Annotated in this window: 107 protein-coding genes and 1 tRNA gene (1 of these 108 running past the window's edge); 54 read left to right on the top strand and 54 right to left on the bottom strand. The window is 68.7% G+C overall.

Annotated features, from left to right (window positions below):
• Nucleotides 1-726, bottom strand: partial view of a hypothetical protein gene (locus QTI68_RS23680; protein ID WP_286525036.1) — the 5' portion only. 63 nt of this gene lie to the left of the window's left edge; the window shows 726 of its 789 coding nt (coding positions 1-726); it begins with the start codon at nt 724-726; the stop codon falls past the left edge of the window.
• 206 nt (nt 727-932) lie between these two features.
• Here QTI68_RS23680 and QTI68_RS23675 point away from each other — a divergent pair, with 206 nt between their 5' ends.
• On the top strand, nt 933-1,241 hold the full coding sequence (locus QTI68_RS23675; RefSeq protein ID WP_286525034.1) for a DUF4124 domain-containing protein: 309 nt from the start codon (nt 933-935) through the stop codon (nt 1,239-1,241).
• Between the two features lie 17 nt (nt 1,242-1,258).
• Here the strand turns inward: QTI68_RS23675 and QTI68_RS23670 are convergent, their stop codons facing one another.
• From QTI68_RS23670 to QTI68_RS23650, 5 genes are all read right to left on the bottom strand, one after another.
• Nucleotides 1,259-1,873 (bottom strand): ABC-type transport auxiliary lipoprotein family protein, encoded by a 615-nt coding sequence (locus QTI68_RS23670; RefSeq protein ID WP_286525032.1) that lies wholly within the window; start codon nt 1,871-1,873, stop codon nt 1,259-1,261.
• Entirely contained in the window at nt 1,870-2,853 is a 984-nt protein-coding gene (locus QTI68_RS23665) for an MlaD family protein (protein WP_286525030.1), read from the bottom strand. The genes QTI68_RS23670 and QTI68_RS23665 overlap by 4 nt, the downstream gene beginning before the upstream one ends.
• A complete protein-coding gene (locus tag QTI68_RS23660; protein ID WP_286525028.1) occupies nt 2,850-3,629 on the bottom strand; it encodes an ABC transporter ATP-binding protein in 780 nt (259 codons plus the stop codon). The genes QTI68_RS23665 and QTI68_RS23660 overlap by 4 nt, the downstream gene beginning before the upstream one ends.
• 1 nt (nt 3,630) lies before the next feature.
• Nucleotides 3,631-4,440, bottom strand: a complete 810-nt coding sequence (locus QTI68_RS23655; RefSeq protein WP_286525026.1) for an MlaE family ABC transporter permease — start codon at nt 4,438-4,440, stop codon at nt 3,631-3,633.
• A 92-nt stretch (nt 4,441-4,532) separates the two neighbouring features.
• Nucleotides 4,533-4,724 carry a hypothetical protein gene (locus QTI68_RS23650; protein WP_286525024.1) on the bottom strand — a complete coding sequence of 64 codons (192 nt, stop codon included), beginning with the start codon at nt 4,722-4,724 and terminating at the stop codon, nt 4,533-4,535.
• A gap of 208 nt (nt 4,725-4,932) precedes the next feature.
• Between QTI68_RS23650 and QTI68_RS23645 the strand changes: the two genes are divergently transcribed.
• Genes QTI68_RS23645 through QTI68_RS23620 form a run of 6 tightly spaced genes read left to right on the top strand, consistent with a single transcriptional unit; the run spans nt 4,933 to nt 11,375 of the window.
• Nucleotides 4,933-5,829 carry a branched-chain amino acid ABC transporter permease gene (locus QTI68_RS23645; protein ID WP_286525023.1) on the top strand — a complete coding sequence of 299 codons (897 nt, stop codon included), beginning with the start codon at nt 4,933-4,935 and terminating at the stop codon, nt 5,827-5,829.
• Nucleotides 5,826-6,902 carry a branched-chain amino acid ABC transporter permease gene (locus tag QTI68_RS23640; RefSeq protein WP_286525022.1) on the top strand — a complete coding sequence of 359 codons (1,077 nt, stop codon included), beginning with the start codon at nt 5,826-5,828 and terminating at the stop codon, nt 6,900-6,902. Before QTI68_RS23645 ends, QTI68_RS23640 begins: the two co-directional genes overlap by 4 nt.
• Nucleotides 6,902-7,660 carry an ABC transporter ATP-binding protein gene (locus tag QTI68_RS23635; protein ID WP_286525021.1) on the top strand — a complete coding sequence of 253 codons (759 nt, stop codon included), beginning with the start codon at nt 6,902-6,904 and terminating at the stop codon, nt 7,658-7,660. Before QTI68_RS23640 ends, QTI68_RS23635 begins: the two co-directional genes overlap by 1 nt.
• Nucleotides 7,661-7,662: 2 nt before the next feature.
• On the top strand, nt 7,663-8,448 hold the full coding sequence (locus QTI68_RS23630; RefSeq protein WP_286525020.1) for an ABC transporter ATP-binding protein: 786 nt from the start codon (nt 7,663-7,665) through the stop codon (nt 8,446-8,448).
• Nucleotides 8,449-8,484: 36 nt separating this feature from the next.
• Nucleotides 8,485-9,678 carry an ABC transporter substrate-binding protein gene (locus QTI68_RS23625; protein ID WP_286525019.1) on the top strand — a complete coding sequence of 398 codons (1,194 nt, stop codon included), beginning with the start codon at nt 8,485-8,487 and terminating at the stop codon, nt 9,676-9,678.
• Nucleotides 9,675-11,375 (top strand): AMP-dependent synthetase/ligase, encoded by a 1,701-nt coding sequence (locus tag QTI68_RS23620; RefSeq protein ID WP_286525017.1) that lies wholly within the window; start codon nt 9,675-9,677, stop codon nt 11,373-11,375. Before QTI68_RS23625 ends, QTI68_RS23620 begins: the two co-directional genes overlap by 4 nt.
• An 18-nt stretch (nt 11,376-11,393) precedes the next feature.
• Here the strand turns inward: QTI68_RS23620 and QTI68_RS23615 are convergent, their stop codons facing one another.
• From QTI68_RS23615 to QTI68_RS23605, 3 genes are all read right to left on the bottom strand, one after another.
• Entirely contained in the window at nt 11,394-12,380 is a 987-nt protein-coding gene (locus QTI68_RS23615) for an NAD(P)H-dependent flavin oxidoreductase (protein ID WP_286525016.1), read from the bottom strand.
• 21 nt (nt 12,381-12,401) lie between these two features.
• Nucleotides 12,402-13,142 (bottom strand): SDR family oxidoreductase, encoded by a 741-nt coding sequence (locus tag QTI68_RS23610; protein WP_286525014.1) that lies wholly within the window; start codon nt 13,140-13,142, stop codon nt 12,402-12,404.
• A 100-nt stretch (nt 13,143-13,242) separates the two neighbouring features.
• On the bottom strand, nt 13,243-13,839 hold the full coding sequence (locus QTI68_RS23605) for a TetR/AcrR family transcriptional regulator (RefSeq protein WP_286525013.1): 597 nt from the start codon (nt 13,837-13,839) through the stop codon (nt 13,243-13,245).
• Between the two features lie 89 nt (nt 13,840-13,928).
• On the opposite strand from QTI68_RS23605, the gene QTI68_RS23600 reads away from it, so the two are divergent.
• The 3 genes from QTI68_RS23600 to QTI68_RS23590 are packed head-to-tail and all read left to right on the top strand — an operon-like array spanning nt 13,929 to nt 17,945.
• On the top strand, nt 13,929-14,522 hold the full coding sequence (locus QTI68_RS23600) for a 2-hydroxychromene-2-carboxylate isomerase (protein ID WP_286525012.1): 594 nt from the start codon (nt 13,929-13,931) through the stop codon (nt 14,520-14,522).
• A 31-nt stretch (nt 14,523-14,553) separates the two neighbouring features.
• Nucleotides 14,554-16,170 carry an AMP-binding protein gene (locus QTI68_RS23595; RefSeq protein WP_286525011.1) on the top strand — a complete coding sequence of 539 codons (1,617 nt, stop codon included), beginning with the start codon at nt 14,554-14,556 and terminating at the stop codon, nt 16,168-16,170.
• Nucleotides 16,167-17,945 (top strand): acyl-CoA dehydrogenase C-terminal domain-containing protein, encoded by a 1,779-nt coding sequence (locus tag QTI68_RS23590; protein ID WP_286525009.1) that lies wholly within the window; start codon nt 16,167-16,169, stop codon nt 17,943-17,945. The genes QTI68_RS23595 and QTI68_RS23590 overlap by 4 nt, the downstream gene beginning before the upstream one ends.
• Nucleotides 17,946-18,054: 109 nt before the next feature.
• Here QTI68_RS23590 and QTI68_RS23585 read toward each other — a convergent pair whose 3' ends face one another.
• Nucleotides 18,055-18,966, bottom strand: coding sequence for an SPFH domain-containing protein (locus QTI68_RS23585; protein WP_286525007.1), 912 nt, complete (start codon nt 18,964-18,966; stop codon nt 18,055-18,057).
• A 41-nt stretch (nt 18,967-19,007) separates the two neighbouring features.
• On the bottom strand, nt 19,008-19,424 hold the full coding sequence (locus QTI68_RS23580) for an NfeD family protein (protein WP_286525005.1): 417 nt from the start codon (nt 19,422-19,424) through the stop codon (nt 19,008-19,010).
• Between the two features lie 279 nt (nt 19,425-19,703).
• Between QTI68_RS23580 and QTI68_RS23575 the strand changes: the two genes are divergently transcribed.
• Nucleotides 19,704-20,114: an HU family DNA-binding protein gene (locus QTI68_RS23575; protein ID WP_286525567.1), complete on the top strand. Its 411-nt coding sequence runs from the start codon at nt 19,704-19,706 to the stop codon at nt 20,112-20,114.
• A 64-nt stretch (nt 20,115-20,178) separates the two neighbouring features.
• On the opposite strand, the gene QTI68_RS23570 is transcribed toward QTI68_RS23575, so the two are convergent.
• The gene (locus QTI68_RS23570; RefSeq protein ID WP_286525003.1) at nt 20,179-20,436 is read right to left on the bottom strand and encodes a DUF1488 family protein; all 258 of its coding nucleotides are present in this window, start codon (nt 20,434-20,436) and stop codon (nt 20,179-20,181) included.
• 204 nt (nt 20,437-20,640) lie between these two features.
• On the opposite strand from QTI68_RS23570, the gene QTI68_RS23565 reads away from it, so the two are divergent.
• Nucleotides 20,641-21,156, top strand: coding sequence for a hypothetical protein (locus QTI68_RS23565; protein WP_286525001.1), 516 nt, complete (start codon nt 20,641-20,643; stop codon nt 21,154-21,156).
• Here the strand turns inward: QTI68_RS23565 and ureG are convergent, their stop codons facing one another.
• From ureG to QTI68_RS23530, 7 genes are read right to left on the bottom strand one after another with little or no spacing between them, the layout of a single operon-like run.
• Nucleotides 21,157-21,807, bottom strand: coding sequence for an urease accessory protein UreG (gene ureG, locus QTI68_RS23560; protein WP_286524999.1), 651 nt, complete (start codon nt 21,805-21,807; stop codon nt 21,157-21,159).
• Between the two features lie 14 nt (nt 21,808-21,821).
• Complete coding sequence (locus tag QTI68_RS23555; protein WP_286524997.1) at nt 21,822-22,511, bottom strand: urease accessory protein UreF; 690 nt, start codon at nt 22,509-22,511, stop codon at nt 21,822-21,824.
• Nucleotides 22,511-23,104 carry an urease accessory protein UreE gene (gene ureE / locus QTI68_RS23550; protein ID WP_286524995.1) on the bottom strand — a complete coding sequence of 198 codons (594 nt, stop codon included), beginning with the start codon at nt 23,102-23,104 and terminating at the stop codon, nt 22,511-22,513. The genes QTI68_RS23555 and ureE overlap by 1 nt, the downstream gene beginning before the upstream one ends.
• Nucleotides 23,105-23,162: 58 nt before the next feature.
• Nucleotides 23,163-24,881 carry an urease subunit alpha gene (ureC, locus tag QTI68_RS23545; protein ID WP_286524994.1) on the bottom strand — a complete coding sequence of 573 codons (1,719 nt, stop codon included), beginning with the start codon at nt 24,879-24,881 and terminating at the stop codon, nt 23,163-23,165.
• Entirely contained in the window at nt 24,882-25,187 is a 306-nt protein-coding gene (locus tag QTI68_RS23540) for an urease subunit beta (protein WP_286524992.1), read from the bottom strand.
• A 10-nt stretch (nt 25,188-25,197) separates the two neighbouring features.
• Nucleotides 25,198-25,803 (bottom strand): HupE/UreJ family protein, encoded by a 606-nt coding sequence (locus tag QTI68_RS23535; protein ID WP_286524990.1) that lies wholly within the window; start codon nt 25,801-25,803, stop codon nt 25,198-25,200.
• Between the two features lie 44 nt (nt 25,804-25,847).
• Nucleotides 25,848-26,150 (bottom strand): urease subunit gamma, encoded by a 303-nt coding sequence (locus QTI68_RS23530; protein WP_286369833.1) that lies wholly within the window; start codon nt 26,148-26,150, stop codon nt 25,848-25,850.
• 95 nt (nt 26,151-26,245) lie between these two features.
• On the opposite strand from QTI68_RS23530, the gene QTI68_RS23525 reads away from it, so the two are divergent.
• Genes QTI68_RS23525 through QTI68_RS23515 form a run of 3 tightly spaced genes read left to right on the top strand, consistent with a single transcriptional unit; the run spans nt 26,246 to nt 31,520 of the window.
• On the top strand, nt 26,246-29,812 hold the full coding sequence (locus QTI68_RS23525) for a hybrid sensor histidine kinase/response regulator (protein ID WP_503011731.1): 3,567 nt from the start codon (nt 26,246-26,248) through the stop codon (nt 29,810-29,812).
• Nucleotides 29,809-30,825, top strand: coding sequence for a response regulator transcription factor (locus QTI68_RS23520; protein ID WP_286524988.1), 1,017 nt, complete (start codon nt 29,809-29,811; stop codon nt 30,823-30,825). The genes QTI68_RS23525 and QTI68_RS23520 overlap by 4 nt, the downstream gene beginning before the upstream one ends.
• 29 nt (nt 30,826-30,854) lie before the next feature.
• The gene (locus QTI68_RS23515) at nt 30,855-31,520 is read left to right on the top strand and encodes a PA4824 family protein (RefSeq protein ID WP_286524987.1); all 666 of its coding nucleotides are present in this window, start codon (nt 30,855-30,857) and stop codon (nt 31,518-31,520) included.
• A gap of 6 nt (nt 31,521-31,526) precedes the next feature.
• Here the strand turns inward: QTI68_RS23515 and QTI68_RS23510 are convergent, their stop codons facing one another.
• From QTI68_RS23510 to QTI68_RS23500, 3 genes are all read right to left on the bottom strand, one after another.
• Nucleotides 31,527-31,877, bottom strand: a complete 351-nt coding sequence (locus QTI68_RS23510) for an alpha/beta hydrolase (RefSeq protein WP_286524986.1) — start codon at nt 31,875-31,877, stop codon at nt 31,527-31,529.
• Between the two features lie 112 nt (nt 31,878-31,989).
• Nucleotides 31,990-33,699: a single-stranded-DNA-specific exonuclease RecJ gene (gene recJ, locus QTI68_RS23505; RefSeq protein WP_286524985.1), complete on the bottom strand. Its 1,710-nt coding sequence runs from the start codon at nt 33,697-33,699 to the stop codon at nt 31,990-31,992.
• 2 nt (nt 33,700-33,701) lie between these two features.
• A complete protein-coding gene (locus QTI68_RS23500) occupies nt 33,702-34,670 on the bottom strand; it encodes a hypothetical protein (RefSeq protein ID WP_286524983.1) in 969 nt (322 codons plus the stop codon).
• Between the two features lie 36 nt (nt 34,671-34,706).
• On the opposite strand from QTI68_RS23500, the gene QTI68_RS23495 reads away from it, so the two are divergent.
• Both QTI68_RS23495 and lolD read left to right on the top strand, forming a co-directional pair.
• Nucleotides 34,707-35,963, top strand: coding sequence for a lipoprotein-releasing ABC transporter permease subunit (locus QTI68_RS23495; RefSeq protein WP_286524982.1), 1,257 nt, complete (start codon nt 34,707-34,709; stop codon nt 35,961-35,963).
• Nucleotides 35,956-36,633 (top strand): lipoprotein-releasing ABC transporter ATP-binding protein LolD, encoded by a 678-nt coding sequence (gene lolD, locus QTI68_RS23490; RefSeq protein WP_286524981.1) that lies wholly within the window; start codon nt 35,956-35,958, stop codon nt 36,631-36,633. The genes QTI68_RS23495 and lolD overlap by 8 nt, the downstream gene beginning before the upstream one ends.
• Nucleotides 36,634-36,640: 7 nt before the next feature.
• Here lolD and QTI68_RS23485 read toward each other — a convergent pair whose 3' ends face one another.
• From QTI68_RS23485 to QTI68_RS23475, 3 genes are read right to left on the bottom strand one after another with little or no spacing between them, the layout of a single operon-like run.
• The gene (locus tag QTI68_RS23485) at nt 36,641-37,276 is read right to left on the bottom strand and encodes a dioxygenase family protein (protein ID WP_286524979.1); all 636 of its coding nucleotides are present in this window, start codon (nt 37,274-37,276) and stop codon (nt 36,641-36,643) included.
• 31 nt (nt 37,277-37,307) lie between these two features.
• Nucleotides 37,308-38,900: an MFS transporter gene (locus QTI68_RS23480; RefSeq protein WP_286524976.1), complete on the bottom strand. Its 1,593-nt coding sequence runs from the start codon at nt 38,898-38,900 to the stop codon at nt 37,308-37,310.
• A 10-nt stretch (nt 38,901-38,910) separates the two neighbouring features.
• Nucleotides 38,911-39,351, bottom strand: coding sequence for a carboxymuconolactone decarboxylase family protein (locus QTI68_RS23475; protein WP_286524974.1), 441 nt, complete (start codon nt 39,349-39,351; stop codon nt 38,911-38,913).
• Nucleotides 39,352-39,448: 97 nt separating this feature from the next.
• Between QTI68_RS23475 and pdxR the strand changes: the two genes are divergently transcribed.
• A complete protein-coding gene (pdxR, locus tag QTI68_RS23470) occupies nt 39,449-40,882 on the top strand; it encodes a MocR-like pyridoxine biosynthesis transcription factor PdxR (protein WP_286524972.1) in 1,434 nt (477 codons plus the stop codon).
• Nucleotides 40,883-40,886: 4 nt separating this feature from the next.
• Here pdxR and QTI68_RS23465 read toward each other — a convergent pair whose 3' ends face one another.
• From QTI68_RS23465 to QTI68_RS23420, 10 genes are all read right to left on the bottom strand, one after another.
• On the bottom strand, nt 40,887-41,675 hold the full coding sequence (locus tag QTI68_RS23465; protein WP_286524971.1) for a transporter substrate-binding domain-containing protein: 789 nt from the start codon (nt 41,673-41,675) through the stop codon (nt 40,887-40,889).
• A gap of 49 nt (nt 41,676-41,724) precedes the next feature.
• Entirely contained in the window at nt 41,725-42,531 is an 807-nt protein-coding gene (locus QTI68_RS23460; protein WP_286524969.1) for a maleate cis-trans isomerase family protein, read from the bottom strand.
• Nucleotides 42,532-42,655: 124 nt separating this feature from the next.
• Nucleotides 42,656-43,414: an SDR family NAD(P)-dependent oxidoreductase gene (locus QTI68_RS23455; RefSeq protein WP_286524967.1), complete on the bottom strand. Its 759-nt coding sequence runs from the start codon at nt 43,412-43,414 to the stop codon at nt 42,656-42,658.
• 27 nt (nt 43,415-43,441) lie between these two features.
• The gene (locus QTI68_RS23450) at nt 43,442-45,082 is read right to left on the bottom strand and encodes a bifunctional aspartate transaminase/aspartate 4-decarboxylase (protein ID WP_286524965.1); all 1,641 of its coding nucleotides are present in this window, start codon (nt 45,080-45,082) and stop codon (nt 43,442-43,444) included.
• A gap of 58 nt (nt 45,083-45,140) precedes the next feature.
• Complete coding sequence (gene aspT, locus QTI68_RS23445; protein ID WP_286524962.1) at nt 45,141-46,829, bottom strand: aspartate-alanine antiporter; 1,689 nt, start codon at nt 46,827-46,829, stop codon at nt 45,141-45,143.
• A gap of 30 nt (nt 46,830-46,859) precedes the next feature.
• Nucleotides 46,860-48,575 carry an aspartate-alanine antiporter gene (aspT, locus tag QTI68_RS23440; protein ID WP_286524961.1) on the bottom strand — a complete coding sequence of 572 codons (1,716 nt, stop codon included), beginning with the start codon at nt 48,573-48,575 and terminating at the stop codon, nt 46,860-46,862.
• Nucleotides 48,576-48,736: 161 nt separating this feature from the next.
• The gene (locus QTI68_RS23435) at nt 48,737-49,777 is read right to left on the bottom strand and encodes a VWA domain-containing protein (protein ID WP_286524960.1); all 1,041 of its coding nucleotides are present in this window, start codon (nt 49,775-49,777) and stop codon (nt 48,737-48,739) included.
• On the bottom strand, nt 49,774-50,766 hold the full coding sequence (locus QTI68_RS23430; RefSeq protein ID WP_286524959.1) for a DUF58 domain-containing protein: 993 nt from the start codon (nt 50,764-50,766) through the stop codon (nt 49,774-49,776). The genes QTI68_RS23435 and QTI68_RS23430 overlap by 4 nt, the downstream gene beginning before the upstream one ends.
• Nucleotides 50,747-51,757 carry an AAA family ATPase gene (locus QTI68_RS23425; RefSeq protein WP_286524957.1) on the bottom strand — a complete coding sequence of 337 codons (1,011 nt, stop codon included), beginning with the start codon at nt 51,755-51,757 and terminating at the stop codon, nt 50,747-50,749. The genes QTI68_RS23430 and QTI68_RS23425 overlap by 20 nt, the downstream gene beginning before the upstream one ends.
• 33 nt (nt 51,758-51,790) lie before the next feature.
• Nucleotides 51,791-52,768, bottom strand: coding sequence for a S1C family serine protease (locus QTI68_RS23420; RefSeq protein ID WP_286524956.1), 978 nt, complete (start codon nt 52,766-52,768; stop codon nt 51,791-51,793).
• 87 nt (nt 52,769-52,855) lie between these two features.
• Between QTI68_RS23420 and QTI68_RS23415 the strand changes: the two genes are divergently transcribed.
• Together QTI68_RS23415 and QTI68_RS23410 are read left to right on the top strand one after the other, a co-directional pair.
• The gene (locus QTI68_RS23415; RefSeq protein WP_286524955.1) at nt 52,856-53,716 is read left to right on the top strand and encodes a TatD family hydrolase; all 861 of its coding nucleotides are present in this window, start codon (nt 52,856-52,858) and stop codon (nt 53,714-53,716) included.
• Nucleotides 53,717-53,840: 124 nt separating this feature from the next.
• Complete coding sequence (locus QTI68_RS23410; protein WP_286524953.1) at nt 53,841-54,209, top strand: hypothetical protein; 369 nt, start codon at nt 53,841-53,843, stop codon at nt 54,207-54,209.
• A gap of 47 nt (nt 54,210-54,256) precedes the next feature.
• On the opposite strand, the gene QTI68_RS23405 is transcribed toward QTI68_RS23410, so the two are convergent.
• Nucleotides 54,257-55,087 (bottom strand): mechanosensitive ion channel family protein, encoded by an 831-nt coding sequence (locus QTI68_RS23405; protein ID WP_286524951.1) that lies wholly within the window; start codon nt 55,085-55,087, stop codon nt 54,257-54,259.
• 53 nt (nt 55,088-55,140) lie between these two features.
• On the opposite strand from QTI68_RS23405, the gene QTI68_RS23400 reads away from it, so the two are divergent.
• The 5 genes from QTI68_RS23400 to QTI68_RS23380 all read left to right on the top strand — a co-directional run bounded on the left by QTI68_RS23400 (nt 55,141) and on the right by QTI68_RS23380 (nt 60,324).
• Nucleotides 55,141-55,674: a DNA-deoxyinosine glycosylase gene (locus QTI68_RS23400; RefSeq protein ID WP_286524949.1), complete on the top strand. Its 534-nt coding sequence runs from the start codon at nt 55,141-55,143 to the stop codon at nt 55,672-55,674.
• Nucleotides 55,671-56,414, top strand: a complete 744-nt coding sequence (locus tag QTI68_RS23395; protein WP_286524948.1) for a class I SAM-dependent methyltransferase — start codon at nt 55,671-55,673, stop codon at nt 56,412-56,414. The genes QTI68_RS23400 and QTI68_RS23395 overlap by 4 nt, the downstream gene beginning before the upstream one ends.
• Nucleotides 56,415-56,421: 7 nt before the next feature.
• On the top strand, nt 56,422-58,209 hold the full coding sequence (gene tfpB, locus QTI68_RS23390; RefSeq protein ID WP_286524947.1) for a type IV pilus assembly ATPase TfpB: 1,788 nt from the start codon (nt 56,422-56,424) through the stop codon (nt 58,207-58,209).
• Between the two features lie 104 nt (nt 58,210-58,313).
• Nucleotides 58,314-58,802 carry a tripartite tricarboxylate transporter TctB family protein gene (locus tag QTI68_RS23385; protein ID WP_286524945.1) on the top strand — a complete coding sequence of 163 codons (489 nt, stop codon included), beginning with the start codon at nt 58,314-58,316 and terminating at the stop codon, nt 58,800-58,802.
• A 10-nt stretch (nt 58,803-58,812) separates the two neighbouring features.
• Entirely contained in the window at nt 58,813-60,324 is a 1,512-nt protein-coding gene (locus tag QTI68_RS23380; RefSeq protein WP_286524943.1) for a tripartite tricarboxylate transporter permease, read from the top strand.
• Nucleotides 60,325-60,377: 53 nt separating this feature from the next.
• Here the strand turns inward: QTI68_RS23380 and QTI68_RS23375 are convergent, their stop codons facing one another.
• On the bottom strand, nt 60,378-61,307 hold the full coding sequence (locus tag QTI68_RS23375) for a LysR family transcriptional regulator (protein WP_286524942.1): 930 nt from the start codon (nt 61,305-61,307) through the stop codon (nt 60,378-60,380).
• 97 nt (nt 61,308-61,404) lie between these two features.
• On the opposite strand from QTI68_RS23375, the gene QTI68_RS23370 reads away from it, so the two are divergent.
• From QTI68_RS23370 to QTI68_RS23350, 5 genes are read left to right on the top strand one after another with little or no spacing between them, the layout of a single operon-like run.
• Nucleotides 61,405-62,376 (top strand): tripartite tricarboxylate transporter substrate binding protein, encoded by a 972-nt coding sequence (locus tag QTI68_RS23370; RefSeq protein WP_286524941.1) that lies wholly within the window; start codon nt 61,405-61,407, stop codon nt 62,374-62,376.
• Between the two features lies 1 nt (nt 62,377).
• On the top strand, nt 62,378-63,991 hold the full coding sequence (locus tag QTI68_RS23365) for a gamma-glutamyltransferase family protein (RefSeq protein WP_286524940.1): 1,614 nt from the start codon (nt 62,378-62,380) through the stop codon (nt 63,989-63,991).
• Nucleotides 63,992-63,998: 7 nt separating this feature from the next.
• Entirely contained in the window at nt 63,999-64,919 is a 921-nt protein-coding gene (locus tag QTI68_RS23360) for a DMT family transporter (protein ID WP_286524938.1), read from the top strand.
• 16 nt (nt 64,920-64,935) lie between these two features.
• A complete protein-coding gene (locus tag QTI68_RS23355) occupies nt 64,936-65,733 on the top strand; it encodes an SDR family oxidoreductase (RefSeq protein ID WP_286524937.1) in 798 nt (265 codons plus the stop codon).
• A 23-nt stretch (nt 65,734-65,756) separates the two neighbouring features.
• Entirely contained in the window at nt 65,757-66,740 is a 984-nt protein-coding gene (locus QTI68_RS23350) for a quinone oxidoreductase family protein (RefSeq protein WP_286524935.1), read from the top strand.
• A gap of 1 nt (nt 66,741) precedes the next feature.
• Here the strand turns inward: QTI68_RS23350 and QTI68_RS23345 are convergent, their stop codons facing one another.
• From QTI68_RS23345 to QTI68_RS23330, 4 genes are all read right to left on the bottom strand, one after another.
• Nucleotides 66,742-68,397 (bottom strand): Na/Pi cotransporter family protein, encoded by a 1,656-nt coding sequence (locus tag QTI68_RS23345; RefSeq protein WP_286524934.1) that lies wholly within the window; start codon nt 68,395-68,397, stop codon nt 66,742-66,744.
• A 34-nt stretch (nt 68,398-68,431) separates the two neighbouring features.
• Entirely contained in the window at nt 68,432-68,935 is a 504-nt protein-coding gene (gene lspA, locus QTI68_RS23340) for a signal peptidase II (RefSeq protein ID WP_286524932.1), read from the bottom strand.
• Entirely contained in the window at nt 68,935-71,778 is a 2,844-nt protein-coding gene (gene ileS, locus QTI68_RS23335) for an isoleucine--tRNA ligase (protein WP_286524930.1), read from the bottom strand. Before ileS ends, lspA begins: the two co-directional genes overlap by 1 nt.
• 109 nt (nt 71,779-71,887) lie before the next feature.
• Nucleotides 71,888-72,925 (bottom strand): bifunctional riboflavin kinase/FAD synthetase, encoded by a 1,038-nt coding sequence (locus QTI68_RS23330; protein ID WP_286524928.1) that lies wholly within the window; start codon nt 72,923-72,925, stop codon nt 71,888-71,890.
• Between the two features lie 164 nt (nt 72,926-73,089).
• Here QTI68_RS23330 and QTI68_RS23325 point away from each other — a divergent pair, with 164 nt between their 5' ends.
• Nucleotides 73,090-73,647, top strand: a complete 558-nt coding sequence (locus tag QTI68_RS23325; RefSeq protein WP_286369795.1) for an HNH endonuclease — start codon at nt 73,090-73,092, stop codon at nt 73,645-73,647.
• A 14-nt stretch (nt 73,648-73,661) separates the two neighbouring features.
• Here QTI68_RS23325 and QTI68_RS23320 read toward each other — a convergent pair whose 3' ends face one another.
• The 3 genes from QTI68_RS23320 to QTI68_RS23310 form a co-directional block, all read right to left on the bottom strand.
• Nucleotides 73,662-75,041, bottom strand: a complete 1,380-nt coding sequence (locus tag QTI68_RS23320) for an alpha/beta fold hydrolase (protein WP_286524926.1) — start codon at nt 75,039-75,041, stop codon at nt 73,662-73,664.
• 87 nt (nt 75,042-75,128) lie between these two features.
• Nucleotides 75,129-76,244 (bottom strand): acyl-CoA dehydrogenase family protein, encoded by a 1,116-nt coding sequence (locus QTI68_RS23315; protein WP_286524924.1) that lies wholly within the window; start codon nt 76,242-76,244, stop codon nt 75,129-75,131.
• 24 nt (nt 76,245-76,268) lie between these two features.
• Nucleotides 76,269-77,450 carry an acyl-CoA dehydrogenase family protein gene (locus tag QTI68_RS23310; RefSeq protein WP_286524922.1) on the bottom strand — a complete coding sequence of 394 codons (1,182 nt, stop codon included), beginning with the start codon at nt 77,448-77,450 and terminating at the stop codon, nt 76,269-76,271.
• 143 nt (nt 77,451-77,593) lie between these two features.
• On the opposite strand from QTI68_RS23310, the gene purN reads away from it, so the two are divergent.
• Nucleotides 77,594-78,178: a phosphoribosylglycinamide formyltransferase gene (gene purN, locus QTI68_RS23305; protein ID WP_286524920.1), complete on the top strand. Its 585-nt coding sequence runs from the start codon at nt 77,594-77,596 to the stop codon at nt 78,176-78,178.
• Nucleotides 78,179-78,194: 16 nt separating this feature from the next.
• Here purN and QTI68_RS23300 read toward each other — a convergent pair whose 3' ends face one another.
• A complete protein-coding gene (locus tag QTI68_RS23300; RefSeq protein WP_286524918.1) occupies nt 78,195-78,440 on the bottom strand; it encodes a DUF1653 domain-containing protein in 246 nt (81 codons plus the stop codon).
• Between the two features lie 35 nt (nt 78,441-78,475).
• Here QTI68_RS23300 and QTI68_RS23295 point away from each other — a divergent pair, with 35 nt between their 5' ends.
• From QTI68_RS23295 to QTI68_RS23285, 3 genes are all read left to right on the top strand, one after another.
• Nucleotides 78,476-80,335: a M48 family metallopeptidase gene (locus QTI68_RS23295; RefSeq protein ID WP_286524917.1), complete on the top strand. Its 1,860-nt coding sequence runs from the start codon at nt 78,476-78,478 to the stop codon at nt 80,333-80,335.
• A gap of 107 nt (nt 80,336-80,442) precedes the next feature.
• Entirely contained in the window at nt 80,443-81,714 is a 1,272-nt protein-coding gene (locus QTI68_RS23290; protein ID WP_286524915.1) for an RsmB/NOP family class I SAM-dependent RNA methyltransferase, read from the top strand.
• 130 nt (nt 81,715-81,844) lie between these two features.
• Entirely contained in the window at nt 81,845-83,059 is a 1,215-nt protein-coding gene (locus QTI68_RS23285; protein ID WP_286524913.1) for a DesA family fatty acid desaturase, read from the top strand.
• 120 nt (nt 83,060-83,179) lie between these two features.
• On the opposite strand, the gene rpmG is transcribed toward QTI68_RS23285, so the two are convergent.
• The 3 genes from rpmG to trxB form a co-directional block, all read right to left on the bottom strand.
• Nucleotides 83,180-83,353 (bottom strand): 50S ribosomal protein L33, encoded by a 174-nt coding sequence (rpmG, locus tag QTI68_RS23280; protein ID WP_007830291.1) that lies wholly within the window; start codon nt 83,351-83,353, stop codon nt 83,180-83,182.
• A gap of 11 nt (nt 83,354-83,364) precedes the next feature.
• Nucleotides 83,365-83,598 carry a 50S ribosomal protein L28 gene (gene rpmB / locus QTI68_RS23275; RefSeq protein ID WP_028251282.1) on the bottom strand — a complete coding sequence of 78 codons (234 nt, stop codon included), beginning with the start codon at nt 83,596-83,598 and terminating at the stop codon, nt 83,365-83,367.
• A 192-nt stretch (nt 83,599-83,790) separates the two neighbouring features.
• Nucleotides 83,791-84,741 carry a thioredoxin-disulfide reductase gene (trxB, locus tag QTI68_RS23270; protein WP_286524911.1) on the bottom strand — a complete coding sequence of 317 codons (951 nt, stop codon included), beginning with the start codon at nt 84,739-84,741 and terminating at the stop codon, nt 83,791-83,793.
• A gap of 166 nt (nt 84,742-84,907) precedes the next feature.
• Between trxB and QTI68_RS23265 the strand changes: the two genes are divergently transcribed.
• The 8 genes from QTI68_RS23265 (at nt 84,908) to QTI68_RS23230 (ending at nt 93,929) form a co-directional block, all read left to right on the top strand.
• Entirely contained in the window at nt 84,908-85,582 is a 675-nt protein-coding gene (locus tag QTI68_RS23265) for a Crp/Fnr family transcriptional regulator (protein ID WP_286511116.1), read from the top strand.
• Between the two features lie 130 nt (nt 85,583-85,712).
• A complete protein-coding gene (locus tag QTI68_RS23260; RefSeq protein WP_286524910.1) occupies nt 85,713-88,100 on the top strand; it encodes a DNA translocase FtsK in 2,388 nt (795 codons plus the stop codon).
• Nucleotides 88,101-88,111: 11 nt separating this feature from the next.
• The gene (gene lolA, locus QTI68_RS23255) at nt 88,112-88,744 is read left to right on the top strand and encodes an outer membrane lipoprotein periplasmic chaperone LolA (protein ID WP_286524909.1); all 633 of its coding nucleotides are present in this window, start codon (nt 88,112-88,114) and stop codon (nt 88,742-88,744) included.
• Between the two features lie 12 nt (nt 88,745-88,756).
• Nucleotides 88,757-90,049: a replication-associated recombination protein A gene (locus QTI68_RS23250; protein ID WP_286524908.1), complete on the top strand. Its 1,293-nt coding sequence runs from the start codon at nt 88,757-88,759 to the stop codon at nt 90,047-90,049.
• Between the two features lie 255 nt (nt 90,050-90,304).
• On the top strand, nt 90,305-91,234 hold the full coding sequence (locus QTI68_RS23245) for a branched-chain amino acid ABC transporter permease (RefSeq protein ID WP_286511123.1): 930 nt from the start codon (nt 90,305-90,307) through the stop codon (nt 91,232-91,234).
• Between the two features lie 10 nt (nt 91,235-91,244).
• Nucleotides 91,245-92,426, top strand: coding sequence for a branched-chain amino acid ABC transporter permease (locus tag QTI68_RS23240; RefSeq protein ID WP_286524906.1), 1,182 nt, complete (start codon nt 91,245-91,247; stop codon nt 92,424-92,426).
• Between the two features lie 14 nt (nt 92,427-92,440).
• Entirely contained in the window at nt 92,441-93,211 is a 771-nt protein-coding gene (locus QTI68_RS23235; protein WP_286524905.1) for an ABC transporter ATP-binding protein, read from the top strand.
• Between the two features lies 1 nt (nt 93,212).
• A complete protein-coding gene (locus tag QTI68_RS23230; RefSeq protein ID WP_286524904.1) occupies nt 93,213-93,929 on the top strand; it encodes an ABC transporter ATP-binding protein in 717 nt (238 codons plus the stop codon).
• Here the strand turns inward: QTI68_RS23230 and QTI68_RS23225 are convergent, their stop codons facing one another.
• Complete coding sequence (locus QTI68_RS23225; protein ID WP_286524903.1) at nt 93,930-94,901, bottom strand: Bug family tripartite tricarboxylate transporter substrate binding protein; 972 nt, start codon at nt 94,899-94,901, stop codon at nt 93,930-93,932.
• A gap of 27 nt (nt 94,902-94,928) precedes the next feature.
• On the bottom strand, nt 94,929-95,993 hold the full coding sequence (locus tag QTI68_RS23220) for a CDP-6-deoxy-delta-3,4-glucoseen reductase (RefSeq protein ID WP_286524902.1): 1,065 nt from the start codon (nt 95,991-95,993) through the stop codon (nt 94,929-94,931).
• A 39-nt stretch (nt 95,994-96,032) separates the two neighbouring features.
• Between QTI68_RS23220 and QTI68_RS23215 the strand changes: the two genes are divergently transcribed.
• Together QTI68_RS23215 and QTI68_RS23210 are read left to right on the top strand one after the other, a co-directional pair.
• Nucleotides 96,033-96,962: an NAD-dependent epimerase/dehydratase family protein gene (locus tag QTI68_RS23215; RefSeq protein WP_286524900.1), complete on the top strand. Its 930-nt coding sequence runs from the start codon at nt 96,033-96,035 to the stop codon at nt 96,960-96,962.
• A 59-nt stretch (nt 96,963-97,021) separates the two neighbouring features.
• Entirely contained in the window at nt 97,022-98,278 is a 1,257-nt protein-coding gene (locus tag QTI68_RS23210; RefSeq protein WP_286524898.1) for a cation:proton antiporter, read from the top strand.
• A 299-nt stretch (nt 98,279-98,577) separates the two neighbouring features.
• Here the strand turns inward: QTI68_RS23210 and QTI68_RS23205 are convergent.
• Nucleotides 98,578-98,662 (bottom strand) — tRNA-Leu (locus QTI68_RS23205).
• Nucleotides 98,663-98,702: 40 nt separating this feature from the next.
• Here QTI68_RS23205 and cysM point away from each other — a divergent pair.
• From cysM to QTI68_RS23180, 5 genes are read left to right on the top strand one after another with little or no spacing between them, the layout of a single operon-like run.
• Nucleotides 98,703-99,605 (top strand): cysteine synthase CysM, encoded by a 903-nt coding sequence (gene cysM, locus QTI68_RS23200; protein WP_286524897.1) that lies wholly within the window; start codon nt 98,703-98,705, stop codon nt 99,603-99,605.
• A 5-nt stretch (nt 99,606-99,610) separates the two neighbouring features.
• On the top strand, nt 99,611-100,141 hold the full coding sequence (locus QTI68_RS23195; RefSeq protein ID WP_286524896.1) for an NUDIX domain-containing protein: 531 nt from the start codon (nt 99,611-99,613) through the stop codon (nt 100,139-100,141).
• A 26-nt stretch (nt 100,142-100,167) separates the two neighbouring features.
• Complete coding sequence (locus QTI68_RS23190) at nt 100,168-100,395, top strand: sulfurtransferase TusA family protein (RefSeq protein ID WP_286524894.1); 228 nt, start codon at nt 100,168-100,170, stop codon at nt 100,393-100,395.
• Nucleotides 100,361-101,620, top strand: coding sequence for a glycosyltransferase family 61 protein (locus QTI68_RS23185; RefSeq protein ID WP_286524892.1), 1,260 nt, complete (start codon nt 100,361-100,363; stop codon nt 101,618-101,620). Before QTI68_RS23190 ends, QTI68_RS23185 begins: the two co-directional genes overlap by 35 nt.
• Complete coding sequence (locus QTI68_RS23180; protein WP_286524891.1) at nt 101,617-102,627, top strand: SGNH/GDSL hydrolase family protein; 1,011 nt, start codon at nt 101,617-101,619, stop codon at nt 102,625-102,627. The genes QTI68_RS23185 and QTI68_RS23180 overlap by 4 nt, the downstream gene beginning before the upstream one ends.
• On the opposite strand, the gene galU is transcribed toward QTI68_RS23180, so the two are convergent.
• The 3 genes from galU to QTI68_RS23165 form a co-directional block, all read right to left on the bottom strand.
• On the bottom strand, nt 102,608-103,498 hold the full coding sequence (galU, locus tag QTI68_RS23175; protein WP_286524889.1) for a UTP--glucose-1-phosphate uridylyltransferase GalU: 891 nt from the start codon (nt 103,496-103,498) through the stop codon (nt 102,608-102,610). The genes QTI68_RS23180 and galU overlap by 20 nt on opposite strands.
• 93 nt (nt 103,499-103,591) lie before the next feature.
• Nucleotides 103,592-106,462, bottom strand: a complete 2,871-nt coding sequence (locus tag QTI68_RS23170) for a valine--tRNA ligase (protein ID WP_286524887.1) — start codon at nt 106,460-106,462, stop codon at nt 103,592-103,594.
• Between the two features lie 85 nt (nt 106,463-106,547).
• The gene (locus QTI68_RS23165; protein WP_286524885.1) at nt 106,548-107,525 is read right to left on the bottom strand and encodes an MBL fold metallo-hydrolase; all 978 of its coding nucleotides are present in this window, start codon (nt 107,523-107,525) and stop codon (nt 106,548-106,550) included.
• Between the two features lie 91 nt (nt 107,526-107,616).
• Between QTI68_RS23165 and yaaA the strand changes: the two genes are divergently transcribed.
• The 4 genes from yaaA to queF are packed head-to-tail and all read left to right on the top strand — an operon-like array spanning nt 107,617 to nt 111,041.
• Entirely contained in the window at nt 107,617-108,426 is an 810-nt protein-coding gene (gene yaaA / locus QTI68_RS23160; protein ID WP_286525562.1) for a peroxide stress protein YaaA, read from the top strand.
• Entirely contained in the window at nt 108,423-109,283 is an 861-nt protein-coding gene (locus QTI68_RS23155; RefSeq protein ID WP_286524884.1) for a 2OG-Fe(II) oxygenase, read from the top strand. Before yaaA ends, QTI68_RS23155 begins: the two co-directional genes overlap by 4 nt.
• A 10-nt stretch (nt 109,284-109,293) precedes the next feature.
• Nucleotides 109,294-110,187, top strand: coding sequence for an alpha/beta fold hydrolase (locus QTI68_RS23150; RefSeq protein ID WP_286524883.1), 894 nt, complete (start codon nt 109,294-109,296; stop codon nt 110,185-110,187).
• Nucleotides 110,184-111,041: an NADPH-dependent 7-cyano-7-deazaguanine reductase QueF gene (queF, locus tag QTI68_RS23145; protein WP_286524882.1), complete on the top strand. Its 858-nt coding sequence runs from the start codon at nt 110,184-110,186 to the stop codon at nt 111,039-111,041. Before QTI68_RS23150 ends, queF begins: the two co-directional genes overlap by 4 nt.
• Nucleotides 111,042-111,281: the final 240 nt, after the last annotated feature.

The following is a 111,281-nucleotide window of genomic DNA, read 5'->3' as shown; positions in this document are numbered from 1 at the left end:
GCACTGGCCCAGATGCGCGCTCCTGGGGTCCGCGCATCGGCTGTTGACGCAGATGGCGCGGGCGAAGAAGTTGCTGCCGCTGCAGGCGGCCAGCGGGTTTCGCTCGGCGCGGACGGCCGCCGACTGGGCCGCCACCTTCCGGGTTCGCGTCGGTGCGTTGCTCTCTGCGGCCACCGCCTGCGCGGGCTCGGCTTCTTCGTTGGCCATCGCTGCCGGCGAGCGGCTGCCCGACACGATCGCCACCTCGCCTTCGCTCAGGCCGAGGTCGCCGGCCGCCAGCCGCGAGGGTTTGGGCTTGGGTGCGGCGTGCGGAGGTGCCGGGGCGGCGACGGCCGCGGCGACCGCGGCCTGCGGCGCCGTGCCCGGCAAGCGCGATTGGTACCAGCCGGCAAAGCCGACGAACAGCAGCAGCGGCGGCAGCAGCGCCAGGCGCATGACGTTGGTCAGCGACTTCACGGCCGGTGCCGGCGCTGCCTTCTGACGCACCGCGCGCGGCTCGGGCGCCGGGTCGGCCTCGTCGCGGACCGGCAGCGGACAGCCGCAGGTGCGGCAGCGCGCGTCGCTCTGGTGGTTGACCGTCTGGCAGAACTCGCAGGTCGCGAAGTCCGTCGGGGCACGGCGGACCCACATCTCCACCAGGTCGCCGACCTGGACGTACGCCACCGGCCGCTGCACGGCGGGCCAGACGGCGGTTTCGGGAACGATATGTCGATGAAACGGGTTCATGTGAGCGGCCCGAACTTGAAGGAATTCTTTTGTAGTACAGACTGCGCGTCTTGTATGTCAGCGTCTACCGGAACGGCGTCGCGACGTTGCGCAACGCGCACAAGGGCGTGAGATGTTTGTCACGATTTGTCTCGCCTACTTGTGACAATTTGCTTCAAGCTTTCGCCGGCTCGGCCTAGGATTGCCGAAACATTCGAAAGCGACCCATGGCCTCTCCGGTTCTGCCCCTGTTTCGAACGATCGCCGTCTTGAGCCTCTGTGCGGCAAGCACGATGGCAGCGGCCGAGATTCATCGCTGCAAGGATGAACGCGGCCAGACGGTCTTGTCCGACCGGCCCTGCGGATCGGCGTTCTCCGGCCAGCCGCTGCAGTCGAACACGCTGGGCACCGGTGCCGACCGGCTGGCCGCGCCGCAGATGCACAGCGTCCGCGCGCGCGAAGGCGGCGGGCAGTACGACTTCATCTCGGACAGCCGGACGGGCGAGCGCGCCTCGGAAAAGCAGGCACTCAAGTAGGACCGACGCGGACCCGTTCAGGGCGCCTTGGCGACCAAGGCTGCCGCATCGGCGGCGACGCGCCGCAGCAGTTCGGTCACCGTGGCGGCTTGCGATTGCGGCGTGTCCGCATCGCCCGCGATGTCGTACGCGAACCCGCCGCCCTGCAGCAGGCGCGGCACGCGTTCGGTGCTCCACAGCATGATGCGGGCGCTCGCCTTCAGGCGCCGTTCGCCGCGCACATAGTCCATGCGCGTCAACACCACCTGCAGCGACGCTGCGGGCGACTGTTCGCTGCAGTTGGCCTCGCACAGGCGCCAGCCGGGCAGGCGCTCGCGCAGCGCCGCATTGAATTCGCGCCCGACGCTGACCTCGATCCGCTCGGCCCAGAAGGCATCGGGCCATTCGCCCAGCGTGCTGGCCTCGGCCCGGTAGCGCACGCGGCGTGCCACCAGGTATTCAGGAATCTCGGGCCGTCCCACGGCCAGCACGCGCGGCGTGCCCGGCGCGGCCGGCATGGTGGTGGCCGCCGCCGAGGAAACCGCCGGCGGCAGTGTCAGCAGAATCGGCGGGGGCGCCGAGGCACAGCCCGCCAAGAGGGCCGCCAGCGCGGCGTGCAGCGGCCAGGCCGCCCATCGTGTCAGTGCAGTCATTGGCGTGGGTTCCCGAAGATGATGGCGTTGGGCCGCTCCTCGAGCTGCTCGCTCAAGGAGCGCAGGCTGCGCGCCGCCTGTGACAGATCGCTGAGCGTGGCGTCGAGGTCGCCGCGCAAGGGGGCGCCGGGAGCCGCCATGTCGGCCAACCGCTCCATCGCCAGCTTGGCGGTCTCCGACGCCTGGCGGGCGCCGACCAGGGTGCGCTGCAGTTCCGGCTGGGCCGCCAGCACCGTTTGCTGGGAGCTGTCGGCCAGCTGCGTGATCGCTTTCAGCGTCGCCTGCGAGCTGCCCTGCACCTGCCGGATAGCCTCGGTCGCGACGGCCAGGGTCTTGCGCGACTCGACGGCGGTGAGATCGAGTTGCCGGGCGGCGCCGCCGAGCACGCCCTGGGCGCTGTCGAGCGTCTTCTGCACCGACGCCAGCGTCGCCTCCAGGGCCTGGATCGCCTGGCGCATGTCGGCCACCGTGTCGCGCAGCGGCAGGTTGGCGACCTGGTCGATCAGGGCGCCGAAACGGTCGGCCACCGCCGGGATCTCGGTGGCGCCCGGGCCGCCGAGCAGCGTGTCGGGCGTGTCCGGCAGGAAATCGAGCTCGATGGCTTTCTGGCCGGTCACGATGCTCTGCGAGGCCAGCCGGGCGCGCAGGCCGCGCTGCACCAGCACCGTCAGGTCGGGGACCTTGTCCTTGGCGTCGGTCAGGCGCAGCGCGCTGGGCTGCAGCCGCAAGGTGACCGGGACCGTGGTCTTGAGCGAGATCGGGTCCATGAGGATGCCGATGTCGGTCACCTGCCCGATCGTGACGCCCCGGAAGGTCACCGGTGCGCCCACCGACAGCCCGCTCACGTTGCCCTGGTAGAACACGCGGGCGCTTTGTTGCCGGGTGAAGAGGTCGTTGCCGCTGAGCCAGAGGATGGCCGCGACCGTGATCACGAAGGCGGCGACGACGAAGCCGCCGATCAGCAGGGCATTGCGTTTCATGGGGTGGCCTCGGTTGCGGCAGGCGCGACCGGCGGTGGCACCTCCCGATGGAGAAAGGCATGCACCGTCGGGTGCACGTCCTGCCGGGCGAGTTCGCGCGGGCAGCCGTGGGCGATTGGCCGCTTGCTGTCGGCGTCGAGGAAGATGCCGTCGTCCGCGATCGCGAACAGGCTCGGCAGTTCGTGGCTCACGAAGACCACGGCGGCACCGGTGCGGTGACGGATGTCGAGGATGAGGTCGTCGAGCCGGCGCGAACTGATCGGGTCGAGGCCGGCCGAGGGCTCGTCGAGGAACAGCAGCGGCGGCTCGGCGGCGATGGCGCGCGCCAGGCCGGCGCGCTTCTTCATGCCGCCGCTGAGCGAAGCGGGATAGAAGTTCGCGAACTCGCCCAGTTCGACCCATTCGAGCACTTCGCGCGCCTTGGCCTCGCGCTGCTTCGCGTCGAGCCGGGTCTGGCGCGAGAGCGGCAGGCAGACGTTTTCGAGCACCGTCATCGACGACCACAGGGCGGCGCTCTGGAACAGCATGCCGAAGCGCGAACGCAGGGCGCTGCGCTGGGCGTCGTCGCTGGCCCAGAAGTCGACGCCGTCGTAGGTGACCGTGCCGGCGGCCGGCGGCAGCAGGCCCACCAGGTGCTTGAGCAAGGTGCTCTTGCCGCAGCCGCTGCCGCCCATGACGGCGAAGATGCAGCCCTTCTCGACCTTGAGCGAGATGTCCTTCTGGATCAGGCGGCTGCCGAACTGCATGACGAGCTGGTCCACGGCGAGCAGGCTCATGTCAGATGTCCAGGGCGTTGGCGCAGACGGCGAAGATGGCGTCGAGCACGATGATGCCCACGATGCTGGTCACCACCGCGCCGGTGGTCGCGACACCGACACCGGCCGCGTTGCGCTGGGCCCGCAGGCCGTAGTAGCAGCCGACCATGCCGACCAGGGCGCCGAAGGTCACCGACTTGCCGATGCCCAGCCCCAGGTGGGTCCAGGTGAGCGACTCGGCCGTGCGCTGCAGGTAGGCGGTCGCCGACAGGTCGAGCATCGCGGCCGCGACGATCATCCCGCCCAGCAGGCCGGCCACGCAGGCGAAGATGTACAGCAGCGGCATCATCAGCAGCAGCGAGCCCACCCGCGGCAGCACCAGGAAGTCGATCGCGGTCAGGCCCAGCACCTCGAGCGCGTCGACCTCCTCGTTGGCCTGCATGGTCGCGATCTCGGCCGCGAAGGCGGCGCCGGTGCGCCCGGCGATGACGACCGCCGTGATGATCGCGGCCATTTCGCGCGCGACCGCGATCGCCACCAGGTCGGCGACGAAGATGCCGGCGCCGAACTTGGCGAGCTGCACCGCGCCGACGAACGCCAGGATCGCGCCCACCAGCAGGTTCACGACCAGGACGATGGGCACCGCCCGCGCGCTGCAGTCGGCCAGGACGCGGCCGAGGTCCTCGCGGCGGAAGGTCCAGTGCCCTCGCATCGCGGCGCCGGCCGACAGCAGCACCTCGCCGAGAAAGCGCACCGGCCGCTCGAGCGGGCCGGCGGCCGACCGCAGCAGGGTGCCGAGGGTCTGGCGCGGGGAGAGTGAGGACTGGGGCATTCGACGGACTGCGGTGGGTCCGTCCATGGTAGCAATGCTTCAGGTCGTGGCGGTGGCTCCGCACCGCTCGCGGCGGCCCGACCGGGCGCCGGCTACCACTCGCCGACTTCGCGCAGGCGCTGGTCGGGCTCGAGCTGTTCGAGCCGCTCCCGGGCCCGCAGGGCCCGGCGCCGATCGGTCCCGACCAGCGTGCCCAGCTTGCGCGACAGCGCCTCGGCGATGGAACGCCGCGCCGTGGGCTTGGGCGTGCGGCCGGCGCGGATCGTGCGGATGCGGCTGTTCATGGTCGTTTCCTTGGCTGAGTTCCGATGATCCTCAACATCGGCGACTTGTCCATGACAGAACAGGGCCTTCGGAAAAATCCGGCCCTTCGTTCGTGCATATCGCACACCCGCCGTGCCCGCGCGGACCCTGGGACTAACCACTAGAGACGCGGGCCCCCCCATGTCCTTATAGTTTGCCGATCGTTTAGTTAACGATCGTTAGGACACAATGGGTGCATTCGATTCAGCGTCGCTGTCGCAGTTCGTCCAACTGGGCCTGCAAGGCGTTTCAACCGGCGCCATCTACAGCCTGGTGGCGCTCGGGCTGGTGCTCGGCTACAAGGCCACCGAAGTGCTGAACTTCGCCCATGGCGACGTGCTGATGCTGTCGTCCTTCGCGGCCTGGTACTTCATCGCCGAGGCCGGGCTGTCGTTCTGGATCGCGCTGCCGCTGGTGGTGCTGCTGGCGGCACTGCTGTGCTGGCTGCTCGAGGCCCGCGTGATGCGCGCCATCGTCGGCCAGCCGCAGTTCGCGGGCGTGATGCTGACCATCGGCATCGGCTTCATGATCCGCGGCGGCACCAGCATGGTGTTCGGTCCGGACTCGCGCAGCTACCCGACGCCCTGGACCGGGCACACCACCACGCTGGGCGGCGCCATCGTCGCCGACCTCAACCTGGTGATCATCGCGGCGGCGCTGGGCGTGACGGCGCTGCTGTTCGTCTTCCTGCAGCGCACCGCGCTCGGCGTGGCGATCCAGGCTTCGTCGCAGAACCAGCTGGCCTCCTACCTGTGCGGGGTGCGCGTCAAGCGTCTCAACTCGCTGGTGTGGGCGATCTCGGGGGCCATCGCGGCGCTCTGCGGCATCCTGCTGGCACCGATCTCGCTGGTCGACCTGAGCCTGTGGTTCGTGATGCTGAAGGCCCTGGCGGCCCTGGTGCTCGGCGGCTTCGGCAGCGTGCCCGGGGCCATCGTCGGCGGCCTGCTGATCGGGCTGATCGAGCAGTTCTCGGGCGTCTACCTGCCCGACGGCTTCAAGGACGTCATGCCCTACCTGGTGCTGATCGCCGTGCTGGTGTTCTTCCCGCGCGGGCTGATCGGCGAAGCGCACGGGAGGCGGGTATGAGCCGGGCCACCTACCAGACCAGCTATGCCGAAGGGCGGGCGCTGCTGCGCACGCGCGAGCAGCGGCTGCTGTACGGCGCGCTGGCGGCGGCGCTGGTGCTCGCGCCGTTCGCGATCCCGACCTTCTATGTCGGCGAGGCCTCGTTCATCTTCATCATGTGCATCGCCAGCCTGGGATTGATGACCCTGACCGGCTTCACGGGCCAGGTGTCGCTGGGGCAGGCGGCCTTCCTCGGCATCGGCGCGTACACCCACGCGCAACTGCTGACGCTGGGCCTGCCGCTGCCCCTGTCGCTGCTCGCCGCCGCCATCACGGCCGGGCTCGCCGGGCTGGCGGTCGGCCTGCCGGCGATCCGGGTCTCGGGCCTGCACCTGGCGGTGGTGACGCTGGCCTTTGCGATCGTGACCGAGCACGTCGCCGGCCGGTGGAAATCCGTGACCGGTGGCCACAGCGGCCTCGCGGTGCCCGACCCCGTGCTGTTCGGCTTCAGCCTCGGCGGACCGCTGCCCTTCTATTTCCTCTGCCTCGCGATGCTGGCGCTGGTGCTCTGGCTGCTGCTCAACCTGATGCGCTCGGCCACGGGGCGCGCCTTCGTCGGCGTGCGCGATTCCGAGGCCGCGGCCCAGGGCCTGGGCATCCACGTGGCGCGCACCAAGGTGCTGGCCTTCGTGATCTCCGCGGCCGTGTCGGGCCTGGCCGGCGCGCTGCTGGCCCACCAGACTCAGTTCATCACGCCCGAGAGCTTCGGCCTCGCGCTGTCGCTGCAACTGGTGTTGATGGTCTTCATCGGCGGCATGGGCAGCCTGCGCGGCGCGATCTTCGGCGCCCTGCTGATCGGCATGCTGCCGTCGCTGATCTCGCTCGCCAAGCCGCTGCTGCCGGCGCGCATCGGCAGCCAGTTCGGGCTCGAGCTGTTCGTCTATGGCGCGGTGCTGGTGTTCTTCGTGCTGCTCGAGCCGCGCGGCATCAACGGCCGCTGGGTCCGCATCCGCAGCGCGCTCGACGAGTTTCCGCTGCGCCGGCGCGGCGGCTTCCGGCGCCAGAAGGCCTACATGCGATCGGAGCGTGGCTGATGGCGTTCTTCGAAGTCGACCAGTTGAGCCTTTCCTTCGGCGGCGTGCGCGCGGTGCGCGACGTCAGCTTCGAGGTGGCGCAGGGCGAGGTGTTCGCCATCATCGGCCCCAATGGCGCCGGCAAGACCTCGGTGTTCAACCTGATCACGCGGGTGTTCGACGCCAGCGCCGGCTCGGTGCGGCTGCTGGGCCGGGAGATCACCGGCGTGGCCCGGCACGACGTGGTGCGCCATGGCATCGCGCGGACCTTCCAGAACATCGAGCTGTTCGAGGGCGCGACCGTGCTCGACAACCTGATGCTGGGCCGCCACTGCGCCCCGCACGGCAGCCTGCTGGCGCAGCTGTTCGACCTGCCGGTGGTGCGCCGTGCCGAGACCGCGACGCGCGAAGTGGTCGAGGACGTGATCGCGCTGCTCGACCTGGCGCCGCATCGCATGAGCCTGGTCGCCGGCCTGCCGTACGGCATCCGCAAGATCGTAGAACTGGGCCGCGCGCTGGTGGCGGGGCCGAAGCTGCTGCTGCTCGACGAACCGGCCTCGGGCCTGAACCCGGAGGAGACCCACGAGCTGGCCCACTGGATCCGCGACATCCGCGATGCGCTGGGCATCACCGTGGTCATGGTCGAGCACGACATGTCGCTGGTCTCGGCCGTGGCCGACCGCGTGCTGGTGATGGAGCAGGGCCAGGTCCTGACCTCGGGCACCCCTGCCGAGGTGCAGTCCGATCCGCGCGTCATCGCCGCTTATCTCGGAGCCTGAACATGACTGCACTGCTGAGCGTGCGAAACATCGAGACCTGGTACGGCCCGGTCAACGCCATCCGCGGCATCAGCCTCGAGGTCCAGCCCGGGCGCATCGTGGCGGTGCTGGGCGCCAACGGCGCCGGCAAGACCACGCTGCTCAACACCATCGCCGGCGTGATCGACCCGGCCAAGGGCAGCATCGAGTTCGAGGGCCGGCGAATCGACGGCCGCGACGCCGATGCGGTGGCGCGGGCGGGCGTGGTGCTGGTGCCCGAGGGGCGGCAGGTGTTCACCTTCCTGACCGTGCTGGAGAACCTGCGGATGGGCGCCTTCGCCCGCCGGCGCGACCCCGAGGCGAAGCGCGACATCGAACGCGTGTTCGAGTGGTTTCCGCGCCTGCGGGAGCGCCAGGGGCAGGCCGCCGGCCTGCTGTCGGGCGGCGAGCAGCAGATGGTGGCGATCGGCCGCGCCTTCATGGGTCGGCCGCGGCTGCTGCTGCTCGACGAGCCCTCGCTCGGGCTGTCGCCGCTGTTCACCAAGGAGATCTTCGCCATCGTGCAGCGCATCCGCAGCGAGACGAACACGGCCGTGCTGGTGGTCGAGCAGAACGCCGCGATCGCGCTGGCGACCGCCGACGACGGCTACATCGTCGAGCTCGGCCGCATCGTCGCGGCCGACAGCTGCGCCAGGCTGCGCGAGCGCGACGACGTGCGCGACTTCTATCTCGGCGGCGCCGGCGGCCATGCGGCGCCCGGCGCCGCGCAAGCCGCCCGGCCGCAGCGCCGCAGCGCCAGCTGGCGCTAGGGCGCCTTCATCTTCGATCACTTCAGGAGACATCCCATGAGCCTTCGCCGTCGTACCCTGCTCCGCTCCGGCCTGGCCGGCCTCGCCCCCGCCTTTCTCGGCGCGCCCGCGCGTGCCGCCGGCGTCAGCAGCGGCGAGATCGTGCTCGGCACGCACCTCGACCTGTCGGGCCCGGCCGCCATCACGATGCCGCCGATCCGCAACGGACTGCAGATGCGTGTCGACGAGGCCAACGAGGCCGGCGGCATCCATGGCCGCAAGCTGCGCTTCGTGATCGAGGACAACGGCAGCCAGCCGCCACAGGCGGTGCGGGTGGTCGACAAGCTGATCCGCCGCGACGAGGTCTTTGCGCTGCTGTGCCCCTTCGGCTCCGGCCCGGGCGTGGCCACGGTCAAGAAGACGGTCGATGCCGGCGTGATCTGCTTTGCGCCCTACGGCGCGGCGGCGCTGATCCGCAAGGCCTCGGGCGACTCGCCGCTGCTGTTCACGGCCAACCTGCACTACGACACGACCACGGCCGCGGGCCTGAAGTGGACCCTCGCCAAGCTGGGCAGCAAGAAGGTCGGATTCATCTACCAGGAAGGGCCGTTCGGCGACCTGGTCGGCAAGGGCGTCAGGGAGGGCCTGGCCGCCAAGGGGATGGCGCTGGCCGCCGAGGCCGGCTACAAGGTCGGCGACATCGATTTCTCGTCGCAGGTGGCGCGCATGCGGGCCGCCGGCGTCGACCTGATCGTGGGCGCGACCACCACCCGCGAAACCATCGCGGTCGCGGCCGAGGTCAAGAAGCTGGGCTGGAGCGGGGTCAACGTGCTGACCGCGAGCCCGGGCCGTGCCGGCACCACGCTGAGCATCGGCAAGGCGTCGGTCGAGGGCCTGTACGGCATCGGCGGCTGGCGCATCACGCCGGCGTCGGCGCAGGGCCCGGCACTCAAGCGCTGGTCCGACAGCTACCGCAAGCGCTTCAACATGGAGCCCGACGATGTCGCGCTGGTCTTCTACGACTATGCCTCGTGGTTCATGCAGGGCCTGCAGGCGGCCGGCAAGGACCTCAACACCGCGGGCCTCGTGAAGACGCTGCAGGCCTCCAGCTTCAAGGGCGAATCGTCCTACGAGACGCAGCACTTCAAGGACAACCACGTCGACCCCGAGTGGTGCCGCGTCGAGCAGGTGGTCGACGGCCAGTGGCTGCCGCGCTCGGAGATCATCGACCCGGCCAAGAGCAGCCTGTGAGCGCGGCGGTGACGATGACGCTGCCGCAGGCCTGGCTGGCGCGCTGCCGGGCCCAGCCGGATCAGGTCGCGATGCGCCACAAGCGGCGCGGCATCTGGCGGGCGGTGACATGGGGCGAGTTCTTCGCGCAGGCGCAGGCCATCGGGCTGGCACTCGACCGGCTCGGGCTGGTGCCGGGGGAGGTGGTGTCGATCATCTCGGAGAGCCGGCCCGAATGGCTCCATGCCGACATGGCGGCCCAGGCCATGGGCTTCGTCAGCCACGGCGTCTACCCGACCTGTCCGGCACGCCGCGTCGGTCGGCAGCTGGCCGACGCCGGCTCCCGCGTGGTGTTCGTCGAGAACGCGGCGCAGGCGGCCAAGGTGCTGGCCTCGGCCGCGCGCCTGCCCCGACTGGTCCGCGTGGTCGCCTTCGACGAACGTGGCGTTCGAGAGCTTGGCGATGCCAGGGTGGTCGGCCTCGCGGCCTTCCTGGCGGCCGACGAGGCGGCGCCGGCCGCACGGTTCGAGGCGCGCATCGCGGCCGGGCAGGGCGGCGACACCGCCTTTCTCGCCGGCACCGCGGGCACCACCGGCACGCCGCGCCTGGCGGCCTTCTCGCAGGCGGCGGCGATGGGCCAGGGGGCCGCGATGCAGGTGGCGCTGGGCACGCGCGACGGGGATCGCAGCCTGTGCTTCGTGCCCTTGGCCAGCGCGGCCGAGCGCGTGCTCGCGGCGGTGCTGCCGGTGCTCGGCCACGGCCTGGTGCATTTCCCGGAGAGCCCGGCCACGGTGGCCAACGACCTGCGTGAGGTGGAGCCGCACTGGGTGCATGCGCCGCCGCGTTTCTGGGAAAAGCTGCAGGCGCGCACCGAGAGCGCCGCGCTGCTCACCGCGCCGCGCGAGCGCCGGCTCTATCGCCGCAGCATCGATGGCACGGCCGGCGGCTGGCTGGCGCGGGCGGCGCGCAGGCACGTGCGCCGGTCGCTCGGACTGGCGCGGGCGCGCCAGGTGTTCAGCGGCGGGGCGCTGGCGGCGCCGGCGCTGGCGCAGTGGTATGGCGCCATCGGCGTGCCGCTGGTCGACCTCTATGAAAGCGCCGAGACCTGCGGGCCTTGCCTACTCGGGCCGTCGGTGGCGCGCATCGCCGGCGATGGCGAGCTGCAGCTCAGGCCGGTGGCGCCGCTCGCCGGCTACTGGCGCGAGGGTGCGCTGCAGCCACCCGCGCTGTCGCACGATGGCTGGCTGCACACCGGCGACCTGGCGGCGGCGGGCGAGGACGGCGTGCCGCGCGTGGTCGGGCGGCTGTCGGAGTCGTTCGCGATGGCCTCGGGCGATCGGGTGGCGCCGGGCGCCATCGAGGCGGCGCTGCTGGCCAGCAGCTACATCGCCGGCGCGATGCTGGTGGGCGAACAGCGCAGCCACTGCGCCTGCCTCGTGGCGCTCGAGGAGGAGAGCGTGCTGAGCTATGCGCAGAGCGAGGGCATTCCGTTCACCGACTACGCCAACCTGGTCGCCAAGCCCGAGGTGCACGCGCTGGTGCAGGCGCAGATCGACCGGCTCAATGCCGCGCTGGCCGAAGGCCTGCGCATCCGGGGCTTCGGCGTGCTGGCGCGCACGCTGTCGGCCCAGGACGAGGAGCTGACGCCGGCCCTTCGCATCCAGCGCCAGATGGCGCAGCGCAGCTTCTCCGGGCAGATCGAGGCGCTCTACGGCTGAAGCGACAGCGCCGAAGCCCTAGGCCGGCTGCGCCGCCAGCATCCCGGCCAGGCGCGCGGTGATCAGGCCGTGGGCCTGGTCCATGATGCGGTCGATCAATTGCTTCACGGTCGGCACGTCGCGGATCAGCCCGGCCACCATGCCGCAGCTCCAGGCACCGGCGTCCATCTCGCCCTCGACCATCACGCGCGGATAGACACCCGCCACCTGGTCGTAGACGTCGGAGATCTGCAGCGCCGCGCCCTTCTCGCGCTCGATCTCCAGGATGCGCTCGACGCCGGCGTTGTTCAGCACCCGCTCGGTGTTGCGCAGCGGGCGCATCACCAGGCGGGTGTCGAGCTCGCTGGCCTTCACGATCGCCTGCTTGACGTTCTCGTGCACCGGCGCCTCCTGCGTCGCGATGAAGCGCGTGCCCATGTTCATGCCGTCGGCGCCGAGCGCCAGCGCCGCCACCAGGCTGCGGCCGTCGGCCATGCCGCCCGAGGCGACGAAGGGAATGCGCAGCTCTTCGGCGGCGCGCGGCAGCAGGATCATGTTGGGCAGGTCGTCCTCGCCCGGATGGCCGCCGCACTCGAAGCCGTCGACGCTGACCGCGTCGCAGCCGATGGCCTCGGCCTTGAGCGCATGGCGCACCGAGGTGCACTTGTGGATCACCTTGATGCCGGCCGCCTTGAGCGCCGGCATGTGGGCCTCGGGGCTGCGGCCGGCGGTCTCGACCACCCGGATGCCGCCCTCGGCGATGGCCGCGATGTACTCGGGGTAGGGCGGTGCCGAGAAGGTCGGCAGGAAGGTCAGGTTGACGCCGAAGGGCTTGTCGGTCATCTCGTGGCAGCGGGCGATTTCCTTCGCGAGCAGCTCGGGCGTCTTCTGGGTCAGGCCCGTGATGAGCCCGAGTCCGCCGGCGTTCGAGACCGCGGCGGCCAGCTCGGCGAAGCCGACGTAGTGCATGCCGCCCTGGATGATCGGGTGCTGGATGCCGAAGAGTTCGGTGATGCGTGTCTTCATGTTCGTGTTCCCTTCGAAGGCCTACCAGCGCTCCATGTAGGGCCGCAGGTCGAGCTCGAAGGTCCAGGCGTCGCGCGGCTGCGCGTGCAGGTGCCAGTAGTTGTCGGCGATGTGCTCGGGCTTGAGGATGCCGTCCTGCTCCTTCAGCGCGTAGCGTTCGGGGAAGCTGGTGCGGATGAACTCGGTGTCGATCGCGCCGTCGACCACGACGTGCGCGACGTGGATGTTCCGCGGCCCGAGTTCGCGCGCCATGCTTTGCGCCAGCGCCCGCAGCGCATGCTTGGCGCCGGCGAAGGCCGCGAAATTGGCCGCGCCGCGCAGGCCGGCCGTGGCGCCCGTGAAGAGGATGGTGCCGCGGCCGCGCGTCACCATCCGCTTGGCCACTTCGCGGCCGTTCAGGAAGCCGCTGAAGCAGGCCATCTCCCAGATCTTGAAGTACTTGCGCGCGGTTTCCTCGAGGATGCTGGAGGGCACGTTGGCGCCGATGTTGAAGACCATCACCTCGATCGGTCCGTGTTCGCGCTCGACCTGTTCGACCAGCGCGATCACGTCCTCTTCCTTGCGGGCGTCGCTGCTGAAGCCGAAGGCCTGGCCGCCGGCGGCGCGGATGGCGTCGACCGTCGGCTGCAGCTTGTCGGCCGAGCGCCGCGTGAGGCAGGCGATGTAGCCCTCCCTGGCGAAGCGGGCCGCGATGGCGCCGCCCGTTGCATCGCCGGCGCCGATCACCAGCGCGACTTTTCCCTGACCTTGCGACTCCGCCATGACTGTCTCCTTTGGATTGATGAATGAGCGTTTAGCTAAACGAACGTTAGCCAAAGGCGCGAGCGGTGTCAAGCAAGCGCGCGGCTCCGCGCAAGTGGCCTCAGGCCTTCTTGTGGCCGGGCGAGGTCGAGCACGGATGCTCGAGCGCGTGCGCCTGGTCGATGAAGCGGCGGCTCGCGGCCAGCAGCTCCTTGCGCGTCTTGTCGCTCTCGACCGCGCGTGCCAGCACCACCGCGCCGACGCACTGCGCGATCAGCGCCCAGGCGGCGTCGGAGTCGCCGATGCGATCGCTCCAGTTCTTCTGCGTGCGCTTGAGGCTGGCCTCGACCGCGCGGCGCACCTCGGGTCCGGCGCGCGCGATCTCGGGGCCCAGGGCGGTCAGGGCGCAGCCCTGGTCGGGGTTCTCGACGTGGAAGCTGCTCAGGTAGCCGCGCAGGCAGCGCGCCACGTGGTCGGCCGGCGAATCCTCGTTGCCGGCCAGCATGTCGGCGCTGTTGTCCACCTCTTCGCTGATCAGTGCCTCGAACAGCGCCTGCTTCGACGGGAAGTGGCTGTAGAAGGCGCCGCCGGTCATGCCGATGGCGCCCATCAGCGCATCGACGCCGGTGGCCTCGAACCCGCCGCGCTTGGCGATCGCCCGGCTGCTGGCCATCAGCTTGTCGCGGACTTCTTGTTTGTGAGTGCTGGAGTAGCGCATCGGAGGCCTCGGGGGGAACCCTTGTTGACAATCAAAAAACAATAACATAACTTCCGTTCAGTTAACGAACGTTTATTAAAGGAGCGGCGATGGGCAAGACGGTGGAGTTCTTTTTCGATGTGGGGAGTCCGGCTTCGTACCTGGCATGGACGCAGTTGCCGCGCCTGTGCGAAGCGGCCGGCGCCGAGCTGGTCTACAAGCCGATGCTGCTCGGCGGCGTCTACCAGGCGACCGGCAACGCGTCGCCCGGTGCCATTCCGGCCAAGGGCCGCTACACGGTGCGTGACTACGAGCGGCATGCGCGCAAGTACGGCGTGCCCTATGTCAACAATCCGCACTTTCCGATCATCACGCTGTTCCTGATGCGTGCCGTGACCGGCGTGCAGCTTCGCGAGCCGGAGCGCTTGCAGGACCTGCTGGCCGCCGTCTTCAAGGCGATGTGGATCGACGCGCTCGACCTCAACCAGCCGGCACTCACGGCGAAGACGCTGGCGGATGCGGGCTTCTCGCCCGAAGCCGTCCAGGCGCTGGCCGCCGACCCCGAGGTCAAGGCGGCACTCAAGGCCACCACCGACGAAGCCGTGGCGCGCGGCGTCTTCGGCGCGCCGACCAGCTTCGTCGGCGACGAGATGTTCTTCGGCCAGGACCGCATGGACATGATCCGCGAAGAACTCGCGCGCTGAGCGCGCACCGATCACGACATCAGGAGACACCATGGAACCACGACGCTGGCATGCGGCCTACCCGCCCGGACTGGCCACTGAGATCGATCTGCCCCCTGGCGAGACGCTGGCGGCAATGCTCGACCGCTCGATCGCATCGTTCGCTGAACGCGTCGCGGTCACGGCCGGCGACGAATCCCTGACCTATGCCGAGCTCGGCCGCCTGTCGACCCGGCTCGCGGCGCACTTCGCCGGGGCCGGCCTGCGCCAGGGCGACCGCGTCGCGCTGATGCTGCCCAACGGGCTCGCGTTCCCGATCGCCATGACCGCGATCCTGCGCAGCGGCTTGGTCGGCGTGCCGGTGAATCCGCTCTACACACCACGCGAACTGGCCCATCAACTCGCCGACGCGGGCGTGCGCTGCATCGTGCTGGCCGAGGCGCTGCGCGAGGCGCTCGAAGGCGTGATCCTCGAAGCCGGCGTCGAGCAGATCCTCACGGCGCCGGCCGCGGGGCTGCTGGCCGCGATCGCGGCCGATGACGGTGCGGCCAGAGATCCGGCGCAGCGCATGACGCTGGTCGCCGCGATCGCACGCGCCGGCGCGCTGCCGACGCCGGTCGTTCGAATCGCCCCGGCCGATGCGGCCTTCCTGCAGTACACGGGCGGCACCACCGGCTTGTCGAAGGGCGCCGTGCTGACGCACCGCAGCGTCGGCGCCGGCGTGCTGCAGTCGCTGAGCTGGATCCGACTCGCGATCGACACGCGCGCCTGGTCGATGGTGGCCCCGCTGCCGCTCTATCACATCTACCCGCTGCAGATGTCGCTGATCACCTTCCAGCTCGGCGGCGTGATGCGGCTGATCGCGAATCCGCGCGATCCGGGCGCGGTGATCGCGGAGATGAAGCGCGCGCCGTTCCTGGTCTTCATCGGCGTCAACACGCTGTTCAATGCGCTGGTCAACGCGCCCGCGCTGTCGTCGGTCGATTTCAGCGGCACCGGGCTCGTGATCGGCGCCGGCGCCTCGATTCAGCAGGCGGTGTCGCAGCGCTGGCATGCGGCCGGGGGACCGCCGATCACCGAGGCCTACGGACTCACCGAGACCTCGCCCTCGGCAACCTTCAATCCGGCCGGGCGCAACGGATCGATCGGCATCCCGGTGCCGTCGACCGATGCCCGCATCGTCGACGACGACGGCCGGCCGGTGCCCGACGGCACGCCGGGCGAGCTGTGGCTGAAAGGCCCGCAGCTGTTCGCGGGCTACTGGCAGCGCGAGGAGGACACCCGCAAGGCGCTGACCGAGGATGGCTTCTTCCGCACCGGCGACGTGGTGGTGGCCGATGCCAGCGGCGCCATGACCATCGTCGACCGCAAGAAGGACATGATCCTGGTGTCGGGCTTCAACGTCTATCCGAACGAGATCGAAGCCGTGGTCGCGATGCACGAGGGCGTGGTCGAGTGCGCCTGCATCGGCCAGCCCGACGCGCGCTCGGGCGAGGCGCCGCACCTGTTCGTGGTGCGGCGCAGCGAGGCGCTGACGGCCGGCGAGGTCGAGGCGCACTGCCGCGCCAACCTGGCTGGCTACAAGGTACCGCGGCAGATCAGCTTCCTGGAGGCGCTGCCGAAGTCGACGGTCGGCAAGATCCTGCGTCGCGAGTTGCGCCAGCCATGATCGGCTATACCGCCCCGCTGCGCGACCTGCGCTTCGTGCTGCATGAGTTGCTGGATGTCTGCGCCACTTCGCCCGCCGACGGCGGCGAAGCGCTCGACCGCGAGACCATCGACCAGATCCTCGACGCCGCCGGCACCTTCGCGGCGGAAGTGATCGCGCCGCTCAACGGCAGCGGCGACCGCGAGGGCTGCCGCATGCCGGCCCCGGGCGTCGTCCAGACGCCAGCGGGATTCCGCGCCGCCTACGAGCGCTTCTGCGCCGGCGGCTGGACCGCGCTGGCCTGCGACCCGGTGCACGGCGGGCAGGGCATGCCCTCGGTGCTCGACAACGCGCTCTACGAGATGTTCTGCGGCGCCAACATGGGCTGGGCGGCCTATCCGGGCATGTCGCACGCCGCGTACACCTGCCTGGCGACGAATGGCGACCCGGCCCAGCAGGCGCTCTACCTGCCGCGCATCGCCTCGGGCGAATGGGCCGGCACCATGTGCCTGACCGAGCCCCACGCCGGCACCGACCTGGGCCTGCTGCGCACGCGCGCCCAGCCGCGGGCCGACGGCAGCTACGCGGTCACCGGCACCAAGATATTCATCTCGGGCGGCGAGCAGGACCTGACCGACAACATCGTGCACCTGGTGCTGGCGCGGATGCCCGATGCGCCGCCGGGCGTGAAGGGGATCTCGCTGTTCATCGTGCCGAAGTTCCTGCCGACGGCGGAAGGCGGCATCGGCGAGCGCAATGCGCTGGCCTGCGGCTCGATCGAGCACAAGATGGGTATCCACGGCAATGCCACCTGCACCATGAACTTCGACGGCGCCACCGGCTGGCTGCTCGGCGAGGCCAACCGCGGCCTGGCGGCGATGTTCGTGATGATGAACCACGCCCGCATCGTGGTCGGCGTCAATGCGATCGGGTTGATGGACGCGGCCTACCAGAAGGCGCTGGCCTATGCCCGGGACCGCACGCAGGGGAGGGCGCCGACCATGGCCGCGCGCAGCGGCCCCGCGGACCCCATCCTCGCCCACGCCGACGTCCGGCGCATGCTGCTGACCCAGAAGGCGTATGTGGAGGGCGCACGCGCCTTCGCGCTGTGGGCCTCGCAGCTGGCCGATGTCCAGCATCGCGGCGCGGACCCGAAGGAGCGCGAGCGGGCGGCGAAGCTGCTGGCGCTGGCGACGCCGATCGTCAAGGCCTTCTCGAGCGAGCTCGCGGTCGAATGCACCAGCATGGCGATGCAGGTCTTCGGCGGCCATGGCTTCATCACCGACAACGGCGTCGAGCAGCACCTGCGCGATGCCCGGATCATCCCGCTGTACGAAGGCGCCAACGGCATCCAGGCGATGGACCTGCTGGGTCGCAAGGTGCTGGCCGATGGGGGCGCGGGGCTTGGGGCTTTCCTCGACGCGGTCGAGCAGTTCGCGCAGGCGCAGGACGACGGCCTGCGCGAATTCGCCGAGCCCCTGAGCGAGGTGGTGGCGCTGGCGCGCCGCGCGGCGCGCGATCAGATCGAACGGGCGAGCGCCGATCCCGACGCGGCCGGCGCCGCCGCGATGCCGTTCCTGCGCTTGATCGGCCATGTCGCACTGGCCTGGATGTGGGCACGGATGGCGGCGGTGGCGCGGGCCCGCCAGTCGCCGGACGGCGATCCGATCTACCGCGCCAAGCTGGCGACCGCGCGCTTCTACTTCGAGCGGCTGCTGCCCGAGACGCAATCGCTGGCGGTGGTGCTGGCCGCGGACCCGTCGGACTGGACGGCGGGCGAACTGGACTGGCTCTGAAGCGGTGGGGTGCCGGCCGTCATCGCCCTACCCGTGGGCATGCCACAGCGCGTTCATGATTTCTTCGGCGACCGTCTGGTCGCGTTCGGCGACATGCATGGCGGGCTCCTCAGGTGGCCGGGCCCCTGACCATCGCCATCGCCGAACTGATCAGCGTCGACACTTCGGTCATGTTGCTCGGCACGATCAGCGTCGCCTTCGACTTGTCGGCCACCTTGCCGAAGGCCTGCAGCGCTTCCTCGGCCACCTTGAGCTGGACCGCCGAATGGCCGCCGGGCTTTTCGATCGCCTCGGCGATGCGGGCGATGGCGCCGGCCGTGGCTTCGGCCACGGCGCTGATCGCCGCTGCCTCGCCCTGCGCCTTGTTCACCACGGCCTGCTTCTCGCCTTCGGAGCGCGCGATGGCGGCCTCGCGCTCGCCGGTCGCAATGTTGATTTGCTCCTGGCGGCGGCCTTCGGAGGCGGCGATCAGTGCGCGCTTCTCGCGCTCGGCCGTGATCTGCGACTGCATCGCGTGCAGGATCTCCTTCGGCGGGGTCAGGTCCTTGATCTCGTAGCGCAGCACCTTGACGCCCCAGTTGAGCGCGGCCTCGTCGATCGCGGCCACCACCTGGGCGTTGATGATGTCGCGCTCCTCGAAGGTCTTGTCGAGTTCGAGCTTGCCGATCACGCTGCGCAGCGAGGTCTGGGCCAGCTGCGTGACCGCGGTGATGTAGTTCGACGAACCGTAGCTCGCGCGCATCGGGTCGGTGACCTGGAAATAGAGGATGCCGTCGACCGTGAGCTGCGTGTTGTCGCGCGTGATGCAGACCTGGCTCGGGACGTCGAGCGGCACTTCCTTCAGGCTGTGGCGATAGGCCACGCGATCGATGAAGGGCACCAGGAAGTTGGCGCCCGGCAGCAGCGTGGCGTGGAACTTGCCCATGCGCTCGACCACCCAGGCATGCTGCTGGGGAACGAACTTGACGGCGCGGGCGACGAACAGGATGGCGACGACAAGGAGAACGAGGGAGACTTCCATGAGGACTTTCTTTCAGTGGTGAGAGGCGGGCCGGCGGCGCATCAGCCGATGGGTTCGACGACCAGGAAATTGCCCTGCACGTCGACGATGCGGTGCAGGCCGGGCGCGATCGGTCCGTCGGACGCCGGCTTGACCTGCCAGGTGGCGCCGCGGTAGCGGACCTCGGCCGTTCGGCCCTCGCTCCAGGCCGGCACGGTGACCTGTTCGCCGACGTCGATCTGGACGTCGGCCAGGCGCGCCTTCGGGCGGCGCGAGGCGCGCAGGTACCAGCCGCCGACGAAGGCCATGCAGGCCACGGCGGCGCAGACGATCTGCGTCGGCATCGCGGCGCCGAGGTGGGCGGCCAGCGCGCCGACCGCGAAGCCGATCGCCACCAGCAGCGCATAGATGGTGCCGGTCACCAGTTCGAGGGCGACCAGCGCGAAGGTCATCAACCACCAGAGCGTGGGGGCCGTCATGTGCATCCTTTTCTTCGCCGGGAAGCGGCGTGCCGCGAGGATAGCCCGTCGTTCGGTGCCCGCCTGCCGGGCAAGGCCATGCGACCCGCCAACGAGACGCTTCTTGCGCCGGATCAGCGAAATTCGACCGCGGCGGCACTCGGAATGCATCGCACACGAGGCGATGCGCGGGTCGCGCCGAGGGTCGCGTGAAAAGGCATCGGTCACACCTACGTTACACTCCGCGCCGCTTGCAGCTTGCGTCGCAGGCTGCGCCGCCATAGGCAACATGGCGAAACCATCCATAGGAAATTTGAAGTGAACCGTATCGAACTGGTCGAGAAGATCGCCACCACGCACAACGTCAGCAAGGCCGAAGCCGCACGCATCCTGGAAACCATCACCGGCTCCATCGTCGCTGCAGTGAAGAAGGGCGACCCGGTCCAATTGATCGGCTTCGGCACCTTCAAGCAAGTGGCACGCGCTGCTCGCACCGGCTTCAACCCCCAGGCTGGCGCAGCGATCAAGATCGCCGCCCAGAAGGTGCCGAAGTTCGTGCCGGGCGCAGCCTTCAAGGCCGCGGTCGACCCCAAGGCCGCCAAGCGCAAGGCCGACAAGGCCGCCGCGAAGCCGGTGGCCAAGAAGGCTGCACCTGCCAAGAAGGCAGCCGCGCCCAAGGCCGCTGCACCGGCCAAGAAGGCACGCAAGTAAGCCTGCCTGAAGGCAAAGAAAAACGGCCCCTCGGGGCCGTTTTTTTGTGGCTGCGCGGTGGCCGCTAGAAGTCCTCGCTGCCCAGGCAGATCGCGCGGGTCGGATTCTCGCGGTAGCGGGCAGTGGCCCGGGCGTCGATCGAGTCGGCGTTGCGCGCGTAGGCCTGCACCAGGTCCGCATCACGACCTTCGGGTGCGTGGAAGCGGTCGTGAAGCGCCTCCTCGTCGATCCGGGCGATGATCCGGGCACCGTCGTAGCCGTCGGGATAAATGGCGAACTGGACGCTGCCAGTCGCGGGATGGAAGATCGCTTCTGAAGCCATGATGGCGCTCTGACGTGTAACGGGTTGTGGCAGTATCGCGCGTCCTGTGACTTTCCGATACAAGCCCTATGGCCTAATCCAGGAGCAAGATGCGGACCAAATCACATCGGACGTCACAATTTGATGCGATCCCACAGCAGGTCCGCGGCTGAACTTGCCGCCCGGCCCGGAGTCATACCCGGCCTTTTCCCAGTCCCATTCCCCATGCATCGCTTCCTGTCGAAACCGGTCCGCGCGCTCGCCGCCGTCACGTTGCTGTCGGCCGCCCAGGCCGGCTCTGCCCAGGCCCTCCCGCCCGGCGTGCGGCTCGGCATGTCGGCCGACGAGCTGCAGGCGGCGCTGCCCAGTGCCGAGCGGGTGCAGCGTCCGCAGCGCCTGGCCGGTGGCCTCGCCGGGGCCTGGCGGGCCGCGCCGACGCAGCTCGCGGGACTGTCCTTCGAGCCGGTGTTCTTCTTTGCCGGCGGCCAGCTGCGGCGCGTGGAGTGGGTTGCCGCGACCGCCGCGGCGCCCGACCTGGGGGCCGCGGCCTTCGCCGAGATCGTCGCCTGGGGCCGCCAGAGCTTCGGTCCCGAACTCGGCTCGAACGACCCGGGCAGCGCCTCTGCGGCCTGGGTTCAGGGCGATTGCGATGTCTACGCCCAGCGCATCAGCGACCCGCACCATGCGAGCGTCCGGCTGGTCTACAAGGCGCGCCAGCTCAAGGACGCGAGCGAGCTCTGATCAGGCTTCGGCCAGCATCCCGCGCTCTTCGATGAACGACACCACCTCTGCGAGGCCGCTGCGGGTCTTGAGGTTGGTCATCACGAAGGGGCGTTGCTTGCGCATGCGCCGGGTATCGGCTTCCATCACGCCGAGGTCGGCACCGACATAGGGCGCGAGGTCGGTCTTGTTGATGACGAACAGGTCGCTCTTGGTGATGCCGGGGCCGCCCTTGCGCGGGATCTTCTCGCCGGCGGCGACGTCGATCACGTAGATCGTCAGGTCGGACAGCTCGGGGCTGAAGGTGGCTGCCAGGTTGTCGCCGCCCGATTCGACGAACACCACGTCGGCATCGGGGAACTGCGCCAGCATGCGGTCGATGGCCTCGAGGTTGATCGATGCGTCTTCGCGGATCGCGGTGTGCGGGCAGCCACCGGTTTCCACTCCCATGATCCGTTCGGCCGGCAGCGCGCCGGCGACCGTCAGCAGGCGCTGGTCTTCCTTGGTGTAGATGTCGTTGGTGATCGCGATCAGGTCGTACTTGTCGCGCATCGACTTGCAGAGCATCTCGAGCAGCGTGGTCTTGCCGGAGCCGACCGGGCCGCCGATGCCCACGCGCAGCGGCGGCAGCTTCTTGGTGCGGTGGGGGATGTGGTGGAGGGCGGATGACATGGGGGGCCTTGGCTTTAGCTTCTGAAGAGGCGCGAGTACTGGGTTTCGTGGCGGGCGGACAGCACGGCGAGCATCGGCGAGAAGGCCTGCCGCTCGTCATCCGCCAGTGTGATCGCATGATCGACCGCTGTGGGAATTTCTGCCGCCAGCCGTCCGAGGATGCGTTGCCCGGCGCTCTGGCCGAGCGGCACCGCCTTGACCGCGGCGCCGATCATGTTCTCGGCCCAGCCGAAGGCGAAGGCCAGGCAGGCATCGCGGGCGGACGCCTCGGTGCGGCTGGCGGCGAAGGCGAAGGCGATCGGATAGCTGGCGGGCAAGCGCTCGAAGACGTCGGCGACGTCGGCGTGGTGCAGCTTGAGCCATTCGACGAACGAACGGCCCATCTGCTCGGTCTGCAGCAGGAATTCGGCCGATTCGCGGGTCTGGAACACCCAGTCGTTGAGCGCGCGGATGCGGGCCGCGTCCGTTTGCCGCCAGGCCGGGACGGCCTGTGCGACCACGGCCAGGTCGGCCCGGGCGAGCGCCAGGTGCAGCTGGTCGGCCAGCCAGTCGGAGACGGCGGGCTCGGTCGTGATGCCGGCACTGTCGATGGCCGCCTCGAGGCCTTCGGAGTAGGAGAAGCCGCCGACCGGGAGCGCCGGCGAGGCCAGCCAGATCAGCTGCAGCAGGCTGCTGGCGGGCAGGGCGACCGGCGCGTCAGCCATCAGTGCGAGTGGCCGTGGGAATGGTCGTGGTCGTGGTCATGGCCATGTGAGTGGCCTGCCTGCGACCCCGAATACGCATCCGGATGCAGCACCGGCCCCACCGGCGCCGCGCCATGCGAATGCCCATGGCCGCCGCCGTGCGCCCCGTAGGCGCCGCCTTCGGGCTCGAAGGCTTCCTCGGCCTCGCGCACGATCAGGTGCATCGAGCGCAGCATGGCGGCCAGCACGTGGTCGGGCTCGATCTTCAGGTGGTCGGGCTTGAGCTCGATCGGCACGTGCCGGTTGCCCAGGTGGTAGGCCGCGCGCATCAGGTCGAAGGGCGTGCCGTGTTCGCTGCAGTGCGTGATGACCAGCACCGGCTGCGGCGCGGCGACGACCTTGACCAGCGAGCCGTCCTCGGCCACCAGCACGTCGCCGCCGCGCACGGCGGTGCCGCGCGGCAGGAACACGCCGATCTGGCGGCCTTGCGAATCGGTGGTGTCGAAGCGGCTCTTCTGGCGCACGTCCCAGTCGAGTTCGACCGTGGCGGCGCGCTTGAGCAGGACGGCCGCGAGGCCGCCGCCCTGGGGCATGAGTTTGTTGGCTGTGAGCATGACAGGCGAGAGAGTTCGGATGAGGCGGATTGTCGATCCGCGCGCACCCGAACCCGGACTAGAACAAGAAATACCGCTGCGTCATCGGCAGCGACACCGCCGGATCGCACACCAGCAGCTGCCCGTCCGCGCGCACCGCGTAGGTCTGGTGGTCGATCTCCATCGTCGGCGTGAGCGCGTTGTGCACCATGTGCTGCTTGCGCACGGCGCGGACGTTCTTCACCGCGCTGAGCGTCTTGGCGAGCCCGTAGCGCTCGCCGATGCCCGCCGCCAGCCCGGCCTGCGAAACGAAGGTCAGCGAGCTGCGCGAGAGCGAGCCGCCGTAGGCGCCGAACATCGGCCGGTAGTGCACCGGCTGCGGCGTCGGGATCGAGGCATTGGGGTCGCCCATCGCCGCCATCGCGATCGTGCCGCCCTTGATGATCGTGAAGGGCTTGACGCCGAAGAAGGCCGGCTTCCAGACCACCAGGTCGGCCCATTTGCCGACCTCGATGCTGCCGACCTCGTGGGCGATGCCGTGCGCCAGCGCCGGGTTGATCGTGTACTTGGCGACATAGCGCTTGGCGCGGAAGTTGTCGTTGCGTTCGACATCCTCGGGCAGCTTGCCGCGCTGGCCCTTCATCTTGTGGGCGGTCTGCCAGCAGCGGATCACGATCTCGCCGACCCGGCCCATGGCCTGGCTGTCGGAGCTGAACATGCTGATCGCGCCGAGGTCGTGCAGGATGTCCTCGGCCGCGATGGTCTCCTTGCGGATGCGGCTCTCGGCGAAGGCCAGGTCCTCGGGGATGCCGGCGTCCAGGTGGTGGCACACCATCAGCATGTCGACGTGCTCGTCCAGCGTGTTCACGGTGTAGGGCATCGTCGGATTGGTCGACGAGGGCAGGAAGTTGGCCTCGCCCACCACCCGCAGGATGTCGGGCGCATGGCCGCCGCCCGCGCCTTCGGTATGGAAGGCGCAGATCCCGCGGCCCTTCACGGCCGCGATGGTGTTCTCGACGAAGCCCGATTCATTGAGCGTGTCGCTGTGGATCGCCACCTGCGTGTCGGTGGCATCGGCCACGTCCAGGCAGTTGCTGATCGCCGATGGCGTGGTGCCCCAGTCCTCGTGCAGCTTGAGGCCGATCACGCCGGCATCGATCTGCTCGTGCAGCGATGCCGGCAGGCTGGCGTTGCCCTTGCCGAGGAAGCCGAGGTTCATCGGGAAGGCGTCGGCCGCCTGCAGCATGCGCTCGATGTGCCAGGGGCCCGGCGTCGCGGTGGTCGCGAAGGTGCCGGTCGCCGGGCCGGTGCCGCCGCCGAGCATGGTGGTCACGCCCGAGGCCAGCGCCTCCTCGATCTGCTGCGGACAGATGAAATGGATGTGGCTGTCGATGCCGCCCGCGGTGACGATGTTGCCTTCGCAGCTGATCACCTCGGTGCCGGCGCCGATCACGATGTCGACGCCCGGCTGGACGTCGGGGTTGCCGGCCTTGCCGATGGCGACGATCCGGCCGTCCTTCAGGCCGATGTCGGCCTTCACGATGCCCCAGTGGTCGAGGATCAGCGCATTGGTCATCACGGTGTCGACCGTGCCTTCGGCGCGCGTGCGCTGGCCCTGCGCCATGCCGTCGCGGATGGTCTTGCCGCCGCCGAACTTCACTTCCTCGCCGTAGCCGCCGGCGTGCAGCGTGTAGTCTTCCTCGACCTCGATCACGAGGTCGGTGTCGGCGAGACGGATGCGGTCGCCCACGGTGGGGCCGAAGATTTCGGCGTAGGCACGCCGCCCGAGGGTTGCCATCTAGAGCTTTCCTTGAACCAGGCCGCGAAAGCCGTAGACCACGCGGTCACCCGAAAAATCGACCAGCTCGACCGTGCGCTGCTGGCCCGGCTCGAAGCGCACTGCCGTGCCCGAGGCGATGTTCAGCCGCATGCCGCGCGCGGCCTCGCGGTCGAAGCCGAGCGCGCCGTTGGTCTCGGCGAAGTGATAGTGCGAGCCGACCTGGATCGGCCGGTCGGCGGTGTTCTGGACCACCAGCGTGATGGCGCGGCGGCCGGGGTTGAGGACATGCGCGCCCTCGTCGGTGATGAGTTCGCCAGGGATCATCGGTGCCGCCTCAGGCCAGGGTGCCGCCGAGCAGCGCGACGCCGAACAGCGCCACCGCGGCGCCCGCGATGCGCGGCAGCCAGCGATGGCCGTGACGCAATGCCCATCCCGCGGCGATGCCGGCCGCGTGCAGCAGGACGGTGGCCGCCAGCATGCCGGCCAGTGTCAGGGCTGCGCCGGATTCGCCGGCCAGCTCCTGGCCGTGCGCAATGCCATGGAAGACCGCGAAGACGCCGACCAGCGCGGCGGCCGCGAGCGGCGGCAGGCGCCGTTGCGTGAGGACCAGCAGGCCCAGCACCAGCAGCGAGGCCGCGATCATCGGCTCGACCGCGGGCAGCTGCACGCCGGCCAGACCGGCCAGCGCACCGACCAGCAGCATCGAGGCGAAGCCCAGCGGCGCCCACAGCAGGTCGGGCCAGGCCCGGCGGGCGGTGAGGGCGCTCCAGAGGCCGACCGCCACCATGGCGGCCAGGTGGTCGGCGCCGGTCAGCGGATGCAGGAACCCGCTGACCAGGCCGTGATGCAGGCCGGCGTCGACCCCGGTGTGGGCGCTGGCGGCCAGCGGCAGGGTCGCGAGCAGCAGCGCGAGAACGGATGCAGTACGGGTGATGCGCATGAGGGTGTCCTTGTTGTTGTGCGGAAAGCTGCGAAGAGATGCCGTCAGACGATCGGCTGGTGCACGGTCACCAGCTTGGTGCCGTCCGGGAAGGTCGCCTCGACCTGGATATCGGGAATCATCTCGGCGATGCCGTCCATGACATCGGCCCGGGTCAGCACCGCGCGGCCCTCGCTCATCAGCGCGGCGACGCTCTTGCCGTCCCGCGCGCCCTCCATCACGGCGGCCGAGATCAGCGCCACGGCCTCGGGGTAGTTGAGCTTGAGCCCGCGGGCCCGGCGCCGTTCGGCCAGCAGGGCTGCGGTGAAGATCAGCAGCTTGTCTTTTTCGCGCGGTGTGAGTTCCATGGGTGCGGAGGTGGCGTCTTGGGGCAGGCCATTATTGGGCAGTCATCGACAGTTGCAACAGTCGTGCCGTGGCACGAAAGCTGCACCAATGCGGTGTGGATCTCCCAGCCGTCCCCCCCGCTCCGAGCGACGAAGCGCCGCAGCGCATCGTCAAGGTCCGGCGCGACTACAACAGCTGGGTCGCCCGCGAGACGCTGGAAGACTACGCGCTGCGCTACACGCCGCAGCGCTTCCGCCGGATGTCCGAATGGCGGGTCGCCAGCACGGCTTTCGGCGGCGCCGCCTCCTTCCTGATCCTCGAGGCGGTCGGCGCCACGCTGCTGGTGCAATACGGTTTCTCCAACGCCTTCTGGGCCATCCTGTGCACCGGGCTGATCATCTTCCTGGCCGGGCTGCCGATCAGCGTCTACGCCGCGCGCTACGGCGTCGACATGGACCTGCTCACGCGCGGTGCCGGCTTCGGCTACATCGGCTCGACCCTGACCTCGCTCATCTACGCCTCGTTCACCTTCATCTTCTTCGCGCTGGAGGCCGCGGTGATGGCCTATGCGCTCGAGCTCGCGCTCGGCATCCCGCCGGTCTGGGGCTACCTGGTCTGCGCGTTGGTCGTGATCCCGCTGGTGACGCACGGCATCTCGGCCATCAGCTGGCTGCAGGTCTGGACCCAGCCGGTCTGGCTGCTGATGCTGGTCGTGCCCTTCGGCTACGTGCTGGCGCGCGATCCTGGTGCGTTCGCCGGCGTGACGCACTACATCGGTTCCAAATCGAAGCTGGACGGCTTCGACCTGCACCTCTTCGGTGCCGCGCTGACTGTCGGCATCGCCCTCATCACGCAGATGGGCGAGCAGGCCGACTACCTGCGCTTCATGCCGGCGCGCACGGCGGCCAACCGCGGCCGCTGGTGGGCCGGAGTGCTGGCGGGCGGCCCTGGCTGGGTGGTGCTGGGCGTGCTCAAGATGCTGGGGGGCGCCTTGCTCGCCTACCTGGCGATCAGCCACATGGTGCCGCCCGAGCGCGCGGTCGACCCGAACCAGATGTACCTGGCGGCCTACGAGTACGTGTTCCCGAACTACGGCTGGGCGGTCGCCGCGACCGCGATCTTCGTCGTCATCTCGCAGCTCAAGATCAACGTCACCAACGCCTATGCCGGCTCGCTGGCCTGGAGCAACTTCTTCTCGCGCGTCACGCACAGCCATCCGGGCCGCGTGGTGTGGGTGGTGTTCAACGCGCTGATCGCCTTCATGCTGATGGAGATGAACGTGTTCGAGGCCCTCGGCGACGTGCTGGGCCTCTACGCCAACATCGCGATCGCCTGGATGATGGCGGTGGTGGCCGACCTGGTCATCAACAAGCCGCTGGGCCTGTCGCCGCCGGGCATCGAGTTCAAGCGCGCCCACCTGTGGGACATCAACCCGGTCGGCGTCGGCGCCATGGCGCTGGCCTCGGGGCTGTCGATCACTGCCCACCTCGGCGTCTTCGGGCCCCTGGCGCAGGCCTTCTCGGCGCTCATCGCGCTCGGCACCGCCTTCGTCGCGGCGCCGCTGATCGCCTGGGCCACGCGCGGCAAGTACTACATCGCGCGGGTCTCGCACGAGGACGGCGCCGCGCCCTTCGCGCCGTCGACACGCCGCTCGGCGATCCGCTGGGCGCGGGTCGAATCCGGCGCCGGCAGCTACCGCCGCCTCAGCACCCAGCGCTGCGTGATCTGCGAGGGCGAATACGAAGGCCCGGACATGGCGCACTGCCCCGCCTACCAAGGCGCGATCTGTTCGCTCTGCTGCACCCTCGACGCCCGCTGCGGCGACCTCTGCAAGCCGCAGGCGAGCCTGTCGGCGCAATGGTCGGGCGCACTGCGCTGGCTGCTGCCGCGCCGCGTCTGGCCCTACCTCGACACCGGGCTCGGCCATTTCCTGCTGCTGATGCTGATCGTGGTGCCGTTGCTGGCCGGCGTCTTCGGCGTGCTGTACCAGCAGGAACTGCGCGCGCTCGGGGACGCGCTGCTGGGCGAGGGCGCCCAGGCCAGCACCCAGCCGGCCTCGCTGCGCTCGGGTTTCCTCAAGGCCTACATGGCGCTGCTGGTGATCGCGGGCATCGTCGCCTGGTGGCTGGTGCTGGCGCACCAGAGCCGCAAGGTGGCGCAGGAGGAATCGAACCGCCAGACCCACCTGCTGGTGCGCGAGATCGAGCTGCACCGCAAGACCGACCGGGCGCTGCAGGCGGCCAAGCAGAGCGCCGACCAGGCGCGCGGCATCGCCGAGGAGGCCAAGCGCGCCGCCGACCTGGCCAACCAGGCCAAGAGCCGCTACATCAGCGCCATCAGCCACGAGCTTCGCACGCCGCTCAACAGCATCCTGGGCTACGCGCAGCTGATGGGCGAGGATGCGGCCGTGCCGCCGCATCGACGGCAGGCGGTGGCGGTGATCAAGCGCGGCGGCGAGCACCTGCTGTCGCTGATCGAGGGCACGCTGGACATCGCCCACATCGAGGCCGGCAAGCTGACCTTGAATGCGCGCCCGATGCAGTTCGCCGACCTGATGAGCGAGCTGGCCGACATGTTCGAGCTCGCTGCCGAAGAGAAGGGGCTGGCCTTCCGCTTCGAGCCCAGCGGCAGCCTGCCCGAGCTGGTGCGCGCCGACGAGAAGCGGGTCCGGCAGATCCTCATCAACCTGCTGGGCAACGCGATCAAGTTCACCGCCGCCGGGCAGGTCACGCTGCGGCTGCGCTATGCGCGCGAGTTCGCCGCGATCGAGATCGAGGACACCGGGCCGGGCATGTCGGCCGAGGAGCTGGGCCGCATCTTCGAGCCCTTCGCCCGCGGCGCCACGGCCGGCCCGGCGGCGCCCGGCGCCGGCCTGGGACTGACCATCGCCAAGATGCTGATCGACCTGATGGGCGGCGAGATGAACGTGCAGAGCACGCCCGGCGCCGGCTCGGTGTTTAGCCTCCGGCTGTTCCTGCCGCGCGTGCACGAGATGCCCGCCGGCAGCGGCCGTCGCGTATCGGCGCCGGTGGCCCGGCTGCGGCGCGGCTACGAGGGCGGGCGTCGGCGCCTGCTGGTGGTCGACAACGAGGAAGCCGATCGAGAGCTGCTGGTGCAGGTGTTGGCGCCGCTGGGCTTCGAGCTGCGCACCGCCGCCAGCGGCCACGATGCGCTGGACCTGGTCGCGGCCGGCTGGCGCCCGGATGCGATGTTCGTCGACCTCGCGATGCCGGGCATCGACGGCTGGGAGACCATCCGCCGGTCGCGTGCGCTCGGGCTGGCCGACGCCGCGGTGGCGATCGTCTCGGCCAACGCCTTCGACAAGCGGCTGGACAACGACGTCGGCATCACGCCCGACGATTTCTTCGTCAAGCCGGTGCGCCACAGCGAGCTGCTCGACTGGCTCGAGCGCCGGCTCGGCATCGAGTGGACCGAGACGCCGGCCGTGCCGCCGGTGGCCGAACCGGCCGCGGTGGTGCTGCCCTCGACCGCGCGGCTGCGGGCGCTCGAGGAGGCGGTGGGCCTGGGTTATTTTCGAGGCATCATGAATCAACTCGACGACATCGACGCCGCCCAGCCCGAATGCGCGGCCTGGACCGGCGCCCAGCGCGCGCTGGCGCGGCAATTCCAGTTCGAGGCCATGAGCCGGGCCTTGAGCGCGGCCGCCGGGACCACGCCATGAGTGCCCCGACGAATCCCCCGCTGCTGGTCGACACGCTGCGCGGCAGCGGCGGCAACAGCGACCTGGTGCTGATCGTCGACGACGTGCCCGACAACCTCGCGGTGCTGCACGATGCACTCGACGAATCGGGCTACACCGTGCTGGTCGCCACCAGCGGCGAGCAGGCGCTGCAGCGCGCGGCGCAGGCGCGGCCCGACATCGTGCTGCTCGACGCGATGATGCCGGGCATCGACGGCTTCGAGGTCGCGCGCCGGCTCAAGGCCGATGCCGCGACCGCGCACATCCCGATCGTCTTCATGACCGGCCTCACCGAGACCGAGCACCTGGTCGCCGCGCTGGAGGCCGGCGGCGTCGACTACGTGACCAAGCCGATCAAGCCCAAGGAAGTGCTGGCGCGCATGAATGTCCACCTGCAGGGCGCGCGGCGCGCGCGCCAGGAAGCGCAGCAGGCGGGCCAGGCGCGCAATGCGCTCGATGCCTTCGGCTACGCCAGCATCACGGTGCGCATGCCCGAGGGCAAGCTGATCTGGCAGACCGCGCTGGCGCGCGAGATGCTGCTGCGCTATTGCGGCACCAGCGCGCCGGTGACACCGCCCGCGGTGCTCGAGTGGCTGCGGCGCCACCTGCCCGATGCGCAGCAGCGCCAGATCGAACCGCCGGCCCTGGCGATCGCGCAAGGTGCCGCGAGCCTCAGCCTGCGGCTGCACCAGCAGACCGGTCATGACGACGAGGGCGACGACTGGCTGATCATCATGCGCGAGGTGTCGGACACCGCGGTGATCGAGGCCATGAGCCTGAGCCTCAAGCTCACGGCACGCGAGGCCGAGGTGCTGTACTGGGTGGTCAAGGGCAAGACCAACAAGGACATCGGCGAGATCCTCGGCAGCAGTCCGGCCACCGCCAAGAAGCACCTCGAAAGGGTGTACGTGAAGCTGGGCGTCGAGACCCGCACGGCCGCGGCGGGCGTCGCAATGAAACGCATTCGCGAACTGCAGCCCCAGTTTGAAATCTGAGTCACGCGAGGCCCCTAGAATGCGCCGCGATGGCCCGTCTGGTTCTTCTCCCTCTGCTCAGCCTGCTTGCGACGCCGGGGCATGCGGGCGGGCACTTCGACATCGATGACGCGGGCACGCTGGACCCGGGCCAATGCCAGTACGAGGTGTGGGGCGGGCGCTTCGGCACTGCGCCGGTCACCGACTACCACCTGGGCCCTGCATGCCGGGTCGGGCCGGTCGAGCTCGGCCTCAACATCGACCGCGCCTCGGTGCCGGGCGAGCATGCCTATGGCGTCGGTCCGCAGCTCAAATGGACCTTCACCGAACAGCCGGACAAGACCGATCTCAGTGCCGCCCTGTTCTTCAGTGCCGTATGGGATGCCACGCACGGTGGTCGCGCGGGCGGCCAGTTCGTCGTGCCCGTGACCTGGCACGCGCTCGACAGCCTGTGGATCAATGCCAACCTGGGCTACGACTGGACGCCAGGCAGCGGCGAGCGAACCGGCCGCGGCGGGCTTCAGGGGGCCTGGGCTCTCAACGACAAGCTGTGGCTGGTGGCAGAGCGCTTTCGCGCCTTCGACACCTGGACCACGCGCGCCGGCCTGCGCTTCAATCTGACGCCGACCATCAGTGTCGACATGAGCGCCGCGCGCAGCGGCCCGGACGGGGTCCGGGGCTACGCGATCGGGCTCAACCAGGTCTTCTCGCGCTGATCCGCTTTACAGCCCAGCCTGGCGCGTGAACGAGACCTTCGGCTTGCTGTAGGCGCTCGGCACCTGGTCGCGATAGAACGCGCGGCGGTCGAGGCTGGCCAACGGGTCGTGCGACTTGGCGACCGCTTCGGCATTCACGGCCGAGCGACTGGCGGTGGAGGTAAAACGCTGCGCGCCGGCACTGGCAGCGTCGCCATAGGCGTTGCCCGCGCGGGCGGCGACGACGCCCTGGTCCGCCACTTCGGAGCGGCTGGCCGACGAGGTCAGCGCATGCACGCCGTCGTAGGTTTCAGCGTGGGCGCCGGCAGCGGCCAGCAAGGTGAGGGCAGCGGCGGCGAGGACTTTCGAGGCATTCATTTTCGGTTCCTTCACAGGGGTTGGTTGGTGAGGAGAAGTTTGATGCCGAACCCCACCTTGCAACCGCCGCAAATGGAACAGCGGCGTTAGCGGACTGGAAACAATCCGGGGCCTAGATTTCAGCGCCTTCGACCAGGAACCGGACCCGCCGCACGCCCTGCCATTCGTCCGCATCGAGCCGCCAGGCCAGCACCACTTTCGGCGGCAGCGGCTCGGTGTGGCCGAACCAGATGCCGTCCACGGGCTTGCCGCGGTGCCTGAGCTTGAGTGCCAGGTGCTTCTCGCCGACCAGGCGCTGCGACACCACCTCGACTTCCTCGCTGAAGGTCGGCGGCGCGAAGCCCTGGCCCCAGACTTCGCGATGCAGCGTGTCGACCATGTCGACCCGCAGGTACTCGGGCGCGAGCGGGCCGTCGGTGTCGAGCCGGCGCGTCAGGGTGGCGGCGTCGAGCCACTCCTGCGCGACTTGCGCCAGGGCCTGTTCGAAGACCGGGAACTGCTCGCGCGCCACCGTGCAGCCGGCCGCCATCGCGTGGCCGCCGAAGCGCAGCAGCACGTCCGGATGGCGCTTGGCGACCAGGTCGAGCGCATCGCGCAGGTGGAAGCCGGGGATCGAGCGCCCGGAGCCCTTGAGCTCGTGCGCCTTGCCGTCGGCGGCGCTGGCCGCGAAGACGAAGGTCGGCCGGTGGAAGCGGTCCTTGATGCGCGAGGCCACGATGCCGACCACGCCTTCGTGGAAGTCGGCGCCGAAGACGCTGATCGCGGCCGGCGGCGCCAGGCTGTCGTCGAACAGCGTCTCGGCCAGCAGCAGGGCCTTGTCGCGCATGCCGCCTTCGATGTCGCGCCGCTCGCGGTTGATGCCGTCGAGCAGGCGCGCGAGTTCGTCGGCGCGGCCGCTGTCGTCCGTCAGCAGGCATTCGATGCCGAGCGTCATGTCGGCCAGCCGGCCTGCCGCATTGATGCGGGGCCCGAGCGCGAAGCCGAAATCGAAGGTGGTGGCCGCCGCCGCCTGGCGCCCGGCGGCCTTGAACAGCGCGGCGATGCCCACCGGCATAGCACCGGCGCGGATGCGGCGCAGTCCCTGGGCCACGAGGCGGCGGTTGTTGGCGTCGAGACGGACCACGTCGGCGACGGTGCCGAGCGCGACCAGCGGCAGCAGGGCGTCGAGCTTGGGCTGGTTGGCGAGGTCGAACACCCCGCGCGTGCGCAGTTCGGTGCGCAGCGCCAGCAGCACGTAGAACATCACGCCGACGCCGGCGATGCTCTTGCTGTCGAATTCGCAGCCGGGCTGGTTCGGGTTCACCAGCACATCGGCGGCGGGCAGCACCGGGCCCGGCAGGTGATGGTCGGTCACCAGCACCGCGAGCCCGCGTGCCTTCGCCGCCGCCACGCCATCGACGCTCGCGATGCCGTTGTCGACCGTGATCAGCAGGTCGGCCCCGCTGTCGGCCACGCGCTCGGCGATCGGCGGCGTCAGGCCGTAGCCGTCGACCACCCGGTCGGGCACCAGGTAGCCGACATGGCGTGCCCCCAGCAGCCGCAGGCCGCGCACCGCCACCGCACAGGCGGTCGCGCCGTCGCAGTCGTAGTCGGCGACGATGCACAGCCGCCGCTGGTCGCGGATCGCGTCGGCCAGCAGCACGGCGGCCTCGCGCGCACCGCGCAGCGTGGTCGGCGGCAGCAGCCGCGCCAGGCCGTCGTCGAGTTCGTCCTTCGACAGCACGCCGCGCGCGGCATAGAGCCGCGCCAGCAGCGGATGCACGCCGGCCTGCTCGAGCGCCCAGGCGCTGCGCGGCGGGATGTCCCTGGCCAGGATCTTCATGGTCACAGCGCCTCGAGGAAGGAGGCCGCCGTCGGGCGGCTGAACAGCCCCTTGGCCCAGGCGGCCAGGCCGCGCGGCCGGACCGCGAAGCGCTGCGCGCTGCGGTCGCCGCACAGCGTCAGCGTGACGGCTTCGCCCGCGCTGCAGGCGGCCAGCAGTTCGGCCACCGGCCCGGCGTCGAGGGCCTGCCAGGCCGAGGCCCAGCCGGCGCCGTCGTCGCGCAGGGCAGGGGTGCGCAGCCCATCGGCCACGGTGGGGCCGGCCTGCGGCACGGGGAAGCCGGCCGGCAGGCCGCCGGTGCCGCTGAGCCAGAAGGAGTTGATCGGCGGCACGCCGCGGGCGGTGCGGGCGTCGTTCACGCGCTCGGTGTAGAGAAGCATCTGCATCTCGTTCTGCAGCCGGCGCAGCGGGCGCCCGGCATCGGACAGGGGCGACCACTGCGAGATCGGGAAGCCGACCGCGCGATCGATCGACGCCGTCGCCAGGCCGTCGAAGATCGGGCCTTGCGCCAGCCAGCGGCCCGGCGTCGCCGAGGCATGCAGCGCGATGCCGTCTTCCTCGAAGAAAGGCAGGGCCGCCGCCAGCAGCGCATCGGATTCCTCGGCCTCGATCTCGATCGCGGCCGGGTCGCCCAGCATCACGTCGTCGATGCCCACCTGCCAGTGGCAGAGCGTGGCGACGCCCCAGGCCTGGCCGCCCTCGGTCGGGCCCAGGCCGGACCGTTTCGCTTCCAGTGCGGCCCAGGGAATGCAGCCATCAGCGGCCGCGATGCCGAGCGCCTCGGCCAGCGCGCGCTCGTGCGGCGGCGAGCGGGTGCTGTCGTCCTGGGTGTCCTCGTGCACCCGCGCGAGCCGGGCCAGCAAGGCTTCGAGCTTCGGCAGCCGGAGGCCAGCCAGTGCCGCGCGGCAGGCGGGCGAGCCCCGGCCGGCGAAGGGAATGAGCAGGTGGCGGGCATTGGGGGGTGCGGACATGGGGCCTATTGTCCGGGATGCCACAATTGTTTCCTTATGCGACTCCCCTACGAACTGCAACTCGGCTGGCGTTACACCCGAGCCGGCCGGGCCACGCGGCGCAACGGCTTCATCTCCTTCATCTCCGGCGTCTCGATGTTCGGCATCGCGCTGGGCGTGGCGGCGCTGATCATCGTGCTGAGCGTGATGAACGGGTTCCAGAAAGAAGTCACCGACCGCATGCTCGGCGTGATCTCGCACATCGAGATCTTCTCGCGCGACGGCCAGGCGCTGGGCGACATCGACGCCATCATGGCCGAGGCGCGCAAGAACCCCGAGGTCATCGGCGTCGCGCCCTTCGTCGCGGCGCAGGCGCTGCTGGCACGCGGCGAGGACATGAAGGGCGCCCTGATCCGCGGCATCGACCCGAAGCTCGAGCCGCAGGTGACCGACATCTCGACCACCGCCCAGCAGGGCGCGCTCGACAAGTTGGTGCCGGGCGAGTTCGGCATCGTGCTGGGCATCGAGCTGGCGCGCTCGATGTTCGTGCGGGTCGGCGACCAGGTCACGCTGGTGGCGCCCGGCGGCCAGGTCACGCCGGCCGGCGTGATGCCGCGCTTCAAGCCCTTCACCGTGGTCGGCACCTTCGACTCGGGCCACTACGAGTACGACTCGGCGCTGGCGATGATCCATGCCGAGGACGCGGCCCGCGTGTTCCGCCTCGAAGGCCCGACCGGCGTGCGCCTCAAGCTCAAGGACCTGCACCAGGCGCGCGAGGTGGCCGACCAGCTGGCGGCCACGCTGCCGGGCCAGTTCCTGATCCGCGACTGGACCCGCGCCAACAAGACCTGGTTCGCGGCGGTGCAGGTCGAGAAACGCATGATGTTCATCATCCTCACGCTGATCGTCGCGGTGGCGGCCTTCAACCTGGTCTCGACCCTGGTGATGACGGTGACCGACAAGCGCGCCGACATCGCGATCCTGCGCACGCTGGGCTCCAGCCCGAAGAGCATCATGGGCATCTTCGTGGTGCAGGGCGCGATGGTGGGCGTCATCGGCACCCTCGGCGGGCTGCTGCTGGGGCTGGGCATCGCCTACAACATCGATGTCATCGTGCCGGCGCTCGAACGCCTGTTCCATGCCAGCTTCCTGCCCAAGGACATCTACCTGATCAGCAAGATGCCGAGCGATCCGCAGCGCGGCGACATCCTGCCGATCACCATCATCTCGCTGGTGCTGGCCTTCGCCGCCACGCTGTACCCGAGCTGGCGCGCCAGCCGCGTCAATCCGGCGGAGGCACTGCGCTATGAATGACGTGGTGTTGAAGGTCCGCGGGCTGACCAAGCGCTTCCACGAGGGCCGCATCGATCTCACCGTGCTGCATGGGGTCGATCTGGATGTGCATGCCGGCGAGACGCTGGCCATCGTCGGCGCCTCCGGCTCGGGCAAGAGCACGCTGCTGCACCTGATGGGCGGGCTCGACGCGCCGACCGCGGGCAGCGTCGAGCTGCACGGCGAAAACATCGCCCATGTCGATGCCGCCGAGCAAGGCCGGCTGCGCAACCGGCACCTGGGTTTCGTCTATCAGTTCCATCACCTGCTGCCGGAGTTCAGCGCGCTCGACAACGTGGCGATGCCGCTGAAGATCCGGCGCACAGCGCCGACCGAAGCGAGCGCTTCTGCGGTCGCCATGCTGACGGCCGTGGGCCTGGGCGAGCGGGTGCAGCACCGGCCGGCGGAGCTGTCGGGCGGCGAGCGCCAGCGGGTGGCGATCGCGCGCGCGCTGGTCACCGCGCCCGACTGCGTGCTGGCCGACGAGCCCACCGGCAACCTGGACCGCGCCACCGCCGACGGCGTCTTCGCGCTGATGCTGCAACTGGCGCGCGACCGCGGCACCGCCTTCGTGATGGTGACGCACGACGAGAGCCTGGCGGCACGCTGCGACCGGGTGCTGCGGCTCACCGCGGGGCGGCTGGCCGACTGACGGCCGATCAGGCGGCGACGACGATCGGAAAGCTGGCCTTCCAGCCGTCCGGCGCGCGCTCGAAGGGCACGGTGAGCGCGGCGCGCTCGGGCTCCGAGAGGCGGCGCCAGAGTCCGTCGCGCACGTTGCCCGGCGCGCCTTCCACATAGAGCTGGGTGGTCAGCAGTTCGCGCGTGCCCAGCTTGACCTTGAAGTGGATGTGGGGCGTGCGCCCGCTGTAGGGCACCGGCCGGAGGGTGCGGAAGCGATAGCGTCCGTCGGCATCGACCGCCACCCGTCCGAAGCCCTGGAAGGCGCGATCGGCGCGGTCGCCGTCGCCCGGGTGATGGTAGTGGCCGGCCTCGTCGCACTGCCAGATCTCGACCTGGGCGCCGCGCAGCGCGCGGCCGTCGAGGTCGGTCACCGTGCCGTCGACCCAGGCCGGCTGGGTGGTGGCGTAGTTCAACGGTCCGTTGTGCAGCAGGTCGCCGTCGGTGTCGGCCGGCAGCGTGACCGGATAGAACGGGCCCTCGGTCTGCGAGGGTGTGGGGCGTCGCGGCGCCGCGGGCTGCGCGCGCGCGCCGATCCAGAAGGCCGGCAAGGCGATCACCGCGGCGGCGATGCTGCGTCGGGGCAGGCCCCGGGAGCTTGGCGAGGTGTTCATGGCGCGTCGAGCAACGCCTGGGAGGGGCGTTTCAGCGCGATGCTACTCGCAAGCAACGGCGTCTGCGGGCCGCACCGGCCTTTTGCGCCAGCCGCGCCACCAGCACCAGCGCGAGGCAGCTCGCGGCGACCAGCGTCACCAGGTGAAAGTAGTCGAGTGCCGCCATCCAGGTGGCCTCCTGCATCACCTGCTGGGCGAGCTGCGCCGTTGCGAACTGGGCGGCTTCGGCCGGGTTCCGCAGGCCGGACAGGTGGCGCGTCAGCTGCTCCAGCGTCGCGGCCAGCGCCGGGTTCGAGGGCGAGAGGCTTTCGGCCAGCCGTTCGAAGCGCACCGTGCTGCGCCATTGCAGGCAAAGCGTCGCCAGCGCGGTGCCGGCGGCGATGCCGAACTGCGCCAGCATGTTCTTCACCTGGTTGGCGTGCGAGAAGATGCGCTCGTCGCGCTGCAGGGTCTGGAACGCCTGCATCGCGGTCGTGGCCAGCGTGACGATCACGAAGGCGCCGTTGCCGAGCAGCGCCGGCAGCACGCTGCGCAGCGGATCGGCCGATTCGCTGAGGTGCGACAGCTGCCAGGCGCTCAGCAGCAGCGCGCCAAAGCCTGCGAGGTAGTAGCGCGTCGGACCGGGGCTGCGCGGCAGCAGCCTGGCCAGCACGATCCAGCTCGCCACGCCGGCGAGTGCACCCAGCCCCAGGAAGCGCCCGACCAGCTCGAGCGGCAGGCCCATCGCCCGCTGCAGCAGCAGCGGCAGCACCAGGTTGTTGGCGCCCAGCAGGAGATAGCAGAGGCCGAAGACCGCGAGTCCCGCCAGGTAGCGGCGCTGGGCCAGGTCAGCGATGCGGATCAGCGGCCGGCGGGCGCGCCTGGCCAGCCAGGCGGACAGCCCGAGCGCGGGCAGTCCGAGGGCGGCCAGTGCGGCCAGCGGCCGGCCGTCGGCGAAGAAGTCGAAGCCCGAGCGCTGCAGCCCGTGCAGCAGCAGGAAGCTGCCGCCCATCAGCACCAGCAAGGCGATCGGCTGCGAGGGCGCCAGGACCTCGGGCTCGATGCTGCGGCGGTCGTCGAGCTGCCAGGCGGCCAGCAGTGCCAGCAGCAGCGCCGGCACCGGCAGCAGCAGGAAGGCCGCGCGCCAGCCGGATCCGGCCAGCGCCAGCGAGGCCAGAAGCGGTCCGGCGGCGATGCCCCAGGCCAGTCCGGCGGCGAAGAAGCGGATGCCGGTGAAGCGGCGCGGCGACGGTGGAATGTGATTGACCAGCACCCGGCCGGCGGTCATGAAGGAGGCGCAGCCGAGGGCCATCAGGGACCGCCCGAGTCCGAATTGCAGCAGGCCTCCGGCGAGTCCGCAGACCACCGCGCCCAGGGCGAACAGCGCGCTCGCCGCCAGCAGCAGTCGGCGCCAGCCCAGGCGCTCGACCAGCCAGCGGTGCATCGCGATCGCGCCGATGGCGACCACGCCGTAGAGCGTCGCGATGGCGCTGAACTCCTCCGGGCTGGCGCCGATGCCACCCATCACCGGCGCCGCATTGAAGGCCACGATGCCGGTCTGCAGGAAGTCGCAGAAGGGCAGTGCGGCGATCAGCAGGTACAGCGGCAGCGTGCGGGACAAGGGTGCGGAAGCCGGGCGGAGCATGGTGCGCTGCCTACACGGTCAGGGTCTTGCGAAAGCCGATCGACAGCCGGTTCCAGCTGTTGATCACGCCGATCGCGAGCGTCAGGTCGACCCGCTCGCGCTCGCTGAACTCGGCGCTCAGGGCTTCGTAGTCGGCATCGGGCGCGTGCTGGGTCGCCACCAGGGTGAGGGCTTCGGTCCAGGCCAGGGCGGCCCGCTCGCGCGGGGTGAAGAAAGGCGTCTCGCGCCACACCGGGACGGCATACAGGCGCCGCTCGGTCTCGCCCTTCTTGCGCAGGTCGCTGGCGTGCAGGTCGACGCAGAAGGCGCAGCCGTTGATTTGCGAAGCGCGCAGCTTCACGAGGTCGAGCAGGGCGGGTTCGAGGCCCAGCTTGCCGACCGCGACCTCGAGCGCGATCAGCGCCTTCAGCGCGTCGGGTGAAGCCTTGTAGAAATCGAGACGTTGTTCCATGGTGTTGCTCCGTTGGGTGATGGGGATGGCGTCATGCTAAAAAGCCCCGGCCCCTTCGCGGGCGGCCAATCCGGGCCATTTGCAGGAGTCCAATCGCATGGAGTTGCACGTCGTCATCGACGGTGACAAGGACCTCGCCGGTCAGCTCTACCGGCAGCTCAGGGATTCGATCCGGGCCGGCCGGCTGGCGGCGGGCGAGAAACTGCCGCCGTCGCGGCTGCTCGCCGAGCAGCTCGGCCTGTCGCGCAAGACCGTGTCGGAAGCCTATGCGCGGCTCACCTTCGACCGGCTGCTGGTCGGCCGCGTCGGCAGCGGCACCTTCGTCGCCGACGGCGCGCGGTCCGCGCCGCCGCCGGCCGCGAGCCCGTCCTTCGCCGGCGCGGCCGTCGCCGAGCGCTGGCGCCGCATGGACACGCCGCTGCGCCATCCGGCGCCGGCCGGCAACTCGCGCTACGAATACATCGGCGGGGCGCCCGCGCGCAGCCTGTTCCCGCATGCCGAATGGCGCCGCTGCGTGCTGCACGCGCTGCGCGAAGGGGCGCGCTCGCGCGGCCTGTACGGACCGGTCGAGGGCATGCCGGTGCTGCGCGAGGCGATCGCCCGGCACGCCGCCTTTGCGCGCGGCGTGCGCTGCGGCGTCGACGACGTCATCGTCACCAACGGCGCCCAGCAGGCGCTCGACCTGGTGGCCCGGGTGCTGGTCGAGCCGGGCAGCCTGGTGGCGGTCGAGGAGCCCGGCTATCCGCCGGCACGCCTGCTCTTCGCCGCCCAGGGGGCCGAGGTGATGGGCATTCCGGTCGACGCCGAGGGCCTGCAGGTGGACCGGATCCCGGACGGCACGCGGCTCATCTACGTGACGCCGGCGCACCAGTTCCCGCTCGGCATGCCGATGAGCCAGCGCCGCCGCGAGGCGCTGCTGGCCCGCGCCCATGCGATCGGCGCGATCGTCATCGAGGACGACTACGACAGCGAATTCCGCTACGAAGGGCGACCCACCGACTCGCTGCAGAGCATGGACACGCGAGGCAGCGTCGCCTTCGTCGGCACCTTCTCGAAGACCCTGTCGCCCGAACTGCGCCTGGGCTATCTGATCGCGCCGCCGGCGATCCTGCAGGCGGTCTGCATCGCCAAGCACCTGAGCGACTGGCACACGGCCACGCCGGCCCAGTGGGCGCTGGCCAAGTTCATCGCGGACGGCGGCCTCCACAAGCACATCCGCCGCTGCCACGCGGTCTATGCCGAGCGGCGCGAGCGCATCATGCGGCGCTTCGACGGCGACCTGTCGCCGTGGTTCGAGCGGGTGCCGGCGACCGCCGGCATCCACCTGGCAGCGCTCTCCAGAAAGCCGATCGACATGGACACCCTGCTGAGGCTGGCGCGCCGGGTCGACGTCGGGCTCTACCCGCTGGAGGTCTTCTCGCACTTCGCGGCGACCCGCCAGGGCCTGATGCTGGGCTACGGCGCGATCGACACGGAGGACATCGATCCGTCGCTGGACCGGGTCCGCGACATCCTGCTGCAGATGGGCTGAGCCCTCACATCGGGATGTCGCCGACCGCGCGGCCCAGCCACCGGGTCGACATCCGGTCCGACTCGCCCGACTTGCGGGCCTCGACCACGATCTCGTTGATGCGCTCGCGCAGCTTGTCCTCGCCCTTCGGCACGCCGATGAAGTTGGGGCTCTGGCTCAGCATCAGCTTGTTCTCCAGGCCCAGCTGCGGCTGGTTCTGGATCAGCTTGGAGACCGCCGGCTGGCTGCTGCCCACCGCCGCCACCTGGCCGGCACCCATCGCGGTGATGGTGGCGGCATGGTCCTCGAAGCGCATCAGGTTGGCGCCCTTGGGCAGCACCTTGGTCAGCTCCTGGTCCTCGATGGTGCCGCGCGTCACACCCACCGACTTGCCGTCGAGATCGGCGAAGCTCTTGACGGCCAGCGTCTTGGGCGCGAACACGGCGCTGATGAAGGGCGAGTAGGCAGCGGTCGTGAAGTCGACCACCTTCTCGCGCTCGGCGTTGCGCGCCAGCGTCGAGATCACGATGTCGACCTTGCGCGTCTGCAGGTAGGGCACGCGGTTGGTGCTGGTCACCGGCACCAGTTCGGCCTTGACGCCGAGCTTGCCGGCCACGTAGCGCGCCATGTCGATGTCCAGTCCCTGCGGCTGCAGGTCGGTGCCGACGAAGCCGTAGGGCGGGTAGTCGGTGGGCACGGCGATGCGGATCACGCCGGTCTTGACGATGTTGTCGAGCGCGGTCTGCGCCTGGGCGCCGCCGGTGGCCAGCAAGGCGCAGGCCGCGGTGCAAAGAAGACGTCGAAAGGGTTGCATGGAGAAGATCCTCGGAGAGTTGGAAAGCAGGTGGAGACGAAGCGGAATGTCAGGCGCCGGCGGCGATGCGGCCGTCGAAGAGCTGCCCGTAGCCGGGTCGGGCGCCCGCGATCTGCAGCAATTCGAGGCAGTGCCAGAACGAGGCCTGCACGGCCGAGATGACCGGCTTGCCGAGCGCCTGCTCCAGCGCCTCGATGGCGCCGACCGAGCGGAAATTGGTGCAGCTGATGAAGATCGCGCTGGCTTCGGGATGGTCCACCGAGCGGACCAGGTCGTAGACCTGCGCGAGCGGCACCTCGGCCAGCGCGCGGTCCTCGTCGATGCGCAGGTTGGCATGGCGCACGACCGGGTGTCCGTTCTCTTCCAGGAAGCGAATCGCCTTGGCGTGCACCGCATCCACATAGGGTGTGGCGAGCGCGACCTTGCCGGCCGCGACCTTCCGCAGCGCCGCCAGCGTGGCGGTGGATGCAGTGTTGATCAACGGCCCGGGCACCCACTGCTTCATCTTGGCGATCAGCGCATGGTCGTAGGCGGTGCCGTGCAGGAACGAGGCGCTGGTGCCGCCGAAGCACAGCAAGTCGATGGGTGCCGAGCCCACCAGGCGCGCAGCCTGCGCCAGCTCGGGCGAATCCATCATCTCCTCGATGCCTTCCACCGTCACCTTGGGCAGCTTGATGCGCGTGGTGTGGACCGAAACGCCGGGCGCCGCCATGGCGGCCCATTCGGCATCCATGACGATGCTCGAGGCGATGTAGATCAGCCCGAGCCGGCACAGCGTGCCCGAGCCGTCGAAGCGAAAGTTGGGCGTTCCAGGGGGCGCGAAGGTGTTCGCTGGTTGTTCGCCCGTTCGAATCATCTGGTCTAGCTCCATGGCTTGGTTGCGATGGAGTCGATGATGTGGGCGCGCCGCCGCGCTAGAAAGTCGCCTTTTCCTTGCAGCTGCATCGGCTTTTCCGATGCCCGGCCGCGAGCGCCCAGCCCTATGCCGCGATCGAGTAGCCGCCGTCGACCGGGATCGCGGTGCCGGTCACGAAGTCCGACGCCGCGCTGGCGAGGAACACCGCGATGCCCGCCAGGTCTTCGGGCCGGCCCCAGCGGCCGGCGGCGGTGCGGGCCACCACCCGTTCGCTGAGCCCCGGCACCTGGGCCCGCGCGCCATCGGTCAGATCGGTCTGGATCCAGCCCGGCAGCACCGCGTTGACCTGGATGCCGTCGGCCGCCCACGATGCGGCCATCGCGCGGGTGAGCTGGACGATGCCGCCCTTGCTCGCGCCGTAGGCCGGCGCATAGGGGGCGCCGAAGATCGACATCATCGAGCCGATGTTGATGATCTTGCCGCCGCCGGCCGCCCGGAGGTGCGGATGCGCGGCCCGGCAGCACAGGAAGGCGCTGGTCAGGTTGGTGTCCATCACCTGGTGCCACTCGGCCAGCGCGAGCTGGTCCACGGGCTTGCGCACGGTCGTGCCGGCGTTGTTGACCAGGATGTCGAGCCGGCCGCAGCGCGCCGCGAGCTGGTCGAACAGCGCCGCGACCGAGTCCTCGTTCGTCACGTCGGCCTCGAGCGCGAAGCTGTCGCTGCCCGCCGCCTTCAAGGCGTCGACGGCCGCCGCCGATTTCTGCGCATTGCGCGCCGCCACCACGACGCGCGCACCCGCCCTGGCCAAGCCCAGCCCCATGCCGAGGCCGATGCCGCCATTGCCGCCCGTGACGAGCGCCACCTTGCCCTTGAGATCGAACATCCGTTGTCCTGCCTTTGCCGATGTGGGTTACTTCCTGCCCTTCTTCGCATTCTTCGGCCCGGCGGCGCCCTTGCTGCCGGCGCCGCTCTGCTTCTTCTCGTAGATCTCGTGGTATTCCGAGATCATGGTGCGAATGGACTTGCCGATGTTGGCATAGTCGTACTCGTTGAGATTGGCCAGCGACACGCGCCCCGACGCGTGCGGCGTGCCGAAGCCCCGGCCCGGCAGCAGCACGACCCCGGTGTCCCGCGCCAGCCGGAACAGCGCCTCGTTGGGCCTGAACTGCTTGATCGCCCAGGTCGCGAAGGTCGCGTCGTACATCTGCGTGATGATGTCCTCCATGTCGAGCAGGTGGTAGTAGCGCACCGAGTTCGGATCGAACACCATCGGAATGCCCAGCTCCTTGTAGAGCGCCTGCTTGCGACGCAGCACGATGCGCTTCATGGCCGCCTTGTAGGCTTGCGGCTCGTCCATCAGGGAGAACAGCGAGAACATCACCATCTGCGCCTGCACCGGCGTCGACAGGCCCGCCGTGTGGTTCAGCGCCACGGTGCGGCTGTCGGCCACCAGCCGGTCGATGAACTTGAGGCCGCGCGGATCGGTGGTGATCGAGCTGTAGCGCTCGTCGAGTTCCTTGCGGGTCGCTTCGGGCAGCGCGGCGATCCGGCGGTCGAGGATGTTGTCCTCGTGCGTGGCGACCACGCCCATGCGCCAGCCGGTCGCGCCGAAGTACTTCGAGAACGAATACACCAGGATCGTGTTGTGCGGGCACATCGCGAACAGCGAGGTGAAGTCGTCGGCGAAGGTGCCGTAGACGTCGTCGGTCAGGATGATGAGGTCGGGCCGCTTCTTGACGATCTCCACGAGGGTCGCCAGCACCTCGTCGCTCATCCGCACCGAGGGCGGGTTGCTCGGGTTGCACAGGAAGAAGGCCTTCACCTTCGGGTCGAGCAGCTTCTGCAGCTCCTTCTTCGTGTACTGCCAGTTCGTTTCCGGTCCGCACTCGATGTTCATCTCGACCAGCCGGTAGTCGTTGAGGTGCGGGATCTCGATGTAGGGCGTGAAGATCGGCATGCCGAGGGCGATCGTGTCGCCGGGCGCGATCAGGTGGTTCTCGCGCAGGCTGTTGAACAGGTAGGTCATCGCCGCCGTGCCGCCCTCGACCGCGTACATGTCGAACTTGCCGACGAAGGGGTGCGTGCCGATCATCTCGCGGTGGATGTAGTGGCCGACGATGATCTCCGACAGCCGCAGCATGCGGTCGGGCACCGGGTAGTTGCAGCCCAGGATGGCCTCGCACATCTCGTAGATGAAGTCGCCCGCCGACAGGCCCAGCTGGTCGCGCACGTAGGAGACCGCGGCCTCGATGAAGCGCACGCCGGGCACGTCGCGATGCGTGCGGGTGAAGATCTCGAAGCGCGCCTCGATGCCTTCGCGCTGGGGAAATCCGCCGACGTCGTCCATGTAGACGTAGGAGCGCTCGGCTTCGCTCATCGCGAACAGCCCGAACTGGAAGAAGCCGTGCCGCGGCGTGGTGGCCAGGAAGTTCGGATTGCCGCGCCCGGCATTGAGCATCAGCCGGTCACCCGCGGAAGCGACCTTGATCAATGCATCCTTGAGTTCGAACGGGCTCAGGTTGCCCATGTTCTCGACGTCGCTGAAGTCCATGATTGCTCCTTGGGTTTTCGGGGTGCGGAAGAAAGTAAGAGGACGGGTTCGGCTGCGCTCAGGCGAGCGCCACGATCAGCGGCCCGAGCAGCGTGAGCAGCACGTTCGCGAGCGCGTACGTGATCGCGAACGGAACCGTGGGAATGGCGTTCTCGGCCTTGTCGAGCACTTCGCCGAAGGCCGGATTGGCGCTGCGCGAGCCCGACAGCGCGCCGGCGAAGATCGCCACGTTGTCGTAGCGCAGCAGGTAGCGGCCGATCAGCATCGTGAGGATCATCGGCACGATCGTCACCACCACGCCGACGCCGAAGATGGTCAGGCCGTGCGCCTTGATGGTCTCCACCGCCTGCAGGCCCGAGGACAGCCCCACCACCGTCACGAAGCCGGCCAGGCCCAGGTCCTTGAGCAGCTGGGCGGCGCTGGACGGCAGCGCGCCGAAGGTCTGGCGCTTGGCGCGGAACCAGCCGAAGAGCAGGCCCGACAGCAGCGCACCGCCGCCGCTGCCGAGCGTGAGCGGAATGTCGCCGAGCTTGACGCTCACCAGCCCGATCAGCAGGCCGACGACCAGGCCGGCGCCGAGATAGACGAAGTCGGTCTTGTGGGTCTGCACGATCACTTCGCCGATGCGCGCCGACACCCGCTTGAGGTCCTGCTCGGCGCCGAAGATCGTCACCATGTCCCCGACCTGCACCACCGTGTCCGGCTTCAGCGGCAGGTTGGTGCCGGCGCGGCCGATGCTCACCAGGAAGACGCCGTGGCGGGTGGCGCTGGTCGTGGCGTCGCGGATCTCGCCGATCGTCTTGCGGTCGAGGTTCTTGTTGGTCAGCACGATCTCGCGCCGCTGCATGGTGAGCTCCATGCCTTCGATGTCGTAGAGCTCCTTGCCCAGCATCGAGGCGCTGCTCACGACGGCCTCGCGCCGGCCGACCACCAGCACGATGTCGCCCTTCTGCAGCCTGAGCTCGGGGCCGACCTCGATGAACCTGCCGTCGCGCTTGACGCGCTCGATCGTGATGTTGGTGTCCGGCGTCTCGAATTCGATGTCGTGCACCGTGCGGCCGGTGTCGGCGGCCAGTTCGTAGATGCGTCCCACCAGTGCCGGCGCCGCCGCCTGCTGGTCGGGGCCGAGCGCGGCCTGGCCGGCCTGCATCGCGGTCTCGGCCGCGATCGCATCGTCCCGGATCGAGCGCCCCATGAACTTCGGCAGGATGTTGACGCACACGATGATGGCGCCGAAGGAGCCGAACACATAGGTCACCGCATAGCCGATCGCCACGTTGCCCTGCAGGCGCTGCGTTTCGTCCGCCGCCAGGCCGAGCTTGGCGATCGCGTCGCCGGCCGTGCCGATGATGGCCGATTGCGTGAGGCCGCCCGCCGCCACCCCCGCCGCCAGCCCCTTGTCGAGCCCGCACAGCTTCGCCATGACGATGACCGTCGCCAGGCCGGTGGCCGCCATCACCACGGCGAGCACGATTTCCTTGATCGACTGCCGGCCGAGCGAACTGAAGAACTGCGGCCCGCTCTCGAAGCCCACCGCGTAGATGAACAGCGCGAACAGCACCGCCTTCACGCCGGCGTCGACCTGTACGCCGACCTGGCTGACCACCACCGCGACCAGCAGCGAGCCGGCCACCCCGCCGAGCTGGAACTTGCCGAACTTGATCTTGCCGATCCAGTAGCCGACGGCGAGCGACAGGAAGAGCGCCATTTCCGGCGATCGCTTGAAGAGGTCGTGAAGCCATTCCATGGTGGTGGTTCCTTTCGAAAGCTTGTGGCGTCAGCCCGCGTTCAGCACCCCGACGATGCCCACGATCAGTGGCCCCATGAGCGGCAAGATCACGTTCGAGATCGCATAGGTGATGGTGTAGCCCAGCAGTGGCGTCGTGTTGCCGGCCACGTTCTGGATCGCGCTCAGCGCCGGCGTGCTGCATTGCTGGCCGGCGATGGCGCCGAGCAGCACGGGCGTCTCGATCTTCAGGAAGCGCCGCCCGACGAACAGGGAGACGCAGGCCGGCACCACCGCGATCGCGATGCCGAGCAGCGGCAGCGCCACGCCGAACTTGCGGATCAGCGTGAGCGCCTGCGGCCCCGACGCCAGCCCGACGCAGGCGATGAAGGTGGCGAGCCCGATGTCCTTCATGAGCGACAGCGCGCCTTCGGGAATGCTCAGGCGGTGCGGGTTGCGGGCCTGGAACCAGCCGAACACCAGGCCGGTGAGCAAGGCCCCGCCGCCGGTGCCGAGCGCGAACGGAATGCCGCCGAGCTTGATGCTGAAGCCGCCGATGAACACGCCGAGCAGGATCCCGGCCGCCATGTAGCCGATGTTGCTGCGCGTCGAATGGACCACCGGCAGGCCGAACAGCGGCACGACCCTCGGCATGTCGGCGGCCGGCCCGTAGAGCTTCAGCAGGTCGCGCTTCTTCAGCTGGAGGTCCGGCAGCAGCGGCATGGCGTGGCCGTCGCGAACCACGCCCACGACGTGCAGGTTCTGCGGCAGCCTGGGGAGCGCGCTGATCGCTCCGACGCGATCGGCCTTCAGCACGCGCAGTTCGCGATCGAACCACTCGGGCCGGTTCAGCATCACCTCGACGGTTTCGATCACGGCGTCGAAGTCCGCCGTGTCGGCGCACTCGCGCCCGACCTGGCCGGCCACCTCGACCATCGCGCCGCGCTGGCCGATGACGAGCACCCGGTCCCCGGCTTCGAGGCGCAGCGAGGCGTCGACTTCGAGGAACCGGTCGCCGCGCTGGACGCGCTCGATGCCGACCCGCCGCTTGAAGGGGTCCATCAGCGCGCCGACCGTGCGGCCCTGGCCCGCCCCGACCTCGAACACGCGGCCCACCATCTCGGGCACTGCCGGCGCGGCGTCGCCGCTGTCGTCACCGCCGCCCATCGAACGCCAGAGCTTGTCGGCTTCCTCGCGCAGGTTGATGCGCAGCAGCAGCGGAAAGATCTGGCTCGTCACCACCACGATCGTGATCAGTCCGAACACATAGGTGATCGAGTACGCCGTCACCACGTTGGCCTGCAATTGGCGGATTTCATCCGGCGGCAGGGCCAGCTTGGAGATCGCGTCGGTCGCCGTGCCGACCACCGCCGATTCGGTGGCGGCGCCGGCCATCAGGCCCGCCGCCGTACCCTGGTCGAAACCGAACATCCTGGTGGCGCCGACCACCAGCGCGATCACCACCACCACCTCGACCAGGCACAGCAGTCCCATGCGCAGGCCCTTGGCATCCAGGTTGGCGAAGAACTGGGGCCCGCCCGCGTAGCCGAGCGCGAAGATGAAGAGCATGAAGAAGGTGTTCTTCACGCCGTCGTCGAGCGTGATGCCGAGCTGCCCGACCAGCAGCGCGACGATCAGGGTGCCGCAGACGCCACCGAGCTGGATCGGGCCGAAGCGGATCTGGCCGAAGGCATAGCCCAGCGCCAGCACGCCGAAGAGTGCGATTTCCGGGTGCGCGCGCAGGATGTCGGCAAGCTGACTGAACACGTGGCAGATCCTCCAGTGCCACGGCTTGGCGCATGCGCGCGGCCAGAGCGCCGCAAAGGCGCCTGGCCGGGCGCCTTGAATTTAGGGCGGCTGGGAGGATGGGCGCAACCCGACCAAGGGGCAGGCCGGCCTGCACCAAGGTGCAAGCCGCGCGCGCCGCGCTACAGGATGCGATTGAACCAGAGCAGCGACAGGCCGGCCGACAGCAGTGCCAGCGCGGCGGCGCCCATCGCGAACAGGGCGGAGATCTCGGTCTCTTTCTTCTCGACCGTGAGCCGCGAGCTCAGGGTGTTGTAGACCTTCTTGAGGTCGTTGGCGGTGCCGGCATAGAAGTATTCGGCCGAGGTCTTGTTGGCGATCGCCTTGAGCGTTTCCTCGTCGAGGCGCACCCGCATCGACCAGCCCTCGAAGCCGATGGTCTCGCCGTCGACCGTGCCGATGCCGACCGTGTAGACGCGCACGCCGCGCTCGGCCGCCACCTTGGCCGCATCGAGCGGATCGACCCCGGTGGTGCGCTGGCCGTCGGTCAGCATGATGATCGCGGCCGAGGTGTAGGAGCCCGGCGCGACCGGCGTGAACTCCTTCGGCGGCGGCTTGCCGGCGCGGTCGATGGCGACGCCGGTCTGCCGGCTCTTGGGCGAGAAGTCGGAGATGTCGATGCCGGCGTCGGGGAACAGCGTGGCGAGCGACACCACGATCGCATTGCCGGTGGCGGTGGCGCGCTGCAGCTGGAAGGAGTCGATCGCGGTGACCAGGTCGTCGCGGTTGGTGGTCGGCAACTGCGCCACCTGCGCGCTGCCCGCGAAGGCGACGATGCCGACCTTGACGGTGCGCGGCAGCTCTTTCAGGAAGCTCTTGGCCGCCTCCTGGGCGGCCACCAGCCGGTTCGGCTGGACGTCGGCCGCGCGCATGCTGCCCGATACGTCCATGGCGAGGATGATGGTCTGCTGGTTCGACGGCAGCACCACCACCGCCATCGGCCGCGCGGCGGCGATCAGCATCGCGGTCAGGGCCAGCAGGAACAGCAGCGGCGGGATGTGGCGCCGCACGCTCTGGCCGGCGCTCATGGCCTCGCGCACGATCGACAGGCTGGCGAATCGCAGCGCCAGCTTCTTCTTGCGCCGGATCAGCCAGAGGTACAGCAGCACCAGCAGCGGGAGCGCCAGCAGCAGCCAGAGGAATTGAGGCCAGAGGAAGTTCATGCGGCCACCATCTTGGAGTTCGATTGTCCGCGCCTGACGCGGCGCTTGCGCATGTCCGCGAAGCGCACGATGGCTTCGACCAGGTCGTCCGCGGTCGAGAGCTCGAGCGCGTCGACGCCGATCTTGGCCAGCGCTTCGCGCAGGGCGGCTTCGCGCTCGGCGGCGATGCGCGCGAAGCGCTTGCGAAAGCCCGCGTCATGCGTGTCGACCCACAGCTGCTCGCCGGTCTCGGCATCGCGCAGCGGCACCAGGCCGAGGTCGGGCAGCTCGAGCTCGAGCGGGTCGAACAGGCGCACGGCGACCACGTCGTGGCGCTGGACCAGGTGCGACAGCGCCCGCTCCCACCCGGGCTCGGTGACGAAATCGGAGACCACGAACACCGTCGAGCGGCGCGGGATCAGCACGGCGGCGGACTTGAGCAGGTCGGCCAGCCGGGTCATGCCCTTCTGGTCGGGCACGCGCTCGGCCGAGCGGCGCTCCATCGCATGCAGCAGGTGCAGCACATGGCGCCGGCCGGTGCGGGGCGGAATGACGGCTTCGACGTCGTTGCCGTAGACCATCGCCCCGACCCGGTTGCCGTGGCGCGTCAGCAGGCGCGCGATGACGCCGACGAAGCCGGCGGAGATCTCCCGCTTGGCCTTGACGCCGGAACCGAAGTCGACCGAGCGGCTCAGGTCCAGCACGAACCAGGCCGCCATCTCGCGGTCTTCGGTGAAGACGCGCACGTGCGGTGTCTGCAGCCGCGCCGTGACGTTCCAGTCGATGTGGCGCACGTCGTCGTGGTGCTGATACTCGCGCAGGTCGGCCAGGTCCAGGCCGGTGCCGCGCATCAGGGTGCGGTAGTCGCCCTGCAGCAGGCCGTCGAGCCGGCGGATCACTGTCCATTCGAGGCGGCGCAGCGCCCGCTCGACGCCGCTGGCCGCGGCCTCGACCGCCGCGAGCTGCTCGTCGTTCGCGGCCTTCCCGCGCTTAGGCCACCAGCTTTTCATGCTCTAGCGGCTTGGCTGGCGCGGGCACGGCCCGCATGATCCGGTCGACCAGGCTGTCGGGCGTCAGGCCCTCGGAGAGGCCCTCGTACGAGAGCGTCACGCGATGCCGCAGCACGTCGGGCACCAGCGCGGTCATGTCCTCGGGCAGGGCGTAGCTCCGGCCCCGCAGCAAGGCCAGCGCGCGGGCGCCCTGGGTCAGGTTGATGCTGGCGCGGGGGCTGGCGCCGAAGGTGATGAAGCGCCGCATGTCCTTCAGGCCGTGCTTCTCGGGGGTGCGCGTGGCCGACACCAGCCGGACCGCGTACTGGATCAGCGAGGGGTCGACATAGACCCGCTGGGCCTCGGCCTGCAGGACCGCGAGCTGGTCGGTGGTGGCTACCGGCACGGCTTCGACCGGCGGGCCGATCACGCGCTCGACGATCACGAACTCTTCCTCGTCGCTCGGGTAGTCGACCAGCACCTTCATCATGAAGCGGTCGACCTGCGCCTCGGGCAGGGGATAGGTGCCTTCGGTCTCGATCGGGTTCTGCGTCGCCATCACGAGAAAGGGGCGCGGAACCTTGTGGGTCTCGCCGGCGATCGTGACCTGGCGCTCCTGCATGACCTCGAGCAGCGCGCTCTGCACCTTGGCCGGCGCCCGGTTGATCTCGTCGGCCAGCAGCAGGTTGGCGAACACCGGGCCCAGCGAGGTGCTGAACTCGCCGGTCTTCTGGTTGTAGATGCGGGTGCCGACCAGGTCCGCCGGCACCAGGTCGGGCGTGAACTGGATGCGCTTGAACTGGCCGCGCACGGTGTCGGCCAGGGTCTTGACGGTGAGCGTCTTGGCCAGTCCGGGCACGCCCTCGACCAGCAGGTGGCCACCGGCCAGCATCGCGACCATCACGCGTTCGAGAAAGCGGTCCTGGCCGACCACCACGCGCTTGACCTGATAGAGGATCTGCTCCATCAGCTCGGCCGTGACCGGGGAGGGCGATTCGAACTCTGTGCTCATGGTGGGCGCTTTCTTCGGTGGGGGTCGATGGAATCAGAAGGGTGGCGAGCCGGCGGCGGTGGCGGCGTTCTCGATCGGCACCGCGAAACCGATGCCGATGAAGGTGCGCTGCTGGGTCGGGTTCAGGATGGCGGTCACGATGCCGAGCACCTCGCCGTCCATGTTGATCAGCGGGCCGCCCGAGTTGCCGGGATTGGCGGCCGCATCGAACTGGATCAGGTTGCCGAGTTCCTGCTTGCCTTCGGGCGAGCGGAAGGAGCGGTTGAGGCCGGACACCACGCCGGCCGAGACCGACGGGCCGATGCCGAAGGGGAAGCCGACCGCCACCACCTGGTCGCCGGGCATCAGGTCGGCGGTCGAGCGCATGGTGGCCGGGATCAGGTCGTCGGGCAGCTTCTGCGCCTGCAGCACGGCCAGGTCGTTCTCGGGCTGCAGGGCGGTGATGGTGGCCGGCGATTCGAGGCCGTCGGCGAAGGTGACGCGGATGCTCTCGGCGCCCGCGACCACGTGGAGGTTGGTCAGGATCACGCCCTTGTCGACGATCACCACGCCGGTGCCGACGCCGCGCTCGACCTGCTTGCCGGGCACTTCGTCGGTGGCTTCGGGCGGCTTGCCCTTGGCCATGTTGCGGCCGCGCTTCTCGGTCTTGGCCTCGGGCGTGGTCTTTTCGGTGCCGTAGCCCACCACGCGCACCACGGAGGGGCGGATGATCTCTGCCGCCCGGGCCGCGGGCGAGGGCAGGGACTGGGTCTGCAGCGTGCGCAGCACGGCCGCGTCGATGTCCTTCTGGGTCAGCGTCTGCATGCCGTGGCGGGGCCACAGGTAGGCGCCGGTGCCGCCCATGGCGACGATCATGGCGAGCAGCAGGCCGAAACTGCGCCGGCCCGGTTGCCAGGGCGGTCGGGGTGTCTTCGTCGGGGCCTGGGCCGACTCGCCCTCGGCGGACGCACCGGGTGCGGCCGCATCCTGCGGCCCTCGGGGTGAGCGGCTGTAGAAAGCAGGCCTGCGCATGGGCACCTCCGGTCAAAAGAGAGTCGGCGTAGCAATCACGGTAGCACGCTTTCCGCGGCCTTGCATCCCTTCGGGCATCATCTCGCGATGCCCTTCTTCGTCGACACCCACTGCCACCTCGATGCGCCGGAATTCGGAGCGGAGATGCCCCGCATCCGGGCCCGCGCAAGTCAGGTCGGCGTCGGGTTCTGCGTGATTCCCGCGGTGGCCGCGTTCAACTTCGGGACGGTGCGCGAACTCGCGCACCTGCAGGGCGACGGCTACGCGCTGGGCATCCATCCGCTGTGCACCGACGGCGCGCGCGACGAGGACCTGGCACTGCTCGACGACGAACTGGGCCGCCGTCGCGACGACCCGCGGCTGGTGGCGGTGGGCGAAATCGGCCTCGACGACTTCGTTCCGGGCCTGGACGCCGGCAAGCAGGAGCGCTTCTTTCACACTCAGTTGCAACTGGCGCGCAAGCACGGGCTGCCGGTGATCATGCATGTCCGCCGTTCGGTGGACAAGGTGCTCAAGCACCTGCGCCAGGTGGCGCCCGGTCAGCGCTGGCAAGGCATCGCGCATGCGTTCAACGGCAGCGAGCAGCAGGCACAGGCGTGCATCGACCTGGGGCTGAAGCTGGGCTTCGGCGGCGCCGTGACCTTCGAGCGCGCCCTCCAGCTGCGCCGGCTCGCCGCCACGCTGCCGCTGGAGGCGATCGTCCTGGAGACCGACGCGCCCGACATCCAGCCGCACTGGCTCTACCGGACGCAGGCGCAGCGGGACGCAGGCGAACCGCAGGGGCGCAACGAGCCCGGCGAACTGCCGCGCATCGCGGAGGTGGTGGCGGGCCTGCGCGGGATCGAACTGGCCGCCCTGGCGGAAGCCACCACGCGCAATGCCGCCGCCGCGCTGCCGCGTCTGCATCCGCTGATCGGCCTGTCGGCCGACCGGCCGGACCGCACGTAGGCGAAGGTCCCGATTTGGCCCGGGCCCTGTGCGACAGCGGTTTTTGGTGTCATCCTTTGGCCCCGTGCACCCGTTGCATGACAGTGGCAAGCCAGTCACTCCAACTCATACAAGGAGCTTTCCCATGAATTCATCCATCGTTCGTACCCTGCCGGCCGCGCTGGCCCTGGCGGTCGCTTGCATCGGCGGCGCGGCGGTCGCGCAGACCACCACCCAGAAGGCCGAGAACGCAGGCGAGAAGGCCTGGGACGCCACCAAGAAGGACTCCGAGAAGGCCTGGGATGCGACCAAGCACGGTTCCGAAAAGGCCTGGGACGCGACCAAGCACGGCACCAAGAAGGCCGTGAAGGCCACCGAAAAGGGCGCCAAGGCGACCGGCAAGGCGGTCGACAACGTGGCCAGCGATGCGGCCGCGGGCACTCGCAAGGTGGGCGACAAGATCGGCGAGAAGATTCCCGGCACGGAGCAGAACGCAGCCGCCAAGAAGCCCTGAGCGGCTCGCCCGGCCTCAAAGAAAAAACCCGCCGCGGCGGGTTTTTTTCATGCCGTGGCCGGCGGCGCGACGGTGCGGTGGACCAGCGGTGTCTCGGGCGTCGGATAGCCGGCGGTGCCGAAGGTGCTGACGATCGCCTTGTGGGTGTCGAAGTACACCTGCCAGTAGTGGTCGGTGTGGGTGTAGGGCCGGACCGCCAGCAGCGGCCCTTCGGGCGTGAACTGCAGGATCTCGACATCCGGCGGCTGCTCGGTCGAGACGTTGGCGATCCGGCTCACCGCTTCCTTGAGCAGCGCGATGGCCTGGACGGGGTCGACGCCGTTGGCGATCTTGGCGGTGACGTCGACCCGGCGGAACGGCAGCTGGCTGAAGTTCTGGATCGGGTCCGAGAGCACCTTGTTGTTGCCGACCGTGGTGATCACGTTGTCGGGCGTGACCAGGGTGGTGCCGAACAGTCCCAGTTCCTTGACGGTGCCGGTGATGCTCCCGCCCACCGTGACGAAGTCGCCGACCCGGTAGGGCCGCAGCACCTGCAGGAACACCCCGGCGGCGAAATGCGTGAGCAGGCCGCCCCAGGCCGTGCCGATCGCCAGTCCGGCGCCGGCCAGCAGCACCGCGAACGAGGTGGTGCGCACGCCGAACATGTCGAGGATCGAAAGGATCAGGACGATGTTGAGCAGCACACCGAGAATCGACACCAGGTAGTGGCTCAGGGTGGGATCCATCCGCTTGCCGCGCTCCAGGGCCTTGGCGACCAGGCGCTGCGCCAGGCCGATCAGCCAGCGGCCGACGGCCCAGGCGATCAGGGCGCCGATCACTTTCAGGCCAAAATCCACGCCTTGCGTCGTCAGGAAAATCCAGATCGCTTCCGTATTCATTTCTTCTCCTCGCAGGCGCCGATGCTTCGGCCGGCCGTGCAGCGTTCGTCGTTATGAATAAGCCGGTCTCGCGCCCAGGCGACGCCAAGGCCGTGCTCACGGGGCTCGCGCCAATCGTTTCCGGGAACACCGCCTTGTTGATCCTCGGCAGCTTTCCTGGAGCCCGGTCGATCGCGCAGCAGCGGTATTATGCGCACCCGCAGAATCATTTCTGGAAGATTTTGCAGGCGCTGTGGCCCGGAAAGCCGCTGCCAGCGGGCGAAGACAGCTATGAAAAGCGTAGCGCTTGGCTGCTCGACCGCGGCCTGGGCGTGTGGGATGTCTATGCCAGCTGCGAACGCGAAGGCAGCCTCGATTCGGCCATCCGCGACCCGGTTGCGAACGACATCTCGAGCCTGCGGCTGCCCCGGCTCGCCGCCATCGCGCACAACGGCGCAGAGAGTTTCCGGCATGCGCGGCACACGCAGGCGCTGGGCGTGCCGGTGCACCGGCTGCCTTCGTCGAGCGCGGCCAATGCGAGCTGGCCCTTCGATCGCAAGGTCGAGGCCTGGCGCGAAGTCTTTGAAAGGTATCTGGTCATTCCATGAAGCTCTCCCTTCCCGAGGTCAATTTCTCCGACTGGGGCGACGTCCGCTACCTGCACCTGGGCACCGAATGGGTGCAGGGTTCGATGAAGCTCGATGCACCTTTCGAGATCGAGCTCGAGTACGTGCAGCGCATGATGGCCTGGCTGCTGTTCGTCGACCCCGCGTGCGTCGCGAAGCTGCATGCGATGCAGCTCGGCCTGGGGGCGGCGAGCCTGACCAAGTTCTGCCGCAAGACGCTGCGCATGCGCACCACCGCGGTCGAGCTGAACCCGCAGGTGGTGGCGGCCTGCCGCGGCTGGTTCAAGCTGCCGGCCGACGACGCCAAGCTCGAGATCGTGGTCGCCGATGCCGCCGCCGAAATCCGCAAGCCGCGCTGGCACGGCACGGTCGACGCGCTCCAGGTCGATCTCTACGACCACGAGGCGGCGGCGCCGGTGCTCGACAGCGAGGCCTTCTATGCCGATTGCCGTGCGCTGCTCACTGAGGACGGCGCGATGACGGTCAATCTCTTCGGCCGCTCGTCGAGCTACGAGCGCAGCCTCGAGAAGATCGTGGCCGCCTTCGGTGCCGAGGCGGTCTGGGCCTTCAAGCCGACGCGCGAGGGCAACACCGTGGTGCTGGCCCAGGCGAGCGCCAGCCGTCCGAAGCGTCCCGCGCTTGCCGACCGGGCCCAAAGCATCCAGACTCGCTGGGGCCTGCCTGCGCCGAAGTGGCTGCGGGTGTTCAAACCGCAGAGTTGACCGCCTCATGAGCGCCTTGCCCGCCACCGCATCCGATGCCGCCCGCCACGAAGGGCCCCTGGTCCTGCGCCACCTGATCGAATGGCTGGCCAAGGACGGCCTGATCTCGCCGGTCGAGGCCAAGCGCACGCTGGCGCGCTGCGCCCAGGCCGAGAGCCGCCAGCCGCCGATGGTGCGGCTGGCCAATGTCGCGATGACCCGCGAGAGCGACGGCAAGCCGCTCGACCTCGAGATGCTGACCCAGTGGCTGGCCGGCCGGGCCGGGCTGGCGTACCTGCGCATCGATCCGCTCAAGGTCGACGTCGGCAAGGTGGCCGACACCATGAGCGCGGCCTACGCCGAGCGGCACAAGGTGCTGCCGGTGCAGGTCACGGCCAGCGAGGTGGTGGTGGCCACGGCCGAGCCCTTCCTGACCGACTGGATCGCCGAGGTCGAGCGCCAGTCGCGCCGCTCGGTGCGCCGGGTGGTCGCCAATCCGACCGACATCCAGCGCTATACGGCCGAGTTCTTCTCGCTCGCCAAGTCGGTGCGCGCGGCGCAGAAGGCCGGCGGCAACACCGGCGGCGCCAGCTTCGAACAGCTGGTCGAGCTCGGCAAGAGCAACAAGCAGCTCGATGCCAACGACCAGAGCGTGGTGCAGGTGGTCGACTGGCTGTGGCAGTACGCCTTCGACCAGCGGGCCAGCGACATCCACCTCGAGCCCAGGCGCGACCAGGGCATGATCCGCTTCCGCATCGACGGCGTGCTGCACCCGGCCTACCAGATGCCGATGGGCGTGCTGAACGCCATGGTGGCGCGCATCAAGCTGCTCGGGCGGATGGACGTGGTCGAGAAGCGGCGTCCGCTCGATGGCCGCATCAAGACCCGCAACCTGCGCGGCGACGAGGTCGAGATGCGGCTGTCGACCTTGCCCACGGCCTTCGGCGAGAAGATGGTGATGCGGATCTTCGACCCCGACACCGCGGTCAAGGACCTCGACGCCCTCGGCTTCGTCCCGCACGACGCCCAGCGCTGGGAGAAGCTCGTGACGCGTCCGCACGGCATCATCCTGGTGACCGGGCCGACCGGCTCCGGCAAGACCACCACGCTGTACTCCACGCTCAAGCGGATCGCGACCGAGGAGGTCAACGTCAGCACGGTCGAGGACCCGATCGAGATGATCGAGCCCTCGTTCAACCAGACCCAGGTGCAGCACCAGCTCGACTTCGGCTTCACAGAAGGACTGCGGGCGCTGATGCGGCAGGACCCGGACATCATCATGGTCGGCGAGATCCGCGACCTCGCCACCGCCGAGATGGCGGTGCAGGCGGCGCTCACCGGCCACCTGGTGTTCAGCACCCTGCACACCAACGACGCGCCGAGCGCGATCACGCGGCTGATGGAGCTGGGCGTGCCCTCCTACCTGATCACCGCCGTGATGCTCGGCGTGCTGGCGCAGCGCCTGGTGCGCACGCTGTGCCCCAACTGCAAGCAGCCCGACGAGACGGTCACGCGCGAGAAGCTGGCCGAGTTCGTCAAGCCCTGGCAGATCAGCGGCTCGGTGCGGGCCTACAAGCCGGTCGGCTGCGTCGATTGCCGCATGACCGGCTACATGGGCCGCATGGGCCTCTACGAACTGCTGAGCGTCAGCGAAGAATTCAAGGCCCTGGTCACCAAGGAACCGAACACGATCGGCCTGCGCCGCCAGGCCGTGGTCGACGGCATGCGGCCACTGCGGCTGGCCGGCGCGCTGCGGGTCGCCGAAGGCGTGACCACGATCGAGGAAGTGCTGAGCGCCACCCCGCCACTGGAGTGAGGCAACCAGGGATTACCCTGAAAATCCGATAGGTGGAATCCACATCGAGCTGACTCGCAGCTGACCACACAATCTCCGATCGAGTTTTTTCGTGGAGACTGTTCGTGAAAATCAAGAGTCAGAAAGACTTCTTCTCGGGGGTGATGTTCGCCGTCGTGGGAGTCGCCTTCGCCTGGGGCGCGACGACCTACAACGTCGGCAACGGCGCCCGCATGGGCCCCGGCTACTTCCCGCTGATGCTCGGCATCCTCATGGCCGTCATCGGCCTGGTGATCATGTTCACCGGCCTCACGGTCGAGACCGAGGATGGCGAGAAGGTCGGCAAGTGGGCCTGGAAGCAAGTGGTCTACATCCTGGGCGCCAACCTGGCGTTCGGCGTCCTGCTCGGCGGCCTGCCGAGCATCGGCGTGCCGGCCATGGGCATGATCATCGCGATCTACGCGCTGGTCCTCATCTCCAGCCTGGCGGGCAGCGAGTTCAACCTGCCGAAGGTCCTGATCCTCGCCACCGTGCTGGCCGTCGGCAGCTATGTCGCCTTCATCTGGGCGCTCAAGCTGCAAATCCAGGTGTGGCCCACCTTCATCACGGGCTGAGGACTGGCAAATGGAACTTCTCAACAACCTCTCCCTCGGTTTCGGTGTCGCGTTCACCTTCACCAACCTGCTGTACTGCCTGGTCGGCTGCATCCTGGGCACGCTGATCGGCGTGCTGCCGGGCATCGGCCCGGTCGCCACCATCGCGATGCTGCTGCCGGCGACCTATGCACTGCCGCCGGTGTCGGCGCTGATCATGCTGGCCGGCATCTACTACGGCGCTCAGTACGGCGGCTCCACCACCGCCATCCTGGTCAACCTGCCGGGCGAATCGTCCTCCGTCGTGACCGTGATCGACGGCTACCAGATGGCACGCAAGGGGCGGGCCGGGCCTGCGCTTGCTGCGGCCGGCCTCGGGTCCTTCTTCGCCGGCTGCGTGGGCACGCTGATCCTGGCGGCCTTCGCGCCGCCGCTTACCGAACTGGCCTTCAAGTTCGGCCCGGCCGAGTATTTCTCGCTGATGATCCTCGGCCTGATCGGCGCCGTGGTGCTGGCCTCGGGCTCGCTGCTCAAGGCGATCGCCATGATCGTGCTCGGCCTGCTGCTGGGCCTGGTCGGCACCGACGTCAATTCGGGCGTGGCGCGTTTCAGCTTCGACATCCCCGAACTGACCGACGGCATCGGCTTCGTCGCCATCGCCATGGGCGTGTTCGGCTACGGTGAAATCATCGCCAACCTGTCGCGGCCGGAAGAAGACCGCGAAGTCTTCACCGCCAAGGTCTCCGGCCTGTTCCCGACCAAGGAAGACTTCAAGCGCATGACGCCCGCCGTGCTGCGCGGCACGGCGCTCGGCGCGGCGCTGGGCATCCTGCCCGGCGGCGGCGCGCTGCTGGCGGCCTTCGCGGCCTACACGATCGAGAAGAAGACCAAGCTGCATCCGGGCGAAGTGCCGTTCGGCAAGGGCAACATCCGCGGCGTGGCCGCGCCCGAGTCGGCCAACAACGCCGGCGCCCAGACTTCCTTCATCCCGCTGCTCACGCTGGGCATTCCGCCCAACGCCGTGATGGCGCTGATGGTCGGCGCGATGACGATCCACAACATCCAGCCGGGTCCGCAGGTCATGACCAGCAACCCCGAGCTGTTCTGGGGCCTGATCGCCTCGATGTGGCTCGGCAACGCGATGCTGATCATCCTGAACCTGCCGCTGATCGGCATGTGGATCAAGCTGCTGTCGGTGCCCTACAAGTACCTGTTCCCGGCGATCGTGCTGTTCTGCGCCATCGGCGTCTACTCGACCAACAACAACACCTTCGACATCTGGATCGTGGCGGCCTTCGGCTTCATCGGCTATGCCTTCTTCAAGCTGGGCTGCGAGCCGGCACCGCTGCTGCTGGGCTTCATCCTTGGGCCGATGATGGAAGAGAACCTGCGCCGCGCCCTGCTGCTGTCGCGCGGCGACTGGATCGTCTTCGTGACGCGGCCGATCTCGGCCGGCCTGCTGGCCGCGGCGCTGCTGCTGCTGATCATCGTGCTGCTGCCGGCGGTGAAGTCCAAGCGCGAAGAAGCCTTCGTCGAGGATTGATCCCCCTGCGCCTCGCGGCAAGCAAGAAAACGGCACCTTCGGGTGCCGTTTTTTCATGCCGGCTTGGGCGCGCGCGGCGGCTTCATGTGCTGCCGCGCCATGGCCAGGAAGGCCAGGGCGGCGGGGTTGAGCGGATGCTTGGCCAGCCGCACGGCGACCACCGGATATTCCAGCGTCGGGCGCGTGACCGTCACCGCCCGCAGGTTGCCCGGCATCAGGACCTCGACGTAGCGCGGCAGCAGCGCGACGCCGGCACCGGCCTGGATCAGCCCGAAGGCCGTCGACAGCATCGACACGTGATGGGCCACCCGCGGGTACACGTTGGCCACGCTCGACAGCTGCCGGCTGACCGCGCGCCAGATGTTGGCGTCCGGATTGACATGGATGAACGGCAGCGACTCCAGGTGGCGGGCATCGATCACCACCCGCTGCGCCAGCGGATGGTCGTCGCGAACGAACAGGGCCATCCGCTCGACGAACAGCGGCTCGGTCGCCAGTTCCGAATGCCGCTGGCCGATGTCCGAGCCGAAGCCCAGGTCGGCCTCCTGCGACAGGATCCGCGAAATCATCTGCTCGGCCGTGCTGTCCATCAGCGTGGTCGCGAGCGCCGGGTACTGCTGCGAGAACCGGCCCAGCAGGGGCGGCAGCAGCGCGCCCGCCGTGAGGTGGCCCACTGCCAGCACCACGCGCCCTTCGCGCAGCTGGGACTGCGAGCGGCAGGCGCCGACCGACTCGTCGATCAGCCGCAGCGCGCGCACCGCGGTGTCGACCATCATCTGGCCCGCATTGGTGATGCGGATGCGGCGGCCGCGCACGACCAGCGGCTGGCCGAGTTCGTGTTCCATGCGCTTGATCAGGTGGCTGATCGCGGGCTGGGTCAGCTGCAAGGCCTCCGCCGCCAGGGTGAAGCTGCCGGTGTCGGCGACCGCCGCCAGCGCCCGCAGCTGCTGCAGGGAGATCTCTTCGCCGGCGATCCGCGTCATAAGTTCAATTCATAGTTCGATAAACCGGATTATCTGGCTTGATGCGCCAGCCTTGCATAGCATCGGAATTCCGTCCACAGGGAACAAAATCGAGACCATGAAACGAATCCAGTTCATCCAGGCCTGTGCCGCTGCGTTGTGCCTGGCAGCGTCCTCCGCCAGCCTCGCGCAGGGCTATCCGACCAAGCCGATCCGCCTGATCGTGCCGTTTCCGGCCGGCGGCGCCACCGACCTGTTCGCGCGCACCTTGTCGCAGAAGATGGGCGAGAAGCTCGGCACCACGCTGGTGATCGACAACAAGCCCGGCGCCGGCGGCGCGATCGGTTCCGACATGGCCGCCAAGGCGCCGCCCGACGGCTACACGCTGCTGCTGGCCACCACCAGCACCCATTCGATCGGCCCGGCGATCACCCCCAAGCTGCCCTACGACACGGTGCGCGACTTCACGCCGATCGCCCACGTGGGCGATGCGCCGAGCATCATGCTGGTGCCCAACAACTCGCCCGCCAAGACGGTGCGCGAGTGGATCGACTACGCCAAGAAGAACCCCGGCAAGCTCAACTACGCGTCGAGCGGCAACGGCACGATCGTCCAGCTCACGGCCGAGCTGTTCAAGTCGCAGGCCGGCGTGTTCGTCACCCACATCCCGTACAAGGGCACGGCGCTGGCGATCCCCGACCTGATCACCGGCAAGGTCGACGTGCTGTTCGATTCGCTGCCGACCGGCATGCCGCACGTGCGCGACGGCCGGCTGCGTGCGCTGGGCGTGACCACGCTCAAGCGCAGCCCGCTGGCGCCCGAGCTGCCGCCGATCGCCGATGTGCTGCCGGGCTTCGAGTCCAACACCTGGTTCGGCCTCTACGGCCCGAAGGGCCTGCCGGCCGACATGGTGGCCCGCATCAACACCGCCGCCAACCAGTCGCTGAGCGACCCGGAGGTCCGCGACAAGCTGGCACGCCTGGGCATCGAGCCCACCACCAGCACGCCGGCGCAGTTCGCGAGCCTGGTGGCGGCCGACGCGGCCAAATGGAAGCAGATCATCACCGACAGGAAGATCACGGGCGACTGACATGAAATTCGACTACGCAAACCCCTACACCACGACCCGCATTCCGGTCTTCGCCCGCAACGTCGTCTCGACCTCGCACCCGCTGGCGGCCCAGGCCGGCCTGCGGATCCTGCAGCAGGGCGGCAATGCGGTCGACGCCGCGGTGGCGACCGCGGCGGTCATGACGCTGGTCGAGCCGGTCAGCAACGGCCTCGGCAGCGATGCCTTCTGCATCCTCTGGGACGGCAAGAAGCTGCACGGCCTCAACGCCTCGGGCTGCGCGCCCGCTGCGTGGACGCCCGAGTATTTCCGCAAGAAGCACGGCGCCGACGCCGCGACGCCGCCGATGCGCGGCATGGACTCGGTCACGGTGCCGGGCGCGGTGGGCAGCTGGGTCGCGCTGTCGGAGCGCTTCGGCAAGCTGCCCTTCGCCGACCTCATGGCGCCCGCGATCGAGATCGCCGAGCGTGGCTACCTGATGCCGCCGGTGGTGCAGCAGAAGTGGGCCGCGGCGACGCCGGTGCTCCAGGCGCAGCCGGGTTTCGCACAGACTTTCCTGCCCTGGGGCCGCGCGCCCGAAGTCGGCGAGCTGTTCCGCTTCCCGGCCGCCGCGCACGCCTTGAAGGCCATCGCGGCCACCAAGGGCGACGCCTTCTACGGCGGCGAGATCGCCGCCGCGCTGGAGAAGTTCTCGAACCAGAACGGCGGCAGCCTGAAGGCCAGCGACCTCGCCGGCTGGAAGCCCGAATGGGTCGAGCCCATCGGCCAGGACTACCGCGGCCACCGGCTGCACGAGATCCCGCCCAACGGGCAGGGCATCGCGGCGCTGATCGCCCTGGGCATCCTCGAGCATTTCGACATCGGCTCGATCCCGGTCGACTCGGTGCGCTCCCAGCACCTGCAGATCGAGGCCATGAAGCTGGCTTTCGCCGACACCTACCGCTACGTGTCCGAGCCATCGTCGATGGAGGTGGCACCGCTGCAAATGCTCGATGGCGCCTACCTGGCCTCGCGTGCCAAACTCATCGACGTGAACAAGGCGCAGGACTTCCAGGCCGGCAACCCGGTCAAGGGCGGCACCATCTACCTGACCGCGGCCGACGAGAGCGGCATGATGGTGAGCTTCATCCAGAGCAACTACATGGGCTTCGGCTCGGGCTGCGTCGAGCCCGAGTTCGGCATCAGCCTGCAGAACCGCGGCCACGGCTTCAGCCTCAAGGACGGCAGCCCGAACCTGGTGGCACCGGGCAAGCGCCCGTTCCACACCATCATCCCGGCCTTCCTCACCAAGGACGGCGCGCCGGTCATGAGCTTCGGCGTAATGGGCGGCAACATGCAGCCGCAGGGCCACATGCAGACGCTGGTGCGCATGCTCGACTACGGGCAGAACCCGCAGGCGGCCTGCGACGCACCGCGCTGGCGCTTCAACTCGGGGGTCGAGATCAACGTCGAGGCCGCGATGGACCCGGCCACCGTGCAGGGGCTGTCGGCGCTCGGCCACAAGGTCGACGTCATCAACGACTCCTACCAGGACTTCGGCGCCGGCCAGTTCATCTGGCGCGCGGGCGATCCGGCGGTCGAAGGCTACGTGGCCGCCAGCGATGCGCGCCGCGACGGCTTGGCCGCCGGCTTCTGACGCCTTGATGCAAGCCCAGGCCGCGACGCACCACGCCGCACGCAAGAGCCTCGCGCCGGGCTTGGCGCTCGCCACCTTCGGCGCCATCGCCTTCAGCGGCAAGGCGATCATCGTCAAGCTGGCCTACCGCCACGGTGTCGACGCCGTGACGCTGATCATGCTGCGCATGCTGTTCGCGCTGCCGCTGTTCGCCCTGATGGCGTGGTGGGCCGGGCGCGGCAAGCCGGCGCTCACGCGGCGCGACTGGTTCGGGGTCGTCGGGCTGGGCTTCTCGGGCTACTACCTGTCGAGCTTTCTCGACTTCGCCGGCCTGGCCTACATCACGGCCAGTCTCGAGCGGCTGATCCTCTACCTCAACCCGACCCTGGTGCTGCTGTTTGGCTGGATCGCCTACCGGCGCCGCATCACGCGCTGGCAGTTCGCCGGCATGGCGGTCAGCTATTCGGGCGTGCTGCTGGTGTTCGGCCACGAAGTCAGCCTGGGCCAGAGCGCGGCCGCCGCCTGGGGCGCCCTGCTGGTGTTCCTGAGCGCGGTGAGCTATGCGGTCTACCTGGTCGCCAGCGGCGAGTTCGTCAAGCGGCTCGGCTCGCTGCGCCTGGTCGGCCTGGCGACCAGCGTGGCCTGCCTGCTGTGCATCGCCCAGTTCCTGCTGCTGCGGCCGATGAGCGCGGCCTTCGAGGTGGCGCCCGAGGTGATCTGGCTGTCGGTGCTCAATGCCACGCTGTGCACCGCGGTGCCTGTCCTCGCCGTCATGATGGCGATCGAGCGCATCGGCCCCGCGATGGCGGCACAAACGGGTATGGTCGGGCCGATGTCGACGATTCTGATGGGGGTGCTGCTGCTCGGCGAGCCCTTCACCCTCTGGATCGCGGCCGGCACGGTGCTGGTCGTCACCGGCATCTTTGTCTTCACACGAACGGGGCGCTGAGCCCGAAGGAATCAACATGGACCTGGGTATCGCAGGCAGGACGGCGCTGGTGGGCGGCGCCAGCAAGGGTTTGGGCTACGGCTGCGCCGAAGCGCTGGTGCGCGAGGGCGTCAACGTGGTGATCATGGCGCGCGGCGCCGAGGCGCTGGACGCCGCGGCCAGGCAACTGCAGGCCGTGGCGGCGACGGCGCCCGGCAAGCCCTTCGTGAAGCACGCGGCGGCCGACATCACGACCCCCGAAGGCCGCGCCGCGGCTTTTGCGCTTCACGCCGACTTCGACATCGTGGTCACCAATGCCGGCGGCCCGCCGCCCGGCGACTTCCGCGACTGGGACCGCGAGGCCTGGATCAAGGCGCTCGACGCCAACATGCTGACGCCGATCGAGCTGATCAAGGCCACGGTCGACGGCATGGCGGCGCGCGGCTTCGGGCGCATCGTCAACATCACCTCGAGCTCGGTCAAGGCGCCGATCGACATCCTGGGCCTGAGCAACGGCGCGCGCAGCGGCCTGACCGGCTTCGTCGCCGGCGTGGCCCGCACCGGGCTGGCGGCCAAGGGCGTGACCCTCAACAACCTGCTGCCGGGCGCGTTCGACACCGACCGGCTCAAGGGCACGCTGGTGGGCGCGGCCAAGAAGACCGGCCAGGACATCGACGCGATCCGCGCCAGCCGGCAGAAGACTATTCCGGCCGGCCGCTTCGGCACTGCCGCCGAGTTCGGCGCCATCTGCGCCTTCCTCTGCAGCATGCATGCCGGCTACATCACCGGCCAGAACCTGCTGGCCGACGGCGGCGCCTACCCCGGAACCTATTGATCCACGTCGACCAGGAGACGCGAATGAAGAGCAAGGCAGTGCGCATCGACCGCCACGGCGGTCCCGAGGAACTCAAGATCGTCGAGGTCGAGGTCGGGGACCCCGGCCCCGGCGAGATCCGGATCCGCCACAAGGCGGTGGGCCTGAACTTCATCGACACCTACCAGCGCAGCGGGCTCTATCCGTTCGCGATGCCGCTGCAGCTGGGCATGGAGGCTTCGGGCGTGGTCGAGGCGGTGGGCGAGGGGGTCACGCACCTGAAGGCCGGCGACCGCGCGGCCTACGCCAGTCCGCCCCCGGGCTCCTACTGCGAGCTGCGCGTCATGCCGGCCAAGACCGTCTGCAAGCTGCCCGATGCGATCTCCTTCGAGACCGGCGCCGCGATGATGCTGAAGGGCCTGACGACCCAGTACCTGCTGCGCCGGACCTTGCCGGCCGAAGGCCTCCAGCCGGGTGATTTCATCGTCTTCCATGCCGCGGCCGGCGGCGTCGGCCTGATCGCCTGCCAATGGGCGAAGGCGCTCGGCCTTCAGCTCATCGGCACCGCCGGCACCGACGCCAAGTGCCAGCTCGCGCTGGCCCACGGCGCCGCGCACGCGATCAACTACAGCAAGGAGAACTTCGCCGAGCGCGTGAAGGAGATCACCGGCGGCAAGGGGGTCAAGGTGGTCTACGACTCGGTCGGCAAGGACACCTTCGAAGGCTCGCTGGCCTGCCTGCGGCCCTTCGGCCTGCTGGCGGTCTTCGGCAACGGCTCGGGGCCGGTGTCGGCCTTCAACCTCGGCCTGCTGGCCAAGGGCTCGTACTACGTCACGCGCCCGACGCTGTTCACCCACATCGCGACGCGCGAAACCACCCAGGCGATGGCGGACGAGCTGTTCGCGATCGTCGAGAGCGGCGCCGTGAAGATCCCGATCGACCAGCGCTACCCACTCGAAGACGTGCAGCAGGCGCACCGCGACCTGGAAGCCCGCAAGACCACCGGCTGCACCATCCTCACGCTGTAGGCTAGAGCGCCCCTAGCCGCGATTCGCGCATCCGGGTGGGGGCCAGCGCGCCGGCCGACTCGAGGATCGGGTAGGCGATCGAGCAGATGTGCGAGTTGATGCGCTTCAGGTCGCTGATCAGGTCGATGTGCAGCGAGCTGGTCTCGATGCTCAGCGTGGTCTGGTCCGACAGGCGTCCCAGGTGGGTGGTCGCGTAGGCGCGTTCCAGGTCGCGGAAGCGCGCCTTTTCCTCCAGCAGCCTCTGGGCGTCGCGCACGCTGCCGTTCAGGAACACGCTCATGCTCAGCCGCAGGTTGGCCACCAGCCGCTCATGCAGCTCGACGATCTCGCGCATCCCGGCCTCGGAGAAGTTGCGCTGCGGCTTGATCTTCTTGTCCTCGATGTCGATCACCACGCGCTCGATGATGTCGCCGATCTGCTCCATGTTGATCGTGAAGCTGATGATGTCGGTCCAGCGCCGGCTCTCTTCCTCGCCCAGCGCCTCGCGCGAGATCTTCGTCATGTAGTACTTGATCGCCGAATACAGCTCGTCGACCGTGTCGTCGAGCTTGCGCAGTTCCTGGGCCAGCCGCAGGTCGTTGTTTCGGATCACGTTGAGCACGCCGATCAGCATGGTCTCGACCACGTCGGCCTGGTGCAGCGCCTCGCGCGCCGCGTTGGAGATCGCCAGCGACGGCGTCGACAGGGCCGAGGGGTCCAGGTGCTGCTGGCGCCGCGTGGCGGCCGGCTCGGGCGGCTCCGGCAGCAGCCGCGTCACCAGCCCGGCGACCCAGTCGGTGAGCCCGATGAAGCCGAGGCTGACGAGCACGTTGAAGGCCAGGTGGTAGAGCACGACGAACTGCGTCGCGTCCGAGATGTAGGGCCGGACCTCGCGCAGCCAGAGGCCGACGAAAGGTGCCGCGATCGCGACGCCGAGCAGCTTGAAGAGCAGGTTGCCGATCGTGACCTGCCGGACGGCGACCGTCGACTTGGCCGTGGTCAGCACCGCCAGCAGGCCGCTGCCGAGGTTGGCGCCGAGCACCAGGCCCATGGCGACGTCGAGCGGCACCACGTTCGAACTCGCCATCGCCGCCACCAGCAGGACCACCGCCAGGCTCGAATAGGCGACGATCGCGAGCGCGGCGCCGATCGTGATCTCGAGCAGCACGTCGCTGCCGAGGCTGCCCAGCAGTTCGCGCATCGCCTGGCCGGCGAACAGCGGTCCGGTGGCCGCGACCACCAGCTGCAGCGCGAGCAGCATCAGGCCGAGCCCGATCAGCACGCGCCCGACCCGCCCGGCCACGCTGGACGGCCGCGTGATGAACAGCACCACGCCGACGAAGATGAAGAGCGGCGACAGCCACGAAAGGTCGGCCGAGAACAGCACCGACATCAGCGCGGTGCCGATGTCCGCGCCGCGCATCACCGCCAGCGCGGCCGGCAGGGTCACGAGGCCCTGGCCGACGAAGGACGAGGTCATGAGCGAGGTCGCGGTGCTCGACTGCACCAGGGCCGTCACGCCGATGCCCGACAGGGCCGCCGTGAAGCGGTTGCGCATGCTCTGGACCAGGATCTTGCGCAGGTTCGCACCGAAGACGCGCAGCACGCCGGTGCGAACGAGATGGGTGCCCCACACCAGCAGCGCCACGGCTGCGAGCAGATTCAACAGATGCTTCATGGAAGGCGACGACTATACGCCGCCCTCGCATGGGCTATTTCTTGCCGCGCCGCACGCGCAGCAGTTCGTCGAGGATCAGGCAGATCGCTCCGATGGTGATCGCGCTGTCGGCGACGTTGAAGGCCGGGAAGTGGCGCCCGGCGAGGTGGAAGTCGAGGAAGTCGACCACGTAGCCGTGCATCATCCGGTCGATCACGTTGCCGATCGCGCCGCCCAGGATCGCCGCCATCGAGAACGAGAACAGCTTCTGGCCGGCATGCGACTTAAGCATCCAGACGATGAAGACCGCCGCGGCGACGCCGATCGCGGTGAAGAACCAGCGCTGCCAGCCCGACGAATCGGCCAGGAACGAGAAGGCCGCGCCGGTGTTGTGGGCCCGGACCACGTTGAAGAAGCTGGTGACGTAGGTGGCGTCGCCGTACTTGTAGTAGCCGAGGATCAGCGTCTTGGTGAACTGGTCGATGATGACGATCACCAGCGCGAGGCCGAGCCAGGGCCAGATGCCGAGGCCCGACCCGCCCGAAGATTTGCGGGCCATCAGGCGAGCGTCCTTTGTTCTCCGGCGCCGTACAGGTTGCTGGTGCAGCGGCCGCACAGGCCGGGATGCGCGGCATCGTGGCCGACGTCGTCGCGCCAGTGCCAGCAGCGCTCGCACTTGGTCGCCGCGCTCGCCGTCACCTGGATCGACAGGGCGTCGCCCGCGGCCAGGGTCACCGCCGAGGTGATCAGCACGAACTTCAGGTCGTCGGCCAGCGAGGCCAGCAGCGCATGGTCGTCGGCCGCGGCGGCGATTGCCACGTTGGCCTGCAGCGAGGAGCCGACCTGGCCGGCGGTGCGCACGGTCTCGATCTCCTTGTTGACCGCGTCGCGGATCTCGCGGATGCGGGTCCACCTGGCCAGCAGGGCGGTATCGGGCGTGCCGAGGTCGCTGTAGGTCTGGACGAAGATCGAGCGGCCGTCGCCGCAGAACTTCCAGGCCTCCTCGGCCGTGAAGCTCAGGAACGGCGCCATCCAGCGCAGCATCGCCTGCGTGATGTGCCAGAGCGCGGTCTGGGCGCTGCGGCGCGCATGCGAGCCGGGGGCGGTGGTGTAGAGCCGGTCCTTGAGCACGTCGAGGTAGAAGGCGCCGAGGTCTTCCGAGCAATACACCTGCAGCTTGGCCACCACCGGGTGGAACTCGTAGACCTTGTAGTGCGCGAGGATCTCGGCCTGGAACTCGGCTGCACGCGCAAGCGCGTAGCGGTCGATCTCGAGCAGCTGGTCGAGCGGCACCGCGTCCTTCGCGATGTCGAAGTCGCTGGTGTTGGCCAGCAGGAAGCGCAGCGTGTTGCGGATCCGGCGATAGGCGTCGACCACCCGCGCGAGGATCTTGTCGTCGCCCGCGATGTCGCCCGAGTAGTCGCTGGCGGCCACCCACAGGCGGGTGATCTCGGCGCCGAGCTTCTTGTTGACCTCCTGCGGGTCGATGCCGTTGCCGAGCGACTTGCTCATCTTGCGGCCCTGGCTGTCGACCGTGAAGCCGTGCGTGAGCAGGCCGCGATAGGGCGCGCGGCCTTCGAGCGCGCAGGCGATCAGCAGCGACGAATGGAACCAGCCGCGGTGCTGGTCGTGGCCTTCGAGGTAGAGATCGGCTTCGGGGCCGGTCTCGTGGTGCACGTTCGGATGGGTGCCGCGCAGCACGTGCCAGAAGGTCGAGCCCGAATCGAACCAGACCTCGAGGATGTCGGTGCTCTTGGTGTAGTGCGGCGCGTCCTCGGCGCCGAGGATCTCCTCGGTCGTCACGCGGCTCCAGGCCTCGATGCCGCCCTGCTCGACGATCGCCGCGGCCTGGTCGAGGATCTCCATCGTGCGCGGGTGCAGCTCGCCCGAATCCCTGTGCAGGAAGAACGGGATCGGCACGCCCCAGCTGCGCTGCCGGCTGATGCACCAGTCGGGCCGGTTGGCGATCATGTCGTGCAGTCGCGCCTTGCCGTTCTCCGGGTAGAAGGTGGTCTGTTCGATGGCTTCGAGCGCGGTCTGGCGCAGCGTCTTGGGCGCCTTGTCCTTGGTGAACACGCCTTCGCCCTCGTCCATGCGGATGAACCACTGGGCCGCGGCGCGGTAGATCACCGGCGTCTTGTGGCGCCAGCAGTGCGGGTAGCTGTGGCTGATGGCCTCGGTCGTCATCAGGCGGCCGGCATCGCGCAGCGCCTGGATGATCACCGGCACCGCCTTCCAGATGTTCTGGCCGCCGAACAGCGGGAAATCCGGCGCGTACGAGCCGTTGCCCTGCACCGGGTTCAGGATGTCGTCGTAGGACAGGCCGTGCGCCACGCAGGAGTTGAAGTCGTCCAGGCCGTAGGCCGGCGATGAATGGACCAGGCCGGTGCCGTCGTCGGCGGTCGCGTAGTCGGCCAGGTAGACCGGCGACAGGCGGCGGAAGCCGGCATCGACGTCGTACAGCGGATGCTCGAACTCGAGCCCGCCGAGCTTCTCGCCCTTGACCGTCGCCAGCACGGTGCCGTCGAGCGCATAGCGGTTCATGCACATCTCGACCAGGGAGGCCGCCAGCACCAGCAGGCCGCGCTCGGTGTCGACCAGCGCGTAGTCGAGCTCGGGGTTGAGGTTGATGGCCTGGTTGGCCGGGATGGTCCAGGCGGTGGTGGTCCAGATGACCGCGAAGGCGTCCTTGGCCAGCGACGGCAGGCCGAAGGCGGCCGCCAGCTTGGCCGGATCGTGGGCCTTGAAGGCGACGTCGAGGGTCTGCGACTTCTTGTCGGCGTACTCGATCTCGAACTCGGCCAGCGAAGAGCCGCAGTCGAAGCACCAGTAGACCGGCTTCAGGCCCCGGTAGACGAAGCCGCGCTCGATCACGCGCTTGAAGGCGCGCAGCTCGCCCGCTTCATTGGCGAAATCCATCGTCTTGTAGGGATGGTCCCATTCGCCCAGCACGCCCAGGCGCTGGAAGTCGACCATCTGCTGGGCGATCTGCTCGGTGGCGTAGGCACGGCTCTTGGCCTGCATCTCGTCGCGGCTCAGGTTGCGGCCGTACTTCTTTTCGATCGCGTTCTCGATCGGCAGCCCGTGGCAGTCCCAGCCCGGCACGTAGAGCGCGTCGTAGCCTTCGAGCTGGCGCGCCTTCGTGATCATGTCCTTCAGGATCTTGTTCACCGCGTGGCCCATGTGGATCTGGCCGTTGGCGTAGGGCGGTCCGTCGTGCAGGATGAACTTGGGCGCGCCGTGGCGGGCGTCGCGCAGGCGCTGGTAGCGGCCTTCGTCGTGCCATTCCTTGACCCAGCCCGGCTCGCGCTTGGGCAGGTCGCCGCGCATCGGGAAGGGGGTGTCGGGCAGGTTCAGCGTGGCGCGGTAGTCGGTGGCGCCGTCGGTCTTGGTGTCAGCCATGGGGGTTCCAGAAATCTGCGCTGCCTTGCAGCGCTCGGGGATCGAGGGGGGCATGCGGCCCCTGGCATCCCAGGGCGGCCGAACGCGGCGGAAAGCGACGGTTTCCGCTCTAAATTCGGTCGCGCGTGGTCTGGCGATGGGTCTCGGCGTGGGTGGATGCAAAGAACGCGCGCGCGTCGCGGCCATCCTTCGCGATGCCCGCCGTCAGGGCCTCGAGGCTGGTGTAGCGCAATTCGTCGTGCAGTTTGTGCAGCAGTTCCACGCGCACGATTTTACCGTAGGCCCCCTCGCTGCCCAGTTCGGCGGGCCAATCGAGGCAGTGGGTTTCGAGCAACACCCGGCCGGCGTTGACGTCGTTGGCGTCCAGCGAAGGGCGCACGCCCAGGTTGGCGACCCCCGGCAGCGGCGCGTCGGCCAGCCCGTGCACCAGCACCGCGAAGATGCCGCTGGCGGCCGGCTTCCAGTGCTTGAAGCGCAGGTTGAGGGTCCGGAAGCCGTCGTTGCGGCCCGGCGCCGAGGCGCCCAGGGCGCGTCCCAGCTTGCGGCCGTGGACCACATGGCCCGAGATCGCGTAGGGCCGGCCCAGCAGGGACTGGACATCGCCCATCCGGCCGTCGGCCAGCGCTTCGCGAACGGCCGAACTCGACACCCGCAGCCCATGCACCTCGTAGCTGTTCATGCGGGCGACGTCGAAGCCGTGCTGCTCGCCGGCGCGGTCGAGCATCGCGTAGTCGCCGGCGCGCTTGGCGCCGAAGCGGAAATCGTCGCCGACCAGCACGTAGCGCGCGCCCAGGCCCTCGATCAGCACGTGCTGGATGAATTCTTCCGGCGTCTGCGAGGCCAGCCGGGCGTCGAAGGGCAGCACGATGGTCTGCGCCACGCCGCCGGCGGCGAGTTCGCCGAGCTTGTCGCGCAGGGTGCCGATGCGCGCCGGCGCCAGTTCGGGCCGCTTGGTGAGCGCCGCGAAGTAGTCGCGCGGGTGCGGCTCGAAGGTCAGCACGCAGCTCGGCAGCCCGCGCAGCCGCGCCTCGGTGTTGAGCAGCCCCAGCATCGCCTGGTGGCCACGGTGCACACCGTCGAAATTGCCAATGGTCAGGGCGCAGGCCGGAGCCACGCCCGGATGCCTGAAACCCCGGAAAACCTGCATTGTCAGTATCTTTTTGATAGCACTTTGCGCCCATGGAATGGGCACGTGAAGGCCTTTTTGTCACAAAGCCGGTATATTGTGACGCACTGCGTCATGCGCAAGCCTCTCAAGCGAGCGTCGTGTCCTGGTCTTTCCGTGGTTCTCTTTTCTTGAGGAGGCGTCTGGTGAAGGTCTTGAAGCTGTCGGCCCAAGGGCTGCCCCAATCGTGGATTTCGCTCGAGCAGGCGGTGATCCACTACGCCTCCGACGAGGTCCGCTGGGAAGTGGGCGCGCAGGTGGCGGTGTTCCGGGGCGGCCACAACGCGGTCACCGGCCAGCAGTCGCAGATCGCGATCAACAGCATCATCGGCACCAAGGGCGTGCCGCGCATCAATCCCTTCACGCAGCGTCCGGGCCTCACCAACAGCAAGCTGTTCGCCCGCGACCGCAATGTCTGCGCCTACTGCGGCGGCCACTTCCACGAAGACGAACTCACGCGCGAGCACATCATCCCGTTCGCCCAGAAGGGCATCGACACCTGGATGAACGTGGTCACGGCCTGCCGCCCCTGCAATCATCGCAAGAGCAGCCGCACGCCCGAGCAGGCCGGCATGGCGCTGCTTTACGCGCCCTACGTGCCCAGCCTGTGGGAGGACTTCATCCTGCGCAACCGCCGCATCCTGGCGGACCAGATGGAGTTCCTGATGGCCCATCTGCCGCAAAGCTCAAGGCTGCACGGATAGGCGAACCGAAGCCGTCAGTAGGTCAGCTCGAGCACGCTGACCTCTCCCTGCGCCAGCGGCCAGGTGCGCCCCACCACGCGTTCGCCGTTGAACTCGGCTTCCACCGGCCGCGACATTTCGCTGGCGAGCTTGATCTTCGAGCTCGACACGCCGGCACCCTTCGGCGGGACGCCCGGTGGCGTCGATTGGCCATCGAAGCGCATGCGGTCGCGCTCGGCATCGAAATAGCCGCGCGGCCGCGTGAAGATCACCAGGGCCCGGGCGTCGCGATCGGCCTCCACGATGCGCTCCGGACGCAGCTGGACGATGCCGCTCGAGCGCGGGAAGGCGTTGCGGTAGATGTGCGTCGTGGCGTAGCCGGGCGCCGCCAGGACGAACTCGTAGGTGGTGTCGGGGCGGCCCGCGAACGGTCCCCAGCGGCCGTCCGTCCCGATCGTCTGCTCCCAGGCCGCGGGGCCGCGCCGGATTCCGCTGGCCGGGTCGACCGCGAACACCGACAGGCGGGCGCCCGCCAGCGGCAGGTTGTCGGGAAAATTGCCGCTCGCGGGGTTCGTCGGATCGAGGCCCAGGCCCGTGACCTTGCCGGACAGCGCCACCGAATCTTCGGGGATCGGCTGCAGGGTGCGCGGCGCCTCGCCGGTGAGGAAGCGCCAGGTCGCCTCGAAGGCGGCCGGCGAGAAGGATGTCTCGCGGTGGTCGACCCGCGGCAGCACCAGGTTGGTCGCGCCCTTGAGCGCCGGCCCGTCGAAGCCGATCAGCGTCGGCTGGCCCTTGCTGCCGATCCAGAGGCCGTCGGGTTGGGCGTACTTGTCATTGTTGTCCGAGCGCAACGTGAGCCATTTCACGCCCGGCGTCACCTCGTGGCCCTCGGCGTTCTTCGGTGCGTTGAGCCGCTGCAGGAAAGCGCTCAAGCCGGAAAACTCACTGCCCTCGGCGCGCCCTTTCACGGCCCAGATGCCGTGCGCCGGATTGCCGCCCAGCACCACGTGGCTCACGACCCGGTCGCCGCCGCCGTTCTGCACATAGTTGCGGATCGTGTTGCCGCCGCGCGAGTTGCCGATCAGCACGACCTGGGTGGCGCCGGTACTTTTCAGGACCCGGTCCACCTCGGCCTTCAGAAAGGCCATCGATTCGGCGGTCGAGCTTCGTCCCGGCTGGGCCACGCCGTCGTCGTCGCGCGCCAGCGGGAAGGGCTGGTCGGCTGCGAAGAGGCGGTCGCGCGGCCAGCCGTTCGATTCGAAGCGCCAGATCGTGGTTTGCCACAGCGCCGCCGACTCGCCGTTGCCGTGCACGAACACGATCGGCGGCCGCTCGCCGGTCGGCACAGCGGTCGAGCAGGCAGCGAGCAGGGCAGTTGCGCAACCGAGTGCGATCAGGTGGCGGCGAGTGTGCATGGAATGACGGGTCTCGATTGAAAATGAAAGCGCCCGCGGGCAAGGCCGGCGGGCGCGAAGGCTATCGGGCCGAACAACAATCGACGGTCAGGCGAACACCCCCGCCGTATCCTGCATGCGGGCCGAGACCTCGCCCAGGTGGTGCAGGCTGTCGCCGAAGGTCATCTCGAGCTGCGTGAGCTTGCGGAAGTAGTGGCTGCCGATGTATTCGTCGGTCACGCCGATGCCGCCGTGCAGCTGCACTGACTGCTGGCCCACGAAGCGCATCGAGACGCCGAGCTGGTACTTGGCGCGCGCCATCGCCTGGCGCCGTTCGGCGGCCGGGGCGTTGAGCTTGAGACTGGCGTAGTAGCTCATCGAGCGGGCCAGTTCGACCTGCATCTTCATGTCGGCGAGGCGGTGGCGCAGCGCCTGGAAGGTGGCGATGGCGACGCCGAACTGCTTGCGCGTGTTCATGTACTCGACCGTGGCAGCGAGCGTCTGGTCCATCACGCCGACGGCTTCGGCGCAGGTCGAGGCGATGCCGATGTCGACCCCGTGCTCGAGTGCGGCCAGGCCGTCGCGCGTGACCAGTGTCGCGGCAGCGCCGTCGAACACCACTTCGGCCGCGCGGCTGCCGTCCTGGGTGCCGTAGCCGCGGGCAGCGACGCCGTCGGCGGCGCGTTCGACCAGGAACAGGGCGATCTTGCCGTCGAGCTGCGCCGGCACCAGGAAGGCATCGGCTTCGTCGCCGGCCGGCACCAGGCTCTTGGTGCCGTGCAGCTTGAAGCCGTCGCCGGCCTTCTGCGCCTTGGCCTCGCAGACATCGAGCCGGTAGCGCGCCTGGCGCTCCTGGTAGGCCAGCACCACCAGGGCTTGGCCGCCGGCGATGCGCGGCAGCCAGCTGTCCTTGGTGTCGGCGTCGGCATGGCCGGCCAGCAGGGCGCCGGCGATGAAGGATTGCGCCAGGGGCTCGAGCACGATGCCCCGGCCCAGCTCTTCCATCACCACCATGCCTTCGACCGGGCCCATGCCCAGGCCGCCTTCGTCTTCTGGAATGTAGAGGCCGCCCAGCCCGAGTTCGGCCAGTTCGTCCCAGGCTTCGCGCGAGAAGCCGCCGGCGGCCTCGATGCCGCGGCGGCGCTCGAAGCCATAGCCCTTTTCGACCCACTTGGCGACCGCGTCGCGAAGCTGCTGCTGGTCGTCGCTGAAATTGAAGTCCATTGCTTGATCCTTGTCAGTTCGCTTTCAACCCAGCACCGTCTGGGCGACGATGTTGCGCTGCACTTCGTTGCTGCCGCCGTAGATGGTGGTCTTGCGCATGTTGAAGTAGGTCGATGTGAGCGGGGCCAGCTGCGGATGGCCGCCCGGGAAGTTGCCCTGCCAGCCGGCTTCCATGGCCTCGCGGATCAGCGGCAGCGAGTACGGGCCGCCGGCCAGCATCATCAGCTCGGAGTAGCGCTGCTGGATCTCGCTGCCCTTGATCTTGAGCAGCCCGGCGATGTCGAGCGAGTTCTTGCCCGAAGTGGCTGCCGACAGCACCCGCAGCACCAGCATCTCGAGCGCGACCACGTCGACTTCGAGCTTGGCGATCTCGTCGCGGAAGCGCGCGTCTTCCCAGACGCCTTCGCTCTTGGCCAGGCGCTTGAGGCGCTCCAGCTCGCGCTTGGCGCGGTTGACGTCGGCGATGTTGGTGCGCTCGTGCGAGAGCAGGTGCTTGGCGTAGGTCCAGCCCTTGTTCTCCTCCCCGATCAGGTTCTCGGCCGGCACCTCGACGTTGTCGAAGAACACCTCGTTGACCTCGTAGCCGCCGTCGAGCAGCTTGATCGGGCGCACCGTGACGCCCTTGGACTTCATGTCGACCAGCAGGAAGCTGATGCCGGTCTGGGGCTTGCCCTCGTTGCTGGTGCGCACCAGGCAGAAGATCCACTCGCCGTACTGGCCCAGCGTGGTCCAGGTCTTCTGGCCGTTGACGATGTACTTGTCGCCCTGGCGTTCGGCCTTGGTCTTTACCGAAGCCAGGTCCGAACCGGAACCCGGTTCGCTGTAGCCCTGGCTCCACCAGACCTCGCCGCTCGCGATGCCGGGCAGGAAGCGCTTCTGCTGCTCGGGGTTGCCGTAGGCCATGATCACCGGCGCCACCATCACGGGGCCGAAGGGGATGATGCGCGGCGCGCCGGCCAGCGCGGCCTCTTCCTCGAACAGGTGCTTCTCGACCGCGGTCCAGCCGGGGCCGCCGAATTCCTTCGGCCAGCCGTAGCCCAGCCAGCCCTTCTTTCCGAGGATCTTGGCCCAGCGCTGCAGGTCGTCGCGCGTCAGTTCGAGCGCGTTGTGCACCTTGTGCGAGATGTCTTGGGGAAGGTTTTCTTTGACCCAGGCGCGAATATCTTCGCGGAACTTCTGTTCTTCGGGTGTGAAGCTCAAATCCATGCGTGCCTCGCTGTGTTGATCGATCCGCCGCGGACGCGGCGTGTCTCCGGAACCGCCGGTTTTAGCACGGTCGTGCGCTTTCGGGGTGTCCGCGCCGCGACAACGCGGGCGGCGGAAATGCGCAACGGATAATCCCGCGTCCGATGAAGAATATTGTGATCCTTATCTCCGGCGGCGGGTCGAACATGGCGGCCATCGTGCGGGCCGCCGAGCAGGAGCGCTGGGCCGCCCGATTCGATGCCCGCGTCGCCGCCGTCATCAGCAACAAGCCGGACGCGGCGGGCCTGGCCCTTGCCCGGGCGGCCGGCATCGCGACCGCGGTGGTCCCGCACAAGGATTTCGCCAGCCGCGAGGATTTCGACGCCGCGCTGGCGCAGGCCATCGACGTCCATGCGCCGTCGCTGGTCGTGCTGGCCGGCTTCATGCGCATCCTGACGCCGGGCTTCGTGACCCGTTACGCGGGCCGCCTGCTCAACATCCACCCCTCGCTGCTGCCCGCTTTCCCCGGGCTGCACACCCACCAGCGCGCCATCGAGGCCGGCTGCAAGGTGGCGGGCCTCACGGTGCACCAGGTGACGGTGGAACTCGACCACGGGCCGATCCTGGCGCAGGCGGTGGTGCCGGTGCTGCCCGACGACACCGCAGCGAGCCTGGCAGAACGTGTCCTGGTTCACGAACATCGGGTTTACCCGCAAGCAATTGCCGCGTGGCTAATAGAAACAAAATGACACAATCAACGAGGTCTCATTTTTTCTCTTCGAGCTTCACGAAGCGCAGTTGTGACGAGCCGTCGATCTCCACGCGATCGCCAAACATGGCGGCCGGGCGCACCCAGAGCCCGCGCTCGCCGTAGAGCGCGCGGTAGAGCGTCATCGGCTCCAGCGTCTCGCTGTGGCGCGCGGTGCCCAGGACTTCGTATTCGCCGCCCTTGTAGTGGCGGTAGCGTCCGGGCGGGGTCTCGATCAGGGGTGGCAGGTCGTCGTCGTTCACGCTGTGTATTTCCTTCAGGGAATTGAAAGGTCGGGATGGATAGGGCGGATTTTGTTCATCTCGTGCGCCTGAGCGAGCATGCCAGCGCCGACGACAGCGACGGCTACCGGCGCGGGGTCGCGGTCTTCGCCGCGCTGGGCTACCTCTGGGTCTTCGCCTGCCTGGGGCTGGCGGCCGGGATCATCGCCTGGGTGGTCGGCGGGCTCGGCCAGGGCGCGCGCTTCAGCTTCACGCGGGGCTGGCTGCTGCTGTTCGCACTCGGTCTGCTGTGGGCCACGCTGCGCGCGCTCTGGGTGCGCTTCGACGAGCCCGACGGCGTCCCCCTCGAGCGCGCAGACGCGCCGGCGCTGTTCGAGGCGCTGGACCGCATCCGGCAGCGCATCGATGGCCCGGCGGTGCACCGCGTCTACCTCGACAGTGAATTCAACGCCAGCATCCGGCAGCTGCCGCGCTTCGGCCTCTTCGGCGGCGCGGTCAACCACCTCAGCATCGGCCTGCCGCTGCTGATGGCGCTGGATCGCCGGCGACTGCTGTCGGTCCTGGCGCACGAATACGGGCACCTGCGCGGCAACCACGGCAAGCTGAGCGCCTGGATTTACCGCACCCGGATGTCCTGGCTCAAGCTGGACGCCAGCTTCCAGCGCGACGAAGGCGTGATGGCGTTCGCGTCGCAGGCCTTCTTCCGCTGGTACTTCCCGCGCTTCGCGGCCAAGACCTTCGCGCTGGCGCGCCAGGACGAATACGAGGCCGACCGCGTGGCGGCCCGCCTCCTGGGCACGCGGGTGGTGGCCGGCGCCCTGACCGAGATCGTGGTCAAGAGCACCTGGTATGCCGAGACCTTCTGGCCGGCGCACTGGTCGCGGGCGGCCGGTGAGCCGATCCCGGCCGGCCCGTTCTCCGCGATGGCATCGCAGCTGAGGGCGCCGATGGCGCCGGACTTCGCGCGCGCCGCGCTGCGTGCCGCGCTGCGCAGCGTCAGCGATGTCGACGACACCCATCCGGTGCTGCGAGACCGGCTGGAAGCGCTCGACGAGAAGCCGGGCCTGCCATCCTGGTCCGAGAAATCGGCGCTGGCGCTGCTGGCCGATGCGCCGCGCTGGACTGCTCATTTCGACGACGAATGGCGCCGCGACCATGCCACCGACTGGAAACAGCACCATGCCTACCTGGTGCGGGTCGGCGAGCGGGTGGCGGCACTGGCCGCCAGTGCCGGGCGCAACAACGCGGACGAGATGGTCGAGTGGGCCGACTGCGCCCGCCGCCTCGACGCCGCGGCCGACGTGCGTGGGCACTACGAGCGCGCCCTGCAGCTGACCGAGAACCACCCGGGCGCGCTGCGCGGCCTGGCGCAGCTGCTGCCGGCGCAGGACCGCGGCGCCCGGCTCGCGGTGCTCGAGCGGCTGCACGAATCCAGCATGGCCAGCCGTTGGTGGGCCGCCAGGACCGCGGTCGCCGCGCTCGAGGATCCGGATGCCGGCGGCCACGACGAGCGCGCGCTCAAGCTCTGGCGCGAGCGCACCAAGACGGCGGAAGAGGCCGAGCAGCGGGCCTGGGAAGAGATCACCGCCACACCCTGCTTCAGCCAAATCACCCGCCACGACCTGAGCGAGTTCGAACTCGGCGAGCTGAAGGCCGACCTGGCGCGCTGCATGCCGGTGTCGCGGGCCTGGCTGGTGCGCAAGAACCTGCGCGAGTTCCCGTGGCGGCGGGCCTACGTTGTGTTCCTCGAGTTGCCGCAGATGGGCGACGACGAGCGCTGGCAGCTGTGCCGGCAGCTTGAACAGACCCTGAGCCTGCCGGGCGCAGCGCTGGTGCTGTGGGCCGGCCATTCGCCGACGCTGGAGCAGATCGAGCGCCAGGCCTTCGGCGCAATCTGGAGCCGAACCGCCGACTGAATGTGGCCCCCACGCTCCCCCACTTCGTGTGGGTCGCTGCCCCCCGAGGGGGCCGCAGGCCGCCTTGGGGCGGCCCGGCGCCGGCCTGTGGCTGAGACAATGAGGGCATGCACCCCAAAGCCCTGCTTGACGCCACCGCCGACCTGGTCGGCCTGGTCCTGAAATTCGATCACCCGGCCGACCAGGTCGTTTCACGCTTCTTCCGCGACCACCGCGAGTTCGGGCCGCGCGAGCGTGCGACCCTGGCCGAGACGGTCTACACGGTGCTGCGCAAGAAGCTGCTGTTCGACCACCTGTCGCCCTCTGGCAGCGGCCCGAAAGAGCGCCGGATGGCGATCCTCGGCTTTCACGGTCCGCGCGATTTCCTCAAGAGCGCCCTCAACGACACCGAAAAGCGCTGGCTCGACAACTGCGACGCCGTCAAGCAGGACGACCTGCTCGAGCGCCATCGCCACAACCTGCCCGAGTGGCTGGTGGCGCCGCTCAAGGCGCAGCTCGGCGACCAGTTCTGGCCGCTGGTCGAAAGCCTGCAGCAGCCGGCGCCGCTCGACCTGCGGGTCAACGCGCTCAGCGACAAGCGGCCCGATCTGCAGAAGGAGCTCGCCAAGGTGTCGATCAAGGCCGTCCCGACCCCGTTCTCGCCCTGGGGCCTGCGGGTCGACGGCAAGCCGGCGCTGAACAAGCTGGACGCCTTCACCCGCGGCGCGCTCGAGGTCCAGGACGAGGGTTCCCAGTTGCTGGCGCTGCTGCTCGACGCCAAGCGCGGCGAAATGGTGGTCGATTTCTGCGCCGGTGCCGGCGGCAAGACCCTGGCCATCGGTGCGACCATGCGCAACACCGGCCGGCTCTATGCCTTCGACACCTCCGCCCACCGGCTCGATGCGCTGAAGCCCCGGCTGGCGCGCAGCGGCCTGTCGAACGTCCATCCGGCGGCCATCGCCCACGAGCGCGACGACCGCATCAAGCGGCTGGCCGGCAAGATCGACCGGGTGCTGGTCGACGCGCCGTGCTCGGGCCTGGGGACGCTGCGGCGCAACCCGGACCTGAAGTGGCGCCAGTCGCCGCAGTCGGTGCAGGAGCTGACGGTCAAGCAGGCCGCGATCCTGCAGAGTGCGGCCCGCCTGGTGAAATCGGGCGGCCGGCTGGTCTACGCCACCTGCAGCGTGCTGCCGGAGGAAAACGAGGCCATCGCCGAAGCCTTCGCTGCCGCCAACCCCGATTTCGAGTGGCAGGATGCGGCCGGACTGCTGGCCGGATTGAAGGTCGAGGGCGCCGATGCGCTGTGCGCCGGCGGCGACAGCGGCACCCGCTACCTGCGGCTCTGGCCCCATCGGCATGCCACGGACGGTTTTTTTGCCGCCGTATGGAACCGAAAATAGGCGGCAGGAACCAAAGAAGGGTAAAACTTGCGGCAAATCAAGGATTTAAGCCCCTTTTCAGGCTCGAACCTTTAAAATCGCTGGTTACCTGAAGGCTGCACCTTCGTGCGGCCATGGAGTACTGAACTCAATGTTGCTTCCTGACTCTGCCGTACTGAGCGCGGCCATCGACTGGCTCGGACACGGCTTGTGGGACCTCGCATGGTGGCAAGTCGTGCTGTACACGCTCGTCACCACGCACATCACGATCGCGGCGGTCACGATCTTCCTGCACCGGACGCAAACGCACCGGGCCATGGACCTGGGCCCGATTCCCTCGCATTTCTTCCGCTTCTGGCTCTGGCTGGGCACCGGCATGGTGACCAAGGAATGGGTCGCCATCCACCGCAAGCACCACGCCAAGTGCGAAACCGTGGACGACCCGCACAGCCCGCAGGTCAAGGGCATCGACGAAGTCATGTGGCGCGGCGCCGAGCTGTACCGCAAGGAATCCAAGAACAAGGAAACGATGGAGCGTTTCGGCCACGGCACGCCCAACGACTGGATCGAACGCAACCTGTACACCCGCTACAGCTGGCAGGGCGTGGGCCTGATGCTGATCATCAACGTCGCCTTGTTCGGCATGCTCGGCCTGACCGTCTGGGCGGTGCAGATGCTCTGGATTCCGTTCTGGGCCGCAGGCGTCGTCAATGGCATCGGCCACTTCTGGGGCTACCGCAATTTCGAAGCCACCGACGCCAGCACCAACCTGATCCCCTGGGGGATCATCATCGGCGGCGAAGAGCTGCACAACAACCACCACACCTACCCGACCTCGGCCAAGTTCTCGGTCAAGAAGTACGAGTTCGACATCGGCTGGGTCTACATCAGCCTGATGCAGAAGATCGGCTGGGCCAAGGTCAAGAAGCTGCCGCCCAAGATGCAGTTGGGCGACGTGGTGCCGGTGGCCAACGAGAAGACGCTCGAGGCCGTGATCGCCAACCGCTACGAAGTCATGGCCGGCTATGCGCGCGAAATGCGCCGGGCCACCCGCGAAGAGCTGGCGCAGCTCAAGGCCAAGGGCGCCGACCTGTCGGTGCTGAAGGCGGCCAAGACGTGGCTGCACCGCGACGACGACAAGGTGCCGGCTGCTGCGCGCTCGAACCTGGTCCAGGCCCGTGCGGCCCACCCGGTGCTCGACAAGATGGTGACCATGCGCGAAGAGCTGCGCCAGTTGTGGCTCAACACCTCGAACTCGCGCGAACAGCTGGCGGCCGACCTCGCCGCCTGGTGCCACCGCGCCGAGGCCAGCGGCATCGCCGGCCTGCGAGAGTTCTCCACGCGCCTGCGTGCAGCCCGCGCCTGACGCTGCAGCGCCCCCACTGAAAAGCCGGCTTTCGAGCCGGCTTTTTCTTGCCTGCACGCATTTGGCGGGCAACAAAAAACCCGCTGGATCGCAGCGGGTTTTTTATGGGAAAGCGCCGAATTACTTCAGCTTGATTTCCTTGTATTCGACGTGCTTGCGCGCCTTCGGGTCGAACTTCATGATCGACATCTTTTCAGGCATCGTCTTCTTGTTCTTGCTGGTCGTGTAGAAATGGCCGGTACCCGCGGTGGATTCCAGCTTGATCTTCTCGCGTCCGCCTTTGCTCGTTGCCATGATTCAGCTCCTTAAGCTTGGCCGCGTGCGCGCAGGTCTGCGAGCACGGCGTCGATGCCGTTCTTGTCGATCAGGCGCAGGGCAGCGCTCGAAACCCGCAGGCGAACCCAGCGGTTTTCCGTTTCGACCCAGAAACGACGGTATTGCAGGTTCGGCAGGAACCGGCGCTTGGTTTTGTTGTTGGCGTGGGAAACATTGTTTCCGACCATCGGGCCTTTGCCCGTGACTTCGCAGACGCGTGCCATGTTGGACACTCTTTCTTGAACAGCTGGCACCAAGGCAACGCAGCAGGGTTGCGTGGGTGGTTTGCAGCTTGACCTCGCCAGAAAACGGGTGGCGGTACCCCGGCTTGCCGCCCCGACCACATGGGTCAATTTCGGCAAAGCCTTGGATTATAGCCCAATCACCCTCTCGGCTCCAGCGAGGCCGTCTGCCGCTTACTCCTGCTCGAGGAAGCGCTGGGCGTCCAGGGCGGCCATGCAGCCGGTCCCGGCGCTGGTGATGGCCTGGCGGTAGACATGGTCCTGCACGTCGCCGGCCGCGAACACGCCGGGCACGCTGGTCATGGTCGCGAAGCCCTGCAGGCCCGAGCGGGTGAGGATGTAGCCGTCCTTCATCTCGAGCTGGCCTTGGAAGATGTCGGTGTTCGGGTGGTGGCCGATGGCGATGAAGCAGCCCTTGAGCTGCAGGTCCTCGGTGGCGCCGGTCTGGGTGTTCTTGAGCCGGATGCCAGTCACGCCGGAGTCGTCGCCGAGCACCTGCTCCAGCGTGTTGTGCACCTTGAGCTCGATCTTGCCCTCGGCCACCTTGGCGTGCAGCTTGTCGATCAGGATCGGTTCGGCGCGGAACTTGTCGCGCCGATGCACCAGCGTGACCTTGCTCGCGATGTTCGACAGGTACAGTGCCTCTTCGACCGCGGTGTTGCCGCCACCGATCACGCAGACTTCCTGCTCGCGGTAGAAGAAGCCGTCGCAGGTGGCGCAGCCCGAGACGCCGCGGCCCATGAAATGCTGCTCGGAATCGAGCCCCAGGTACTTGGCCGAGGCGCCGGTGGCGATGATCAGCGCATCGCAGGTGTAGACGCCGCTGTCGCCGGTCAGGGTGAAGGGGCGCTGGCTGAAGTCGACCTTGCTGATGTGGTCGAAGACTATCTCGGTCTTGAAGCGCTCGGCGTGCTCCAGAAAGCGCTGCATCAGGTCGGGACCCTGCACGCCGTGGACGTCGGCCGGCCAGTTGTCGACTTCGGTGGTGGTCATGAGCTGGCCGCCCTGGGCCATGCCGGTGATCAGCATCGGTTCGAGATTGGCGCGCGCCGCGTAGACTGCCGCGGTGTAGCCGGCCGGGCCGGAGCCGAGAATGAGAACCTTAGCGTGGCGAGGGGATGACATGAGTAGAAAACCTAGGATTGGCGCTGCAGCAGCGTGTACATTTTCAGGGTGTTTGATAGATATGGAGTATCACCGTTCGGTTCAAGGCCGGCCGGTGGCTCCTTTCAATGGGGGCGATTGTATGAATCCATCGGTGATGCAATCGCGCCGTTTCGGGGATTGATGAATGTCGATGTTGTCCAATCTTGAGTTGCTCCGTCGCGTGCCTTTGTTCGCAGCGCTGACGCCCGCCCAGTCCGCGAGCATCGCGGACGCGATCGTCAAGAAGCGCTTCAAGCGCGCCGAGGTCGTGGTCGAACAGGGCAAGAAGTCGGATGCGCTCTATATCATCCTGACCGGCCGGGCCCGCGTCATGAGCACCGACAGCCGGGGCCGGGAAGTCATCCTGGCAACGCTGCATCCGGGCGACTATGTCGGCGAGATGAGCATGATCGACGACGAGCCGCATTCGGCCACGGTGCGCACCGAGATCCAGACCGACGTGCTGATGCTCGGCCGGGACGCCTTCGCGCGCTGCCTGCCCGAGAACTCCTCGATGTCCTACAACATCATGCGCGGCCTGGTGGCGCGCCTGCGCCATGCCGACCGCAAGATCGAATCGCTGGCACTGATGGATGTCTACGGCCGGGTGGCGCGTTCGCTGCTCGAGTTCGCGGTCGACGACGGCGAGGGCAACCTCAAGGTGCGCGACAAGATCTCGCGCCAGGACCTGGCCAAGATGGTCGGCGCGTCGCGCGAAATGGTCAGCCGCGTCATGAAGGACCTGGAGGAGCGCGGCTTCGTCCAGACCCAGGTCGATGGCTCGATGATCGTCAAGGAACGGCTCTCATCGCTCACCTGACCGTCAGGCCGGCGGCGCCGCAGCGCGCCGGCCACAACGTCGCCGGCCCTGACAACGCGGCCGTGGGCGTTTTCGTTGTAGTGTTGCCGGATCTCCTGCCCGCCGTCGCGGGCCGGACGGCCTGCCTTTCATGACTTATTCGCTCAATACCCTTCAAAACTCCGCGGCCGGCGAGCCGCAGCCGGTCCGGCTGCGCGCGATGCGCTTCGCCCACGAGATCACGCTGATCGCCGGTTTCGTCGTGCTGCTGTTCTGGCTGCTCGCGATGCTGAGCTTCACGCCGTCGGATGCCGCCTGGTCGACTTCGGGCACCGGGGGCGAGGTCAAGAACTGGGGTGGCCGCATCGGCGCCTGGCTGGCCGATGCCAGCTACTTCCTGGCCGGCTATTCGGTCTGGTGGTGCCTGGCAGCCGGCCTGCGGGTCTGGCTGTCCTCGCTGGCCGGGTGGATGCGCGGCGGCGAGGCGGCCGCGGCCGAGCAAGCGCCGCGCGGGCCCTTCAACCGCAGTCGCCTGGCCTTCTGGTTCGGACTGATCCTGCTGCTGTGCGCCAGCGCCATGCTTGAATGGTCGCGCCTCTATCGGCTCGAATTCCGGCTGCCGGGACACGGCGGCGGGGTGCTCGGCTACCTGGTCGGCCCGGCCAGCGTGAAGTGGATGGGCTTCACCGGTTCGGCGCTGATCGCGATCGCCGGCGGCGTCATCGGCTCGGCCCTGGTGTTCCGTTTTTCCTGGGGCCAGATCGCCGAGCGCATCGGCTCGCGCCTGTATTCGCTGTTCGAGTCGCGGCGCGAGAAGCGCGAGATCGCCCAGGACATCGCCATGGGCAAGCAGGCGGTGCGCGAGCGCGAGGAACTGTCGGCGTTCGACAGCGGGCCCGAACCCGAGGTGCCCGACGAAGAGCTGCGCATCCTGCCGCGGCCCAAGCGGCGCGCGCCTTCGCCGCCGGTCCAGATCGAGCCGGCCCTGGCCGAGGTGCCGAAGAGCGACCGGGTGGCGAAGGAACGCCAGAAGCCGCTGTTCCGCGAGCTGCCCGACAGCAAGCTGCCGCAGGTCGACCTGCTCGATGCCGCGCAGGCGCGCCAGGAAACGGTGTCGGCCGACACGCTCGAGATGACCTCGCGCATGATCGAGAAGAAGCTCAAGGACTTCGGCGTCGAGGTCCGCGTGGTGCTGGCTTCGCCGGGTCCGGTGATCACGCGCTATGAGATCGAGCCCGCCACCGGCGTCAAGGGCTCGCAGATCGTGGGCCTCGCGAAGGACCTGGCGCGTTCGCTGTCGCTGGTGTCGATCCGCGTGGTCGAGACCATTCCCGGCAAGAACTACATGGCGCTCGAGTTGCCGAATGCCAAGCGGCAGTCGATCAGGCTCAGCGAGATCCTCGGATCGCAGGTCTACAACGAGGGCAAGTCGATGCTCACGATGGGCCTGGGCAAGGACATCATCGGCAATCCGGTGGTGGCCGACCTGGCCAAGATGCCGCACGTGCTGGTCGCCGGCACCACCGGCTCGGGCAAGTCGGTCGGCATCAACGCGATGATCCTGAGCCTCTTGTACAAGGCCGAGGCGCGCGACGTGCGCCTGCTCATGATCGATCCGAAGATGCTCGAGATGTCGGTCTACGAGGGCATCCCGCACCTGCTGGCGCCGGTCGTCACCGACATGCGGCAGGCGGCCCACGGCCTGAACTGGTGCGTGGCCGAGATGGAGCGCCGCTACAAGCTGATGAGCAAGCTGGGGGTGCGCAACCTGGCCGGCTACAACCAGAAGATCGACGAGGCCAAGGCGCGCGAGGAGTTCATCTACAACCCCTTCAGCCTGACGCCCGACAGCCCCGAGCCGCTGGCCCGCGAACCCCACATCGTGGTGGTGATCGACGAACTGGCCGACCTGATGATGGTGGTCGGCAAGAAGATCGAGGAACTGATCGCCCGTCTGGCGCAGAAGGCCCGGGCGGCCGGCATCCACCTGATCCTGGCGACCCAGCGGCCCAGCGTCGACGTGATCACGGGCCTCATCAAGGCCAACATCCCGACCCGCATCGCGTTCCAGGTGTCGAGCAAGATCGACTCGCGCACCATCCTCGACCAGATGGGTGCCGAGGCCCTGCTCGGCATGGGCGACATGCTCTACATGCCGAGCGGCACCGGGCTGCCGGTGCGCGTGCACGGCGCCTTCGTGAGCGACGAGGAAGTGCACCGCGTGGTCGCCTACCTCAAGTCGCAAGGGGAGCCGGACTACATCGAAGGCGTGCTCGAAGGCGGTACGGTCGATGGCGACGGCGATCTGCTGGGCGAGGGCGGCGGCGATGGCGGCGGCGAGAAGGACCCGATGTACGACCAGGCGGTCGAGGTCGTGCTGAAGCACCGCAAGGCCAGCATCTCGCTGGTGCAGCGCCACTTGAAGATCGGCTACAACCGGGCCGCGCGGCTGGTCGAGGACATGGAAAACGCCGGCCTGGTGAGCGCCATGAGCGGCAGCGGCCAGCGCGAGATCCTGGTGCCGGCCCGGGCCGAGTGAACGGAGTCCAGATGAAGAAATTGATAGCGGGTGTGGCGCTGGCCGTGTTGGCCGGCGGCGCCTGGGCGGGCGGCCTCGAAAGCCTGGAGGCCTTCGTCAAGACGGTGAAGTCCGGCCGCGCCGAGTTCACGCAGACCGTCACTGCACCGCCCAAGGAGGGCCAGGAGTCGCGGCCCAAGGTGTCGACCGGCAGCTTCGCGTTCCAGCGCCCGGGCAAGTTCAGGTTCGACTACCAGAAGCCCTTCGTGCAGAACATCGTTGCCGACGGCCAGACGCTGTGGCTCTACGACGCCGACCTGAACCAGGTCACGCAGCGCAAGCAGGCGCAAGCCCTGGGCTCGACGCCGGCCGCGCTGATCGCCGCCGCGCCCGACCTGCGGGCCCTTCAGGCCGACTTCACGCTCGAGGGCACAGCCGATCGCGACGGCCTCCAGTGGGTCAAGGCCACGCCCAAGAGCAAGGACGGCCAGTTGCAGAGCGTGCAGATCGGTTTCCAGGGCGAGGCCCTGTCCGCGCTCGAGATCCTCGACAGTTTCGGCCAGCGCTCGGTGCTGAAGTTCGGCAAGGTCGAGGTCAATCCGTCGCTGCCGCCCTCGACCTTCCAGTTCAAGGTGCCGAGCGGTGCCGACGTGATCCGCCAGTAGCGCCGGCCGCGGATGGCCACCTCCAACCTCCCGCCCCTCGCCGAACGACTGCGCCCCCGGACGCTGGGGGAGGTCATCGGCCAGCAGCACCTGCTCGGTGCGGGCATGCCGCTGCGCATCGCCTTCGAATCGGGCCAGCCGCACTCGTGCATCCTGTGGGGCCCGCCCGGTGTCGGCAAGACGACGATCGCGCGCCTGATGGCCGATGCCTTCGATGCCCAGTTCCTGAGCATCAGCGCGGTGCTCGGCGGCGTGAAGGACATCCGCGAGGCGGTCGAGCGCGCTACCTCCGCGCGCGACGGCCTGGAGCAGCGTCGCACCATCGTGTTCGTCGACGAGGTGCATCGCTTCAACAAGAGCCAGCAAGACGCCTTCCTGCCGCATGTCGAGTCGGGCCTGTTCACCTTCATCGGCGCCACCACCGAGAACCCGTCCTTCGAGGTCAACTCGGCCCTGCTGTCGCGGGCCGCGGTGTACGTGCTGCAGCCGCTCGGCGAAGCCGACCTGCAGCAGATCGTCGAGCGGGCCCAGGCCATCCAGGCGGTGCCGGCGATCGACGCCGAGGCGGTCGACCGCCTGGTCGCCTACGCCGACGGCGACGCCCGGCGCCTGCTCAACACGCTCGAGACGCTGGCGGTCGCCGCCGGCGCCGAGAAGCTCGACGCCATCACCGATGCCTGGCTGCTGCGGGTGCTCGGCGAGCGGCTGCGCCGCTACGACAAGGGCGGCGAACAGTTCTACGACACGATCTCCGCGCTGCACAAATCGGTGCGCGGCAGCGATCCCGATGCCGCGCTGTACTGGTTCGTGCGCATGCTCGACGGCGGCGCCGATCCGCGCTACATGGCGCGCCGGCTGGTTCGCATGGCGAGCGAGGACATCGGCCTGGCCGACCCCCGCGCGCTGCGGCTGGCACTCGATGCGGCCGAGGTCTACGAGCGGCTCGGCAGCCCCGAGGGCGAGCTGGCGCTGGCCCAGTGCGTGGTCTACCTGGCCGTGGCGCCGAAATCGAACGCGGTCTACAAGGCCTACAACGAGGTCAAGGCCTTCATCAAGTCGGACGGCACGCGGCCGGTGCCCATGCATCTGCGCAACGCCCCGACCCGGCTCATGAAGCAGCTCGACTACGGCAAGGGCTATCGCTACGCGCACGACGAGGAGGGCGGCTTCGCGGCCGGCGAGACCTACCTGCCCGAGGGCCTCGATGCGCCACCCTTTTACCGCCCGGTGGAGCGCGGACTCGAAATCCGCATTGCGGAAAAGCTGCGCGAGCTGCGAAAGCGCAATACGGACGCGGCCAGCTGACCAGCCCGGTCAGTTGGTCGATACTCCTTTGCGCGCTGCGCGCACATTGACGCACTTCCAGCGTGCGCCAGCGGGAAAACCCCGTCGAAACCGCACCAGAACGGCGTTCGCGCGAAATTACAATCCCGCCACAAACCCGCCGTCGTCACATGCTGGCGGGTTTTTTGCTAAGTGAAACCCCAGCGTTCCAACCAGAGCGCCAGGGTCAGCCGGGCGCCTCTCGAGGGCGTCAACACAAAAAAAGGGATTCTCGTTATGGACATCTTGCTGCAGCAGATCATCAACGGTCTGGTTCTGGGCAGCATGTACGCCTTGATAGCCTTGGGCTATACCATGGTGTACGGCATCATCAACCTCATCAATTTCGCCCACGGTGAAGTGCTCATGGTCGGGGCACTGACCAGCTGGAGCATCATCGGGCTCATGCAGGAGTCGATGCCCGGCACGCCGGGCTGGCTGATCCTGCTGATTGCACTGCTGATCGCCTGCGTGGTCGCCGCCACGCTCAATTTCGTCATCGAGAAGGTGGCTTACCGGCCGCTGCGCAACAGTCCCAAGCTGGCGCCGCTGATCACCGCGATCGGCATGTCGATCCTGCTGCAGACGCTGGCGATGATCATCTGGAAGCCGACCAACAAGGCCTATCCGAACCTGCTGTCGACCACGCCGATCCATGTCGGCGGCGCAGTGATCTCGCCGACCCAGGTGATGATCCTCGCGGTGACCGCGATCTGCCTGGCGGTCCTCAGCTGGCTGGTCAATTACACCAAGCTGGGGCGCGCGATGCGCGCCACGGCGGAGAACCCGCGGGTGGCGGCGCTGATGGGCATCCGCCCCGACATGGTGATCTCCGCCACCTTCATCATCGGCGCCGTGCTGGCGGCGGTGGCGGGCGTGATGTACGCCTCGAACTACGGCATCGCGCAGCACGCGATGGGCTTCATCCCCGGGCTCAAGGCCTTCACGGCGGCGGTGTTCGGCGGCATCGGCAACCTCGCCGGGGCGGTGGTCGGCGGCATCCTGCTGGGGCTGATCGAGGCCATCGGCTCGGGCTACATCGGCGCCCTGACCGGCGATGTGCTGGGCAGCCACTACAGCGACATCTTCGCCTTCATCGTTCTGATCATCATGCTCACGCTGCGGCCTTCCGGCCTGCTCGGCGAGCGGGTGGCGGACCGGGCCTGAGGACCGAACCATGAAGAACAGCAAGAACACCCTCCTGTACGCGTTCGGCATGCTCGCGGTGCTGGTGCTGCCGCTGCTGCTGCAGAGCCAGGGCAATGCCTGGGTCCGGATCGCCGACATCGCCCTGCTCTACGTGATGCTGGCGCTCGGCCTCAACATCGTGGTCGGCTACGCCGGCCTGCTCGACCTGGGCTACGTGGCCTTCTTCGCCATCGGCGCCTACCTGTACGCGCTGCTGGGGTCGCCGCACCTGACCGACACCTTCCCGGCCGTCAAGGCCATGTTCCCGAACGGGCTGCACAGTTCGCTGCTGCTGGTGATCCCCGCGGCGCTCGGGCTGGCGGCGTTGTTCGGCGCATTGCTGGGGGCACCCACGCTCAAGCTGCGCGGTGACTACCTGGCGATCGTGACGCTCGGCTTCGGCGAGATCATTCGCGTGTTCCTGAACAACCTGGACCACCCGATCAACCTCACCAACGGACCGAAGGGCATCACGGCCATCGACCCGATCCACTTCTGGGGCCTGAACCTGGGCAAGTCCCTGAAGTTCGACGGCTTCACCATCTCCTCGGTGACGCTGTACTACTACCTGTTCCTGGCGCTGGTGATCTTCACCATCATGATTTCGCATCGCCTGCAGGTCTCGCGCATCGGCCGCGCCTGGATGGCGATCCGCGAGGACGAGATCGCGGCCAAGGCGATGGGCATCAACACCCGCAACATGAAGCTGCTGGCCTTTGCGATGGGGGCCAGCTTCGGCGGCGTCTCCGGCGCGATGTTCGCGTCGTTCCAGGGCTTCGTGTCGCCCGAGTCCTTCAGCCTGATGGAGTCGGTGATGATCGTCGCGATGGTGGTGCTGGGCGGCATCGGTCACCTGCCCGGCGTGATCCTGGGCGCCGTCCTGCTGGCCGCGCTGCCCGAGGTGCTGCGCTACGTGGCGGCGCCGCTGCAGTCGATGACCGGCGGCCGGCTCGATGCCTCGATCCTGCGCCAGCTGTTCATCGCGCTGGCGATGATCATCATCATGCTGGTGCGTCCGCGCGGCCTCTGGCCAACGCCCGAACATGGAAAGTCGCTGGCGCGTCGAGGCACCCAGCCGGTCTCGGGCATGCCCGCGGCCGCGCCCGGCGTCGAGACGCCGGCCGACGAAGTGCCCGGTGCCGCCTCGCGTCCGATGTCGATCAATCCGTGAGCCAGGGACGCAACATGACTGAAACCATCCTCGACGTCCGCGGCATCTCCAAGCGCTTCGGCGGCCTGCAGGCCCTGTCCGACGTCGGCATCAAGATCCTGCGCGGCCAGGTCTACGGCCTGATCGGCCCCAACGGCGCCGGCAAGACCACCTTCTTCAACGTGATCACCGGGCTCTACACGCCCGACAGCGGCAGCTTCGAGCTGGCCGGGAAGCCCTACCAGCCGACCGCGGTCCATGAGGTCGCCAAGGCCGGCATCGCGCGCACCTTCCAGAACATCCGGCTGTTCGCGGAAATGACCGCGCTCGAGAACGTGATGGTGGGCCGCCACGTGCGCACCCATTCGGGCGTCTTCGGCGCGATCTTCCGCCCGCCGGGATTCAAGGCCGAGGAGGCGGCGATCACCGAGCGCGCGCATGAACTGCTCGAGTACGTCGGCATCGGCAAGTTCGCCGACTACAAGGCCCGCACGCTCTCGTACGGCGACCAGCGGCGGCTCGAGATCGCCCGCGCGCTCGCCACCGATCCGCAGCTGATCGCGCTCGACGAGCCGGCGGCCGGCATGAACGCGACCGAGAAGGTGATGCTGCGCGAGCTGATCGACCGCATCCGCAAGGACAACCGCACCATCCTCTTGATCGAGCACGACGTGAAGCTGGTGATGGGCCTGTGCGACCGCGTGACGGTGCTCGACTACGGCAAGCAGATCGCGGAGGGCACGCCCGCCGACGTGCAGAAGAACGAAAAGGTGATCGAGGCCTACCTCGGCACGGGAGGACACTGAGATGGCACAGACACTACTGAAGGTGAGCGGCGTGAAGGTCGCCTACGGCGGCATCCAGGCCGTCAAGGGCATCGACTTCGAGGTCCGCGAGGGCGAACTGGTTTCGCTGATCGGCTCCAACGGCGCCGGCAAGACCACCACCATGAAGGCCATTACCGGCACGCTGCCTTTCCTCGGCGGCGACATCGAGTTCCTCGGCAAGAGCATCAAGGGCCGCGGCGCCTGGGACCTGGTCGGCGAGGGCCTGGTGATGGTGCCCGAGGGGCGCGGCGTGTTCACGCGCATGACGATCACCGAGAACCTGCAGATCGGCGCCTACATCCGCAAGGACAAGGTCGAGATCGCGAAGGACATCGAGCGCGTGTTTTCGACTTTCCCGCGGCTCAAGGAGCGGGCCACCCAACTGGCCGGCACCATGTCGGGCGGCGAGCAGCAGATGCTGGCAATGGGCCGTGCGCTGATGGCGCGGCCCAAGGTGCTGCTGCTCGACGAGCCGTCGATGGGCCTGTCGCCGATCATGGTCGACAAGATCTTCGAAGTCGTGAAGCAGGTCTACGACCAGGGTGTCACGGTGCTGCTGGTCGAGCAGAACGCCAGCCGCGCGCTGCAGCTGGCCGATCGCGGCTACGTGATGGAGTCGGGCCTGATCACCATGAGCGGCGACGCCAAGGTGATGCTGAGCGACCCGAAGGTCCGCGCCGCCTACCTTGGCGAGTGATCAGTCGACCTTTGCGCCGGTGGCCTTGACCACTTTTTCGTACTTGGCCAGTTCGCTCTTCATGAAGGCGCCGAACTGATCCGGCGTGCTGGCCACGGGTTCGGCCAGCAGCGTCGCGAAGCGGGTCTTGGTGTCGGGCGAATCGAGCGCGGCGACGAAGGCATGGTTGAGCTTGGCGACCACCTCGGGCGGCGTGCCCGCCGGTGCGACCAGGCCCCACCAGGTGTCGATCGAGAAGCCCCTCAGCGTGGCGGCCACCGTCGGCACCTCGGGCAGCGCGCTGCTGCGCTGCGCCGTCGTCACCGCGATCGCCTTCAGCTTGCCCGAGCGGATGTTCGGCGCCGCGGTCGCGAGGTTGTCGAAATTGAAGTCGACCTGGCCCGACAGCAGCGCGAGCTGCGCCGGGTTGCCGCCGTTGTACGGGATGTGCACCGCGAAGATGCCGGCTTCCTTCTTGAACATCTCGCCCGCCAGGTGGCCGGCGCTGCCGTTGCCACCGCTGCCGTAGTTGAGCTTGCCGGGGTTGGCCTTGCCGTAGGCGATCAGGTCGGCCAGGGTGTTGATCTTGAGCCGCTGCGCGGTGTCGGCGTTCATCACCAGCACGTTGGGCACGCGCACCATCTGCGTCACCGGCGCGAAGTCGGTGGCGGCGTTGAAGGGCATCTTGGCGTAGAGCCAGGGATTGACCGCGTTCGTGGCCGTGGCCGCGATGCCGATGGTCAGGCCGTCGGGGGCCGCCTTGGCCACCGCATCGGCACCGATGTTGCCGCCCGCACCGGGCTTGTTGTCGATGATGACGGTGCCCAGAGAGTCCTTGACGCGCTCGGCCAGGACCCGCGCCGTGACGTCGATCGGGCCGCCCGCGGCGTAGGGGACGATCAGCCGGATCGGCCGTTGCTGGGCGCTCGCCGTACCGGCGGCCAGCAGGGCGGCGGTTGACAGGAGGGTCAGGAGGAAGTGTCTGGCTTTCATGGATTCCATCGGGTTTGTGTCAGGTCCTCAAGGCAGGGCCTTGTCGGCCTCGGTCGTGAAGGCGTCGGCATAGAACTCTTCTTCGGGCAGGCCGCGCTGCGCGACGTAGTCCTGCTTGGCGGAATCGACCACCACCGGCGCGCCGCAGGCATAGACTTGGTGGCCGGACAGGTCGTCGAAGTCCTCCAGCACTGCCCGGTGGACGAAGCCGGTGCGGCCGCGCCAGTCGTCCTCGGGCACCGCATTGGAGACCACGGGCACGTAACGCAGGTTCGGCATCTGCTGCAGCTCGGTGCGCACCCAGTCGTCCATGTACAGGTCTTCCGGCCGCCGGCCGCCCCAGTAGAGCGTCGACGGGCGCTCGATGCCCTTGAACTTCATGTGCTCCAGCAGTGCCTTGATCGGCGCGAAGCCGGTGCCGGAGGCCAGCAGGATCAGGGGCTTGTCGGAGTCCTCGCGCAGGAAGAAGCTGCCGTAGGGGCCCTCGATGCGCAGGATTTCCTTTTCCTTCATCGTGCCGAAGACGTGGTCGGTGAACTTGCCGCCGGGCAGGTGGCGGATGTGCAGCTCGAGGCCGGTGCCGGGCTGCTGCAGCGTGTGGGGCGCGTTGGCCATCGAGTAGCTGCGCCGCGTGCCGTCGCGCAGGATGAACTCCACGTACTGTCCGGCGTGGAACTGCAAGGGCTCGCCGGCCGGCAGCTGCAGGCGCAGCTGGACCACGTCGTGCGACTGTCTGGCGAGCGCCTGCACCCGCACCGGCATCTTGCGGATCGGAAAGGCGCCGGCCTCGGTCACCTGGCGCGATTCGAGCACCACGTCGCTCTCGGCGCGGGCGCAGCAGGTCAGCACGTAGCCGGCGAGCTGTTCCTCGGCGCTGAGCGCCTTGCTCTGGTGCGGGCCCAGGGTGACCATGCCCGACAGCTTCTTGCATTTGCACGAGCCGCAGGCGCCGTCCTTGCAGCCATAGGGGAGGCCGATGCCCTGGCGAATGCCTGCCGCGAGGATGGTCTCGTCGGCCAGGGCGGTGAAATGGCGTCCGCTCGGTTCGACCGTGATCTGGAAGCCCGCCTCGCTCGGCGCTGCGCTGGTCATGGGTATTCTTCGTTTTCTGCTCAAAAGGGAGAACGGATTTTGCCCTCAATCAACAGCCCCCTCGGGGCGAGGCCTTCACGCTTCCGGCGCGAGCGCGTGCTGGTGGTCGGTTGCGGCGACGTCGGGATGCGCGCGGCCGGGCTGCTGCGGGGCCGGCTGCAGCTGATCGCGCTGACCTCGTCGCCCGCGCGCGTGCCGCAGCTGCGGCAGGCCGGCCTGACCCCGATCGTGGCCGACCTGGACCAACCGGCTTCGCTGCGCCGGCTGTCGGGACTCGCCACCCGGGTGCTCCACCTGGCGCCGCCGGCGCGCGTGGAGGAGGGTGCCCGATGGTGGCGCGACGCCCGCACGCTGGCGCTGGCGCGCGCCCTGCGCCTGCGGTCGCTGCCGTCGGCCTTCGTGTATGGCTCGACCAGCGGGGTCTACGGCGATTGCGGCGGCGCCCTGGTCGCGGAGACGCGCGCGCTGCGGCCCGAAACGCCGCGCGCGCACCGCCGCGTCGATGCCGAGCGCACCGTGCGCTGGCTGGGCCGTGCCGGCGTCGCGGTGCGGATCCTGCGCATTCCGGGCATCTACGCGCCCGACCGCGAAGGCGGCACGCCCCGCGAACGGCTGCGCCGCGGCACCCCGGTGCTGCGGGCCGAGGACGACGTCTATACCAACCACATCCATGCCGACGACCTGGCGCGCGCCTGCGTGGCGGCGCTGTGGCGCGGCGGCCCGCAGCGCGCGTTCCATGCGAGCGACGACAGCGAGATCAAGATGGGCGACTACATCGACCTGGCCGCCCGCCTCTACGGCCTGCCGCTGCCGCCCCGGATCGCCCGCGACGAGGCGCAGGCCCAGCTTCCCTTGTCGCTGCTGAGTTTCATGGGTGAGTCGAGGCGGCTCGACAACACCCGGCTGAAGCGGGAGCTGCGGCTGCGGCTGCGCTATCCGACGGTGGCGGCGGGGCTCGCGTCGGGCTGAGAACAGCTGCCGAAACATCCGGCAGCAAGGCCGGCACCGCGGCACGGCAAAATCGGGCGATGCCCACGACCCAGCTCTCCGTCTATTTCTTTCTCCAGGTCGCCGCCATCATCGCGATCTGCCAGCTCGTCGGCCGGCTGGCACGCTGGATCGGCCAGCCCCAGGTGGTGGGGGAGATGATCGCCGGCGTGATGCTCGGTCCATCGCTGTTCGGGCTTTTCTTTCCCGAGCTGCAGCGCGCCCTGTTCCCCAAGGAAACGCTGTCCATGCTCTACGTGGGCGGCCAGCTCGGCGTCGGCATGTACATGTTCCTGGTCGGCACCGAATTCCGGGCCGACCATTTCAAGAGCCGCATTCGAAGCGCTGCTTCGGTGTCGGCGGCGGGCATCCTGGTGCCGTTCGTGCTCGCCTTCGCGCTGACGCCGTGGCTGCACGAGATTCCGGGCCTGTTCTCGGCCCGCGCCAAGCCGCTGGAGGCCGCGCTGTTCCTCGGTGCGGCGATCGCCATCACCGCCTTTCCCATGCTGGCGCGGATCATCCACGAACGCGGCCTCGCCGGGACCTCGCTCGGCACGCTGGCCTTGACGGCGGGCGCGGTCGACGATGCCGCGGCCTGGTGCATCCTGGCGGTGGTGCTGGCGAGCTTCGGCGGTGCCTGGGGCGGCGCCTATGCCGCGATCGGCGGCGGCGTGGCCTATGCGCTGTTCATGGTCTTCGTGGGCTCGCGGCTGCTCAAGCGGCTGGCCGCGCACGTGCGCCCGGACGCGCCGCTGAGTTCGTCGCTGCTGGCCGTGGTGCTGGTGCTGTTCTGCCTGAGCGCGTTTGCCATGGACGCCATCGGCATCCACGCGGTCTTCGGCGGCTTCCTGCTCGGGGCGGCGCTGCCGCGCGGTGCGCTGACCGAGAAGCTGCGCGAACAGCTGCAGCCCTTCGTCGTCATCTTCCTGCTGCCGTTGTTCTTCACTTATTCCGGCCTCAACACCCGGCTGGCGGTGCTGTTCGAGCCCGGCATACTGCTCGGCGCCATCGCCATCCTCGCGGCCTCGTTCTGCGGCAAGGGCATCGCCTGCTGGGCCGCGGCGCGGGCAGCCGGCGAGAGCCAGCGCGATGCGCTCGCGATCGGTTCCCTGATGAATGCCCGCGGCCTGATGGAGCTGATCATCATCAACATCGGCCTGCAGGCCGGCGTCATTCTGCCGGGCCTGTTCTCGATCCTGGTGCTGATGGCGATCTTCACGACGCTGATGGCGACGCCGCTGTTCAACTGGGTGACGCGCGACCGGCGCCCCGCGGCCGGCGTCGAGGCGCCGGCCTGAGCCGTCCTGCGCCGCCCGAACAGAAACCCTTCTGCCGGGGGGCTTCATGCAGGCGTCAGATTCGCGCCGCATACTCGGTGTGGACGACCGCCCGGCGCTGGTAGAGGTGGCTTCGGCACCCGCCCGTTCAGGACGGTTCCTCGATGCCGGCGGTTGTCTTGTCATTTCCTGCGACTCGGCACGCGCCGGTCGCGCCCAAGAAAAAGCCCGCCGAAGCGGGCAAGACCTTGGAGGGTCGGAGGAGGGCTCCAGGATGGCGCCGACCCCTTAATCGAACCTGACCAGCGCGCCTGAACACGTGGTGCCCGGGGCCGGAATCGAACCGGCACGCCTTGCGGCGGGGGATTTTGAGTCCCCTGCGTCTACCAATTTCACCACCCGGGCACGGAAGGAAGGCAGCCCAAAATTATGGCACAGTGGCTCCATGCAATATCCGACGATTGAAGACGCGATTGGAAAGACGCCGCTGGTCGCGCTGCAGCGCATCGACGCCGCGGCCAACGCCCAGCGGGGCAACGTGATTCTGGGCAAGCTCGAGGGCAACAATCCGGCCGGCTCGGTCAAGGACCGCCCGGCCTTGTCGATGATCAAGCGGGCCGAGGAGCGCGGCGAGATCAAGCCCGGCGACACCCTGATCGAGGCCACCTCTGGCAACACCGGCATCGCGCTCGCGATGGCGGCGGCGATCAAGGGCTACCGCATGGTGCTGATCATGCCGGAGGACCTGTCGGTCGAGCGCGCCCAGACCATGAAGGCCTTCGGCGCCGAACTGATGCTGACCCCGAAGAGCGGCGGCATGGAATACGCGCGCGATCTGGCCGAGCAGATGGTGCAGCAGGGCAAGGGCCGGGTGCTCGACCAGTTCGCCAATCCCGACAATCCGCGCATCCACTACGAGACCACCGGGCCCGAGATCTGGGCCGACACCGGCGGGCGCATCACCCATTTCGTGAGCGCGATGGGCACCACCGGCACCATCACCGGCGTGTCGCGCTTCCTGAAGGAAAAAAACCCGGCGGTGCGCATCGTCGGCGCCCAGCCCGACGAAGGCTCGCGCATCCCGGGCATCCGCAAGTGGCCCCAGGAGTACCTGCCGAAGATCTACGACCCGAGCCGGGTCGACCAGGTGGTCAACGTGAGCCAGGACAATGCCGAGGAGATGTGCCGCCGGCTGGCGCGCGAAGAGGGCATCTTCGGCGGCATCTCGGCCGCCGGCGCGTTGTGGGTGGCGCTCGAGATCGCGCGCACGGTCGAGAATGCGACGATCGTCTTCGTGGTGTGCGACCGCGGCGACCGCTACCTGTCCACCGGCGTCTTCCCCGCCTGAGCCCCATGCCCCATCCCAAGTTCTGCCCCGACTGCGCCACGCCGCTGGCCTCCATCGAACTCGCCGAGGACGGCGGCCCGAAGTCGCGCCTGCGCTGCCCGGCCTGCAACTGGACCCACTGGAACAACCCGACGCCGGTGCTGGCCGCCATCATCGAATACCGCGGCCAGGTGCTGTTGGCCCGCAACGCCGCCTGGGCGCACAAGGCCTATGCCCTGATCACCGGCTTCATGGAGGCCGGCGAGACGCCGCAGGAGGGCATCGCGCGCGAAATCAAGGAGGAAACCAACCTCGACGCGAGCGAGCTGAACCTGGTCGGGGTCTACGACTTCCAGCGCATGAACCAGGTCATCATCGTCTACCACGCCGTGGCGGACGGCGAGGTGTCGCTCTCGCCCGAACTGGTGGACTACCGGCTTTACGACCTGCCCGACCTGCGCTGCTGGCCGGCCGGCACCGGCTATGGGCTGGCGGATTGGCTGCGCACCCGCGGGCACGAGCCCCAATTCATGGAATGGCCGCGGCCAGCCTCCTAGAATCGTCGCAGTTTCAAGGAACGGCCATGCAGATCCACAAAGAACTCGATACCCGCGGCCTCAATTGCCCCTTGCCCATCCTGAAGGCCAAGAAGTCGCTCAACGAGATGCACAGCGGCGAGTTGCTGAGGGTGGTGTCGACCGACGCCGGATCGGTGCGGGACTTCCAGGCCTTCGCCCGCCAGACGGGCAACGACCTCGTCGACCAGCAGACGGTCGGTGACGAGTTCATCCACGTGCTGCGGCGTCGCTGAGATGGCCACCGCGGTGCTGCGTCAGGTCAAGGGGACGGTTCGCGATCTGATCCTGAAGGTCTTTCCGGGCGCCCGTGCGCAGGTCCATCGCCTTCGCAATCTGGCGATCGATGCCAAGGTCGCCCTCCTGCCCGGGAAGTTCATCGGTCGCTACGTCCTGCCCGAAGATGAAGCCGCGCGGGGGGGCGGAGTGCGCAACCTGCGCGTGATGCTGCCGGCGGAGCGGGTCAGGATCGGCGCCGGCGACAAGGATCCGTTCACCCGTGTCGCCCAGTACTACAAGGACGGGTGGTTCGATCGGCCCGACGTGTTCGTCTGCGAGATTCCCGACGCCAATGTCTTCGTGCGCAGCGGCATGGTCTGCACCCGGGACTTCAAGCTGATCGCCGACAAGGGCATGGAGCATCGGCGCTTTCTCTATCCGCCTTTTCGCAAGCGCCGGCCCTCCTCGGTGCGGCGGGTCGAGGGCGCCTGGACCACCCTGGCCTACTGCAACGCCGAGAACTTCTGGCACTGGATGGTCGACTGCCTGCCCAAGATCCGCTCGCTCGAGCTGGCGATGGCCGGCCAGCCGCTGACCGTGTGCATGCCGTCGACGGCGCTCGGCTTCCAGCGCTTCACGCTGGAGAGCGCCCTGCCGCCGAACTTCAAGCTCGTCTACCTGGACCCCGAAACAGATCCGTGGATTCAGCCGGAGCGGTTCATCTGGGCGTCCGTGGCCTCGGGCCTGTGCATGGGCGTGCTGCCGAAGGAATACTACGAGGCCATACGGGCCCCCATCTTCAAGCGCATCGGCCTGCCGGCCACCCACGAGAAGACCGAGCGGCTCTACATCAGCCGGCGCAACGCCGGGCATCGCCGGGTGCGCAACGAGGACGCGCTAGTCGAACTGCTCGAGGGCTACGGCTTTCGCAGCGTCCAGCTGGAAAAGCTCCCGTTCGAAGAACAGGTGGCGCTGTTCCACCGCGCGGAGATCGTCTTGGGACCGCACGGCGCCGGCCTCGGCACCATCTTCTTCTCGGGCGACATCGACCTGGTGGCCCTCTACTCGACGAGCGTGGCCGGCAACTACTTCCATTCGCTGGCCTGCGGGCTGGGACAGCGTCACTTCTTCCTGTGCGGCAACGAAAACCACGAAGACGACTGGTTCGATGCCGATCTTCCCGCGGTGCAGCGCCTGCTCGAGAACGAGGTGGGGCTCACGCGAACGACGGTCGACGCATGACCGGTTCGGCGCCTCCCGCAGCAGGCGCCGTTTCGCTGGCGGTGCTGGGCGATTCAGGCGGCCACTCCTACCAGGACAGCCTCGTGTTCGCCGCGCCGAACGAGCGCGGCGGTGCCTTCCGTTCGGTGACTTTCCAATGGACCGAGGCCCTCGCCCGCCTGCGTCCGGGCGAAATCGATCTCGGGCCCTGGGTGCGCTGGGGGTCGCGCAACCGCGTCGCCCGGCTGCGCGAGCTGGTGGGCCTGAACGGGCAGCGCGTGCCGAGGAAGGAAGACTACCTCTACAACTTCGCCGTCACGGGCGCCGCCTGCAAGCACCTGATGGGCAACCGGATCCGCGAGGCCCCCCGGCTGGTGGCGCTGATGAACAAGCAGCCCGAGCGCTGGCGCGGCGGCGTCGTCGTGATCCGGGTCGGCAGCAACGACTTCACGCCCCATTTGGATCTAGCGGCCAAGGATCCGTCGGCGCCGGCACTGCGCGCCGTCGCCGAACACTGCGCGCGCGAAATCGGACGGGCGGTCGCGCTGATCCACGGCGCCCATCCGGCGGCGCGCATCGTGCTGGTCGGCCTGTCCGGGGAGGCGGACGATCCCCTGTATGTAGATCGGTGGCAGACCGCCGAGGAAACCGCCAACCTCAGGGCCGCACTCGCGCTGGTCAACGGCGCCATTCGCGGGATCGGTGCGGGCGATCCTCGAATCGCCTTCGCCGACTTCGGCGCGTGGCTGGCGGCCCTGATGGGCACCCGCACGCCGGCCGGCAAGCCGGATTACCGGACGATCGCCATCGGGCCCCGCATCCGGGTGACACACACCGTGGGCGATGATCCGCGCAATTCGACCCTGTCGGACGACCACGGCGGCGTCGCGATCAACACGCTGTGGGCGCAATCGCTGGTACAGCAGCTGATCGTTGATTTCGGCTTGCCGCTGACGCCGATCGGCGACGAGGAAGTCGTTCGCTTCCTCGAGCCGCTGTTCGAGGCGGCTACAGCGCCAGGCTCTTGAGGTAGTCGCGGAACGTCGCGCCGACTTCCGGGTGTGCCAGGGCCAGTTCGACGGTAGCCTGCAGGAAGCCCTCCTTGCTGCCGCAGTCGTAGCGCGTGCCCTTGTAGGCGTAGGCGTGGACCGATTCCTTCTTCATCAGGGCGGCGATGCCGTCGGTCAACTGGATCTCGCCGCCGGCGCCCTTGGGCTGGTTGCGGATCTCGTCGAAGACGCCGGGCGTGAGGATGTAGCGGCCGGCGACGCCCAGGCGCGAGGGCGCATCTTCGGGCTTGGGCTTCTCGACCATGCGGTTGACCTTGACCAGGCCGTCCTCGACTGTCTCGCCGGCGACGATGCCGTAGCGCTTGACATGTTCCAGCGGGACTTCCTGCACCGCCAGCAACGAGCCGCCGAGGCGATCGAAGACCCGCGTCATCTGCGCCAGCACCGGCTCGCCGTTGTCGGGACCGACCATCAGGTCATCGGCCAGCAGGACCGCGAAAGGTTCGTCGCCGACCAGGTGCTCGGCGCAAAGCACCGCGTGGCCCAGGCCCAGCATGCGGGGCTGGCGCACATAGGAGCAGGTCATGTCCTCGGGCATCACCGAGCGGGCGATTTCGAGCAAGGCGGTCTTGCCGCTGGCTTCGAGCTGCGACTCGAGTTCGTAGGCGGTGTCGTAGTGGTCCTCGATCGCGCGCTTGTTGCGCCCGGTGACGAAGATCATGTCGCGGATGCCGGCGGCATAGGCTTCCTCGACCGCGTACTGGATCAGTGGCTTGTCCACCACCGGCAGCATTTCCTTGGGCTGTGCCTTGGTGGCCGGCAGGAATCGGGTGCCAAAGCCTGCTACGGGAAACACGGCCTTGCGAATGCGCGTCGAAGTTTTGGACATGGGCTTTCGTCGATCTGAAGGATGAAAGGGAGGGCGGGAGGGCACCCGGAGGTGCCAACCCCAATACTAAAGGCCTCGGCTGCAGCCGGTCTGTCAGCCGAGGCGGACAAGCTGGTCGCGCAGCCGTTCGAGCGTGGCACTGAAGTCCGTCAGCCGCTTGCGCTCCTGGTCGATCACCGCGGGAGGCGCCTTGGCAACGAAGGCTTCGTTGCCGAGCTTGGCATTGACCTTGGCGATCTCGCCCTCGATGCGCGCAAGCTCCTTGCCGATGCGGACCTTTTCCGCGGCCTTGTCGATTTCCATGTGCAGGCAGATGCGCACGTCGCCGACCACCGCCACCGGGGCCGCCTCGGCGGCGGCCGACCAGGCCGCGGCGTCGTCGAACACCTTCACTTCCTTGAGTTTCGCCAGCGCCTGCAGCACCGGTGCCGCATCGCGCAGGAAGGCGCTGCTCGCGGCATCGTCGGCCACGGCGTAGAGCGGCATCCGCGTGGCGGGCGAGACGTTCATCTCGCCGCGCAGCGTGCGGCAGGCATCCACCAGCGACTTGAGCCGGGCCACGTGGGCCTCGGCGGCTTCGTCGATCTTCTCGGCCTGGCTCTTCGGGTAGGCGGCGATCATCACGGACTCGCCGTCGCGGCCGGCCACCGGCGCGACCTTCTGCCACAGCGCTTCGGTGATGAAGGGGATCACCGGATGCGCCAGCCGCAGCAGGGTCTCGAGCGTGCGGATCAAGGTGCGCCGCGTGGCGCGCTGCTGCGCCGCGTCGCCCTGCTGGATCTGGACCTTGGCGATTTCCAGGTACCAGTCGCAGAACTCGTCCCAGGCGAACTGGTAGATCGCATTGGCCACGTTGTCGAGCCGGTACTCCTCGAAGCCCTTGGCCACCTCGGCCTCGACGCGCTGCAGCTTGGAGCTGATCCAGCGGTCGGCCTGGCTGAACTTGAGGTAGCCGTGGGCCGGCCCACCGACCGCGCATTCTTCCTTGGTGTGCTCGCGCAGGCCGCAGTCCTGGCCCTCGCAGTTCATCAGCACGAAGCGGGTCGCGTTCCAGAGCTTGTTGCAGAAGTTGCGATAGCCCTCGCAGCGCTTGGCGTCGAAATTGATGCTGCGGCCGAGGGAGGCCAGCGAGGCGAAGGTGAAGCGCAGCGCGTCGGCGCCGAAGGCCGGGATGCCGTCCGGGAATTCCTTTTGCGTGTTCTTGCGCACCGCGGGCGCGGTCTCGGGCTTGCGCAGGCCCTGGGTGCGCTTGTCGAGCAGCTCGGGCAGCGCGATGCCGTCGATCAGGTCGACCGGATCGAGCACGTTGCCTTCGGACTTGCTCATCTTCTTGCCGTGCGAGTCGCGCACCAGGCCGTGGATGTAGACGTGCTTGAAAGGCACCTTGCCCGTGAAGTGCTTGGTCATCATGATCATCCGGGCGACCCAGAAGAAGATGATGTCGTAGCCCGTGACCAGCACGGTCGAGGGCAGGTAAAGGTCGAGTTCGGGCGTCTTCTCGGGCCAGCCCAGCGACGAGAACGGAATCAGCGCCGACGAATACCAGGTGTCGAGCACGTCCTCGTCGCGCGTGAGCGTCTTGCCGGGTGCCTGGGCCTGCGCCTCTTCTTCGCTGCGCGCCACATAGACCTTGCCCTCGGCGTCGTACCAGGCCGGGATCTGATGGCCCCACCAGAGCTGGCGCGAGATGGTCCAGTCCTGGATGTTCTCCATCCAGTGGTTGTAGGTGTTGACCCAGTTCTCGGGCACGAAGCTCACTTCGCCCGAACTCACGGCTTCGATCGCCTTCTGCGCGATCGACTGGCCGCTCGCGTCGGGCTTGGTCATGGCGACGAACCACTGGTCGGTCAGCATCGGCTCGACCACCGCGCCGGTGCGGGCGCAGCGCGGCACCATCAGTTTGTGCTTCTTGGTCTCGACCAGCAGGCCCAGCGCCTCGAGGTCGGCCACCACCGCCTTGCGCGCCACGAAGCGGTCGAGCCCGCGGTACTTCTCGGGCGCGTTGTCGTTGATGGTGGCGTCCAGGGTCAGGACGCAGAGGTTCTCGAGCTGGTGGCGCTGGCCCACCGCGTAGTCGTTGGGGTCGTGCGCCGGCGTGACCTTGACGACGCCGGTGCCGAATTCGCGGTCGACGTAGTCGTCGGCGATCACCGGGATCAGCCGGTCGGTCAGCGGCAGCCTGACGCGCTGGCCGATCAGGTGCTTGTAGCGCTCGTCCTCCGGGTGGACCATGACGGCGGTGTCGCCGAGCATGGTCTCGGGCCGGGTGGTGGCGACCGTGAGCGTGCCCGAGCCGTCTTCGAGCGGATAGGCGATGTGCCACAGGAAGCCGTCTTCTTCCTCGCTTTCGACCTCGAGGTCGCTGACCGCGGTCTTCAGCACCGGGTCCCAGTTGACCAGGCGCTTGCCGCGGTAGATCAGGCCTTCTTCATAGAGCTGCACGAAGGTCTGGGTGACCACCTTCGACAGGTCCTCGTCCATCGTGAAGTACTCGCGGCTCCAGTCCACCGTGTCGCCCATGCGGCGCATCTGGTTGGTGATGGTGTTGCCGGACTGCTGCTTCCATTCCCAGACCCGGGCGACGAAGTTCTTGCGGCCGAGGTCGTGGCGGCTGAGCTTCTGCTCCTGCAGCTGGCGCTCGACCACGATCTGGGTCGCGATGCCCGCGTGGTCGGTGCCCGGCACCCAGAGCGTGTTGGCCCCGGCCATGCGGTGGTAGCGCGCCAGGCTGTCCATGATGGTCTGGTTGAAGGCGTGGCCCATGTGCAGCGTGCCGGTCACGTTCGGCGGCGGCAGCTGGATCGCGAACGAGGGCGCGTCATCCTTGGGCTTCTGCGTGCCGCGGTAGCCGGCGGCGGCATAGCCGCGGCGCTCCCATTCGGGACCCCAGTGCGCCTCGATGGCGACGGGTTCGAAGGATTTGGAAAGGCTCTCGAGGCCGGGTTGGGGCAGGGTGTCGCTCATGGCGTTTGCAAAGACGAGCGGCATCCCGCAGGATGCCGCTTGTGGGGGTGAAGGTCAGGGGATTTTATTCGACTGCGCGGGCGCGTCACTGGGGCGGCGCGTAGTTCACCGGCAACCAGACGTAGCCCGCCCCCTGGGCCCGCAGGCGGCCGATGCCCGGGAAGGCCAGGTGCGCCCCGGCCACCAGGTAGCCGTGGTGTGCCGCGTCGGCGAACGCCTTGCGCCGTTCCTTGGCGGCGGCCTTGGAGTCGGTGTCGAACTGGATCGTTACCGAAGGGTTCTCGAACTGCACGGCCGCCACGTGCATCAGATCACCCCAGAAGACGATCTTCTGGCCCTTGCTCTCGGCGATGAAGATGCTGTGGCCGGCCGTATGCCCGCGGGCCGCCTGGGCCCGGATGCCGGGGACCAGTTCGGTGTCGCCGTCGAAGGGCTTGAACTTGCCGGCCGCGATGTAGGGGTTGAGGGACGCCATCGCGCCCTTGAAAAAGTCCTTGGCGTCGGCCGGCGCCTGGTCCATGTTGGCCTGGCTGAGCCAGTAGTCGGCATCGTGCCGGTCGGCGCGCACCGTGGCGTTCGGGAAGGCCGGCTTGTCGCCCGCCAGCAGGCCGCCGACGTGGTCGGGGTGCAGGTGGGTGATGTAGACCTCGTCGACCTGCTCGGGCTGGTAGCCGGCGGCCTTCAGGTTCGCCACCAGCTTGCCCAGCGTGGGGCCGAAGAGGGCCGCGGCGCCGGTGTCCACCAGCACCAGCTTGCTGCCGGTATTGATCAGGTAGCCGTTGACCGAGGTCTCCAGCGGGCTCTCCAGGTGGGAGCGGGCCAGGATCTTCTTCACCTGGGCGGGCGTGGTGCGGGTCAGCAATTGATCGACCGGCAGCGCGACCGTCCCGTCCGACAGGGCCGTGACCTGGAAATCGCCCACCATCAGCCGGTAGAAGCCCGGCGCCTGCTCCTTGGCGAGCGGCGCCGCGGCGTGGGCAGCGGGCGGATGCCAGAGCGCGGTACCGGCGCAGGCGGCGACCAGCACGAACGCACCGGTACGAAAGAGGCGGGCAAGCTTCATCTCGGGTCTCCAGCTGAATGGGGTGGGGATGGCAGCCGCACTCTATACCGACCGGGTCGCGCCGGTTGGCCCGGCGATCGATAATTCGGCCATGCTGTTTCTGCTTTCCCCTGCCAAATCGCTCGACTACGACACCCCGGTCCCCGACACCGTGCCCGCCACGCAGGCGCGTTTCGAGGGCCCGAAGAGCCCCGCGGCCGAGCTGATCCGGATCCTGCGCGAGAAATCCCCGCAGCAGATCGCCGAGCTCATGCACCTGTCGGACAAGCTGTCGGCGCTCAACGTGGCGCGCTACGCGGCCTGGGCGTCCAAGGGCAGCGCGAAGAACGCCAAGCAGGCCGCGCTGGCCTTCGACGGCGACGTCTACGGCGGGCTCGACGCCAAGTCCCTCGACGCCAGGCAGCTGGCCTGGGCGCAGGACCACGTCTGCATCCTGAGCGGACTCTACGGCGTGCTGCGCCCGCTCGACCTGCTGCAGCCCTACCGGCTGGAAATGGGCACCCAGCTCGCCAACCGCCATGGCAAGGATCTCTATGCCTTCTGGGGTCCGCGCATCGCGGAGCATCTCAACGAGCGGCTGGTGGCCGATCGCACGCCGGTGGTGGTCAACCTGGCCTCCCAGGAGTACTTCAAGTCGGTCGACCAGCGCGTGCTCAAGGCCCGCGTGGTCGAGTGCATCTTCGAGGAATGGAAGGCCGGCACCGGCGCCAAGGCCGATCCGGGGCGCTACAAGATCATCAGCTTCTTCGCCAAGCGGGCGCGCGGCCTGATGGCGCGCTGGGCGGTGCTGCACAAGGCGGCCACGCCGCAGGCGCTGGAGCGATTCGACCTCGAGGGCTATGCCTTCGACGCCACCGCGTCGAGGCCGGAGCGGATGGTGTTCCGCCGGAGGCTGGCATGAGCACGGGCCAGGCGATCAGCCCCGAACTCCGCGAATGGATCGTGGCCCAGCTCGCGGCCGGCCATTCGGTGGCCAGCCTGCGCGCTGCGATGCGGACCTCCGGCTGGCAGGACGACGCGATCGATCTCGCCCTGCAGGGCATCGAGAGGCAGGCCGCGGTCGTCCCGGCCGCCGAGCCCTTGCCGGCCGAGGCGTCGACCGCCGGCCTGCCGGGCCCGGACCTGTCGAGTTCTCCGCTGTACATCGACGCCGGCGACCGCCGCGTGCAGGTGCTCCAGACGATGCGCCTTCCGCGCGTCATCGTGTTCGGGGACCTGCTGTCCGACGAGGAATGCGAGGGCCTGATCGCCGCCGCCCGCCTGCGCCTCGCGCGCTCGCTCACGGTCGAGACGCAGACCGGCGGCGAAGCCCTCAATGTCGATCGAACCAGCGACGGCATGTTCTTCGAGCGCGGCGAGAACGCCATCGTCACCCGGCTGGAGCAGCGCATCGCGGCGCTGCTGAAATGGCCGATCGAGTTCGGCGAGGGGCTGCAGGTGCTGCGCTACGCGCCGGGCGCCCAGTACCGCCCGCACTACGACTATTTCGATCCGGGCGAGCCCGGCACGCCGACCATCCTGCGCCGCGGCGGGCAGCGCGTGGCCACCCTGGTGATGTACCTGCAGGAACCCGGACAGGGCGGCGGCACGACATTCCCCGACGTCGGCCTCGAGGTCGCGCCCAAGCGCGGCACCGGCGTCTTCTTCAGCTACGACAAGCCCGACCCCTCGACCCGGACCCTGCACGGCGGTGCGCCCGTGCTGTCCGGCGAAAAGTGGGTCGCGACCAAGTGGCTGCGCGAGCGCGAATTCATCTGACGCCCGCACCATGAAGATCAAAGCCAACGGGATCCAGATCGAGGTCGAGGACAGCGGCGGGGAGGGGCGGCCGGTGGCGCTGCTCGTCATGGGGCTCGGCATGCAGCTGATCGGCTGGCCCGACGATTTCGTCCAGGCGCTGGTCGACGCCGGCTACCGGGTCGTGCGCCACGACAACCGCGACATCGGCCTGAGCCAGGGCTTCGACGAGGCCGGTGGCGGCAACCTGCTCTGGCAGAGCGTGCGCCAACGCATCGGCTTGCCGGTGCGCTCGGCCTACAGCCTGCAGGACATGGCCGATGATTCGCTGGGCGTGCTCGATGCACTGGGCATCGCACGCGCCCATGTGGTCGGCGCCTCGATGGGCGGCATGATCGCCCAGCGCCTGGCGGCGAGCGCGCCGCAGCGCACCGCCAGCCTGGTCAGCATCATGAGTTCGAGCGGCGCCCGCAAGCTGCCGGGCCCGCGGCCCGACGTCGCCGCCGCCCTGCTGCGTCGCCCGCCGAGCCGCACCGAAGCGGCGCTGGTGGCGCACAGCATGGGCATGGTGCGGCTGATCCAGAGCCCGGCCTACCCGCAGGACGACCAGGTGGTCGCCGAGCGAATCCGGCGCTACATGCACCGCGCCTACCGGCCGGCCGGCGTGGTGCGGCAGATGCTCGCGATCGTCGCCGACCAGGGCCGCGCCGAATTGCTGCCGCGCATCGCCAGCCCGGCGCTGGTGCTGCACGGCGAAGCCGACGCCCTGGTGCCGATCGCCTGCGGCCGGGATTCGGCGCAGCGCATTCCCGGCGCCCGTTTCGTCTCCATCCCTGGCATGGGCCACGACCTGCCGCCGCCGGTGGTCGAGATCCTGATGCAGCACATCCTTCCCTTCCTGGCGCAGGCCGAGAGTCGTTCATGAGTCTAGACAACACCCCGGAACAGTCGCAGCTGGGCCGCGCCTCGGCCTATGCCGATCACTACGACGCCGGTCTCCTGTTTCCGATTCCGCGCGCCACCCAGCGCGACGCGATGGGCATCGCGAGCGACAAGCTGCCCTTCTTCGGCGCCGACCTCTGGACCGCCTTCGAGCTGAGCTGGCTGAATGCCCGCGGCAAGCCGCAGCTGGCGATCGCGCATTTCACGATCCCTTGCGAAACGCCCAACATCATCGAGAGCAAGTCCTTCAAGCTCTATCTGAACAGCTTCAACAGCACCGTGTTCGCCGACGCGCAGGCGGTGCGGGAGCGCCTGCGCAGCGATCTCGGCGAGGCCGTCTGGCGCGGCAGCGACCGTTCGGCCGGCATCGGCGTCAAGCTGCTGGCGCCGGACGTCTTCGACCAGGAGCCCGTGCACGAACTCGACGGCCTCGACCTCGACCGGCTGGACATCGAATGCGCGCAGTACCAGCCGGCGCCCGAACTGCTGTCCGCCGACCTGACCCAGCCCCCCGTGACCGAGACCCTGACCAGCCGCCTGCTCAAGAGCAACTGCCTGGTGACCGGGCAGCCGGACTGGGGCAGCGTGCAGATCCGCTACAACGGCCCGCCGATCGACCAGGCCGGACTGCTCGCTTATATAGTGAGCTTCCGCAACCACAACGAATTCCACGAGCCCTGTGCGGAGCGCATCTTCACGGACATCTGGAAGCGTTGCCAGCCCACCCAGCTGGCGGTGTATGCGCGCTACACGCGGCGCGGTGGACTGGACATCAATCCGTTCCGCACCAGCTGGCCCCAGGCGCTGCCGGCCAACATCCGGACGGCCCGGCAGTAGGCCGGCGAAAAAAGTGAGAGGGGCAAGGGGAAACCCTCAAAACCGTGCCATAATCGATGGCTCTGCTGAGGCGACTCGGTGGTTGAGCCTCCCAAGGGAAGCATCACCACCCCGAAGCGATCGGTAGAGAAAAAAGGCCCTTCGGTCTTGATCTGGTTCTAAAAACTGTGTCATAATCGAAGGCTCCGCTGAAAACGACGGCGACGAAGCAGCTTCCGGGTTGCGAGTTGATCGAAGTGA

Origin of the sequence: Variovorax sp. J31P207 (genome assembly GCF_030316965.1) — a bacterium.
In the GTDB taxonomy this organism is placed as follows: domain Bacteria; phylum Pseudomonadota; class Gammaproteobacteria; order Burkholderiales; family Burkholderiaceae_C; genus Variovorax; species Variovorax ginsengisoli_B.
Note: the sequence above shows the minus strand (reverse complement) of the source record. Positions and strands in the feature narration are given on the sequence as shown.

Coding starts and splice junctions, on each gene's coding strand:
- QTI68_RS23675 (WP_286525034.1), top strand. CDS start 933: ATGGCCTCTCCGGTTCTGCCCCTGTTTCGAACGATCGCCGTCTTGAGC.
- QTI68_RS23670 (WP_286525032.1), bottom strand. CDS start 1,873: ATGACTGCACTGACACGATGGGCGGCCTGGCCGCTGCACGCCGCGCTG.
- QTI68_RS23665 (WP_286525030.1), bottom strand. CDS start 2,853: ATGAAACGCAATGCCCTGCTGATCGGCGGCTTCGTCGTCGCCGCCTTC.
- QTI68_RS23660 (WP_286525028.1), bottom strand. CDS start 3,629: ATGAGCCTGCTCGCCGTGGACCAGCTCGTCATGCAGTTCGGCAGCCGC.
- QTI68_RS23655 (WP_286525026.1), bottom strand. CDS start 4,440: ATGCCCCAGTCCTCACTCTCCCCGCGCCAGACCCTCGGCACCCTGCTG.
- QTI68_RS23650 (WP_286525024.1), bottom strand. CDS start 4,724: ATGAACAGCCGCATCCGCACGATCCGCGCCGGCCGCACGCCCAAGCCC.
- QTI68_RS23645 (WP_286525023.1), top strand. CDS start 4,933: ATGGGTGCATTCGATTCAGCGTCGCTGTCGCAGTTCGTCCAACTGGGC.
- QTI68_RS23640 (WP_286525022.1), top strand. CDS start 5,826: ATGAGCCGGGCCACCTACCAGACCAGCTATGCCGAAGGGCGGGCGCTG.
- QTI68_RS23635 (WP_286525021.1), top strand. CDS start 6,902: ATGGCGTTCTTCGAAGTCGACCAGTTGAGCCTTTCCTTCGGCGGCGTG.
- QTI68_RS23630 (WP_286525020.1), top strand. CDS start 7,663: ATGACTGCACTGCTGAGCGTGCGAAACATCGAGACCTGGTACGGCCCG.
- QTI68_RS23625 (WP_286525019.1), top strand. CDS start 8,485: ATGAGCCTTCGCCGTCGTACCCTGCTCCGCTCCGGCCTGGCCGGCCTC.
- QTI68_RS23615 (WP_286525016.1), bottom strand. CDS start 12,380: ATGAAGACACGCATCACCGAACTCTTCGGCATCCAGCACCCGATCATC.
- QTI68_RS23610 (WP_286525014.1), bottom strand. CDS start 13,142: ATGGCGGAGTCGCAAGGTCAGGGAAAAGTCGCGCTGGTGATCGGCGCC.
- QTI68_RS23605 (WP_286525013.1), bottom strand. CDS start 13,839: ATGCGCTACTCCAGCACTCACAAACAAGAAGTCCGCGACAAGCTGATG.
- QTI68_RS23600 (WP_286525012.1), top strand. CDS start 13,929: ATGGGCAAGACGGTGGAGTTCTTTTTCGATGTGGGGAGTCCGGCTTCG.
- QTI68_RS23595 (WP_286525011.1), top strand. CDS start 14,554: ATGGAACCACGACGCTGGCATGCGGCCTACCCGCCCGGACTGGCCACT.
- QTI68_RS23590 (WP_286525009.1), top strand. CDS start 16,167: ATGATCGGCTATACCGCCCCGCTGCGCGACCTGCGCTTCGTGCTGCAT.
- QTI68_RS23585 (WP_286525007.1), bottom strand. CDS start 18,966: ATGGAAGTCTCCCTCGTTCTCCTTGTCGTCGCCATCCTGTTCGTCGCC.
- QTI68_RS23580 (WP_286525005.1), bottom strand. CDS start 19,424: ATGACGGCCCCCACGCTCTGGTGGTTGATGACCTTCGCGCTGGTCGCC.
- QTI68_RS23570 (WP_286525003.1), bottom strand. CDS start 20,436: ATGGCTTCAGAAGCGATCTTCCATCCCGCGACTGGCAGCGTCCAGTTC.
- QTI68_RS23565 (WP_286525001.1), top strand. CDS start 20,641: ATGCATCGCTTCCTGTCGAAACCGGTCCGCGCGCTCGCCGCCGTCACG.
- ureG (WP_286524999.1), bottom strand. CDS start 21,807: ATGTCATCCGCCCTCCACCACATCCCCCACCGCACCAAGAAGCTGCCG.
- QTI68_RS23555 (WP_286524997.1), bottom strand. CDS start 22,511: ATGGCTGACGCGCCGGTCGCCCTGCCCGCCAGCAGCCTGCTGCAGCTG.
- ureE (WP_286524995.1), bottom strand. CDS start 23,104: ATGCTCACAGCCAACAAACTCATGCCCCAGGGCGGCGGCCTCGCGGCC.
- ureC (WP_286524994.1), bottom strand. CDS start 24,881: ATGGCAACCCTCGGGCGGCGTGCCTACGCCGAAATCTTCGGCCCCACC.
- QTI68_RS23540 (WP_286524992.1), bottom strand. CDS start 25,187: ATGATCCCTGGCGAACTCATCACCGACGAGGGCGCGCATGTCCTCAAC.
- QTI68_RS23535 (WP_286524990.1), bottom strand. CDS start 25,803: ATGCGCATCACCCGTACTGCATCCGTTCTCGCGCTGCTGCTCGCGACC.
- QTI68_RS23530 (WP_286369833.1), bottom strand. CDS start 26,150: ATGGAACTCACACCGCGCGAAAAAGACAAGCTGCTGATCTTCACCGCA.
- QTI68_RS23520 (WP_286524988.1), top strand. CDS start 29,809: ATGAGTGCCCCGACGAATCCCCCGCTGCTGGTCGACACGCTGCGCGGC.
- QTI68_RS23515 (WP_286524987.1), top strand. CDS start 30,855: ATGGCCCGTCTGGTTCTTCTCCCTCTGCTCAGCCTGCTTGCGACGCCG.
- QTI68_RS23510 (WP_286524986.1), bottom strand. CDS start 31,877: ATGAATGCCTCGAAAGTCCTCGCCGCCGCTGCCCTCACCTTGCTGGCC.
- recJ (WP_286524985.1), bottom strand. CDS start 33,699: ATGAAGATCCTGGCCAGGGACATCCCGCCGCGCAGCGCCTGGGCGCTC.
- QTI68_RS23500 (WP_286524983.1), bottom strand. CDS start 34,670: ATGTCCGCACCCCCCAATGCCCGCCACCTGCTCATTCCCTTCGCCGGC.
- QTI68_RS23495 (WP_286524982.1), top strand. CDS start 34,707: ATGCGACTCCCCTACGAACTGCAACTCGGCTGGCGTTACACCCGAGCC.
- lolD (WP_286524981.1), top strand. CDS start 35,956: ATGAATGACGTGGTGTTGAAGGTCCGCGGGCTGACCAAGCGCTTCCAC.
- QTI68_RS23485 (WP_286524979.1), bottom strand. CDS start 37,276: ATGAACACCTCGCCAAGCTCCCGGGGCCTGCCCCGACGCAGCATCGCC.
- QTI68_RS23480 (WP_286524976.1), bottom strand. CDS start 38,900: ATGCTCCGCCCGGCTTCCGCACCCTTGTCCCGCACGCTGCCGCTGTAC.
- QTI68_RS23475 (WP_286524974.1), bottom strand. CDS start 39,351: ATGGAACAACGTCTCGATTTCTACAAGGCTTCACCCGACGCGCTGAAG.
- pdxR (WP_286524972.1), top strand. CDS start 39,449: ATGGAGTTGCACGTCGTCATCGACGGTGACAAGGACCTCGCCGGTCAG.
- QTI68_RS23465 (WP_286524971.1), bottom strand. CDS start 41,675: ATGCAACCCTTTCGACGTCTTCTTTGCACCGCGGCCTGCGCCTTGCTG.
- QTI68_RS23460 (WP_286524969.1), bottom strand. CDS start 42,531: ATGATTCGAACGGGCGAACAACCAGCGAACACCTTCGCGCCCCCTGGA.
- QTI68_RS23455 (WP_286524967.1), bottom strand. CDS start 43,414: ATGTTCGATCTCAAGGGCAAGGTGGCGCTCGTCACGGGCGGCAATGGC.
- QTI68_RS23450 (WP_286524965.1), bottom strand. CDS start 45,082: ATGGACTTCAGCGACGTCGAGAACATGGGCAACCTGAGCCCGTTCGAA.
- aspT (WP_286524962.1), bottom strand. CDS start 46,829: ATGGAATGGCTTCACGACCTCTTCAAGCGATCGCCGGAAATGGCGCTC.
- QTI68_RS23435 (WP_286524960.1), bottom strand. CDS start 49,777: ATGAACTTCCTCTGGCCTCAATTCCTCTGGCTGCTGCTGGCGCTCCCG.
- QTI68_RS23430 (WP_286524959.1), bottom strand. CDS start 50,766: ATGAAAAGCTGGTGGCCTAAGCGCGGGAAGGCCGCGAACGACGAGCAG.
- QTI68_RS23425 (WP_286524957.1), bottom strand. CDS start 51,757: ATGAGCACAGAGTTCGAATCGCCCTCCCCGGTCACGGCCGAGCTGATG.
- QTI68_RS23420 (WP_286524956.1), bottom strand. CDS start 52,768: ATGCGCAGGCCTGCTTTCTACAGCCGCTCACCCCGAGGGCCGCAGGAT.
- QTI68_RS23415 (WP_286524955.1), top strand. CDS start 52,856: ATGCCCTTCTTCGTCGACACCCACTGCCACCTCGATGCGCCGGAATTC.
- QTI68_RS23410 (WP_286524953.1), top strand. CDS start 53,841: ATGAATTCATCCATCGTTCGTACCCTGCCGGCCGCGCTGGCCCTGGCG.
- QTI68_RS23405 (WP_286524951.1), bottom strand. CDS start 55,087: ATGAATACGGAAGCGATCTGGATTTTCCTGACGACGCAAGGCGTGGAT.
- QTI68_RS23400 (WP_286524949.1), top strand. CDS start 55,141: ATGAATAAGCCGGTCTCGCGCCCAGGCGACGCCAAGGCCGTGCTCACG.
- QTI68_RS23395 (WP_286524948.1), top strand. CDS start 55,671: ATGAAGCTCTCCCTTCCCGAGGTCAATTTCTCCGACTGGGGCGACGTC.
- tfpB (WP_286524947.1), top strand. CDS start 56,422: ATGAGCGCCTTGCCCGCCACCGCATCCGATGCCGCCCGCCACGAAGGG.
- QTI68_RS23380 (WP_286524943.1), top strand. CDS start 58,813: ATGGAACTTCTCAACAACCTCTCCCTCGGTTTCGGTGTCGCGTTCACC.
- QTI68_RS23375 (WP_286524942.1), bottom strand. CDS start 61,307: ATGACGCGGATCGCCGGCGAAGAGATCTCCCTGCAGCAGCTGCGGGCG.
- QTI68_RS23370 (WP_286524941.1), top strand. CDS start 61,405: ATGAAACGAATCCAGTTCATCCAGGCCTGTGCCGCTGCGTTGTGCCTG.
- QTI68_RS23365 (WP_286524940.1), top strand. CDS start 62,378: ATGAAATTCGACTACGCAAACCCCTACACCACGACCCGCATTCCGGTC.
- QTI68_RS23360 (WP_286524938.1), top strand. CDS start 63,999: ATGCAAGCCCAGGCCGCGACGCACCACGCCGCACGCAAGAGCCTCGCG.
- QTI68_RS23355 (WP_286524937.1), top strand. CDS start 64,936: ATGGACCTGGGTATCGCAGGCAGGACGGCGCTGGTGGGCGGCGCCAGC.
- QTI68_RS23350 (WP_286524935.1), top strand. CDS start 65,757: ATGAAGAGCAAGGCAGTGCGCATCGACCGCCACGGCGGTCCCGAGGAA.
- QTI68_RS23345 (WP_286524934.1), bottom strand. CDS start 68,397: ATGAAGCATCTGTTGAATCTGCTCGCAGCCGTGGCGCTGCTGGTGTGG.
- lspA (WP_286524932.1), bottom strand. CDS start 68,935: ATGGCCCGCAAATCTTCGGGCGGGTCGGGCCTCGGCATCTGGCCCTGG.
- ileS (WP_286524930.1), bottom strand. CDS start 71,778: ATGGCTGACACCAAGACCGACGGCGCCACCGACTACCGCGCCACGCTG.
- QTI68_RS23330 (WP_286524928.1), bottom strand. CDS start 72,925: ATGCAGGTTTTCCGGGGTTTCAGGCATCCGGGCGTGGCTCCGGCCTGC.
- QTI68_RS23320 (WP_286524926.1), bottom strand. CDS start 75,041: ATGCACACTCGCCGCCACCTGATCGCACTCGGTTGCGCAACTGCCCTG.
- QTI68_RS23315 (WP_286524924.1), bottom strand. CDS start 76,244: ATGGACTTCAATTTCAGCGACGACCAGCAGCAGCTTCGCGACGCGGTC.
- QTI68_RS23310 (WP_286524922.1), bottom strand. CDS start 77,450: ATGGATTTGAGCTTCACACCCGAAGAACAGAAGTTCCGCGAAGATATT.
- purN (WP_286524920.1), top strand. CDS start 77,594: ATGAAGAATATTGTGATCCTTATCTCCGGCGGCGGGTCGAACATGGCG.
- QTI68_RS23295 (WP_286524917.1), top strand. CDS start 78,476: ATGGATAGGGCGGATTTTGTTCATCTCGTGCGCCTGAGCGAGCATGCC.
- QTI68_RS23290 (WP_286524915.1), top strand. CDS start 80,443: ATGCACCCCAAAGCCCTGCTTGACGCCACCGCCGACCTGGTCGGCCTG.
- QTI68_RS23285 (WP_286524913.1), top strand. CDS start 81,845: ATGTTGCTTCCTGACTCTGCCGTACTGAGCGCGGCCATCGACTGGCTC.
- rpmG (WP_007830291.1), bottom strand. CDS start 83,353: ATGGCAACGAGCAAAGGCGGACGCGAGAAGATCAAGCTGGAATCCACC.
- rpmB (WP_028251282.1), bottom strand. CDS start 83,598: ATGGCACGCGTCTGCGAAGTCACGGGCAAAGGCCCGATGGTCGGAAAC.
- trxB (WP_286524911.1), bottom strand. CDS start 84,741: ATGTCATCCCCTCGCCACGCTAAGGTTCTCATTCTCGGCTCCGGCCCG.
- QTI68_RS23265 (WP_286511116.1), top strand. CDS start 84,908: ATGTCGATGTTGTCCAATCTTGAGTTGCTCCGTCGCGTGCCTTTGTTC.
- QTI68_RS23260 (WP_286524910.1), top strand. CDS start 85,713: ATGACTTATTCGCTCAATACCCTTCAAAACTCCGCGGCCGGCGAGCCG.
- lolA (WP_286524909.1), top strand. CDS start 88,112: ATGAAGAAATTGATAGCGGGTGTGGCGCTGGCCGTGTTGGCCGGCGGC.
- QTI68_RS23250 (WP_286524908.1), top strand. CDS start 88,757: ATGGCCACCTCCAACCTCCCGCCCCTCGCCGAACGACTGCGCCCCCGG.
- QTI68_RS23245 (WP_286511123.1), top strand. CDS start 90,305: ATGGACATCTTGCTGCAGCAGATCATCAACGGTCTGGTTCTGGGCAGC.
- QTI68_RS23240 (WP_286524906.1), top strand. CDS start 91,245: ATGAAGAACAGCAAGAACACCCTCCTGTACGCGTTCGGCATGCTCGCG.
- QTI68_RS23235 (WP_286524905.1), top strand. CDS start 92,441: ATGACTGAAACCATCCTCGACGTCCGCGGCATCTCCAAGCGCTTCGGC.
- QTI68_RS23230 (WP_286524904.1), top strand. CDS start 93,213: ATGGCACAGACACTACTGAAGGTGAGCGGCGTGAAGGTCGCCTACGGC.
- QTI68_RS23225 (WP_286524903.1), bottom strand. CDS start 94,901: ATGAAAGCCAGACACTTCCTCCTGACCCTCCTGTCAACCGCCGCCCTG.
- QTI68_RS23220 (WP_286524902.1), bottom strand. CDS start 95,993: ATGACCAGCGCAGCGCCGAGCGAGGCGGGCTTCCAGATCACGGTCGAA.
- QTI68_RS23210 (WP_286524898.1), top strand. CDS start 97,022: ATGCCCACGACCCAGCTCTCCGTCTATTTCTTTCTCCAGGTCGCCGCC.
- cysM (WP_286524897.1), top strand. CDS start 98,703: ATGCAATATCCGACGATTGAAGACGCGATTGGAAAGACGCCGCTGGTC.
- QTI68_RS23195 (WP_286524896.1), top strand. CDS start 99,611: ATGCCCCATCCCAAGTTCTGCCCCGACTGCGCCACGCCGCTGGCCTCC.
- QTI68_RS23190 (WP_286524894.1), top strand. CDS start 100,168: ATGCAGATCCACAAAGAACTCGATACCCGCGGCCTCAATTGCCCCTTG.
- QTI68_RS23180 (WP_286524891.1), top strand. CDS start 101,617: ATGACCGGTTCGGCGCCTCCCGCAGCAGGCGCCGTTTCGCTGGCGGTG.
- galU (WP_286524889.1), bottom strand. CDS start 103,498: ATGTCCAAAACTTCGACGCGCATTCGCAAGGCCGTGTTTCCCGTAGCA.
- QTI68_RS23170 (WP_286524887.1), bottom strand. CDS start 106,462: ATGAGCGACACCCTGCCCCAACCCGGCCTCGAGAGCCTTTCCAAATCC.
- QTI68_RS23165 (WP_286524885.1), bottom strand. CDS start 107,525: ATGAAGCTTGCCCGCCTCTTTCGTACCGGTGCGTTCGTGCTGGTCGCC.
- yaaA (WP_286525562.1), top strand. CDS start 107,617: ATGCTGTTTCTGCTTTCCCCTGCCAAATCGCTCGACTACGACACCCCG.
- QTI68_RS23155 (WP_286524884.1), top strand. CDS start 108,423: ATGAGCACGGGCCAGGCGATCAGCCCCGAACTCCGCGAATGGATCGTG.
- QTI68_RS23150 (WP_286524883.1), top strand. CDS start 109,294: ATGAAGATCAAAGCCAACGGGATCCAGATCGAGGTCGAGGACAGCGGC.
- queF (WP_286524882.1), top strand. CDS start 110,184: ATGAGTCTAGACAACACCCCGGAACAGTCGCAGCTGGGCCGCGCCTCG.